The sequence below is a fragment of the Bdellovibrionales bacterium genome (assembly GCA_016714165.1).
GTDB lineage: Bacteria > Bdellovibrionota > Bdellovibrionia > Bdellovibrionales > UBA1609 > JADJVA01.
The window spans coordinates 346030-461372 of the sequence record JADJNU010000002.1; the positions used below are offsets into that span (position 1 = coordinate 346030).

General features: G+C 45.9%; 112 protein-coding genes, 3 tRNA genes and 3 pseudogenes (2 of these 118 only partly in view). 48 read left to right on the forward strand and 70 right to left on the reverse strand.

All coding sequences use genetic code 11. From position 1 onward, the window contains the following. The 15 genes and pseudogenes from pflA to IPJ71_12925 form a co-directional block, all read right to left on the reverse strand. Positions 1-520 carry the 5' portion of a pyruvate formate lyase-activating protein gene (gene pflA / locus IPJ71_12855; protein ID MBK7844560.1) on the reverse strand. Its footprint begins 218 nt before the window's first position, so only the first 520 of its 738 coding nucleotides appear in the window; it begins with the start codon at positions 518-520; its stop codon lies beyond the left edge, outside the window. Further along, a pseudogene (pflB, locus tag IPJ71_12860) lies at positions 520-2759 on the reverse strand (formate C-acetyltransferase). Before pflB ends, pflA begins: the two are co-directional and overlap by 1 nt. Positions 2760-2827: 68 nt before the next feature. Continuing rightward, a complete protein-coding gene (gene hypE / locus IPJ71_12865; protein MBK7844561.1) occupies positions 2828-3859 on the reverse strand; it encodes a hydrogenase expression/formation protein HypE in 1032 nt (343 codons plus the stop codon). 12 nt (positions 3860-3871) lie between these two features. Then, positions 3872-4987 (reverse strand): hydrogenase formation protein HypD, encoded by a 1116-nt coding sequence (gene hypD, locus IPJ71_12870; GenBank protein MBK7844562.1) that lies wholly within the window; start codon positions 4985-4987, stop codon positions 3872-3874. 2 nt (positions 4988-4989) lie between these two features. Then, the gene (locus IPJ71_12875) at positions 4990-5244 is read right to left on the reverse strand and encodes a HypC/HybG/HupF family hydrogenase formation chaperone (protein ID MBK7844563.1); all 255 of its coding nucleotides are present in this window, start codon (positions 5242-5244) and stop codon (positions 4990-4992) included. Further along, positions 5193-7538: a carbamoyltransferase HypF gene (gene hypF / locus IPJ71_12880; protein MBK7844564.1), complete on the reverse strand. Its 2346-nt coding sequence runs from the start codon at positions 7536-7538 to the stop codon at positions 5193-5195. Before hypF ends, IPJ71_12875 begins: the two co-directional genes overlap by 52 nt. Before the next feature lie 13 nt (positions 7539-7551). Beyond that, positions 7552-7818, reverse strand: coding sequence for a hydrogenase maturation nickel metallochaperone HypA (locus IPJ71_12885; GenBank protein MBK7844565.1), 267 nt, complete (start codon positions 7816-7818; stop codon positions 7552-7554). A 24-nt stretch (positions 7819-7842) separates the two neighbouring features. Continuing rightward, a complete protein-coding gene (locus tag IPJ71_12890) occupies positions 7843-8298 on the reverse strand; it encodes a hydrogenase maturation protease (protein MBK7844566.1) in 456 nt (151 codons plus the stop codon). Continuing rightward, positions 8285-9643, reverse strand: coding sequence for a Ni/Fe hydrogenase subunit alpha (locus IPJ71_12895; protein ID MBK7844567.1), 1359 nt, complete (start codon positions 9641-9643; stop codon positions 8285-8287). The genes IPJ71_12890 and IPJ71_12895 overlap by 14 nt, the downstream gene beginning before the upstream one ends. Next, positions 9640-10524, reverse strand: a complete 885-nt coding sequence (locus IPJ71_12900; GenBank protein ID MBK7844568.1) for an oxidoreductase — start codon at positions 10522-10524, stop codon at positions 9640-9642. Before IPJ71_12900 ends, IPJ71_12895 begins: the two co-directional genes overlap by 4 nt. A 3-nt stretch (positions 10525-10527) precedes the next feature. Beyond that, positions 10528-11358 carry an FAD/NAD(P)-binding protein gene (locus IPJ71_12905; GenBank protein MBK7844569.1) on the reverse strand — a complete coding sequence of 277 codons (831 nt, stop codon included), beginning with the start codon at positions 11356-11358 and terminating at the stop codon, positions 10528-10530. Next, a complete protein-coding gene (locus IPJ71_12910) occupies positions 11355-11819 on the reverse strand; it encodes a cyclic nucleotide-binding domain-containing protein (GenBank protein ID MBK7844570.1) in 465 nt (154 codons plus the stop codon). The genes IPJ71_12905 and IPJ71_12910 overlap by 4 nt, the downstream gene beginning before the upstream one ends. Beyond that, positions 11791-12915 (reverse strand): 4Fe-4S dicluster domain-containing protein, encoded by a 1125-nt coding sequence (locus tag IPJ71_12915; GenBank protein ID MBK7844571.1) that lies wholly within the window; start codon positions 12913-12915, stop codon positions 11791-11793. Before IPJ71_12915 ends, IPJ71_12910 begins: the two co-directional genes overlap by 29 nt. A 35-nt stretch (positions 12916-12950) precedes the next feature. Continuing rightward, complete coding sequence (locus IPJ71_12920; GenBank protein MBK7844572.1) at positions 12951-14255, reverse strand: acetyl-CoA hydrolase/transferase family protein; 1305 nt, start codon at positions 14253-14255, stop codon at positions 12951-12953. Between the two features lie 88 nt (positions 14256-14343). Further along, positions 14344-14718, reverse strand: a complete 375-nt coding sequence (locus tag IPJ71_12925; GenBank protein MBK7844573.1) for a MarR family transcriptional regulator — start codon at positions 14716-14718, stop codon at positions 14344-14346. Positions 14719-14869: 151 nt separating this feature from the next. On the opposite strand from IPJ71_12925, the gene IPJ71_12930 reads away from it, so the two are divergent. From IPJ71_12930 to IPJ71_12985, 12 genes are all read left to right on the forward strand, one after another. Then, positions 14870-15523: an NAD(P)-binding domain-containing protein gene (locus IPJ71_12930; protein MBK7844574.1), complete on the forward strand. Its 654-nt coding sequence runs from the start codon at positions 14870-14872 to the stop codon at positions 15521-15523. Positions 15524-15760: 237 nt separating this feature from the next. Further along, positions 15761-16984 carry a cation:proton antiporter gene (locus IPJ71_12935; protein MBK7844575.1) on the forward strand — a complete coding sequence of 408 codons (1224 nt, stop codon included), beginning with the start codon at positions 15761-15763 and terminating at the stop codon, positions 16982-16984. A gap of 291 nt (positions 16985-17275) precedes the next feature. Beyond that, entirely contained in the window at positions 17276-17845 is a 570-nt protein-coding gene (locus IPJ71_12940) for a hypothetical protein (GenBank protein MBK7844576.1), read from the forward strand. Beyond that, positions 17842-19125, forward strand: a complete 1284-nt coding sequence (locus tag IPJ71_12945; GenBank protein ID MBK7844577.1) for a hypothetical protein — start codon at positions 17842-17844, stop codon at positions 19123-19125. Before IPJ71_12940 ends, IPJ71_12945 begins: the two co-directional genes overlap by 4 nt. After that, complete coding sequence (locus tag IPJ71_12950; protein ID MBK7844578.1) at positions 19122-20177, forward strand: hypothetical protein; 1056 nt, start codon at positions 19122-19124, stop codon at positions 20175-20177. The genes IPJ71_12945 and IPJ71_12950 overlap by 4 nt, the downstream gene beginning before the upstream one ends. Position 20178: 1 nt before the next feature. Further along, on the forward strand, positions 20179-21519 hold the full coding sequence (locus IPJ71_12955) for a hypothetical protein (GenBank protein MBK7844579.1): 1341 nt from the start codon (positions 20179-20181) through the stop codon (positions 21517-21519). Positions 21520-21576: 57 nt separating this feature from the next. Next, positions 21577-22290 (forward strand): ABC transporter ATP-binding protein, encoded by a 714-nt coding sequence (locus tag IPJ71_12960; protein ID MBK7844580.1) that lies wholly within the window; start codon positions 21577-21579, stop codon positions 22288-22290. A gap of 62 nt (positions 22291-22352) precedes the next feature. Next, a complete protein-coding gene (locus IPJ71_12965) occupies positions 22353-23651 on the forward strand; it encodes an ABC transporter permease (protein ID MBK7844581.1) in 1299 nt (432 codons plus the stop codon). Between the two features lie 24 nt (positions 23652-23675). Continuing rightward, on the forward strand, positions 23676-24206 hold the full coding sequence (locus tag IPJ71_12970) for an outer membrane lipoprotein-sorting protein (protein ID MBK7844582.1): 531 nt from the start codon (positions 23676-23678) through the stop codon (positions 24204-24206). A gap of 18 nt (positions 24207-24224) precedes the next feature. Beyond that, on the forward strand, positions 24225-24452 hold the full coding sequence (locus IPJ71_12975) for a hypothetical protein (protein MBK7844583.1): 228 nt from the start codon (positions 24225-24227) through the stop codon (positions 24450-24452). Positions 24453-24457: 5 nt separating this feature from the next. Further along, positions 24458-25780 (forward strand): FtsX-like permease family protein, encoded by a 1323-nt coding sequence (locus IPJ71_12980; GenBank protein MBK7844584.1) that lies wholly within the window; start codon positions 24458-24460, stop codon positions 25778-25780. 176 nt (positions 25781-25956) lie between these two features. After that, positions 25957-26340, forward strand: coding sequence for a hypothetical protein (locus IPJ71_12985; protein MBK7844585.1), 384 nt, complete (start codon positions 25957-25959; stop codon positions 26338-26340). Positions 26341-26488: 148 nt separating this feature from the next. On the opposite strand, the gene ppc is transcribed toward IPJ71_12985, so the two are convergent. Together ppc and IPJ71_12995 are read right to left on the reverse strand one after the other, a co-directional pair. After that, on the reverse strand, positions 26489-29134 hold the full coding sequence (gene ppc, locus IPJ71_12990) for a phosphoenolpyruvate carboxylase (GenBank protein MBK7844586.1): 2646 nt from the start codon (positions 29132-29134) through the stop codon (positions 26489-26491). Further along, positions 29127-29714 carry a DNA-3-methyladenine glycosylase I gene (locus tag IPJ71_12995; GenBank protein MBK7844587.1) on the reverse strand — a complete coding sequence of 196 codons (588 nt, stop codon included), beginning with the start codon at positions 29712-29714 and terminating at the stop codon, positions 29127-29129. Before IPJ71_12995 ends, ppc begins: the two co-directional genes overlap by 8 nt. 202 nt (positions 29715-29916) lie before the next feature. On the opposite strand from IPJ71_12995, the gene IPJ71_13000 reads away from it, so the two are divergent. Then, positions 29917-29993 (forward strand) — tRNA-Arg (locus IPJ71_13000). 204 nt (positions 29994-30197) lie between these two features. After that, positions 30198-30701 (forward strand): hypothetical protein, encoded by a 504-nt coding sequence (locus IPJ71_13005; protein ID MBK7844588.1) that lies wholly within the window; start codon positions 30198-30200, stop codon positions 30699-30701. Between the two features lie 83 nt (positions 30702-30784). On the opposite strand, the gene IPJ71_13010 is transcribed toward IPJ71_13005, so the two are convergent. Beyond that, positions 30785-31558, reverse strand: coding sequence for a hypothetical protein (locus tag IPJ71_13010; GenBank protein MBK7844589.1), 774 nt, complete (start codon positions 31556-31558; stop codon positions 30785-30787). 248 nt (positions 31559-31806) lie between these two features. Beyond that, a complete protein-coding gene (locus tag IPJ71_13015; protein MBK7844590.1) occupies positions 31807-33210 on the reverse strand; it encodes a type IV pilus twitching motility protein PilT in 1404 nt (467 codons plus the stop codon). A gap of 268 nt (positions 33211-33478) precedes the next feature. Between IPJ71_13015 and IPJ71_13020 the strand changes: the two genes are divergently transcribed. Beyond that, a complete protein-coding gene (locus IPJ71_13020; protein ID MBK7844591.1) occupies positions 33479-34102 on the forward strand; it encodes a PilZ domain-containing protein in 624 nt (207 codons plus the stop codon). A 44-nt stretch (positions 34103-34146) separates the two neighbouring features. Here the strand turns inward: IPJ71_13020 and IPJ71_13025 are convergent, their stop codons facing one another. Next, on the reverse strand, positions 34147-34830 hold the full coding sequence (locus IPJ71_13025) for a leucyl/phenylalanyl-tRNA--protein transferase (GenBank protein MBK7844592.1): 684 nt from the start codon (positions 34828-34830) through the stop codon (positions 34147-34149). Next, on the reverse strand, positions 34815-36269 hold the full coding sequence (locus IPJ71_13030) for an ATP-dependent DNA helicase RecQ (protein ID MBK7844593.1): 1455 nt from the start codon (positions 36267-36269) through the stop codon (positions 34815-34817). The genes IPJ71_13025 and IPJ71_13030 overlap by 16 nt, the downstream gene beginning before the upstream one ends. A 393-nt stretch (positions 36270-36662) precedes the next feature. On the opposite strand from IPJ71_13030, the gene IPJ71_13035 reads away from it, so the two are divergent. The 7 genes from IPJ71_13035 (at position 36663) to IPJ71_13065 (ending at position 43010) form a co-directional block, all read left to right on the forward strand. Beyond that, positions 36663-38768 (forward strand): elongation factor G, encoded by a 2106-nt coding sequence (locus IPJ71_13035; protein ID MBK7844594.1) that lies wholly within the window; start codon positions 36663-36665, stop codon positions 38766-38768. Positions 38769-38810: 42 nt separating this feature from the next. Beyond that, positions 38811-39377 (forward strand): dCTP deaminase, encoded by a 567-nt coding sequence (gene dcd, locus IPJ71_13040; GenBank protein MBK7844595.1) that lies wholly within the window; start codon positions 38811-38813, stop codon positions 39375-39377. Between the two features lie 228 nt (positions 39378-39605). After that, positions 39606-40649: an HlyC/CorC family transporter gene (locus IPJ71_13045; protein ID MBK7844596.1), complete on the forward strand. Its 1044-nt coding sequence runs from the start codon at positions 39606-39608 to the stop codon at positions 40647-40649. Beyond that, positions 40634-40969, forward strand: a complete 336-nt coding sequence (locus IPJ71_13050; GenBank protein ID MBK7844597.1) for a divalent-cation tolerance protein CutA — start codon at positions 40634-40636, stop codon at positions 40967-40969. The genes IPJ71_13045 and IPJ71_13050 overlap by 16 nt, the downstream gene beginning before the upstream one ends. Before the next feature lie 71 nt (positions 40970-41040). Next, positions 41041-41577, forward strand: coding sequence for an orotate phosphoribosyltransferase (gene pyrE, locus IPJ71_13055; protein MBK7844598.1), 537 nt, complete (start codon positions 41041-41043; stop codon positions 41575-41577). 64 nt (positions 41578-41641) lie between these two features. Then, positions 41642-41718 (forward strand) — tRNA-Arg (locus tag IPJ71_13060). A 539-nt stretch (positions 41719-42257) separates the two neighbouring features. Beyond that, positions 42258-43010, forward strand: a complete 753-nt coding sequence (locus IPJ71_13065; GenBank protein MBK7844599.1) for a hypothetical protein — start codon at positions 42258-42260, stop codon at positions 43008-43010. A gap of 787 nt (positions 43011-43797) precedes the next feature. On the opposite strand, the gene IPJ71_13070 is transcribed toward IPJ71_13065, so the two are convergent. Further along, a complete protein-coding gene (locus IPJ71_13070; protein ID MBK7844600.1) occupies positions 43798-44832 on the reverse strand; it encodes an IS110 family transposase in 1035 nt (344 codons plus the stop codon). Positions 44833-45131: 299 nt separating this feature from the next. Between IPJ71_13070 and IPJ71_13075 the strand changes: the two genes are divergently transcribed. Next, a complete protein-coding gene (locus IPJ71_13075) occupies positions 45132-45506 on the forward strand; it encodes a hypothetical protein (protein MBK7844601.1) in 375 nt (124 codons plus the stop codon). 531 nt (positions 45507-46037) lie between these two features. On the opposite strand, the gene IPJ71_13080 is transcribed toward IPJ71_13075, so the two are convergent. Continuing rightward, positions 46038-47162, reverse strand: coding sequence for a hypothetical protein (locus IPJ71_13080; protein MBK7844602.1), 1125 nt, complete (start codon positions 47160-47162; stop codon positions 46038-46040). A 485-nt stretch (positions 47163-47647) separates the two neighbouring features. Between IPJ71_13080 and IPJ71_13085 the strand changes: the two genes are divergently transcribed. Next, the gene (locus IPJ71_13085) at positions 47648-48895 is read left to right on the forward strand and encodes a hypothetical protein (GenBank protein ID MBK7844603.1); all 1248 of its coding nucleotides are present in this window, start codon (positions 47648-47650) and stop codon (positions 48893-48895) included. Between the two features lie 105 nt (positions 48896-49000). Here the strand turns inward: IPJ71_13085 and IPJ71_13090 are convergent, their stop codons facing one another. The 7 genes and pseudogenes from IPJ71_13090 to topA all read right to left on the reverse strand — a co-directional run bounded on the left by IPJ71_13090 (position 49001) and on the right by topA (position 60945). Next, on the reverse strand, positions 49001-49804 hold the full coding sequence (locus tag IPJ71_13090; GenBank protein ID MBK7844604.1) for a hypothetical protein: 804 nt from the start codon (positions 49802-49804) through the stop codon (positions 49001-49003). Positions 49805-50148: 344 nt separating this feature from the next. Then, a complete protein-coding gene (locus tag IPJ71_13095) occupies positions 50149-52299 on the reverse strand; it encodes a S9 family peptidase (GenBank protein MBK7844605.1) in 2151 nt (716 codons plus the stop codon). A gap of 93 nt (positions 52300-52392) precedes the next feature. Next, the gene (locus IPJ71_13100; GenBank protein MBK7844606.1) at positions 52393-53220 is read right to left on the reverse strand and encodes a class I SAM-dependent methyltransferase; all 828 of its coding nucleotides are present in this window, start codon (positions 53218-53220) and stop codon (positions 52393-52395) included. An 85-nt stretch (positions 53221-53305) separates the two neighbouring features. Continuing rightward, positions 53306-54361, reverse strand: a complete 1056-nt coding sequence (locus IPJ71_13105; protein MBK7844607.1) for an alpha-ketoacid dehydrogenase subunit beta — start codon at positions 54359-54361, stop codon at positions 53306-53308. Continuing rightward, positions 54361-55450, reverse strand: a pseudogene (locus IPJ71_13110) (thiamine pyrophosphate-dependent dehydrogenase E1 component subunit alpha). Before IPJ71_13110 ends, IPJ71_13105 begins: the two are co-directional and overlap by 1 nt. 142 nt (positions 55451-55592) lie before the next feature. After that, complete coding sequence (locus IPJ71_13115; protein ID MBK7844608.1) at positions 55593-57863, reverse strand: carboxy terminal-processing peptidase; 2271 nt, start codon at positions 57861-57863, stop codon at positions 55593-55595. Positions 57864-58170: 307 nt separating this feature from the next. Continuing rightward, a complete protein-coding gene (gene topA, locus IPJ71_13120; GenBank protein MBK7844609.1) occupies positions 58171-60945 on the reverse strand; it encodes a type I DNA topoisomerase in 2775 nt (924 codons plus the stop codon). 229 nt (positions 60946-61174) lie between these two features. On the opposite strand from topA, the gene IPJ71_13125 reads away from it, so the two are divergent. Next, entirely contained in the window at positions 61175-61966 is a 792-nt protein-coding gene (locus IPJ71_13125) for an HAD-IIB family hydrolase (GenBank protein MBK7844610.1), read from the forward strand. Positions 61967-62032: 66 nt separating this feature from the next. On the opposite strand, the pseudogene IPJ71_13130 reads toward IPJ71_13125, so the two are convergent. The 3 genes and pseudogenes from IPJ71_13130 to IPJ71_13140 all read right to left on the reverse strand — a co-directional run bounded on the left by IPJ71_13130 (position 62033) and on the right by IPJ71_13140 (position 65600). Then, positions 62033-64512 (reverse strand): annotated as a pseudogene (locus IPJ71_13130) (RNA-binding transcriptional accessory protein). 94 nt (positions 64513-64606) lie between these two features. Further along, on the reverse strand, positions 64607-64825 hold the full coding sequence (gene infA / locus IPJ71_13135) for a translation initiation factor IF-1 (GenBank protein ID MBK7844611.1): 219 nt from the start codon (positions 64823-64825) through the stop codon (positions 64607-64609). A gap of 121 nt (positions 64826-64946) precedes the next feature. Next, a complete protein-coding gene (locus IPJ71_13140) occupies positions 64947-65600 on the reverse strand; it encodes a hypothetical protein (GenBank protein MBK7844612.1) in 654 nt (217 codons plus the stop codon). A 206-nt stretch (positions 65601-65806) separates the two neighbouring features. On the opposite strand from IPJ71_13140, the gene lpxD reads away from it, so the two are divergent. From lpxD to IPJ71_13155, 3 genes are all read left to right on the forward strand, one after another. After that, positions 65807-66847 carry a UDP-3-O-(3-hydroxymyristoyl)glucosamine N-acyltransferase gene (gene lpxD, locus IPJ71_13145; protein ID MBK7844613.1) on the forward strand — a complete coding sequence of 347 codons (1041 nt, stop codon included), beginning with the start codon at positions 65807-65809 and terminating at the stop codon, positions 66845-66847. Positions 66848-66868: 21 nt separating this feature from the next. Beyond that, entirely contained in the window at positions 66869-68491 is a 1623-nt protein-coding gene (gene metG, locus IPJ71_13150) for a methionine--tRNA ligase (protein MBK7844614.1), read from the forward strand. A gap of 115 nt (positions 68492-68606) precedes the next feature. Beyond that, the gene (locus IPJ71_13155) at positions 68607-68969 is read left to right on the forward strand and encodes a hypothetical protein (protein MBK7844615.1); all 363 of its coding nucleotides are present in this window, start codon (positions 68607-68609) and stop codon (positions 68967-68969) included. Between the two features lie 31 nt (positions 68970-69000). On the opposite strand, the gene IPJ71_13160 is transcribed toward IPJ71_13155, so the two are convergent. The 7 genes from IPJ71_13160 to rpmB form a co-directional block, all read right to left on the reverse strand. Continuing rightward, positions 69001-70131, reverse strand: coding sequence for an RNA methyltransferase (locus tag IPJ71_13160; protein ID MBK7844616.1), 1131 nt, complete (start codon positions 70129-70131; stop codon positions 69001-69003). Between the two features lie 72 nt (positions 70132-70203). Then, positions 70204-70548 carry a hypothetical protein gene (locus IPJ71_13165; protein ID MBK7844617.1) on the reverse strand — a complete coding sequence of 115 codons (345 nt, stop codon included), beginning with the start codon at positions 70546-70548 and terminating at the stop codon, positions 70204-70206. Between the two features lie 116 nt (positions 70549-70664). Continuing rightward, the gene (locus tag IPJ71_13170) at positions 70665-71249 is read right to left on the reverse strand and encodes a hypothetical protein (GenBank protein ID MBK7844618.1); all 585 of its coding nucleotides are present in this window, start codon (positions 71247-71249) and stop codon (positions 70665-70667) included. A gap of 135 nt (positions 71250-71384) precedes the next feature. Further along, entirely contained in the window at positions 71385-72212 is an 828-nt protein-coding gene (locus IPJ71_13175) for a carbon-nitrogen hydrolase family protein (GenBank protein MBK7844619.1), read from the reverse strand. Between the two features lie 4 nt (positions 72213-72216). After that, complete coding sequence (locus IPJ71_13180; protein MBK7844620.1) at positions 72217-72597, reverse strand: hypothetical protein; 381 nt, start codon at positions 72595-72597, stop codon at positions 72217-72219. 144 nt (positions 72598-72741) lie between these two features. After that, a complete protein-coding gene (locus IPJ71_13185; GenBank protein ID MBK7844621.1) occupies positions 72742-72999 on the reverse strand; it encodes a KOW motif-containing protein in 258 nt (85 codons plus the stop codon). Further along, positions 72996-73301 (reverse strand): 50S ribosomal protein L28, encoded by a 306-nt coding sequence (gene rpmB, locus IPJ71_13190; GenBank protein ID MBK7844622.1) that lies wholly within the window; start codon positions 73299-73301, stop codon positions 72996-72998. Before rpmB ends, IPJ71_13185 begins: the two co-directional genes overlap by 4 nt. 145 nt (positions 73302-73446) lie before the next feature. On the opposite strand from rpmB, the gene rpsR reads away from it, so the two are divergent. Continuing rightward, positions 73447-73719, forward strand: coding sequence for a 30S ribosomal protein S18 (rpsR, locus tag IPJ71_13195; GenBank protein MBK7844623.1), 273 nt, complete (start codon positions 73447-73449; stop codon positions 73717-73719). Positions 73720-73767: 48 nt separating this feature from the next. Here the strand turns inward: rpsR and IPJ71_13200 are convergent, their stop codons facing one another. The 4 genes from IPJ71_13200 to IPJ71_13215 all read right to left on the reverse strand — a co-directional run bounded on the left by IPJ71_13200 (position 73768) and on the right by IPJ71_13215 (position 76965). Further along, complete coding sequence (locus IPJ71_13200; protein MBK7844624.1) at positions 73768-74376, reverse strand: hypothetical protein; 609 nt, start codon at positions 74374-74376, stop codon at positions 73768-73770. A 10-nt stretch (positions 74377-74386) separates the two neighbouring features. Next, entirely contained in the window at positions 74387-74938 is a 552-nt protein-coding gene (locus tag IPJ71_13205) for a hypothetical protein (GenBank protein ID MBK7844625.1), read from the reverse strand. A gap of 318 nt (positions 74939-75256) precedes the next feature. Further along, on the reverse strand, positions 75257-76642 hold the full coding sequence (locus tag IPJ71_13210) for an alginate export family protein (protein ID MBK7844626.1): 1386 nt from the start codon (positions 76640-76642) through the stop codon (positions 75257-75259). Between the two features lie 131 nt (positions 76643-76773). Continuing rightward, a complete protein-coding gene (locus tag IPJ71_13215) occupies positions 76774-76965 on the reverse strand; it encodes a hypothetical protein (GenBank protein MBK7844627.1) in 192 nt (63 codons plus the stop codon). Positions 76966-77061: 96 nt separating this feature from the next. Between IPJ71_13215 and IPJ71_13220 the strand changes: the two genes are divergently transcribed. Next, a tRNA-Pro gene (locus IPJ71_13220) sits at positions 77062-77138 on the forward strand. A 42-nt stretch (positions 77139-77180) separates the two neighbouring features. Here the strand turns inward: IPJ71_13220 and nirD are convergent. Next, positions 77181-77543, reverse strand: coding sequence for a nitrite reductase small subunit NirD (gene nirD / locus IPJ71_13225; GenBank protein ID MBK7844628.1), 363 nt, complete (start codon positions 77541-77543; stop codon positions 77181-77183). Further along, positions 77540-80053 (reverse strand): NAD(P)/FAD-dependent oxidoreductase, encoded by a 2514-nt coding sequence (locus IPJ71_13230; protein MBK7844629.1) that lies wholly within the window; start codon positions 80051-80053, stop codon positions 77540-77542. The genes nirD and IPJ71_13230 overlap by 4 nt, the downstream gene beginning before the upstream one ends. 105 nt (positions 80054-80158) lie before the next feature. Between IPJ71_13230 and IPJ71_13235 the strand changes: the two genes are divergently transcribed. After that, positions 80159-81496: an MFS transporter gene (locus IPJ71_13235; protein MBK7844630.1), complete on the forward strand. Its 1338-nt coding sequence runs from the start codon at positions 80159-80161 to the stop codon at positions 81494-81496. Positions 81497-81508: 12 nt separating this feature from the next. Here the strand turns inward: IPJ71_13235 and IPJ71_13240 are convergent, their stop codons facing one another. The 6 genes from IPJ71_13240 to IPJ71_13265 all read right to left on the reverse strand — a co-directional run bounded on the left by IPJ71_13240 (position 81509) and on the right by IPJ71_13265 (position 86820). Then, a complete protein-coding gene (locus IPJ71_13240; GenBank protein MBK7844631.1) occupies positions 81509-82654 on the reverse strand; it encodes a PQQ-dependent sugar dehydrogenase in 1146 nt (381 codons plus the stop codon). A 116-nt stretch (positions 82655-82770) separates the two neighbouring features. Further along, entirely contained in the window at positions 82771-83505 is a 735-nt protein-coding gene (locus tag IPJ71_13245; GenBank protein MBK7844632.1) for an ATP-binding cassette domain-containing protein, read from the reverse strand. After that, positions 83478-84296 carry an ABC transporter permease subunit gene (locus IPJ71_13250; GenBank protein ID MBK7844633.1) on the reverse strand — a complete coding sequence of 273 codons (819 nt, stop codon included), beginning with the start codon at positions 84294-84296 and terminating at the stop codon, positions 83478-83480. Before IPJ71_13250 ends, IPJ71_13245 begins: the two co-directional genes overlap by 28 nt. Then, the gene (locus tag IPJ71_13255) at positions 84293-85132 is read right to left on the reverse strand and encodes an ABC transporter permease subunit (protein ID MBK7844634.1); all 840 of its coding nucleotides are present in this window, start codon (positions 85130-85132) and stop codon (positions 84293-84295) included. Before IPJ71_13255 ends, IPJ71_13250 begins: the two co-directional genes overlap by 4 nt. Next, on the reverse strand, positions 85104-85904 hold the full coding sequence (locus tag IPJ71_13260; protein MBK7844635.1) for a phosphate ABC transporter substrate-binding protein: 801 nt from the start codon (positions 85902-85904) through the stop codon (positions 85104-85106). Before IPJ71_13260 ends, IPJ71_13255 begins: the two co-directional genes overlap by 29 nt. A gap of 4 nt (positions 85905-85908) precedes the next feature. Further along, positions 85909-86820: a sulfurtransferase gene (locus IPJ71_13265; GenBank protein MBK7844636.1), complete on the reverse strand. Its 912-nt coding sequence runs from the start codon at positions 86818-86820 to the stop codon at positions 85909-85911. A gap of 381 nt (positions 86821-87201) precedes the next feature. On the opposite strand from IPJ71_13265, the gene IPJ71_13270 reads away from it, so the two are divergent. Then, a complete protein-coding gene (locus tag IPJ71_13270) occupies positions 87202-87366 on the forward strand; it encodes a DDE-type integrase/transposase/recombinase (protein MBK7844637.1) in 165 nt (54 codons plus the stop codon). Continuing rightward, on the forward strand, positions 87363-87539 hold the full coding sequence (locus IPJ71_13275; GenBank protein ID MBK7844638.1) for a DDE-type integrase/transposase/recombinase: 177 nt from the start codon (positions 87363-87365) through the stop codon (positions 87537-87539). Before IPJ71_13270 ends, IPJ71_13275 begins: the two co-directional genes overlap by 4 nt. Before the next feature lie 18 nt (positions 87540-87557). On the opposite strand, the gene IPJ71_13280 is transcribed toward IPJ71_13275, so the two are convergent. The 4 genes from IPJ71_13280 to IPJ71_13295 are packed head-to-tail and all read right to left on the reverse strand — an operon-like array spanning position 87558 to position 89918. Then, positions 87558-88106, reverse strand: coding sequence for a hypothetical protein (locus IPJ71_13280; GenBank protein ID MBK7844639.1), 549 nt, complete (start codon positions 88104-88106; stop codon positions 87558-87560). Continuing rightward, entirely contained in the window at positions 88028-88735 is a 708-nt protein-coding gene (locus tag IPJ71_13285; GenBank protein MBK7844640.1) for a hypothetical protein, read from the reverse strand. The genes IPJ71_13280 and IPJ71_13285 overlap by 79 nt, the downstream gene beginning before the upstream one ends. Further along, positions 88708-89547, reverse strand: coding sequence for a hypothetical protein (locus IPJ71_13290; protein ID MBK7844641.1), 840 nt, complete (start codon positions 89545-89547; stop codon positions 88708-88710). Before IPJ71_13290 ends, IPJ71_13285 begins: the two co-directional genes overlap by 28 nt. After that, entirely contained in the window at positions 89544-89918 is a 375-nt protein-coding gene (locus tag IPJ71_13295; GenBank protein MBK7844642.1) for a hypothetical protein, read from the reverse strand. Before IPJ71_13295 ends, IPJ71_13290 begins: the two co-directional genes overlap by 4 nt. Positions 89919-89969: 51 nt before the next feature. Here IPJ71_13295 and IPJ71_13300 point away from each other — a divergent pair, with 51 nt between their 5' ends. The 3 genes from IPJ71_13300 to IPJ71_13310 all read left to right on the forward strand — a co-directional run bounded on the left by IPJ71_13300 (position 89970) and on the right by IPJ71_13310 (position 92577). After that, positions 89970-90191, forward strand: a complete 222-nt coding sequence (locus IPJ71_13300) for an IS3 family transposase (GenBank protein ID MBK7844643.1) — start codon at positions 89970-89972, stop codon at positions 90189-90191. 570 nt (positions 90192-90761) lie between these two features. Further along, positions 90762-91868, forward strand: coding sequence for a hypothetical protein (locus IPJ71_13305; GenBank protein ID MBK7844644.1), 1107 nt, complete (start codon positions 90762-90764; stop codon positions 91866-91868). Positions 91869-92277: 409 nt separating this feature from the next. Beyond that, positions 92278-92577, forward strand: a complete 300-nt coding sequence (locus IPJ71_13310; protein ID MBK7844645.1) for a winged helix-turn-helix transcriptional regulator — start codon at positions 92278-92280, stop codon at positions 92575-92577. Between the two features lie 30 nt (positions 92578-92607). Here IPJ71_13310 and IPJ71_13315 read toward each other — a convergent pair whose 3' ends face one another. From IPJ71_13315 to IPJ71_13330, 4 genes are all read right to left on the reverse strand, one after another. After that, positions 92608-93078, reverse strand: a complete 471-nt coding sequence (locus IPJ71_13315; GenBank protein ID MBK7844646.1) for a hypothetical protein — start codon at positions 93076-93078, stop codon at positions 92608-92610. Positions 93079-93140: 62 nt separating this feature from the next. After that, positions 93141-93716, reverse strand: coding sequence for a hypothetical protein (locus tag IPJ71_13320; GenBank protein MBK7844647.1), 576 nt, complete (start codon positions 93714-93716; stop codon positions 93141-93143). 26 nt (positions 93717-93742) lie between these two features. After that, the gene (locus IPJ71_13325) at positions 93743-94270 is read right to left on the reverse strand and encodes a response regulator (GenBank protein ID MBK7844648.1); all 528 of its coding nucleotides are present in this window, start codon (positions 94268-94270) and stop codon (positions 93743-93745) included. Then, entirely contained in the window at positions 94243-95580 is a 1338-nt protein-coding gene (locus IPJ71_13330) for a HAMP domain-containing histidine kinase (protein ID MBK7844649.1), read from the reverse strand. The genes IPJ71_13325 and IPJ71_13330 overlap by 28 nt, the downstream gene beginning before the upstream one ends. A gap of 452 nt (positions 95581-96032) precedes the next feature. On the opposite strand from IPJ71_13330, the gene IPJ71_13335 reads away from it, so the two are divergent. Genes IPJ71_13335 through IPJ71_13345 form a run of 3 tightly spaced genes read left to right on the forward strand, consistent with a single transcriptional unit; the run spans position 96033 to position 97759 of the window. Continuing rightward, the gene (locus IPJ71_13335; protein MBK7844650.1) at positions 96033-96434 is read left to right on the forward strand and encodes a redoxin domain-containing protein; all 402 of its coding nucleotides are present in this window, start codon (positions 96033-96035) and stop codon (positions 96432-96434) included. After that, entirely contained in the window at positions 96424-96891 is a 468-nt protein-coding gene (locus tag IPJ71_13340; GenBank protein ID MBK7844651.1) for a FixH family protein, read from the forward strand. Before IPJ71_13335 ends, IPJ71_13340 begins: the two co-directional genes overlap by 11 nt. Next, positions 96863-97759, forward strand: a complete 897-nt coding sequence (locus IPJ71_13345) for a hypothetical protein (protein MBK7844652.1) — start codon at positions 96863-96865, stop codon at positions 97757-97759. Before IPJ71_13340 ends, IPJ71_13345 begins: the two co-directional genes overlap by 29 nt. Before the next feature lie 59 nt (positions 97760-97818). Here the strand turns inward: IPJ71_13345 and IPJ71_13350 are convergent, their stop codons facing one another. The 3 genes from IPJ71_13350 to IPJ71_13360 all read right to left on the reverse strand — a co-directional run bounded on the left by IPJ71_13350 (position 97819) and on the right by IPJ71_13360 (position 100315). Then, positions 97819-98790, reverse strand: coding sequence for a TerC family protein (locus IPJ71_13350; GenBank protein MBK7844653.1), 972 nt, complete (start codon positions 98788-98790; stop codon positions 97819-97821). Between the two features lie 14 nt (positions 98791-98804). After that, entirely contained in the window at positions 98805-99335 is a 531-nt protein-coding gene (locus IPJ71_13355) for a TIGR00645 family protein (GenBank protein MBK7844654.1), read from the reverse strand. Between the two features lie 92 nt (positions 99336-99427). Further along, the gene (locus tag IPJ71_13360) at positions 99428-100315 is read right to left on the reverse strand and encodes a LysR family transcriptional regulator (protein MBK7844655.1); all 888 of its coding nucleotides are present in this window, start codon (positions 100313-100315) and stop codon (positions 99428-99430) included. A gap of 158 nt (positions 100316-100473) precedes the next feature. On the opposite strand from IPJ71_13360, the gene htpX reads away from it, so the two are divergent. The 7 genes from htpX (at position 100474) to IPJ71_13395 (ending at position 106893) form a co-directional block, all read left to right on the forward strand. After that, positions 100474-101382, forward strand: a complete 909-nt coding sequence (gene htpX / locus IPJ71_13365; GenBank protein MBK7844656.1) for a protease HtpX — start codon at positions 100474-100476, stop codon at positions 101380-101382. A gap of 76 nt (positions 101383-101458) precedes the next feature. Further along, entirely contained in the window at positions 101459-101728 is a 270-nt protein-coding gene (locus IPJ71_13370; protein MBK7844657.1) for a zf-TFIIB domain-containing protein, read from the forward strand. A 54-nt stretch (positions 101729-101782) separates the two neighbouring features. Next, positions 101783-102397: a carbonic anhydrase gene (locus IPJ71_13375; protein ID MBK7844658.1), complete on the forward strand. Its 615-nt coding sequence runs from the start codon at positions 101783-101785 to the stop codon at positions 102395-102397. Between the two features lie 57 nt (positions 102398-102454). Further along, positions 102455-104203, forward strand: coding sequence for a PAS domain S-box protein (locus IPJ71_13380; GenBank protein MBK7844659.1), 1749 nt, complete (start codon positions 102455-102457; stop codon positions 104201-104203). 177 nt (positions 104204-104380) lie between these two features. Further along, positions 104381-105403 (forward strand): ABC transporter substrate-binding protein, encoded by a 1023-nt coding sequence (locus IPJ71_13385; GenBank protein MBK7844660.1) that lies wholly within the window; start codon positions 104381-104383, stop codon positions 105401-105403. Beyond that, positions 105390-106169 (forward strand): ATP-binding cassette domain-containing protein, encoded by a 780-nt coding sequence (locus tag IPJ71_13390; protein MBK7844661.1) that lies wholly within the window; start codon positions 105390-105392, stop codon positions 106167-106169. The genes IPJ71_13385 and IPJ71_13390 overlap by 14 nt, the downstream gene beginning before the upstream one ends. A 10-nt stretch (positions 106170-106179) precedes the next feature. Beyond that, complete coding sequence (locus tag IPJ71_13395; GenBank protein ID MBK7844662.1) at positions 106180-106893, forward strand: ABC transporter permease subunit; 714 nt, start codon at positions 106180-106182, stop codon at positions 106891-106893. A 238-nt stretch (positions 106894-107131) separates the two neighbouring features. Here IPJ71_13395 and IPJ71_13400 read toward each other — a convergent pair whose 3' ends face one another. Then, the gene (locus tag IPJ71_13400) at positions 107132-108079 is read right to left on the reverse strand and encodes a serine hydrolase (protein MBK7844663.1); all 948 of its coding nucleotides are present in this window, start codon (positions 108077-108079) and stop codon (positions 107132-107134) included. Between the two features lie 111 nt (positions 108080-108190). On the opposite strand from IPJ71_13400, the gene IPJ71_13405 reads away from it, so the two are divergent. Then, complete coding sequence (locus IPJ71_13405) at positions 108191-109225, forward strand: hypothetical protein (protein ID MBK7844664.1); 1035 nt, start codon at positions 108191-108193, stop codon at positions 109223-109225. A gap of 2 nt (positions 109226-109227) precedes the next feature. Here the strand turns inward: IPJ71_13405 and IPJ71_13410 are convergent, their stop codons facing one another. Genes IPJ71_13410 through IPJ71_13435 form a run of 6 tightly spaced genes read right to left on the reverse strand, consistent with a single transcriptional unit; the run spans position 109228 to position 115117 of the window. After that, positions 109228-110583: an MBOAT family protein gene (locus IPJ71_13410; GenBank protein ID MBK7844665.1), complete on the reverse strand. Its 1356-nt coding sequence runs from the start codon at positions 110581-110583 to the stop codon at positions 109228-109230. Beyond that, positions 110580-111764 (reverse strand): alanine racemase, encoded by a 1185-nt coding sequence (locus IPJ71_13415; GenBank protein ID MBK7844666.1) that lies wholly within the window; start codon positions 111762-111764, stop codon positions 110580-110582. Before IPJ71_13415 ends, IPJ71_13410 begins: the two co-directional genes overlap by 4 nt. After that, a complete protein-coding gene (locus IPJ71_13420; protein MBK7844667.1) occupies positions 111757-113190 on the reverse strand; it encodes an AMP-binding protein in 1434 nt (477 codons plus the stop codon). The genes IPJ71_13415 and IPJ71_13420 overlap by 8 nt, the downstream gene beginning before the upstream one ends. Before the next feature lie 11 nt (positions 113191-113201). After that, the gene (locus IPJ71_13425) at positions 113202-113471 is read right to left on the reverse strand and encodes an acyl carrier protein (GenBank protein ID MBK7844668.1); all 270 of its coding nucleotides are present in this window, start codon (positions 113469-113471) and stop codon (positions 113202-113204) included. A 37-nt stretch (positions 113472-113508) separates the two neighbouring features. Next, positions 113509-113763: an acyl carrier protein gene (locus IPJ71_13430; protein MBK7844669.1), complete on the reverse strand. Its 255-nt coding sequence runs from the start codon at positions 113761-113763 to the stop codon at positions 113509-113511. Then, positions 113738-115117 (reverse strand): acyl--CoA ligase, encoded by a 1380-nt coding sequence (locus tag IPJ71_13435; protein ID MBK7844670.1) that lies wholly within the window; start codon positions 115115-115117, stop codon positions 113738-113740. Before IPJ71_13435 ends, IPJ71_13430 begins: the two co-directional genes overlap by 26 nt. A 63-nt stretch (positions 115118-115180) precedes the next feature. Here IPJ71_13435 and IPJ71_13440 point away from each other — a divergent pair, with 63 nt between their 5' ends. Then, positions 115181-115343, forward strand: partial view of an MBOAT family protein gene (locus tag IPJ71_13440; GenBank protein ID MBK7844671.1) — the beginning only. It continues 1295 nt past the right edge of the window; 163 of the gene's 1458 nt are visible here — the first part of the coding sequence; it begins with the start codon at positions 115181-115183; its stop codon lies off the right edge, out of view.

Genomic DNA, 115343 nt, shown 5'->3' on the forward strand with positions numbered 1-115343 from the left:
ATCCAGGAACAAGAACAAAGCGCACCCAGGTTTTTTTTCCGATTTCTTCCAAGTATTCAAGCATATTCAATGTTGGCCCCAATTTAACTCCCGTCACTTTTCTGTACGTCTTGGGGTCAAAAGCCTTGATGTCGAGAAGAACCAAGTCCACAGAATCGACAGCCCATGATTGTTTCGAATCTCTCTGAAAATTGAATCCTGATGTATCGAGAGCCGTGTGAATATTGGCATCGCGACAAGCCTCCGCAAGATCTCCTATGAAGTCAGGTTGGAGAAGCGGCTCTCCTCCCGTAAATGTAACTCCGCCTCCAGACTTTTCAAAATAAGTTCGGTACCGCCAAATCTCACGAAAGAGCTCCTCTGCCGTCACCTCACGCCCCTCATGTGGATGACGGGTATCGGGATTGTGACAATACAGGCAACGAAGCGAACAACCTTGCATAAAAACAAGATAACGAACCCCAGGACCATCCACGGTACCGCAAGTTTCAACTGAGTGAATGCGTCCCTTCACGGACATCAGGTGCCTAATTTCTCGTGAAAAGTGCGACGCACAACTTCTTCCTGCTGTTCACGTGTCAGTTTGATAAAATTGACGGCATAACCCGACACACGAATTGTGAGTTGCGGAAACTCCTCGGGATGATCCATCGCCTTTAAAAGAGTATCGCGATCAAGCACATTCACATTAATGTGATGGCCCCCATCATGAAAATAGGCTGTCAACAATCCGATCAAATTTGTAACTTGATCCTTCTCCGTTGATCCCAAAGCCTTCGGGATAATTGAGAAAGTGTTGGAAATGCCATCCCTGGCGTAGCGATAAGGAATCTTTGCTACCGATTCCATTGCCGCCACTGCACCGTGGGTCTCGCGGCCATGCATAGGATTTGCTCCAGGAGCAAAGGCCTCGCCAATTCTTCTCCCATCAGGAGTAGTGCCCGTCTTTTTTCCGTAGACAACATTTGAAGTGATCGTCAGAACCGATAGGGTGGGAATTGCTTCCCGATAGGTCTTTTGTTTTCGCAGTTTATTCATGAATCGCTTCACAATATCGACTGCGATCAAATCGACACGATCATCATTGTTACCATACTGAGGGTAGTTTTCGGTGCTCCGAATAAAATCTACAGCAAGTCCACGCTCGTCCCTCACAACCCTGACTTCTGAATAACGGATAGCAGATAAAGAATCCGCAACAACTGACAATCCAGCCATGCCAGTCGCAAGAAACCGCTCCACATGAGTATCGTGCAAAGACATTTCAATTTTTTCATAGCAGTATTTGTCATGCATATAGTGAATCACGTTCAAGGTATTGACATAAAGGTGAGCCAACCACTCTAACATCAAATCAAATTTATGAAGGACGTCTTCATACTGAAGAACATCACCCATCACTGGAGCCAGTTCTGGCCCTACCTGCTGACCGCTGATCTCGTCTCGACCACCGTTAATGGCATAGAGCAAGCATTTTGCAAGATTGGCGCGAGCACCAAAAAACTGCATTTGCTTGCCTATTTTAGCCGCAGAAACACAGCACGCAATTGCATAATCATCACCAAATGTATGTCGCATCAGATCATCATTTTCGTACTGTATCGAGCTCTTATCGATCGAAACTTTTGCACAATACTGTTTAAAAGGCTCGGGCAAGCGTTCCGCCCACAATACAGTGAGATTTGGCTCTGGCGCTGGACCTAGATTGTATAAGGTATGCAAAAATCTAAAGCTCGTTCGAGTCACCAAAGACCGTCCGTCTTCGCTCATACCTCCAATAGATTCGGTGACCCAGGTTGGGTCACCTGAAAAGAGTTGATCATATTCGGGAGTCCGAGAAAATCGAACCATCCTCAATTTCATCACAAACTGATCCACCAACTCCTGGGCCTGAGTTTCGGTCAATTCTCCAGCTCTCAAATCCCTTTCTATATATATATCAAGAAACGTGGAGACTCTTCCCAATGACATGGCGGCCCCATTCTGCTCTTTCACAGCAGAGAGATAGGCGAAATAGGTCCATTGAATCGCTTCTTTGGCCGTGTTGGCTGGCCGACCAATATCAAAACCATAACTGGCAGCCATCACTTTTACGGACTGAAGAGCCTTAATTTGCTCAAAAAGTTCCTCTCGCTGACGAAGACTCTCAGACTCAAGATCAATCTCTTCGCAATCTTTGAGATCACTTTTTTTCTTTTCAATTAAACGATCAATTCCATAAAGAGCCACTCTTCTATAGTCGCCAATAATTCGCCCTCTACCGTAGGCATCTGGAAGACCCGTGATGATTCCTGATTTTCTCGCGGCCATCATCTCTGGCGTGTAGGCCGCAAAAACTCCGTCATTGTGAGTTTTTCGATGTTTCTGAAAAAAATCAATAAGGCTTGGGCTCATCTTATAACCGTAAGACTCCAAAGCATCCGCCGCCATCCGTACTCCACCGTAGGCAACGAGCGCCCTCTTCAGTGGTCTATCTGTTTGAAGGCCAACTATTTTTTCTAAATTCTTATCAATATATCCAGGCCCATGAGAGGTAATTGAAGAAACAACTTCGGTGTCGGCATCAAGGATTCCCTTTTTCTTTCCTCTTTCATGAGATCAAGCACTCGAACCCATAGCTCGGAGGTTTCCTTGGTTGGACCAACAAGGAAGCTCGCATCACCTTCATAGGCTTGATAATTTTTCTGGATAAAATCGCGCACGTTTATCTCGGTATTCCAACGCCCTGATTCCCACCGACCCGCAACATTGTATTTCATTCTTCCCCCCGGATTGGAACAAGGCTACTACATGGCGATCCGAAACTAAAGACTCTTAAAGAAAATTTTCAACAAATTCTTGGAAGCTGTTCTCCACTCTGCTTTTCAAGAGAATAAGTTGTTCCAAATTCTGTTTCGAGGAGCAAACGCCCAACAGAGCCTTCCCCAACAGTTCCAATAGCAGAGGCAGAGGGATCGAATTCCTTTAAGATCTTAAGACATCCCGCCACAGCTGAACTGGGAACGATCGCCACCATGGCTCCTTCGTTGGCGCAAAACAAGGGATCAAGACCCAGCATTTCACAGGCACCAGAAACTGAACTATCAACGGTTATCATTTTTTCCTGTATTTTCATCTCAAGAACTCGCGTTTGCGCAAGCTCAATCAGGGCCGTGGCCAAGCCGCCTCGAGTTAAATCCCGCATGACGTGAACTTCTACATTTGACCTCAAGAGTTCCTCCACTCGCGGCCAAAGATGAGAACAATCAGATTGGATCGATGATTCAAATCCGAGATTTGCTCGATCTGCCATAATAGAAATTCCGTGCCGGCCAATGGGCCCACTGAGAACAATCACATCTCCAGCTAAAATATTTTTCGGAACAAAAGCCTTTTTTGAAGGAGGTATCCCTATGCCGCTGACATTGATATAAATGCCATCTCCCTTGCCCCGCTCAACAACCTTCGTATCGCCAGCAACAATCTTGACTCCGATTTCCCGAGCGGCCTGAGCCATCGACTCAACAATTCGAACAAAATCTTTGATCGCCAGGCCCTCTTCCAAGATAAAACCGACGGACAACCATCGCGGCTCTGCTCCTCCCATGGCCAAATCATTACAAGTTCCCGTGACAGCCAACTTTCCGATGTCTCCACCTCGAAAAAAAATTGGATTCACAACAAAGGAATCCGTCGCAAAACACAGATTGGAACGATCCAAAGACAAATTGGCACAATCAGTTGCATCGTTTAAACAGTCCGAATCAAAGGCTGGTTTAAAAATATCGTCAATCAGCTGCTGAGTGAGGCGCCCACCTCCCCCATGTGCCAAGGTGATCGTAGGATATCTTTCAAATGGAAATCGACAGATCCAATCCAAATTAAACTCCCCTTATTTTTCCGTTATCTTGCCTTCGAACCGGCGATATTTCCAATAAGCAGCACAGGCCCCCTCATTTGAAACCATCGTCGCGCCCAAGGGGTTGTCGGGATGACAAACCTTATCAAATGCCTCACAATCGTGAGGTTTCCTAATTCCTTGCAAGATCAATCCACTGATGCAGTTTATGGGAGACGCCGATAACTCCCTCCCAGCTAGTTCGTCTTCAAATCGAATTTCGGCATCAAAATTACGATAGGCTTCGTTCAACTTCAATCCGCTCGCCTCAATCGCACCAAGACCGCGCCATTCCTTTTTTGTAATCACGAACACTTCCTTCAAGATATCCTGAGCCACAGGATTTCCATCTGCCGATACAGCGCGAGTGTATTGATTTTCCACTTCGAAGCGACCCTGTTCAAGCTGACGAACAACAAGAAAAATTCCCTCTAAAAGATCAATCGGCTCAAAGCCCGTGATCACGATCGGAATCCTGTACTTTGCAGAAATTGGAGCGTACTCATTGTAACCCATCACCGCGCACACGTGACCGGCCGCAAGAAATCCCTGGACTCGATTTTCAGCCGATGACAGAATGCTTTCCATGGCTGGCGGAACCAAAACGTGAGACACAAGTACCGAGAAGTTCGGTATTCCTTTTTTACGAGCCATGTAAATAGCCATTGCATTTGCTGGCGCGGTCGTTTCAAATCCAATTGCAAAAAAAACAACTTCCCTACCAGGATTCTTTTCGGCTAACTGAAGAGCATCCATAGGAGAGTAGACAATCCTCACATCCGCACCCTGGGCCTTGGCTGAAAATAAATCCTGGCGACTACCCGGAACCCTTAACATATCTCCAAAAGTACAAAATATAAGATCCGGAATCTTGGCCAGCGCGATGGCACAATCGATTTTCTCAATCGGCGTGACACAGACAGGACAACCTGGTCCGTGTACCAATTCGATTCTATCTGGCAACATTTGGTCTATGCCGTAGCGAATGATGCTGTGAGTTTGCCCGCCACATATTTCCATCAGGACCCAAGGGCGAGTGCAAAGTCTCCGAATTGAATCAGCAATTTTTGCAGCCCGAACTGGATCCCGGTATTCGGCCATAAATTTCACAGTTAGTCTCCTAGCTCACCCAGCGTCTGATAAATCAGATCGGCTTCGTCCTTCTTTAGGCGGGTGATGGCAAAACCCACATGGACCAGGACGTAATCCCCCACAACAGCCTCCGGCACGTAGGTTAAATTCACTTCCTTCATGATCCCACCAAACCTCACAAATCCCCCGCGCAGAATGAGATCTGCCCGATCCGGCAAGTGAATCACTTCGGTTGTTGAAATTTTCTCAATGCGACCAGGTACTCCGAGACACATACAATCTGTCCTACCGCAATTCCACCATCATTGGAAGGAATCTCTTTATTCCAAAAAACTTCAATTTTATGTTCACGCAAAGCTCTCACTACAATTTCAAGAAGGAGTGCGTTTTGAAAAACTCCCCCACTCAGTATGACAGGTTTGTTTTTACACAATTCCAAGTTCTTCTGTATGATCTCAATCAAGAGAGCAGCCAGTAGCTGATGAAAACAAAACGCAAGAGCCGCCCTCTCCTTCGTTGCGCAAGCCTCACTGCAACTGGCTGCAAAGAGACTTCGAATGTAGGCTCTCCAATCCCACCTGAGCACACCGTCAGGTCCTGACTCGAAAAGAATCAATTTCGATTTCGATTTCGATTGAACAGCGAAGCCGCAGTTACCCTTGCCCGTCTCACCCGACATCTCAGCCATGCTCTCCAGCTCAATGGCTGCCTGCCCCTCATAGCTTGAAAAATGTCGTACCTCCAATAGGGATGAAACTCCATCGAAAAAACGGCCGAGGCTGGATGACTTGACCGATAATGACCGCAATGATTCCATTTGATCAACTGAAAACTGGCATCGAAGATTTTTCCACCAAGAGCTTGAAACGATTTGGTCCAAAGGAATATTAGCCTCTCGAAGAAGACTGAATGCCACACGCCAGGGCTCACGCGAAGCTCGGTCGCCACCCAGCAACGGGAAAGTCCGGAAGCTAGCAAGCCTCTTCAATTCATCTTGGGAAAATAAAATAACCTCCGAGCCCCAGCTAGAACCATCTACACCATACCCCGTCCCATCCCATGCCACACCTATCACTGGCTCTAAATTGAATTTCTTCTCTGCCAAAACACCGGCAATATGAGCACAGTGATGCTGCACAGGAATATACTCCTCACCGAGGACTTCGCTTGCCATGATGCTACTGCGATAGTCAGGATGAAGATCGAAAATAACCAGGGGACTTTCTACTGAATACTCCTTCAGCCAGTCTGATCTGAGCTTGCGATGACGATCGTCCACCTCAGCCGAGCCCAACTGTCCAAGATAGGGGCTCAAGACGATACCCCGACCCGTCCCGAGTGCAATTGAATTTTTCAGATCCGCACCAAGAGCGACGAGGGGTTTAGACTGAATCCTCTTCACCGAAACTCTAAGAGGATATCCCCTCCCACGGCGAAGACAGCAAATCTCACCCATCACAACTTGAACCACGGAATCATCGGCAGCATGGGCAATTTCCAAATTATGATCCAAAAATAAATCTGCAATGTCCCTGAGCTCAGAAAGAGCCTGCTCCAATCGAAAACAAATTGGCGCACTTCCGCGGTTTCCGCTCGTGGCGACCAGGGGGCCGCCAAACATTTTTATTAATTCAATATAGTAGGCAGAAGACGAAAGCATGATTCCGACCCGATGAAGACCCGGTGCCACCGCATCCGCCAACAGTGCTGTTGGCGATTTCCTTCTTAATAAGACGATCGGAGCCACAGGACTCTCCAATGCTCTGATCTCCACCTCCCCAACAAGAGCGATAGACCGGGCCTGAGAAATATCCTGAACCATCACTGCAAAGGGCTTCGCTGGCCGCCTCTTTCTTCTTCTCAACTCCTCTATACTTTCGATGCGGCTGGCATCACACATCAAGTGAAATCCCGAGATCCCCTTTACCGCAATAATTTTTCCTGATTTGAGCGCAGCACAGGCGAGAATCAGGGCCTCCTTCTCGCTGGCCAAAGACTCTCCGCCCGGGGTTTTCAAAGTCAGAGCTGGGCCACATTGAGGGCAGGATATCCCCTGAACATGAAAACGGCGATTTTCAGGATCCCCGTACTCATCCTGACATCTAGAGCAAATCGGAAATGACCTCCAAGAAGTCAAAGCCCTATCATAGGGCATTCCAAAAGAGAGGCTCTGCCGAGGGCCACACTCGGCACATGAAATAAAAGAAAAGCCGAACCTTCGATCCTTTGGGTCCTGATATTCCTTTTTACATTCACTGCAAATGGCTCTGTCGGGGCTAAGGACTGAAGATTTTGGATTAAAAACTTGGCTTTTATCAATTGAGAAATTGAATTCACGAACCACCGGAGGCAAGTATTGTTTTTCAACCACCTCTCCTGTTTCTCCAATGAGCTGCACAAATTTCTCGAGATCCTCCGCGCTTTGCGACTGCGCCTCAATAAGGACGGCATCCGACTCGTTGAGAACTCTTCCTGTAATTCCAAGGGCCTTCGCCATTCTTAGAATTTTTGGTCGAATTCCCATTCCCTGAACAAGACCAGTGATTCGAAATTCAATTCGAATAGACACGTTGATTGATCCTTTAGTCTCCAGCGACTTGAACTGACATCAAAACAGCATCCTGAGCTCTCGGATCATGAATATCAGAAGAGACTTCAAAGCTAACCTGGGCCTTCTCAGCAAGACTTCCCTTTGCATCCTCCGCAAAATGCTCAAGGAAATGCTCTGGAGTTAAATGTGATAGCGCACCAATCCACACCGAAATACTCACGACAGCTTTCGCCTTCTCACATTCTGCTATTCTATTCACTTCACGAACAAGATCTTTCATCATGGCAACTTCATGCATTCTTCTAACCTCCTTACTTACTTCTCAGATTTCGGCAAACTCCTTGCGAATGTAAGCGATAATTTCTGGAATCATTGAGCGCATTCCAGGGCTTAGCTCTTCGCCCATTTGAAAATTCACCCCTTTTACTCCAATAACAATCAATTCATCAGGTATTTTGTCCAAAGCTCGAGAGAGTTCAATGGCCTGACCTACTCCGAGCACATGAGAAGAGGTACCTGACAGACTGGCTGGAAGTGACTCTTCCTTTGCATCCCATTTTTTTATCGGAACCAAATCCTCGGTTTCCATCGCATCAAGTACAATAACCTTTCTATATGAGCCGAAGACGTCCAGCAGATCTGTGATGTCGCCACTGCTCTTAATGACAGAGAAAAGTGTTTCTCCTTCGCTGACAAACTGATCAGCCACGATCCAACCAAAAGCATCGTCTCCCCGATTGGGATTAGCCAAACAGATAAGGGCCTTATGAGTTAACATCTTCGCGCTCAATTTTCAAAAAATGAGTGGCACAGGAAATACAGGGATCATAATTTCGAACTGTCTGCTCACAACGATGCCGAAGTTCGCTTTCCGGTGACGAAAAATATTTTCGAACGACCTCAAAAAGATCGGATTCGATCGTCTTTTGATTCTGCGAAGTCGGCGGTATGATTTTCGCCTCCTTGATTTTTCCGTCACAGCCAATTTCGTAACGATGATAAAGAATGCCCCGAGGAGCCTCAGTACAACCATGGCCAATCCCTTCTTTTACCTCATAGTTGACAAAGGCCGGGCCCTTAGCCACGTAGCCTTCGATAATCCTAAGACTTTCCTCACAAGCGAACAAAATTTCCAACGAACGAACAATAATGCTCTTGAAAGGATTTCGACAATCTTTGACTTTAAAATTAATTTCCCGGGCGCACTCTCTCACCCTCTCCGGCAGTCTGCCCTCATTGTGAAAATATCTGGCAAGTGGACCAACAAGGTATTCACCCCTCTCCTTTAGAACCGAATGTAAGGCATTAGATCGCGCGACATGGAGCTCCTGAAAATGGTCTAAATACGATGGCACTTCAATATCCAATCCCCGGTTGGAAATGATTCGACCTCTGTTAATGGGGTATTCCTCTGAGTGAAAGAGTGAGACAAATTCGTAGTCCCTCTCAAAATCAGGGAATTCCAGCTTGGATACAAACCGAACTGTTTCCTCAGCGATGTCTCTTGCTTGCTTCAATGGATCCAGCATTTTTCGCAATTGGGAAGGGTCGGGAAGCTTATAGAACCCACCCACTTTCACATTGATGGGGTGAATCTCACGACCACCGACCAATTTCATGAGATCATTCCCAATTTTCTTAAGTTGCAACCCCTGAGAAACCACCTTTGGATATTTCTTTGCCATTTTTATAGCATCTTCAAAACCGAGAAAATCAGGAGCATGAAGCATATAGACATGCAAAGTGTGACTCTCAATCCACTCCCCACAAAAAATCAAACGACGTAACTCACTGATTTCTTTCGTCAGCTCAATGCCCAATGCAGATTCCATCGCCTGAACAGCGCTCATTTGATAGGCAATCGGACAAATTCCACATATGCGGGACGTGATGTCGCAGGCCTCCGTCAAATCACGTCCTCGTAACAAAGCTTCAAAATACCTCGGGGGTTCAAAAATTTTAAACTGAACCTCCTCAATTTCCTGCCCCTTTGTACGAACATAAAGAGATCCCTCGCCCTCCACCCGAGCCAAGTAGTCAACTTTGATTGTTCTTGTTTTAAGACCAGCTTGGGCACCTGGCCTAATTCCCGCCTTAATTTTAATTTCAGAATCGGAGCTCATGTGTCTTTCCTATTTGGTTCTGGGCTAGGCAATGATTGAGACTCACCCAATGCATCAACTTTCTGCGCATCCTTTTGAAACAGTTCCGAAGCTTCGTGAAAAATTTTATTGCCAGTATAATAGGTTTGCAGAGATCTGTTCACGAAATCTGGAGACGCCTTTGTCATCGCGACCATCCAATCCCCCAGAGCGCGAGGATTGGGACTGTCTTGAGGCCCGTAGCAGCCATAACAACCTCGGTTATATCGTGGGCATATTGATCCGCAACCCGCATGAGTGATAGGTCCCAGGCATGGCGTCCCATGAGCCACCATAACACAGACGTTGCCATCTAATTTGCAATCGATGCACTCACTGTAGGAGCTAATATTTGGCTTGCGCCCGTGCAAAAATGCCGAAATCACCTCTAAAAGTTGAGTTTTATTGATTGGACAGCCCTGGAGCTCAAAATCAACCTTGACGTGGTTTGAGATCGGAGTCGAAGTCGCTAGAGCCTCGATATAATCTGGTCGAGCATAGACATATTTTCTATAGTCCTCCTCACGAGCATAATTGCGCAGGGCCTGCACCCCACCGGAAGTCGCACAGGCCCCGATCGTCACCAAATGGCGCGATTGATTCCGAACATCTTTGATTCGGTCGGCATCGTGAGAGGTCGTAATTGAACCCTCAACCAAGGAAAGATCATAAGGACCAGGGAGAACGTGACGACTCGCTTCTGCAAAATTAGCTATCTCAATTATCTCAGCAATTCCAAGTAACTCATCCTCACAATCAAGCAAACTCAATTGACAGCCATCACAGGACGCAAATTTCCAAACGGCCAACTTAGGTTTGATTTTAGCTCTCTTATTCCCGGCCTTACTTGATTTCTTTCTCATGAATCAAAATTCTCTTCTCAGAAAAGTGGAACTCAATCTATCAAATGAAAAAACAGGACCGTCTTTGCAGATAAACTCTCCACCGTATTGACAATGACCACAAAAGCCCACCGCACATTGCATATTGCGCTCCATGGAAACGTAGATGTCTTTTTCTACTACACCCCTTCCCAGTAGGGGATCCGCTATAAAACGCATCATGATCTCAGGGCCGCAAACCATCACAAGACTTTTTCCAGGGTCCAAATCCAAATTCGGAATCAATTTTGTTACGGCCCCGACGTGACCCTTCCAAGTCGGTCCAGCCGCGTCGACAGCTACGCTCAATTCAACTCCGAGTTTTCGCCATTTACTGAATTCCTTTTTGAAAACTAAGTCTTTAGGGGACCTCGCTCCGTAGAGAACACTCAAGCGACCATATTTACTCTTGTTCGCCAGGTAGGCATAAATCACGGGACGCAAGGGAGCCAGGCCGATTCCACCTGCGACCAAAATTATATCCTTCCCTTGTGCCTTGTCCAGAGGCCAGGGCACTCCAAATGGCCCCCTGATTCCAATTTGGCTCCTCTCTGTCAACATTTTCATTCTTCTCGTCACGGTACCTACCGCCCGAATGGTATGAACATAGCAATCAGCCTTGGCGGAGTTTCCACTGATAGAAATAGCAACTTCTCCCACTCCAAACTGGTAAAGCATGTTAAACTGGCCCGGCGAAAACTCCATGCTTTGCTGGGAACCTTCGGGAACCAACTCGATCGTGAACACGTCACTTGTCTCCTGAGTGTACTTAACAACGCGATAGGGAACCGGAAGGAGAGGATTTTCTGACTTCAATGTCCACCCTTTCCATAAATGTCAATGAGTTGCAACCGAGTTGCGCTCAACCGACCCGCAATAACCAAAGCAATTTTCTTCATCAAAAGGTAGCCAAGTTCAGGATTATTTTCTGCCTTTTTTCGCAAGCAACCGCCGTCAAATTCAATCAAATGCGCTTGCTCCAAGACTCTCACGTCAAATTTCCACTTAAAAGGCTCCACCAGCCACGACCACCCAATAAGCTCACCAGATCCGAGTGTTTCAACCAAGAGAACTCCATGCCCCTGCATATGTGTTTCTATAGCCACTCGTCCCTTTCTAAGAACATAAAAAGCCTCAGCGGCATCGCCCTCCTGAGCAAGGTACTGACCAGACTTAACGACTCGATTTTTCCCACATCCACCAATGAGGTTTAAATATTCCTGAGGGAAATGACTAAAGAACACACAGTCATTCAGTAGTTCCGAAATTTTTTTCATGATCAAACGCCCTTATCTCTTCTGTTAAATCTATACCCACCGGGCACCAACTAATGCACCGGCCACATCCGACACATCCAGACTTTCCGTATTGATCAAACCAACTTGAGACTTTGTGGGTCAACCATTGGCGATATCGAGATTTGCCGCTCTGCCTAACACTGCCGCCATGAATATAGCTGTGATCGAGAGTAAAACAAGAGTCCCATTTTCTCCACCTTTCGGCGTGGTCACCTTTTAAATCGGTCGTATCTTCGACTCTTGAACAAAAACAAGTCGGACAAACCAAAGTGCAGTTCGCACAGTTGAGACATTTCTTAGATATCTCTTCCCAGCGACCACTATGAAATGATCTGTCTAACAACTTTTTATCCTCGATTGGTTTCATCGATCTCATCTGCGCGTCGGCCACCATGGCAATCTGCTGATTTGAAATGAGTGAATCTTCGACGGATGTCGGATACAGACATTTCATGCGACGGAGTTCTCCCATCAACTTCTCCCCTTCGGGAGACCCAGACTTCAGCAAAAATCGATGATGATCGACTTCAGGAACTTCAACCAACAAGAGATCAAAACCCTCAGAGACGCCTGGTCCGGTGTTCATGGATGCACAAAAACACGTCGGTGCGACAGACATACACTGAACCGCAATCAATATCGTCGCTGCCCGTCTTTCTTGATATGGCCTATCAACGACTGGTCCCTCCAAAAAAATCTGATCTTGGATTCGAATAGCGGCAAGCTCACAGGCCCTCACCCCTAAAAATGCTCGACGTGGACAGGCTATCTTTTCAGGTATAAAGCAGAGGTTCCCATCTTTGTTCTTATTCGATTTCCAAAGGCGTTCTTTCGGAACAAACAAGAATTTCTTCCAACTGTCTGGACCAACAGTGAACCCAAAGTAGGCCCCATCGTCCCGCTGAGCAAGCCGATAAAAACCCCTTTCTTGTTTTTCCGTGTAGCCTCGAGGTAAATCTTCCGCCTTTTGTAGAACATCATAGACAATCGCCTGATCCCTCACCTGGGGGCCTACCACCTCAAATCCAGAATCTTGAAGTAACTGAATCAGCGTGGCTATTCCGCCCACACCCATTTGTTCTTCGAATTGAGGCAAGTTCAATTGAGTCTTCATGTTTTTGTCTTAAGACCCTGACAGAAATTCCACCAATTTTTATGAAGAGTTTCTCGATCATCGGGATGAGAAATTTCAATCAAAGCTTTTGCTCGTTCTGAAAGCGTCTTTCCGTAGAGATCCACCCTGCCATATTCCGTAACAATGAAATGAACCAAGGCCCTTGGAGTCACAACACCGGCCCCAACATTGAGATTCGCCACGATCCGAGGAGCCCCATTCTTCGCTCGACTGGTCAGAGCAATAATCGGCTTCCCCCCTTCAGAGAGAGAAGCTCCCAAAATAAAATCCAGTTGACCTCCCGATCCAGAAATGATCCGACTTCCAACTGAATCGGCGCAGACCTGTCCCGTCAAATCGACTTCGACAGCGGAGTTAATTGCGACGACTTTTGGATTGCGAGCAATATTGATTGGATTATTGATATAACCGACATCCAACTGAACCGTCGCCTGATTGTCGTGAACAAAGCGATAAAGCTCTCGCGACCCCATTAAAAAAGAGGAGACGGTCTTTCCCTTGTGCAACTTTTTTCGACTGTTATCTACCACTCCAGCTTGGATCAGCTTCAAAGCCCCGTCTGACCACATTTCGGTATGAATCCCAAGATATCTTCGATTGGAAAGCTGACCCAATACGGCGTCAGGTATCGCCCCAATACCCATTTGCAGAGTTGAGCCATCCTCCACTAAATCCGCCACGTAATTTCCAATCTGTTGCTCGACAGGCGTTGGCAAGATCGGCGCTTCTTCAGGCAATTCATCATCAACCTGAACGGCATAATCGATTTTGCTCACATGAAGAAATCCATCCCCATGCGTTCGAGGCATGTGAGGATTAATCTGAGCGATCACAATTTTGGCTTGCTCTAGAGCAGCTGGAATAATATCGACACTCGTACCCAGAGAGCAATCGCCGTGCTGGTCTGGTGGAGAAACGTGAATAAAGACCACATCAATCTCCACTCTTCTTGACCGTATCAGCTGCGGAATTTCTGATAGCGAACAAGGAAGATAATCAACCTGAGGAGGGCAGAATCGACTGCGCAGGTTAGCTCCCATAAAAAAAGATGAAACCTTGAAACTATCTCTGTACTTTTTATCTGCATAGGGGGACGTCCCGCTTGTATGGAGATGAAAAATCTCGACATTTCTCAGACGGTCGGCTTGCTCCACCATCGCCTCTATCAGGCGTTGAGGAGTTGCTGCAGCCCCTTGAATCAGAACTCGATCTCCAGATCGAACTGCCTGCACTGCTTCCTGGGCGCTCACCCAGTTCACTTTCGAGATCTGAAGGTTCATGCCGCTCACTCCTTCTGATATCAATTCGTTATGACCGACATTTATATCTCATAATCGGTCACGACTCCAGCAGAGCTAGACTCTTCCCTCATGAATTCTTGTGAATCAGCCGATTTAGCGCTTCAGCATTGTTTTCACCCAACACCTTGCAATATTGTTGGTAAAGATTTTTCCAACACTGATTGATTTTTGGTAAGAATTCCAATCCCTTCACCTGCAGGCAGACGACGACTTGACGTCCCGTCTTCTTGCGTCTGAGATATCTCTTTTCCTCCAGCTGCCCTAAGAGGCGCGTAAGAGTTGAACGATCCAAATCCATCAGCTTCGCCAATACCGAAGATGGAGCCGCATGCCCCTCGGATTTTCCCAAAGCCATGAGGAGAAAGGCCTGACTGGGCGACATTTCTAAATCTTTAAAGGCCTCAAAGGCCAAACGATCGATCCTACGATAAAATCGACTCATCGCAAAATAAAGACAGCCCCGAAAGCACTCGTCTAATTTTGATACTTTTGAAAAGGTCCTTGCGATTTTTTTATCATTGCATATACAATTGTATATACAATCATAAAAAAGTCAATAGGACTTTAACAACACTTCTTTAAGGAGCTTCTCTATGGGAAATTTAAAAGTAGCCGTCCTCGGATCTGGAACAGTGGGGGAAATCCTCGCCAATGGCTTCCTGAAATACGGATATGAAGTGATGCGTGGTAGTCGCAACCCCTCGAAATTGAGTGATTGGAAATCAAAGAATTCAAAGAATGCAAAGGTTGGAACTTTTGAAGAGTCTGCCTTATTTGGAGATATCCTTGTTTTAGCAGTAAAAGGTACCGCTGCTGAGCAAGCGATCAAAAGTCTTTCTCCTTCTTCAATCAAAGGCAAAACAATCATTGACGTCACAAATCCAATTGCGGACGTTCCGCCTACCAATGGCGTGCTCAACTTCTTTACCGCTGCCAATAGCTCTCTCATGGAGATACTTCAAAAGGCAGCCCCCCAGGCCAATTTCGTAAAGGCCTTTTCCTGTGTCGGAGGGCCTTTCATGGTGGACCCTTCTTTTCCCGATGGAAAGCCCACCATGTTTATTTGCGGGTCCAACAGTGAGGCCAAAGGCAGAGTTCGAGAAATTCTCACGCAATTTGGCTGGGAAACCGAAGATATGGGTGGCGCTGAGGCCGCGCGCGCGATCGAACCTCTTTGTATTCTTTGGTGTATCCCGGGCTTGTTAAATAACAAGTGGGGACATGCCTTTAAACTTCTGAAAACATGAGTTCTAGTGAGTTTCCAATAACATCAGCAGAAGGAGGGAGACTCCCTCTGCTGAGAGTTCCTCCTATTTAACTGCTTTAGTCAGAGCATTTAATACCTGTGTCCCATCGCAGCTATCAATAAATATTCAGAAGGACCCACAAAGCCGGATGACTCCCTCCTTGTTTTCGGGCATTGTACCCACGGTCTACTTGAATTTTTGAATGGGTTTGGTTCTCATAGAAATGGGACTTATCTTATGCCATTATTGACCACTTTGCTGATCCTTATCATCGTCGCCAGGCTTTTTGGCCAAATCTTTCAGCGATATCAACAACCTTCAATTGTGGGCGAGATGCTGGCTGGCGTTCTGCTTGGCCCCAGCCTTCTGAATCTCATTCATGCAAATGCGGCTCTTGCGGGTATCTCAGAGCTTGCCGTGTTTCTCGTCGTCCTTTCTGCTGGATTGGAAATGAATTTTAAGGATATTGTCAGCGCCCTCACGAGCAAAGGAATCGTGATCGCCATTCTTGGGTTTATTATTCCTCTAACTGCGGGTATGCTTGTTGGCATCGCCTTTCAGCTGACCATTATGAAAACTATTTTTTTGGGGCTATGTATTTCTATCACCGCCCTACCTGTGGCCATCAGAATACTTCAAAATTTTGGCATTCTCGATTCTGATATCGCTCGATACTCCATAGCGACAGCGATATTTAATGACGTGGCTGCTCTTCTGGCTCTGGGCGTGATTCTCAACCTGCCCTCTCAGGGCTCTATGATGGCTGTGGGAATCTCAATTTTTATTATCGGAAGCAAACTCATTTTCCTTGCCGCCTGCATTTTGGGATTCAATTGGTTTATTGAACAATTAGTTGACCGCGGAATCCATATTCACAAGGTTCCAGAGAAAATCGTCGAGATTCTAGGAAATGAAGCTCTTTTTGGAATTGTTGTGCTTTTTGCCCTGGTTTTTGGTTCTCTGAGCGAAATTTTGGGTTTTCATTTTGTCATTGGCGCCTTTTTCGGAGCGCTTTTGATTGATAAGAAGTTCTTTCTTGTATCTCGATATCATGAACTCGAAAGGACCCTTGGATCAATCACAGGTGGATTCCTGGCTCCCGTTTTCTTTGCTTATTTGGGTCTAGAATTCAATGTGAGGGCTATGGATTCGGCTTTATTCGTCGTCGTCGTTTTGATTGTGTCAGTCGTATCAAAGATATTTTCTGGCTGGTTGGGAGGCAAGCTTCTCTCCCTCCCTCAGGCAGATTGTCTTGGCATAGGCGTTATTCTAAATGGACGAGGAGTCATGGAATTGGTCGTCGCCGGAATAGCCTACCAGCGGGGCCTCATTGAGCAGGGGTTGTTTTCTACCTTGGTTCTGATGGGTGTTTTTACTACCATTATCACCCCGCTCATGTTTAGAAAATGGGTATCCCCCTTGCTCCCCAGACGCCTCTACTCAAACAAACCGTCTGTTTAAGACCTTTTTCGATACAGCTAAACCCTATTATCAGTATCCAAGCTACGAAACTTCGACTCAATTCGTAGACGCAACAGGGCTATTCATGATTGTCTTAGAGCTGGACTTAATCTTTCTGAAACGCTTTGGCATACTAATCTCAACTCCAAGGACGTCGCGGCTTTTAAGGCTCCGACAGGGGGTTGACTGATCGTTTTTCTGACTTTTCCAAACTTTGAGAGGAAACACCATGGCCGGTTTCTCCATTCAAGTCCCTCTTCCACGACCGCTCAAATCCGAATCTGAAGTGAATTGTTTCTCATCATCCTGTCACAAATGGATGGGGGTGGCTTTCCAGCGCCCTATCTCGCCCAAAATAGAGTCATCGGATTTTTTTCAAAAACCCAAGAATTGGTTGGCGGCTTCGCCTTGATCACTCAGCCTCCCTATCGAGTGATTTCAAGTCTCCCAGATGAGGCACTCGCAAAAATTTCACATCTTAAATACGAGCACGATTCCCTTTTTGAAATCACTGGATTGTGGCTCGACCCCGGTTACAAAAGTCGCCTGACCAATTTTCTCTTCTACTTAACGATTTACAAAGAAATTAGATTTTTACGAAGACCATACTTTATTTATGCCTATTCCTCCTCGAAGCCAAAATTGGGGGAAATCTATTCCATTGCCCGGCCGGTCACAATATACCAGGGCCCCACTCGCCTTCTACCGGGAATGGCCAAGCCGGATGATGAAATCATCCAGATTGGATCCGTCGATGCACTCAATAAGGCCTGGAGATCAAATCCAGGCTTCTTACTTAATCGCTTGCGTCGCCCTCGTTCCTCCAGTTTTTTCCAAAAACCAATGGATATAGAATTATGACAGAACCTAAACTGACAGATTCAGACTTGTCTTCGAGCTCGAAAAATCAATTTGCTGCGGAGGCAACCGGCCTGCGTGCTGACTCAGCTCTCACCGAAAGCGTTGTTGAAAAGATTTTTAAAGACCGCTCGCACTGCCGCCTAGCCGACATACAAGACGAGCCAGAATTGCTGCGGTTTATGAATATGCAACCAATGCAAACCAAGAACTGGTCTCTTAGTTTTCAACGCGGGAAAGACTACTTCTCCTTTTACCGATTGAGCGGAGGATCATTTTTCCCATTTGTGATGACCAACTCCCAAGGATCCATATGCGGATCATCTGGGCTGATAAGAACCTCGACAGCTGTCAGGGGGAAACCAAGCCTATTGGGATACTTGTGCGATCTGCGCGTGGACCCCCGAGCGCCTGCAAAGCGAAAATCTGACTGGCGATCTATCTATCTTGATCTCATCACTCAGCTTCGCACAACTCAAAATCCAAATGAAAGGTGCGACTATTTTGTAACTTCTGTTTTCGATACGAATCATCGGGCGCTTCAAGTATTGACCAAAAAGTTACCAGGCATTCAATATCTTCCGCTGCAGAAATACAATGCACGAAGCCTACTTTTTCATCCCTGGCCTGGATTCTACAATCGACTGGACCACCACCTACTTACAAAAATCAATCAAAAAATTGATCGGGCCTATCTCGAGGACTGGCAAAAAATGAATGCTGGATCTTTAGGACTCCCTTATCTACCTGATCAAAAGGCCATTGATAAATATTTGGGACATCTCGACAATCACTGGCGCCCCCTCAATCCCTTCCCCACAATTGAGGTGACGGATAAAGTCGGGAACAAGCTTGGCGCCTGCTGGCCATGGCTCGGATCAAGCGTGCGCGCTCCAGTCGTGCAAGGACTCTCACCATTCCTCTCCAGGATGGGCGGATTGCTTCCGCGATTTGGTCGTGCACCAGTCGTCAATGGACAACCAATGTCTCAAATCTACCTGACTCATCTGATGATTCATCCACACCTCCCCAAAGAACAAAAGCACAAGGTGCTTCGAAAACTCGTCCTTGAAACCTACAAACTGGCAGCCAAAGAAAAAGTACACTTGATCACTTGGATCGAAGGGAGATGGCCTGCTGCACCTCATGTCAGACTTCCAGATGGTCTCATTTTTGATCTACCTGCGACCATGTATCAGGTCATCCCCAGCTCTTCGCCTCCGGATTCTCGTCTCTTGTTACCAAAACACACTCCTCTGTATCTCGAAGGAGCGTCATTATGAAAGAATACCTGGGGCAAAGCTGTCCAGAATCACCCATCTTATCTCAAAATTCTGCACCCACAGATTGGTGCGGAAAGTGGTTTGAGGTTGCAAAAAAGCGTGGCGAAAATCATGTTGTCAGCTTTGGACGTGGCATCCCGGATCTCGACCACAATGGGCTTGTGCTTAAAAAGGAATTTTATAACTTTTCACATACCGAAATGGATGGCATCTCGGCAATGAATGTGATTTTAAAAAATCTCGGACAACGCTCAAAGTCCTTTCCGGAAATAAAAAACAAAAAAGCTCCCTCCAGATTAGAAAATATCCACGCTCTTCGAAAGGCCTTAAAAAAGCAATCAGGAGCAAATGCTAACTGGATACCTCCAAACCAACCAATTGGAAATCCTCATGAAACGGCCGTGCTTGGATTCTCCGTCGATGAAACCTCTCGCATTCTTAAGGCCCTCGCCTCAAGAAAAACTAATTTGGATGGTTCTTTATTGAGTTTGCTGGACACTCAAACAAGAGAGCTTTTAAAAAACCCTAGCCAAACTGCAAAGTGGCTATTTCCCATCAATATGCGAGGGGCTTCAATGGCAGCGGACACGATCTGTAACCAGGTTAGCTTTATCACGCTACTAAGTCACCCCCCTTGGTCTTCGCACCAAATCCAAAACCAAATTAAACAGGCCCTGCAAAATTCAGAGCACTGGGCCAACTGGAGTGTCTGTTCGATGGGCAAATATCTGGGTGAGGCTGGCATGAGCTACCTTTCAAAGCGAAGCTCCAAACGAAATTTTTGGATGGGAACATTTTCTAATCTTGGCAGCTGGCAGACAGACGCCTTTTACAAGGAATGGGATTCACGTGAAGTTTGGTTCACCTCTCCTCCCGGATCCTCCAACTATCCAATAGGATTTGTCCATTGTGTTTTTAACGGAAAACTGAGTTTAAGCCTTAAGGTTCACCCATTTACTGGGCGCGACGTATTCTGGGCAAACAATACTCTAGAAGTCATTCGTGAGAAATTGCTTGGCTTCTCAAAAACTGAAGTTTCAATTGAGCCTTAATGTGGATTCGCAAAAACAGAAAGACCGCAGCCCTACCTCTCGTGCACTCCCTCTCATGTTCATGCTCGTCTGCAGTTGCCTGATTTCACCCCCCTGGCAATCTGCACTTGCAGCGGCGGGTTGGGACGATCTACAGATCTCCACCAAATGGTTTTCGACTCTTACCGAATCAAATATTTCCTACGAAGATCTGAATCGGGGCAATTCATTCAAGATTCCATCTCAAATACTTGAATCTCAACTCCGTGAGGACGTTCGCGCTTATTATTTAAATTTTGTGGTTATTCTGCGGCCCACTTTGTCACTTTCTCGAAAGAGCCAAGCTGAGGGCCCAGATCTAACCACGAAAGCAAACAGCACCACCCTAATGAGATGGAATGAAGCTTTCGTGCAGTGGAATCTTTCGGACTCATTTTTCACCGTTTATGGCATTCAAAATTTTCAGTGGGGACCAGCTGAGTCTTTTAATCCAAGCAATGGAATTTTTCGTGAAACGGCTCAGCAGAGGACTTTAACCCACCAATCAAGAGGAAAGCATCTCCTCCGTTTCAATTACTCCTGGACTCCTCAAATTAATACGATATTTTTAGCAGAACTCTCTGACAACAGCGGAGACGCTCCTTTTCTGACTGACGTAGAATTTCGCCATAAGATGCTTCAAAAAACTGAACTCAATTGGAATTCTGGGTCCGACTATGTCGGAATCGTCGTTGGAGGCGAAGACTCCTTGTCTCCCTATTTTGGAGAATACTTTAATTTGTCAATATCTGACGGGCTTAGCCTTTACGGTGATGGCAAACATCAGAGGGGAAGTGAAAGCTGGTATCCAACAGAAGATGCAAACACCTCATTGGTCAGCCTGGAGCAGACTCATCATGGATCTCACGAGTTGCTTTCATCTGGCGTTCTCGGGCTACGTTACGCTTTTGAGAATGGCTCTGATTTGCGCTACGAGATGATCACCTACTCCCCTGGATATAACGAACAAGATCATTTGATCTTTCTCCGAGGACTGCTAGCTTCCTCTGGTAGCCAAATGCAAAGGACCTCGACTTGGATTCATCGTGTCGATGGACTGGGTATGGAATTTCCTGGCCAAAAATTCTCCTATCTATCGTTGAGAGCTCCCGATTTTTTCGGAGTTTCAAACTGGAATTTAATGGCAAGAGCGATAAGATCACACACAGATCTGAGCTATCAGTACTACCTCAGCACAGACTGGACTATGGGACCTGCCGGCACCTGGACTCTGGCTGGGCTATTTTCACCGAGTGCACAAAATAAAGAATTGGGCTCACCTGCTCACACTACTATATATTTTGGCTATGAGCATGTATGGTAGTAACACTGTCCGCGGTGAACACCGCAAAGCCATGAAAACTGAGGCGAGAAAATGATCATGCAAACTGACCCGAAAGCCACACTCAAGGTACCTGAAAAATTCATTGTGACTGTTCGAAATCTCAAAAAATCATATCTCTTAGGAGAAACTAGAGTTCACGCCCTGAACGGTGTAAATTTGCATCTCAGTGCCGGAGCATTTACGGCCCTTATCGGCGCTTCAGGCTCAGGTAAAAGTACTCTTTTGAATATGATTGGCTGTATAGATGACCCTAGCGAGGGGACCGTCCTTATTGATGACATTAATGTACAAAATCTGAATGATACCGAAAAAAGTCGCTTAAGAAATCAAAAAATTGGATTTATATTTCAATCGTTCAATCTTATTCCAGTACTTAATGTTTCCGAAAATGTTGAACTTCCTCTTTTGATCCAACCTCATCTCACTCGAAAGGACCGGGAATATCGAGTTCATCAGGCCATCTCGGACGTTGGCCTAAAGGATTTTGTGCTCCACCGTCCAGACCAACTTTCTGGGGGACAAAGGCAAAGAGTGGCAATCGCTCGTGCTTTAGTTACTCAGCCACGCCTGGTCTTAGCTGATGAGCCCACTGCCAACCTGGATTCCCAAACCTCCCATAAAATCATCGATCTTATGCTTGAACTCAACAGAAAGCACAATGTTACTTTTTTGTTTTCAACTCATGATGAAAAGCTCATGAAGCGAGTGTCCCATATTTTACATATTCAGGACGGTTTAATGACCTTATGATCAAATTCTGGAAACTCGCCTTTTATAACCTCAGGAGAAATCGCCGACGCAATCTGGCTACTATGACTTCCATTTCTTTTGGCCTTATCGGCCTCATGATGTTCGGCGGATACGTCAATCGGACCGACAACTTTTTGCGTGTTTACACTATTTTTGCTCTTAACACCGGTCACGTTGCCATTTATGCTAGAGATGGGCTTGAAAAGTTTCGCTACAAACCTCAAAATTATAGTTTTGACCTCGTCTCTCAAGCTAAGATCGACGCTATACTAAATGGACACAAAGAGAAAATAGACTCTTATTCCAAAATTCTATCGGGCACTGGCCTGGTGGGAAATGGTTGCCAAAGTTTTCCCTTCTACGTATCGTCCATAGAGCCCGCAATTGACCTCAAATTGCGAGCTCATGAGCAAATGCTGAAATGGGCTCCAGAATTAACGAAATTCATTAAAGGACGCGCCCTCGGCGAATACAAGGAGGAGACTTCTCCTTTGTCTATTAGCAAGGGACTTGCCCGACTTTTACACAAACCACTGGTTTTTGATGAGGTTCGCATCGGAGAGAATCAGATAAGAGCTATTGATTGCTCAAGCCCAGAGGCCAAACAACTTATTGAATCGGATTCGAATATTCAGCTTCTGACTGGAACTTGGCAGGGAACGACCTCTGCCTTAGACGGCGAAATTGTATCTCAATTTTCGACAGGATTTTCAGAAACAGATCAGGGGGCCTTAATAGCCCCCCTCAAATACCTCCAGAATCTCTTCGATACGGAACGCATTGGTCACTACTCTGTTTGGCTTCGCAGTCCGAATGAAATTGATTCTGTCATGGCAAGCCTCAAGTCTGAATTCGTAGAAAATGACATATTGGCAGATACCTATCCTTGGTATCACGAAGACCTCAGTCCAACTTACAATGGGGCCATCAGATTTCTCCGAGTCATGATTGCCTTTATTGGAATCGTATTGTCTGCTATTATCACTTTGTCCATTTTGAATTCCTGCACCATGACCGTTACCGAGCGCTCGGCCGAAATCGGAATGATGAGAGCCCTCGGATTTACTCGAAATCGAATTCGCCTTGTTTTTGTTCAAGAGGCCGGACTGGTTGGAGGTCTTGGACTTTTTGGTGGGCTTCTGCTGGGAAGCCTAATTATCGCGTTCATAAACGCGCAAAGGATTCCATTTACGCCCCCTGGAGCTTCCCATGAAATTCCGATGCTTCTCCTTCCTCATTTTGGTTTTACTGTAATTACCTGTGGATTTATTCTTTTTTTAAACTTACTCACGACATGGTTTGTTGTTGGGCAAATTAGTCAAAAGAATATCTCTCATCTGATTATGGGAAATCATGGTTAAGTCATTTTTACTTTTGGAGATTCTATGCGGACAACACAAAGACAACCTCTGTATCTCAGAATCGCATGTGCGTGCACCCTCTTCGCAATATTCCCAATATTCGCTCAGGGCGAGAGCAAATATTCTGCAGAATCTCTATTAAAGGAGTCAGATCGAGCGCGTGGAGCCGCTGATCAAACCGAGGGAATAACATGGAAAGCCCACATCCATACAGAGGACAATGGAAATACTTCTAATATCGACTATCTCATCAAAGTTCGTGGAGACAATGCTATGGCTGAGGCATTGTCGCCTCCACGAAATAAAGGACAGATAACCCTCTTCAATAATCGTAGCGTTTGGTTTTATAAACCGGGTTTAAAAAAACCCGTTTCGGTATCACCACGCCAAAAGTTGTCTGGCCAAGCGGCCAACGGTGACATTGCCTCCACAAATTACGCCCGCGATTATACAGGAAATATTGTGGGAGAAGAAAATCTCGATGGAGTTCAGACTTACAAATTAGAACTGAAAGCCAAGGTAAAGGATGTCACTTATGATCAAATCCTCTACTAGATTTCAAAGGAAAAGCGTTTGGCAATCAAAGCTGAGTTCTTAACAGTGAATGGGACTCCCTTTAAGCGCGCTACCTTCCAATATGAAAACCGTCTTTCGCTGGGTGGAGCATCCTTCCCATTTGTTAGCAAGATGAGCATTGTCGACGTGAATAATGAAAAAAACCTGACGACCCTTTCATATCAGGAACCTAAAGAGGAAAAGCACTCAGTAAATATCTTCAATATTAATAATATCATTAGGTGATGAGAATGAAATGGCCCCAAACTCTTCTCTTAGCATGGAGAAACGTAATTCGACACTGGAGACACTCACTCTCAACCCTCATTGCGATTGCAGGCGGTTTTACTGCGATTTGCCTTTTTGATGGCTTCATGGAGGGAATCAAACAGCAGAGTTTGGAGTCATTTTCAGTTCGATTTATGATGGGCGATATCATTATAGAAAGGCCCGAAACCCAATTTCATCTCACCGACGGCGATTTTTCGTATACCTTGAGCAAAGAAGAGCAGGCCTTTCTCGAAGAATTTTTCCAGCAGGATCCCGATTTTTTAATGCGCTCGCGATTTCTCGGCGTCCTCGGAATGGCCGACAATGGATCAACTCATGCAATTTTTTACGGAAGCGGATATGATTTAGTTGACGGGACAAAAATGCGGGGGCCCATTTGGGATTGGAATACTCTGGCTGGAAAGCCATTGCACCTGTCCAATCCATTCTCTGCCTTGCTCGGGAAGGGACTTGGAAAGCGCCTGGACTGCGAAATGGAAAACCCCGAACCAGATCCACATCCAAATGGGGGGTATGCCCACGAAGACAGACCCTTTCACTGTCACTCAAATAGACTCCAAATTTCGGCCACGACTGAGTCAGGGCAGATCAATGCCTTCGATGTTGAAGTGGCCGGAATTATTGACGTGTCTATTCGCGAGTTAGATTCCAAATACATTAGTTTCTCTCTCGAAACTGCTCAACGACTACTCAACACTGATCGCATCTTACGAACGACCGTAAAACTGAAGGACCCCTCCAGGGTTGGAGCTTTTACTTCACGCTTACGGGAGAATGCTCGGGAAAGAGGATTTAATTTTGATATAATACCCGTGATGGAACATCAGGTGTCAAAAATTACGCGCGACGGCCTCAGGCTCATTTCCTTATTTCGAGGGCTTTTTATGACGATTGTCATTCTGATTAGTATTCTGTCTATTGCTAACACAATGATGAAGGCAGTGACCGAGCGAACCAGAGAAATCGGCACCTTGCGAAGTCTCGGTCTGCTTCCAAACGAAATCCGTAGAATCTTTGCTTGCGAAGGCACATTGATCGCAATCAACTCGAGTCTCCTGGGCTTGGTGTCTACCCTTATTATTTCGACCTTGATCAATGCCAGTCGACTCAGCTACTCCGCTGGCGTGTTGGCAACTCCCTTGCCATTGCGTGTATTTTGGGTACCAGAATCTTGGGGGAGCATCTCCATCTTGCTCATGGGTCTCGCCTTTGTCACAGCTTGGGTGGCCTCAAAAAAGGCAACTTCCAGGATTATTGCCGATAATCTCCGTCATGTGACCTAGAAAAATTCAGTGACAACCACCCCAAATGGCCTACTTACAGGCCTTTTGCAAATCTTGCCCATTTTTTATGGTGCTTTTATCATTGTGATCTCATCTCCGCTCTGCTAGTGTCCCGGATCCAGAGAATGCTAAAGAGGAAATCAAAATTCAATTAGTCACAGTCTACAGGAGGATCTATGCTTCGTCTTATTGTTTTAGCCACAACTTCATTGTTGTCGATCGCCCCACTCGCACAGGCATCTTTTGGCCGAGCACCAACCAAAACTGGAGATTATTGTCTGGACCAGGGCTTTGAAGTTCTAAGAAAAAGATTTGGATCGGATCACGACGTTGCATTCAAGTACACAGTTGGAGGGAGCCCAAGAGTTTCTAATGCCCTTCAATATGCATATACTATTAACGATCTCTGTTCTGGAAATTTTTATCTTACCACTGGTGCTGGAGTTGACGTTCAAAACTGCACAAATGTTCACTATGGACGAGTTCCTCAAAAATTCGTTGGCATTGAAGCTGACGGCCAATGCAAAGAAATTTTGCCAAACTCTGAAGTTGTTGAATAAGATCAACAGTGACAATTTGGTGACATATATTCATCTATAAGTCGAAGTGTGGCACGGAAAAACTGATGATCTCAGGGGTTTGTGCCATACTGGTGACCTGACTATGCCCTAATGAATTCGAACAATAATTAAATATCATTTCTGCCTTTTAACCAGTGTTTCTCATTCCAGCAGAAATACCACTGATAGTCAGAGCGAGAATTCTTTGCGCCCAGGTGTCCTCAGGATTTTCGCGATATATTTTTAGGAAGTGGCACTGCAGAATATTTAAAACATCTACGTAAGGGGTCCTTACGCTGATAGATCTTCGCAAAACGGGATTGTCTTCCAAAAGGCCCTTGTGACCAGTAATTTGAGCCAAGGTCGAAATAGACAGTCGATAGGCTTCAATTATCTCAAGAGTTAGATCTTGATTCTTCTGACTCACGAGAGTGTCAGAATAGCGTTTAAAGACAGTAATATCAACTTTGGCTAAAACCATTTCAAACAAATCCATCGTTGCCCTGAAAAACGGCCATTCTTTGTACATTAGCCTGAGTTGACGAAGCTCACCTCTTGCTATCGAAGCACCTAACGCATCCCCAAGTCCAAACCAGGAAGGCAATAGTCCGCGATTCTGAGTCCAGGAATAAATCCAGGGAATAGCCCTTAACGACTCAAGGCTAACATCGGCCTTTCTCCGATCTGGACGGCTCCCAATTTTATAGAGTGCTAATTCCCGAATCGGAGTGACCTCCGAAAAATAGGAAACAAACCGTTCATTATCATAAATGAAACTCCTAAAGGAGCGACTTGAGTCTTCAGCAAGTCGATCCATGATTGAATACCAGATCTTTTTTTCCTTGGGAGGCCTGGACACGGCAGCTTCAAGAACTCCGGACACATAAAGATCCAGCGTACGCTCGGCAATTCCTGGAAGTCCAAATTTTGCGTGAACCGTTTCTCCTTGTTCTGTTACCCGCAAGCGTTCATTTCCACTTCCCCGTGGAAGCGCCAACAGAGCCAAGTGAATAGGGCCACCACCTCGACCAATGCTACCGCCTCGCCCATGAAAGAACTCAAAACGGACCCTCTTCTGGTGAGCCAATTCTTCTAACTCTGTCTGAATTTGATGAAGAAGCCAAGCCGAAGCCAAACGCCCAGATCGCTTCGCTGAATCCGAATAGCCAAGCATTACCATTTGGCAATTGCCCACATGTTTCCGATAGAAAGAAAGATCGAGAAGCGATTCTAAGATTCTCCGACCATTTTTTAGGGCCTCGGGAGTTTCAAATAGAGGTACTACTGGAAAAGACCTCTTCAGCTTTGCCATTTTTAGCAAGACAAAAACTTCCAGTAAATCAGAAGGCTCTTCGGTCATTGAAATCACATAAGATCGGAAGCAGTCGTCAGGAAAATCATTGATGAGACCACAAGTGTCCATTACTTCTCGTCCCAATGCCGACCACTCCGGAGGTCTCTCAATTATTTTCTCTTCATTCAAAATATCCAGGAGGACTTTTTGCCTTTCTTGCTCATTCAAATCGCAATAATTCCTTTTAAAAAGATTGAAAACCAGTTCCGCAATCACCTCTTCATGCACATCAGAGGATTGACGTATATCCAAACTCAAAAGGGCCACTCCAAATATCTCTAAGCGGCGAATCAGATCAAGGGTCCTTCCCTGCGCCAGATCATTCGCTCCAATAAAAACTAGACTTCGGTACACGACTTTCAAAGGCTCAATTATTTCGCTCTTTCCTATTAAATTACCTTGCGAACCTTCCAGGCTATTCAAATTTTCCTGAGCCACTTGTTTTGATTTTTCGATATCATGACTGAGTTTATCAAGGAGGATCCTATAGGGTTCAGCAGGTTCTCCACCCCCAACTAAATTTAATAGTTCAGCAGAGGCACTTTTAAAAGACATCTCCTTGAGAAGCCATTCAACTTCGCTCAAAATCAATTGATAGCCAACAGACATTCCCTTGTAAAGTACCTGTCTTGTTACTTGAGCCGTCACATAGGGATTGCCATCTCGATCACCCCCAACCCAAGAAGAAAAGCGTATTGGCGTGGCATTTAAACTGATTTCTTCTTTCAAGTATCTCAGGGCCGAGTCATTCAATCGCCGATAAAAACGAGGAACCGCATCCCAAAGCACTTCTTCGACAATGGAAAATCCACTGAGGGACTCCGCAAAAGGAGTGGGTCCGGCTTTCTGAACAATTTCCGTCAAACACAGGGCACGAATATTCCTGTCTATGGATTTCTTGGCCTGTTCTTTCTCCCATCTGGTCGCATCTCTCCGGTCCAGAATTGCCAAATTCTGTGTCACGTGCTTATAACGGCGAATGGCAGACTGGCGCATCGATTCGGTCGGATGAGACGTCAGGACGAGATCTACCTCCATTTGATTTAATTTCTCGACAACTTGAGAAATCAAATTTGGTTTCAAGTTCTTTAAAAAAGCCTCCACACTGCCCTTTTGCGGAACTCTGGAATGTGTCTCATAATAGAGACGACGCCGAGTTCTATGGTGCTGTTCCGCCGCATTTGCGAGGCGAAGGAACTCTGTAAAAGACCTCGCAATATTGAAAGACTTTTCAGATCCTGACAACCTGAGAAATTTTTCGATATTTCCGAGTGATTTACGACTTCCTCGTCTCAAATCCTTTGCCCAACGGCGAACAACTTCGACATCTTGGAGGAATTGTGGAGAATAAGTTTCGGCCAATACCTTGCCCAATCGAGAGCCCAAATCTTTAATATTAGATCTCAGGGCCTGTGCGCTATAGGTTCCTGATCTAGCCACCTTCTGCTACTTCCTTGCCAGCCTTCAGTTCCTTGTATCTAAAACAGCTTGTCAAATGATCGTTAACCATTCCAACCGCCTGCATGTGCGCATAAAGAATGGTTGAACCGACAAACTTAAAACCTCGCTTCTTGAGGTCTTTGCTCCAGAGATCAGATATTTCAGTTTTGGCAGGAAGATCCCCCAAATTTCTTCGGCGATTATGAATGGGCTTTCCTTTAACAAAAGTCCATTGATAACTCGAGAACGAACCAAATTCCCTTTGAACGTCTAAAAAACATTGAGCGTTTGTTATGGCAGATGCGATCTTCAATCTATTTCTAACTATCTCTGCATTCTTGAGAAGCTTCTGAACCTCTCTTGTTCGGTACCTAGCCACAACTTCAGGATCAAAATCCGCAAAGGCCCTTCTATATCCCTCACGCTTACGCAAGATGGTCAACCAGGATAAGCCCGCCTGTGCCCCTTCCAAAATCAAAAACTCAAATAGTTTTCTATCATCATAAACAGGAACTCCCCACTCGATATCGTGATATTTGACGTAGAGAGGATCCTGGCCACACCACCCACAGCGTTTCATCAAATCATTCCTTTCAAACAGGTCGCCACTGTAGATGGAATATGTCCAAATACCGATGAAATCCCGTCTCTGCGAACTCTGCAAATCCGGTTAGCGATATGTTTATAAACCATATGTCGTAAAATATGGTCAATACAGGATTCTGATATTTCTCTTGTCAGATGAACCAGATTTGGCTAGGTTTTCGATCTTCCTGCTTCCTGCGCCCGTAGCTCAGTTGGATAGAGCGTTAGCCTCCGAAGCTAAAGGTCAGAGATTCGAGTTCTCTCGGGCGCGCCATCTCCCTCCGCCTCGCCAAACAAAAGGGGAGAATGGGGGTTTCTAGTGCTTAACTCTTGGATAATGTTAAACAGTTAGACAAGATTTTTTTCTAACTACCTGAAACTACATCTTTGAAGTTCGGTTCGAAGTTTGCTTATCAGATTAGTAACACATCCTGTTTAATCATCTTACGAAAATTTATAATTACTTAGGACGAGTCGAATGCCTCACTTATGCCAATGGATGGGAACAGTTGCAATTGTGATTGCTTTGAATCAGCATCGGTTCGCCTTAGCGGAGAATAATCCCGTGGTAGAGGTCCCTTCTTCTCGAAGCTCAGATATAGCCGCCCAGTCGGGTGATCTGGAGAAGGAGGACGGAGAAACCCTCCTGCTGGAACTCGCAGAAACAGAAAACCTGGAAAGAGAACTCAAAGATAGTGTAGCTGAAGAAACGATTAAAAAGGTCATAGACAGAAACCCTGCGTGGTTTAGCCTTCCCCCAGCAAATAGCGAAAACGCCGGCCGAAGCCGCCATCAGGATGGTGACGTCGATGAAGAATTAAACGCGTTTTACAGAGGTCGAGAACTACTTGCGACTCCTGTACCCAAACTGTCGACCGAAGAACTGGGTGGCAAATCTTCGCCAAGCCTGCCAGGCTCATCTCAAATGACCCAAGATAAAACGACTAAAAGTCGTAAATTTATTACGATTACCTTCAAGTAACGGTATTAGTATTGGTATTGGTATTGGTATTGGTAATAGTATTGGTAATAGCAATAAATCTAGGCGCTCAAAGTCAAACAAGCTCAGGAGCGCTGAGCTCCTGTCCTTCTTTGTATCTCGCGCATTTCATCATCAAGAAAATATGCAGCGTTCTCTCCGAACTTGCGAACACGTTCGATAACCACCCGAGCCTGATCGTATCTTCCATTTGCCATAAGCATATTCACATACGCTCTGGTCACCTTAATCTGAATGACTCCCGGCTTTGATTCAAGAATATGATCAAAATATGTGACTGCCATTTCAACTTTACTTGTTAAGGCCAAGACTTTGGCATACTCGAATAGAATCTCGCTCTCTCTTCCTCCAGACTTTACGTAATCGGCGAACGTCAAAGCCGCGTCACTCCACCTTCCTAACTTGGATTGAACGATTGCCAAGGCCGATGTGTATTTAATCTCCTTTGAGTTATGGAGATGCAACTTTGACAGCGTCGTTGCAACGCAATTCAATTCAGCTCGCCTTTCACAAATCTCTGCTTTTCGCTCCAGATCTGCAATCTGTGCTGTGCCCGCTAGCTCTTTTCCCTTTAAAAAGGCTATTTCAACTGCGTACGAATCCCATTGTATGACATGGATCACTCCCAAAACCAACAACACAGCTGCAGCGACAAGTCCAGTGGCCGTTCTCGAATCACGCTGAGATTCTGCGTGGGCTGACCTTAAAGAACTTGTCCAACCACACTCACAAACCGCCATTTGCAAAAAGATCCGATCCCTCGTGATTGTTCTTCCACAAATTGGACAGCTGAGCTGTTTTAAGTTCGACTGGTGATTCTTATTTGTGCCACGATCCATTGTACAATTCCCTTCAATATGTTTCAAATTGAGACAGGTTGGATCTCATCATATATCCATGCTATGAGAACATACCGCAAGATTTATGCCCACCAAACTCGGGACCATCCCTCCAAGTTCGCTGAAAACTGTTAAGTGTATGGCAACGTTCAGAATCTTAACACTTTCTGGAGCAAAGTAGTAACAGGAGCAAAGTAGTTACCCGTGTCCGCCTTAAGGCCCTTTTCTCCTCAGACACGACTGAAGCATCATTCCTCTCCGGGCACGCGCGCTTTTCGAAACCCTTCTCCCTCTTCTATAACTTCGCTATTGTCCGCAAAGGGATCCTGTCGCTGAGAAACAGGCAAAGGCTTTTGTGGCGAGCTCTGCTGTGGCAAAGTCGCCGGTGGTGCTGTCTTTTGTGGTGCTGTCTTTTGTGGTACTGTCCTTTGTAGTGCTGACTTTTGTGGTACTGCCTTTTCACCTTGGGGTTCAGTTTGGCCGCGCATTTTATCTTTCAGCAATCGTTCCTTCACATCGATGACAAAATCTTTAATGCCTTCGTCCACTTCAACTTGGGCCACCATGGCGCCATCGATAGCTTGGCGATCGTTTACAATTTCGTAGGCGTCAGAAGCGCGAATGTCTCCTCTTTCCACAGCTTTTGCGATTTCAACGTCCATGATTTGCATGCCGTCCTTTTTTCCAACGAGCATTGAATTTTCGATTTGAAATGTTTTTCCCTCACGAATGAGATTGGCAACAGCCTCATTATTAACCAAGATGTCCTGAAAACACTTAAGTTTTGTTTTATCAAAATTCAGAACAAGTTTCTGAGAGACCACCAACCGCAAAGTTTCTGCGAGAACGGTGCGAATCTCCGTCTGTTCACCTACTGCAAAACTATTGATAATTCGATCAATCGTCTTTGCTGCAGAGTTGGTATGAAGTGTTGACAAGACCAGGTGCCCGGTCTCGGCCGCATGTATTGCTGCCATCATCGTTTCCTGATCACGCATCTCTCCAACAAGTATGACATCGGGGTCCTCCCGCATTGCAGCCCTAAGAGCTGTTCCAAAAGCAACAAAATCGTGTCCCAATGCCCTTTGATTAACCAAACACTTTTTGCTCTCGTGGATATATTCAATAGGATCCTCAATCGTTACAATATGGCCCTTCTGGTGTTCGTTTATGTAATCAATCATTGCCGCTAAAGTCGTTGACTTCCCAGACCCGGTCGGTCCAGTGAGCAGAATCAATCCATTGTAATAGGAACATGCCTTTTTCAATACTTGAGGCATTCGCAGTTCATCCAGAGTTGGAGGCTTTAAGGGCAACAATCTTAAAACAAAGGCCATTCCGTGACGCTGATGAAAGAGGTGGGCACGAAAGACTCCAATTCCGGGAGACTGAAACGAAAAATCGACGTTCTTTTTTTGCTCGAATTCTATCCGCTGGCGTTCATTGAGAATTGGATAAACTAAATTCTTAACCTCTTCGGGCTTGAAGGGAGGAATATCGATCTTCTCCATCTGGCCTCGAACCCGAATCATAGGTGGATTATTTGCGGAGACGTGAAGATCAGAACCTCCATTGCGCATTAAGCACTTGAGAAGACTAAGAAAAAGTCTTCCTGCTCGGGGAGAGGTATTCTGGTTGATTGAGGATTCCATCCAAGTGTATTTCGGACTATTGACTTAACTTATCGAGAGAGTTGAAAAAATCTGGCCTTATATTTGAGTGAGGGTTCAATAACATTTGGGTCAGGCCAACTGTCGCTTATTTTTTTCAAGCTGTTCTCAATTTGAGATCGTCCCAATTTAGGATTCTCGCTGTAGAAAATCTGGGATTCTTCCTGACTGAGATTGGGCAGTTTGAAAATATCACCTAAAATTAGCAGCTTCCCCCAATTTTCTGTCGAAATATGCCGATAATACTGCGATGAGCAATGGACTGAGAAATTTTATTCCAAGGGCCCCAAGATATGTGCTACGCCCCAGCGACGAGCGCTTTCTGCGATTTGCGCATCATGATGATCGGAGTAATTCCTACGCAACCAGATTTTTAAATCTTTCTGAAACTGGCCTCGCCTTTGTGATCGATCGCGATACGGCACCACAAATCGGTGATATTATCAAAATTGAGTTCCCCGTTCCAGGTGATGGACAAGTCGCTTGGTTTGCTCGCGTCATTCGAATTGAAGAATATGTCGCCGAAAAAAGTTGGCATCGACGTCTCGACCAGAGTCTAGATGACTACGTTGTTGTTGGGGTCAGATTTCACGATCTCCCCATGGGGCATCAAAATGCAATTCGCGCCGGACTCAACCATAAATTCAATGCAATACTAAGGGAACGTTACCGAGAAAATTTCTATCAATTTAGCAGCTTTTTGGCCGCTCACTTCTGGAAGAGCGTGATCTACCTGGCCCTGGCTATCACAACTTTTCTCATTCTCTATTTTTTCTCGCTTCCCAGCGCAAATTATGATCAAGATCATGGAGCTCCCTGGGGGCAGCGCTTTCCCTCTCTCAATTTTTTTTCTGAGAAGAAAGGGAATGATTAACTCGTTCCCTGTCAATTCCGCTGTCAAGAATCAAGGGGACCTCATCACTTGAACTGATGTTTTGCCGCAAGTTTTGCTTCGGCTACCCAGCCCAGATAAGTTCCGCGGTCGATCGAACGAGCGCCTAAAACTTTCATATGAGGAGTGACAGTTTGAATATCCATCCAATGCATACCTTGCGCTTTTAGACTCTCAATAAGACCTAATAAACAGATTTTTGATGCGTTGTCCTGAGTGTGAAACATGCTTTCTGCACTGAATACACCACCAACGCAGACCCCATATAACCCACCAATCAGGCTCCCTTGATCCCAACATTCAATGCTGTGAGCGAACCCCATCTTGTGAAATTTCAAGTAAGCATCTACCATCTGAGGGACAATCCAGGTTCCCACCTGGCCGGGCCGGTAGGTATCGGCACAAGATTCTATGACTCGTAAAAAATCTTGATTTACCGTCACCTTCCAAGAACATCGTCGCAGATGTTTGGCCAGCGACCTTGGTATATGCAATTCATCGAAAACCAAAATTCCACGCTGAGGTGGACAAAACCAAAGAATCGGGTCGCTCTCTGAGTGCGGCCAGGGAAAAATGCCGAAACTGTAGGCCTCAAAGAGAAGTTCAGGAGTCACCTCATTGGTCACGGCCACGACTCCCTCGGCCAGGGCGTGACGGGGATCCAAAAAAAATTCCCGACGTTCTTTATAGAGGTTCAATGCTTTAGGCAATTGTCACACCTGCCACAGGACGATACCCCCTTCAATCCAAAATGCCGGTAAATGATTGCTAGCCTGCATTGGTCGCTTTGACTAAATTGGACCATCGACAGCAAAGCTTTTTGCAAAGATCGCAACCGCTTTTCGTGGAGCGCCATATCCATGAGCTCATCAGGCGGGTCCCCATGAATTTGGTAGGTTCTCAGATCACGGTTTTCCCACTCCAGCACACCCCACCTTTCAAGTAAATTCAGAGTCGTTTCAACTCGAAAATCTCGACTGTTATAAAAGTTCATTTGTTGCCGAAGATAATCCGCTCCCTCTGCCACGACCTCGTTTCGCCTTATTGACAAAAGGTTCAAAACGCTCCGAATGAATCCGGGATCCGGAGTTGTCCATTTGATAAAGTCAGATTGAATACTCACATCATCTTGGTCAAACAAAAGGTGCGCCCACGACGGCTGACCATCTCGGCCCGCGCGCCCGATTTCCTGATAATAAGACTCCAAAGAGCCCGGAAGTTCGCCGTGAATGATAAGCCGAATATTAGCCTTGTCCACCCCTAACCCAAAAGCTGGGGTCGCCAACATCAAGCCATCTTCAGAACGGAGAAACATATCCTGATTTCTGCGTCTCACATCATCAGGCAACTGGCCGTGATAACGAAAGAGAGAAAATCCCATTCGCCGCAGCTCCTGGCTCACTTTTTCGAGCGTAGAAACCAAAGAGAAGTAAACGACCCCTGGACCTCGTATTTGGTGCCTGAGCCCCACAATATTTCTTATCTTCTCATCAAGGCCAACAACCCCTTGCACGCTGATCTGAAGATTGTCCCTTTCAATACCTGAGATAAACTCAACGGCGTCTTCCCCGAGTCGAAGTTCACGACGGATATCATGGCGAATTTCGGGTGTTGCCGTTGCAGTCAACGCCACCGTTGGAGGAGCTCCCAACTCCATTCTGATATCGCCCAGCCGCGAATAATCTGGACGAAAATCGCTTCCCCACTGAGAAATACAATGGGCCTCATCCACAACCAATAGCGATATCCTGTTTTTTTCCAATGCTTGGCGAAACTCGAGTTTTCGAAAACGCTCAGGAGTTACGTAAAGGATCTTAAAACTGCATTGAGCCAATTGATTGTAGGCTCGTTCTCTCTCCAATTTACCGAGCGAAGAATTTATGTAGCCGGCCGCAATTCCGCGCCTCTTCAACGCATCAACCTGATCTTTCATGAGAGCAATGAGAGGAGAAAAAACAAGGGTCAGGCCCGGAAGAATCTGACTTGGAAGCTGATAGCAAAGCGATTTTCCGGCCCCTGTCGACATGACAACCAGAGCGGACCCGCCGGCAGCCAAACATTCCACCACTTCGGCCTGACCCGGCCGAAATTCAGAGTGTCCAAAAAGACGTCTCAGAACGTCAACGTGCGATTCAAGCTTCCTGGTCATGAAGTCTCTTTCCTCAACTGAAAAAAATAAAAAACAAATATTCGTTAATAATATCAAATATTTCCATCAAATCAGTTTCCGCAATTAAAATAGCATGCGAACGTCCAACTCGGGTCCATCTTTGAGATGATGTTCCTTCTGCACATAATACGGCATTTTATCATCTCTTTTTGCTCTTTGGTAAACTTCATGCTAACTATCTGCCCCGCTGGATTTTCTAATTAGCTGATCGAATTTATTGACTAATTGACTTTCCGCGATATTGGCAAAACTTTCGATCAATTGAAAGGCGGCAGATGGATTCCCCCTCCATTTTGGCTGGGTGTTTTTCTTCCGCTGATTTTTCTCATCTCTAACTCACAAGATGAGGATGTAAAAGAGAGGTTAGGTTTCATGTCTAAATGGGATATTAATAAGGTTCGAAATATCGGGATTTCCGCCCACATTGATTCGGGCAAGACAACCCTAACAGAGCGAATACTCTTTTATACTGGACGGATACATGCAATTCATGACGTTCGCGGAAAAGATGGGGTTGGCGCAAAAATGGATTCCATGGAACTTGAAAGAGAACGTGGAATTACGATCCAGTCGGCGGCCACCAATGTTCACTGGAAAGATATCGAGATCAATATCATCGACACCCCCGGCCACGTGGATTTCACGATTGAAGTGGAGCGGGCCCTTAGAGTGCTGGATGGAGCGGTGTTGGTTCTCTGTGGAGTTGCGGGTGTTCAATCTCAATCGCTGACTGTTGATCGTCAAATGCGTCGCTACAATGTTCCACGCGTGGCCTTTATCAACAAACTTGATCGCGCCGGAGCTAATCCCTATCGTGTCACGGAGATGCTACGCGATAAATTGCGCCATAACGCCGTTATGATGCAAATTCCAATTGGCGCCGAAGACAAGTTTGAAGGAATAATCGACTTGGTCACGATGAAGGCCTATTACTTTCACGGCGAAAACGGCGAAAATATCGAGGAAAAGGATATTCCCGCAGATTACCTTGATCGAGCCAAACAATTTCGTAAGGAATTGATTGGAAAAGCAGCTGATTTTGATGATGTCGTGGGAGAGAAGTACTTGATGGAAGAGGAGCCCACAAACGATGAAATCAAGGCCGCCATCAGGAAAGGCTGCCTGAGTCTCGAGTTGACCCCAGTTTTTATTGGATCCGCCTACAAAAATAAAGGTGTTCAGAAACTGCTGGATGGAGTCAGTGAGTACCTTCCTAATCCATCAGAGGTTATCAATAAGGGTCTTGATCAGGCCAATAACGAGGCAGAGGTCATTCTGTCGTCGACAGGAGATAAACCCCTCGTCGCTCTTGCCTTTAAACTTGAAGACGGACGATTTGGTCAGTTGACCTATATGAGGCTCTATCAAGGAACAATGAAAAGAGGGGACTTTATTACCAATATGGCTAACGGTAAGAAAGTCAAAATCCCGCGCCTTGTGCGGATGCATTCAGATGAAATGCAAGAAATCGAAGATGCTTCTGCGGGAGATATCGTGGCGCTGTTTGGTGTTGACTGCTCTTCGGGAGATACCTTCACTGATGGAACTGTTGAGATCACCATGACGTCAATGTTTGTTCCAGATGCCGTGATTTCTCTGGCAATTTCTCCGAAAGACAAAACTGCGGCAGCAAACTTTTCCAAAGCTCTCAGTAAGTTCCGCAAGGAAGATCCAACCTTCCGCGTTCACCGTGACGAAGAATCCAACGAAACGATCATCAGCGGAATGGGAGAACTCCATCTTGATGTTTACATTGAGAGGATGAAAAGAGAGTTCAAAGTTGAAACGATTGCGGGAGCTCCTCAGGTGGCCTATCGCGAAACAATTGGGGTAGAGGCAAGTTATGATTATACCCATAAAAAGCAAACTGGAGGCTCTGGTCAGTTTGCGAAGGTCATCGGGAAAATGCGTCCCATCCCTCCCGAAAACGGCATCAATTACAAATTCAACTGCAACGTTGTGGGCGGTCGCATTCCCAAAGAATTTATTCCAGCCGTAGACAAAGGTTTTCAGGAAGCCGTCAAGAAGGGAACGCTCATTGGCTTCCCCATCGTCAATATCGAATTGGACTTGGATGATGGAGCCTACCATGACGTCGATTCAAGCGAAATGGCCTTCCGGATTTGCGCCATTCAGGCCTTTCGTCAGGGGTATGAGAGGGCCAATCCAACTGCCCTTGAGCCCTTGATGAAACTCGAAGTTTCTGCGCCAGAAGAATTTCAAGGCAGCGTGATGGGCCAGGTGAATCAACGAAGGGGAATGATCGGCGGGACACGCACCGAAGAGGGGTTTGTTACCGTTGAAGCAGAAGTTCCCCTTTCAGAGATGTTTGGCTATTCGACTGACTTGCGTTCGGCGACCCAAGGCAAAGGAGAATTTACGATGGAGTTCTCGCGATATGCCGCAGTCCCCCGAAGTATTCAGGAAGAGCTCGTAAAGAAATATCATGAGAGATTGGCAGCTGAAGCAAAGAAATAAAAAGAAAAAAGTGACAGCACTGAAACTCTTAAAGAGGGAACTGTGATCCTCAGCGATAAAACAATCAGTGAGATGGTGAGCCGCGGAGACTTGGGCATTGAGCCTTTGACGAGCCAATCGATTCAACCTGCATCTGTTGACTGCCGCCTCGGCAGTCATTTCTTGATGCTGGAAGATCGAGACATGTCTCTTCTTGAGCTCAATTCTGAAATCAAATATCGAGAATTCGATGGCAAATCGATCATTATGCCCCCTCAGTCCTTTTTGCTCGCGACCACCATGGAATACATTCGATTGCCTAACGACCTCACAGCTTTTGTCGAGGGACGCAGCTCCATTGGGAGAATGGGACTCTTCATTCAAAATGCGGGATGGGTAGATCCTGGTTTTGAAGGTCAAATTACTCTTGAGCTTTTTAATGCCAACTCACTTCCCATTCGTCTGGAAGCTGGGCGAAGGATTTGCCAACTGGTTTTTTGCAAGATGGATCAAATGGCCTTAAACCCTTATCGCGGCAAATACCAAGGCCAAATGTTTACCACAGGTAGCCGCGTCTTCCTTGATTCCGAGGTGAGCGAGAGCCGGAGCCAGATTCCAGTCTCATCTTAACTCTTGAGCATAATCTAAATAAGCTATTTGTATTATATAGTTACAGACAATCCTGGATCTGCTCATTCAGTTTGTTGTGCTTTGCTGCGGAATCTGGCAAGATCCTAGAACTGCGGTCAGAACGGCGCTATTGCTCAGCAAAGGACAATGTTTTCTCTCAATGGATAAGGATCAATCTGAGAAAATTCTCGCTCAAATAATTTTTGGAACCTCTGAGGTCCAAGAAGGATGAGCTTGTTAGCCATTTATGTATTTCTCTCCGCATCAATTTCATTTGCCTGTTCTCTTATGGAATCAGTAATCCTGTCGGTGTCTCCTGCTTATATGATGATTGGGGCAAAGAAGGGGCGTCGCAGCGCCCAAATTCTTCAGGAGCTAAAGTCTCAAATCGACCGACCCTTAGCGGCTATTCTCACTGCCAATACCGTTGCGAACACTGTTGGTGCCGCCGCAGTGGGGGCCGAGATCCAAAGTCTTTATGGCAATGAGTTTGTCGCTCTCGGCTCAGGAATCATGACTTTTGTGATTCTTGTCTTTGCCGAGATCATCCCAAAGACCATAGGCACTCTGTACTGGAAAACCCTTGCGCCCATCTGTAGTTATTCGATTCGATCCCTGATCGTGGTCACCTATCCTTTTGTGCTCTTGTCTGAAAACCTTCGGGGACTGCTCGGGAGAAGGCCTGCCCACCGGATGACCCGAGAAGAAATGATCATGACTGCAGAGATGGGAGCCAATGAAGGAACCTTGCATCCCAAAGAAAGCCACGTGATTCGCAATCTTCTTATGCTCGATAAGGTAAAGGTTTCGGACATCATGACCCCTCGCTCTGTTATTTTCGCATTTGAGGAGGGAAAGACTGTGGGAGAGGTTATGTTGGAGCACCTCCCTCTGCGGTTTTCCCGAATTCCGATTTACAATGAGAATCTGGATAACGTCATTGGAATGATTCATCGGTATAAGCTCATGGAGGCAGCTTCACACGACCATGACAGCATTCCTATTGAAAAACTCATGAGTCCCATCCATACAATTCCAGAGGGAGTCTCGGTTGCGGCTGCTCTTGACCAATTTATCAAGCGCCGTGAGCACATCTTTCTGGTTGTCGACGATTACGGAACAACAAGTGGCCTGGTCAGCCTTGAGGATGCAGTTGAGACCCTTCTTGGAGTTGAGATCGTCGATGAGTTGGATTCTGTTACCGACATGAGACAATATGCCAGGGAACTTTGGCGTGACCGTAAGCAACAGAAGGCATGGCCGCTGAAATGAGCCAGACCGGATTGATCTTTGTCTATATCACCACTCCAAATGAACAGATCGCCTTGGAAATTGCAAAAGCAGCTATCAATAAAAAGCTAGGCGCCTGCGCCAATATTCTTCCGCAGATGAAATCCGTTTATGAATGGCAGGGGAACTTGTGCGAAGAATCTGAAACTCTGTTGATCATTAAAACGAGGGCTTCACAATATCGGGAGCTTGAAGAGAAGCTTTTAAAGCTGCATCCTCATGAATGTCCCTGCATTGTTGCGCTCCCCATACAGGATGGGCACTCCAAATTCCTATCCTGGATTGAAAAACAGACTTCCTAAACCAACCCCATTGCTGATAATCAGACACTCACTCACTTCTCATTCATTCTCAAGGAGGTCTCATGACTCAAATGCCCAAAGCGGAACTTGCCGCCGAAATTTACAGAGTAGCTTATCTCACTGGTCACTTTAAATTGCGATCTGGACAATTTTCAAAAGAATATTTTGATAAGTATCGCTTTGAATCTCAACCGCGCCTTCTCAAAGCAATTGCCAGCCACCTTGTCCCCATGATCCCACCAGAGACCGAAGTGCTGGCCGGTTTAGAGATGGGTGGTATTCCTATTGCCACAGCCCTTTCCCTCGAAACGGGCTTGCCCATCGTTTTCGTCCGAAAGGAAGCCAAAGATTATGGAACCTGCCTCTTTGCCGAAGGCTCCGAGATCAAAGACAAACAGGTTTGTGTCGTTGAAGACGTTGTCACAACGGGTGGACAGATCGTTCTCTCAACCAGGGATTTGCGAGGTTCTGGAGCAATTATTCACCATGTTATCTGTGTCATTCACCGTGGAACAGGCCTACAGCCAGAGTCTCTCACTGAATCAGGGCTCAGCCTCTCTGCGCTCTTTACGATGGGCGAACTCAAGAATTCCGTAAATATTACTTAATCCCTCTTCAAATTCTTGGCACTTGAAGCTATTGAAGCTATAACCAAGAGGATTTTTAATCCACGCACCCTTAGCTCAATTGGATAGAGTATGTGACTTCGGATCACAGGGTTCCAGGTTCGAGTCCTGGAGGGTGCGCCATTGTGACTGAGATGACACATACATCTTGCAGAGAACATCAAGATCGAACCAAGGAGAGCCAAAGGCTCGACGGTTCGATTCTTGTACCATAAAATTTCCCAAATAGATCTAGGAGTGAGAGTTTGATGAGAACCAGAGTGGCTTGCCACTTGGACGGTACGGTGGGGATGTCAATGCCCCGAAAGGACCCAACTCCACCGGGTAAAGCTTACCAAAGGCCCTTTGGGAGCCGAAATCCAACTATGCCAGGACCTAATATATAGGGGCGACAGACCTCCATTAAACTAGGGGGCCTCAGTACCAGTCCGTTCAGCAAGGCTCAGGAGTGGCCCCATTAAGATTATATGAAGGCTGACGCGAAGAGGGCACAGGGTTTGGGTTTTGAAACTCTTGGCCAAGCCTAATGTCGGGTGAAGGAATTCAGCATTTTTACCGAAGACTATTTTGCCATGTAAAAGCAAACGTATTTTTAAAAGCACAGATCAAACAAGTCGCATCGCCTCAGTTTGAATGCAGTTCTAAAAGTGGAAGGTGGAAACATGAAATTACCTATAAATTTAACCTCGATATTCATACCACTGCTTTTTTCCCATCAAAGTTTTGCAGACAGCTTGACAACGAAAAACCTTTTAGGTGATTTGGAAGATCTCAACAAATGCGAACGAAATGTCCCAAGTGAACGCTCTTGCACTGAAGATCTTTCCTATGTCTTGCGCAACTGCCAATTCGATGAAGAAACTAAGAGAATTTGTACAAATAGGGAATCCGAAATTCAGAGGTATCTCAATCTTGCTGACAAATTTCAAAGGGATGCCTTCGGAGCTGAAATAGATTTGAGAGATGATTTACCACTCAGATTTGCTAGTATTGAGAGTCTTAAGAAAGATCTTAAAGCTGTTGAAGGCTCTTATTCAACGGAGGGCGTTTTGCGCAAAATGGAAGAGCTCAAATCTGAACAATGTCAGGAATTGGAATCAAGTATTACTATCTGTAAAAATCCAAATAAATACACTACCATAAAGGAGTCGACTGACATTTCATCTACAGAAGATCCAAAGATCCTTTTGAAAAAAGTGGAAAATAAGAAAGACCTTGAATACGCTGAATACACCAGAAATGGACCCAAAATGCTGAAGATTTACCTGGCCGACCCCTCTATGAAGGATGACCAACAGTCTAAAAAAATTGAAGTCGCCTGCAAGCTTATAAATAAAATTAACGATACGAGCTGTAAGGAAAAAAGCAACCAATTGTCTACAAATGCTCCTGAAAAAACTGATGGAACCAAATAAATCTAATTCCATCAGTTTTTAGTTTTCTGCCGTGATTTATATATATCTGCAGATGACCTCATAAGGTTTGGAACAAATACTGATATACAATCTTTTCGAACAATTGTGCATGAAGGCTTTCATTTCATTGGACAGGATGGCTGGTACTTTAGCGCAGCCATTCAGCGTGGAACGTCCTATCCTATTGCCAGTTCCCCGCGTCTCTATCGTAGAATGATGTTCAACCGCTAAAAGGAATATTTTCTGTATCGCGGAAAACCTACTACAAGCTTGGCCAAGGCAGCTTATTGGAATACCAAATGGAAGACTGAATTTCCTGACGAATTTCGCAACTCGATGGACCGAACTGAAAGCACCGCTACATACGTTGAATATATCTCCTCCGCTGTTGGTGAGGGAGGTTGTCAGATTTCAGAATCGGATATATATTCTTCCATGGCTAACAGACTGAATACTGATATGGGTTCCCCAGTTTCAGGTAGAAGCTTTGGACTCGACTCGGAAGCATATGACATTGGGACCATAGCTGGATTCATACTGCGTTTGCCCTCTAAGCCGATGGGATAAAAAAGACGGACTAATCCATTTGCGGCGTAAGCCGCATTTCGGAGTTCAAGATGTGCAATCCGGTCAGTTCAGCGATATCCCTGTAATGTCCACGTTGACCTTTCTGACTGAAGTGACGAGTTGATGGTTGTGATGTTGCACATCCACACCAAGGTTCTTGAGTTGTTTGAAGAGAAGCTTGATCTTGTGTTCCTTGGGATCGCCCCGCATGTAGCCGAGCCTAGTGAGAACTTCCACTTGTTGTACTTGGCCCGGTAAAAGGAACCACGGTTGAGTTTGGCTCCGTGAGCAGCCTGGATAAGCAGCTTTCTAAAATGCGGCGAGCCGTCTCGACATTTTGATCTTTTTTTTTACCGGCAGACTCATTGTTGCCGGCGGCAACGCCGGCCCAAGCCGCGAACTTCCTTTCATCTGCGAAGTTGGATACGTCGTTGGTTGCCTCGGCAATAATACCCACCGCTAGTGTCATATCTATGCCGGGGATCTTTCGTAGTTCCTCGATAAGGTTTGCGTAGGGCGTGACGTCCACTGCGAGCTGCCGATCTACTTCTAAAACTCTGCTGTTGAGATCATCATATTGTTGCATCAACTCTTTGATCAGAAAAATGTGATGGCTTGTAAAGCAGTTTGTCAGGGACTTCTTGATTTCTCCTTTCCGCTTGATGTTGGTGGTCACTGAAGCCGCCAAGACGTCCGCCCGGGTCGTGCCCTCGGCTAGGAGTCTGAGCACCTTCACACCTGCCACACCAAAAACGTTAGAGACCACTGAGCCCAACTTAATGTTTCCATCCTCAAGGATTTTTTGAACTCTGTTTTTGACGCGCGTAATGTCGTCAGTCAGGTTCGTGCGATGGCGGCTCAAGAGTCTGAGTTGCTGAAACTTATCCTCCGGTATAAAGGACGCTCGGATTAGCCCGAACCGGTGCAACTGCGCAATCCAGTGGGAGTCGTTCATGTCAGTCTTTCTTCCCGGCACATTCCTCATCGAGCGGGCGTTGCCAACCGTACATTTTATCCCCATCTTGGACCACACGTTGTAAACGGGCTTCCAAAAAATCCCGGTGCTCTCCATGGCGACCTCAAGAACTTCGCACTCTTTGAGAATAACGGCCATTGCCATTAAATCCTCAGTGAACGTGCCGCATTCAAACTGCTCCACCACAGGCTCTTTGTCCGCGTCACCCTTTAAAATGGTGATTGCGAGAATCTGTTTGTGGACGTCGACTCCGGCTACATTGGTTCTGATCGCATGCATGGGTTGCTCCCCCGTTAGGTTAAAACCCCGGGAAGACATGAGAAGGGCTGCACATCTACAAAATTTGCTCTACGAGGGATCTCTAAAAACCCCTCATACAAATGGTCCTTTGAGCGCCCAACCAGCCACGTTTATGATCGACCTATTTAAATCAGGATGTCGGACGAGAAGAGATAAGCCAGACGAACTTCGGCCTTTTTAGTCTTCCTAGGATCGACGCCTGAATACACTGACTTGGTTAATTTTGTTAGCTTAGGTTGCAGAGGGTCCGCGCGGCGCAGCCGAGCGGGTAGACGTTTATGAAAAATCTTTTGCTTCTGGGATTTTTATTTTTATCGCAGGTAGCTTTCGGGGAAGTACGGAATGAGGTCGTTATTTCATCGCAACCTGAAATTCGTAAGTTTCTTTCAAATCCCCATAGTTATATTTATGATTTAGCTGCCACTCCGTATTTAGAAAGAAGCTCGTCGGCTTCCGACATCATGAAAGAGCGCCTAAAAGACTATTTGACTGGCAGTTATCATTTATCTCGCGTCAATACTGGTTCCTCTGTGAGAAAACTCAAAGTAAATCTCTCGGACTTTAACAAAAAGGACAGCGATGACCGGATTTTGTGCATTTTGAATACACGAACGATGGTTCTTCGGAGCAATACTATCACTATAAATATGTGACCTTCTCTGGTGGGTCGGTGTTTCTCCCTAACCTTATTAAAAATGAACCGGCTAATATTAAAGACTTAGAGGCGTGCAAGGCTTACCATACAGGTCATCCTCTTGCCTGCCGATAAGGTTTAATATAATAATATTAAACGGCGCATCCAAGGAGGGCGGTTCGAAAGTCCTCCAAGTGTGGGTGCGCCAATTTCCCAAATCGCTGTTTTGACTCGATGGCCCCTGAAAGACCTTGAAAAATATCAATCCGAACGTCTGCGATTTTAATTCGGACCAATGGTTTTTTACTGCAAGGCAAGTGGTATGAATCGAAATATAGCCGTATTGGTCTTGTCTGTTTTTGTCGCTGGATCGAGCGCCGAGGGAATCGCGCAGCCTGTTGATTTTCAAAGTATCGGCGCCGAGTTGACTCCCACTATGTTGAAATGCCCGGAGCGCATTTGGCCGAATTATAATTGGTGGGCAATCAATGTTTCGAAACTCCTCAAGCTGGGTGGGCGGTTCTCCCAAGCTTATCTCCAGAGAACGCGCCTAGTAGACGTAACTCATGGCCACGCGAGACATGATGTTGCCGGCATTCAATGTTCCGGCGGTTGTAGTGAAGCTCCCATCGAGATAAAAACCATTGAGCAACACTGACATACCGCCCGCAACCGTTGCGGAATCCGCAATCGAGTTGGAGGTGGACGGAGTTCCCGTCGTCTTATTCGTTTGATCGTTGAGAAGCACCCCCTGCTTGATCGAACCGCGCAGCGACAGCCATCTCTTCACTTGGCCTTCAACTCCAAAACCAGCCAACAGTTGAGTCGTTTCAAGCTCATGGCTCACCGAGGCTCCTTGTTCCAAGGATTCACGCTCCAGTTGTGCAAACCAGATCAAGAACGCATGACGGCTGCTCAATTCCTCCGTATGTCCAGCGCCCACGGTTAACTCAAATGCATTGAGATCCTGACTCGTACCACCAACGACTTCATACTCAGAATCCTTTTTGTGGATTTGCCCCCAGATACGATATTTGTCGAGATTATAGATGGCACCCACCTTCAATCCCAACTTGCCTTTGTATCCATCGTTATCAACCGCCGCACCCTCTGCTTCGTCAACCAAAGCCAGATGACTATAAAACTCCCACTCCTCACCCACAAGAACACCCGCACGGAATCCAACAAAGGTCTCTGATCTTTCGACACCGGCGACAGTGGTTTCATCTTTGTTATTTGAGAGAGTCGCTCCAAGGCCCCAACGATTGGCCGACCCCGAGCCCATTCCCCAGGTAAAATCAAGAGTGTTATCTGGCATCAGGAATGTTCCTGATGCAGAAGTACCAGCTAAATTTCGAAAGGAAATGGATTCATTATCCTCGTTACCGAGATAGATTGTGTACGGAAAAGAACCCTCATTTTCAAACCATCCGCCTTCTGCTTTCGGTGCAGCGACAGTATCGGTTTTACTGGCTCCGCCATCATCACCCCACTCGAGATTGATCCGTCGATCGATCTTATGAATATATGCGGGATTCAAAAAGATATTGCGTTCGTCTTTGACAAAGAACGAACCCATCGAATCTTGGTTCAAAGCTTCGAGACGTGACTTGGTTGCAAAGGCCGGTGGTCCCCCGATGACTGCCGCGACCAATAAGAAACTGAGTTCCCACATGATTTCGTCCCCCCGAAAACACTAAATTAAAATAATGAACAGGAGGATAAAATACTCCGGAGCGAAAGAGCAATCCAAAAAAGCCTGACGTAAAAATGAATTGGCTTGTCACCCTAACTGAAATTTTAAATGTGTGATTGAGACGCTAGATGTGATGTGTGTTGATTGGTTTGAGTTATGATCCCTTATCTGGGATGAGAGATACCCCTATGATTACAAGCTGAGGACTTACGCGGCTAAATCCGAGGCTATGACGCCAGGCTTCACTTTTCAGCTGTCTGCAACTCTCTAAAATTTCTATCTAGGCAAAGAGTCAATTTACATGGTTCAAAGAATAGGGAGGACATTAAGCGGTTTTCAGCCGGCTAAGTGTTGTGCACAATTCTTGCTTTGGGATTTCCCTTTAATCCAATCTTCTCACTCCATCTAGGACGATCAAGTACAAGAGATATCGGAATGGGACTCAAAGCATGAAGGAAACACATATGAAAAACTGGTTAGTCATCATTTTAGGATTGATTGCAACCTCATCGGCGATAGCAAATCCGATCGATTATTCAAGTATATTTTTCACTCAATTTAAAGATTCAGCACCTAAGAAGCAAGTGGCTCCACCTGACGATCACGTTGATTTGAACGAAAATTACTTAAATCGGGACTATTTTGCGTCTGGCGACTTGGTGTGGACCCAACCACTTCAGTATCTATTAAATCACATTCAAGCGTCGGTCGCACTTCCTCAGACCCTCTTGCGCACTTTCATCTCAGTAGCGGAGAAATCACTCAAGCCTAAGAAAGACAATTATCCGATATCACCAGATCGTTACCCCGAAAATTCCATAGCGCGACTGTTTATTCAAGAGAGCATCTCTGCAGCTTTCTACCACCTTAAGGGAAATTACCAATTGCCCTACCAGATGGGTTTGCTTCTTTCCGATGGCTCTGAGAGTTTATCCGCAGAGGCTTTGAGAGAAGTCCAGAGGGATTCAACGACCAAACGCGGAACAGTTCAGATTCTATTTGGAGATGTCGGAGCTAGTGGGGTGAGTAGTCTCGTGACTGAATACGCCAAAGCGAGTGGGCGTCAACTTGAGCATATTCATGCGGGATGGCATTTTGTTGATATCAGAGCGTTAGCGGCAGAAATTCAGGGACATGTTCGTCAGGGAAATGCTCCTATTCTTTATTTTGACCAACTGAACAGATATCCTGATGAAATTCTTGAAGCGGTGGCAGCCTTGACCGAAAATCGAGCTCTCATTGGAAATGCCAGCTTGATCGTCTCCTTCAAGCCAGATGCCTTCGGTGGTACAAACAGAAATCTATTAAATAGAATAGTTTCTAGCTCAGAAGCTCTTCACACAGTAGGTCATCCAAGATCTTGGCATTATTATGCAGATTTCATTCGAATCAATCTGCCAGCCGTCTTAAATCTGATTGCTAGAAAAAATCAGCACAATAAAAATCTTATCCTTATGAACGAGGAATCGACCATAACTCAACTCGCAAATGCCTCATGGAACATCCAAGAGGATACGGGACGTTCGCTTTTTAGAGAACTGGATATGATTCTCCGTAACCCTGATATAGACTATTCTGATGCAATTTTTGATGGTTTAGGTTTATGTGGGAATTTTTTGAGATCGAGATCCAGATCGAGTTCCCGAATTGGTTTTTATGAAGCGGTAACGCGATACCAAAGTGCGGTTCGAGAATCACTGGGAACAGAATAGATTATTTGAAAAAAAGCTGAGATTAGATCTGGTAGAAGTGCCTTTTACTGCATGACAGGACTTGTAGTTACAAAACCATACGGAAACGAGTCATAAATTCTCCTGCTATCGAGTAGCGTCTGAGGTCTTTGCATATTCGGTCTTGGCCGTCGCACTTGGAAATCCTTCTGGACCAGAACGAAAACGTCCAGCCCAATCCTGTTGAAACTCTGAAGGAATGATTACGCATTCTGAGGGAAATTGTTCGGGGTAAAACCTAAAGCTATGATTAGAGCCATAAATGAGAATCACATCTCTTTGCGCTGCGTTTTGTGAAAAGTAATTCTGAACTTGCGTGAGCGCGGCTTTTTCCCTCGCGCCATAAACCAGTGATCCTATTTTTGGCGGATAAGAGTCGGTGCTAGAATCATGTGTCCTTAACCAACGCTTGATCGGATCATTGATTTCATCTGAGGCTTCTCGGTTTTCATATACTCGGTGAAGAACGCTCGCTCTTCCTCGTATTAACTGAACGAATTCGCCACCATTATCCACCAATTTTTGCTTCTGAATATCGGTCAAAGCATCAGGGCTTTCTGGCAAACCTCTGGGGAAAATTCGGTTGTAGTAGCTTTTCAGTCCTGCTCGCACATCCGCAGGGAGCATATCCAACGATACGTCTTTGTCTTTCACCTGCTCACTAAAAACTGGAACTTGGGGGAATCTTCCGATATATGAAGCGACTTTTAGTTGAGACTCGACGATTTTATTTTTTTGAGAATCAGACATTTTCACACCGGCGAACTCGGGGGGGGGATGGCTCTGGGGTAAAAAAATAATTCGATGTTTACACTCATCCGCATTGGCTGCCGTTAGAGCAAATGAAGTGAGCACATAAAAAAATGAAATCAGATTAATCCCAAATGCCATATCCTCTCCAATCCTTACGCAGGGGATATTTCAATAGTGAGACCACCTCCTTATTGAAAATTTGAGATTTGAGGCATCAAAACTGGGTAGCAGGCCCTAAATTGTGACCTTTCCGTCAAGTGAATGGGCAGTGTTTCATATTGAAACATCACTCGGAATTCCCTTTATCTCCCTGGAATTCTTCAAAGATCTCATTGTTCGCTGTCTGTCGCTCACTCTTTTTATATTTTAAGTACCCATTGGGCTTCAGGCAATTCGCTGAGATCAATAGAGAAAGGCATCATTGTGCCGATGTCATTTCATTGGTCCTTAAGCGAGCAGAGGCAGAAATACCAAGACTCGCTCTACCTCAACCTGTTCCACAAGTAAGTGTACTCCAGGGCCATCACATGGGCTGTCTCTTCCAGGTTTGCCCGGCCCGCATGCCCTCCGTTGATGTTCTCATAATAAAAGACAGGGTGTCCCTGCTCCAACATGCGGGCTGCCATTTTACGTGCATGTCCGGGATGAACTCGATCATCCTTTGTTGACGTTGTAAATAGCGCCTGAGGATATTGAGTTTTGGGATTGAGGTTGTGGTAGGGAGAATACTTCAACAGATAAGCACATTGCTTGGGATCATCTGGATCGCCGTATTCGGCCATCCAGCTAGCTCCTGCAAGTAGTTTCGAGTACTTCACCATATCAAGCAAAGGAACCTGAGCAAGCGCTGCCCTATAGAGTTCTGGTCTTTGCACCATCGTGGCTCCGACCAATAGTCCACCATTACTTCCACCTTCAATTCCCAATTTCTCAGGTGAAGTGATTTTGCGATCAATCAGGTCCCGCGACACGGCGATAAAATCGTCAAAAGCGACCTGACGATTCTCCCTCAGAGCGGCCTGATGCCACTCGGGCCCAAACTCGCCTCCTCCCCTAATATTGGCAATAACATAGACTCCTCCACGCTCTAGCCATATCTTTCCTATCGACGCCGAATAATAAGGCGCCAGTGAAGTCTCAAAGCCGCCGTATCCATATTGAATTGTCGGATGTGAACCATCAAAGGCCATGTCTTTTGGTTTCAAAACAAAGTAAGGAATTTCAGTTCTATCTGAACTCCGAGCAAAATATTGAACCACCTCATACTTGCTGGCATCAAATCGATCGGGAGCTTTTTTAATCAACTCGAGCTTAAAACTGTCATCTTCGTCTTTGACCAAATATTGGCTCGTCGGAGTTAAGTGATCAGTGTAGGTCATCGTTGAGATATCAGCAGGCTCCTCATCGCTCTTAAGATCAAATGAAATGATTCCCGTACTCGGAAAGGGCAGCACGCGAGACTCCCATTTACCCTCCTGATCCAGCTTGATATCGAGAATCTTTCCTCTGATATTATCAAGAACATTCACGAAAACTCGATTTTTTCGAACCTGAACGTCTTCTATAGACTGCCGAGGACCCGCCGTAAAGACTGTCTCTGCACCTTCAAGGCTCGTGGCTTCTAAATTAAAACGAACAATCGAATTGACTGGAATGGTTCGTTTTTCCAGAATCAATTTTTCTTTCAAGAGGATAAAAATATAATTTTCCTTAATCCCAAGAAAACTAGAAGTTAAGGGCTTTGGAATTTGCCGAAGAGATCCATCTCCCCCTTGAATAAACAATTCCGTCTTATAGAAATCAGTGATCCGATGAAACAGCACATGCTCTCTATTTCCATCCCGAATCAAAGAGGAATCGGCCTGGATATCTGATTCCTTTACCTCAAATTTGATCACGGCCTGATCAAGAGATTGGCCACGATGCCAAAGCCTAACCGTTCGAGGATATCCAGACTTGGTGAGTGAGTCCTTTCCAAATTCGCCCGCAATAAGAACCGTATTTTCATCCAGTCCCACCAAAGAAGATTTTGCTTCAGGTACAAAAAATCCATCCGCAACAAACTGCCGCGACTCAAGGTCGAACTCTCGAACGACGGAGGCATCCTTCCCTCCGCGCGAAAGAGTGATCAGTAATCTTTGAGAATTCTTGGTTAGTCGTTCGTATCCCTTGTAGACCCAGTTTTCTCCCTCCGCCTGTGACAATTTATCTAGATCCAGAATAACATCCCAGCTAGGGCTTTCCTTCTTATATTCTTCCAGGCTTGTTCGACGAATCACGCCATGCTTGTGCGCTTCGTCCTGCCAAAAATTCCAGAAATATCCTTTGTGAAAGGAGGAAAATGGCACCCGATCCGAGGCAAACAAAATACCTCTCATGTCCGCCAAAATTGAGCGATACGCAGGATCTGCTTCTAAAACATCGGTCGTCTTTTGATTTTGCCCACGAACCCAAGCCATCGATCCTTCGCCCTCTATGTCCTCAAGACCATAAAATGGATCAGGAGGAACCTGAGTGGCTGCTGCTGAGAAGGGGAGCATAGTTACAATTCCAAAAATCAAACCAACATCAAATAGCTCTCTGGAAATCGATAAAATAAAGACTTCTATTTTCGTTAGAAGAAAATGAACCACGAGCCCCCCCGTTATTACCAGATTTTCTTTTACTGCTTGGTTGGAATTCGAAGTACCACGAGTCCCAAACCTATGCAATGCCCGACGGGCTTTTTACTTTTCGCCTACAATATAGGCAACCCATGCGTCGCAATTCTCGTTGGTGACCTCAGCCCTCGTGAAATCACCATTCCCGTCACCGCTTTTGGTCGTTCCTTCCCAATAGACATGTGTTTTGCGAAATCCAACTTCTTCCATAATGTCTCTCAACTCAGGGATAGACCACATTCTCCAATCGTAAGAAAACACATTTTTTCGTTTTTTCCCTTCACCCTTGATCTTGAAATGAATGTGAAAAATGGCATGATGAGTGATAGCATCGAAACTCTCTTGATCCCAAAAATAAGAAAACCCCTTGTGCACCACCTGCTCTACGTTGGGTTCCTGACAGGCCGGCCCACCAAAACAATCGACTATGAAAAGTCCTCCCTCGTTCAGACAAGAAAGCGCATTAGAAAAATACTCCCTCATAGAAGAGCGAGTCTTAAAAATAAAATAGGAGAAATTCATGGCCACTATGATGTCGGCCTTGGCAAGTTTTTTTGATAATACATTCTCGTTGTAGATCTGTACGTTTCTCTGTTGTGCAGGCTTGAGTCTTGCCAAATGGTGAGTCTTTCCATAGTTGGTAGGCTCCTGATCCAAATCAATTCCAACTCCAAGATGAGAAGGATGGAGTTTCACCCATTCACATAAGATAGAGAAAGTTCCACAGAAATCTTCCCGGAGAACGATCGGTTTTTTTCCTTTTAACTCTTTATAAACGTCTCGCAAAAATAAAACATCGGTGTCGGGAGATTGAACTGATTTGAGATAATAGGCATATTTATCAAAATTATCGGATTTACCAGATTTAATCGCACCTTTTCCATTTTTACTCATTCACCACGACCCAAAATTTTAAGGTTATTGTCACAAGAAGAGGACTCTCTTCAATAAAAAAATCTCAATTTTTTAAGTTTGATATTCAAGGAGCTTCCTCAAGAAGCTCAAGAACAGCTTGTTTGATATCGCTCACCTGTGGCACTGTCGCCTCCTCCAAATTTGGATGCAACCCAATACCAGGAAGATTCTTTGCTGCCAATACCCGAGGAGCAGCCAAGAGCTCATAAAAAAGCTCCCTCGTCATTCGACAGGCTAGGTGTTCTCCAAAATTTGTCACCTCGGTGTCCTCGTTGACAAACAAAACACGGCCCGAACGCCTCACCGACTCTCGTATTGTCTCCCAATCGTAGGGAACAAGACTTCGCAGATCAATCACTTCAATATTGATTCCATCCCCCTTGAGTTCATCGGCAACCTGATTGCACATGAGGAGGTTTCTTCCATACGTAATAACCGAAAGGGCCCGACCATGGCGAGTGATCTTTGCCTTTCCAATTGGCACCGCGTACTCAACCAATTCTGGCCATTGAGGTCGCCATTGACTACGATCTCCAACGGGAGCATCAATCATTTTCTTCAATTGCTTTTCATCCTCGGGCTCACCGGGAAGCAACTCCTCCCCTCTGACACGCATGAGAGCTTTTGGCTTTAAAAATAACACGGGATTGGGGTCCTGAACGGCCGAGATCATCAAGCCATAGGCGTCCAATGGTGTGCTCGGAAAAACCACTTTCCATCCAGGAAGACGAGTGGCCCAAGCATCAAAACTGTGGCTATGGTAAATCGATCCTCGAATACCCGCTCCGACCGGGGTCATCACGACGATCGGAAGATGATAGGCCCCGTTTGAAACCCAATGGGTATTGCCCGCAATCTTTAACAAATCAATTGTGTTAAAGATGTAATCACCGAACTGAATTTCAGCAACGCATCGATCTCCAGCTAAACCGAGGCCTATTGCCATTCCAATAATGCCTCTCTCGTCCAGGGGCGAATTCCAAGAAGTCTCCAAACCTTGAGTTGCCGTAAAAACACCGCCCAGAGGGGGGCCAACGTCCTGGCCAAACACATCTTTCAGATCTAAGTTCGTTTCACAGTAATGCAAAGCCATGCGGATCGCCTGTGCCATATTCGCCATCAGAATTTTCTCCAGTCCGCGTTTTCATTTTCGAAATACACGTGCTCCCAAATACTCTCTCTCGATGGAGGAGCTTCGAGGCGCACCAATTTCCTGTGCTTCTTTGGCTTCTGCTTCATATTCCTTCCAAAGAGACTGAGCCTGTCGATCTGTTAAAATTCCTGCTCGCTTCAATTTCTCTTCGAAAATTTCTATGCAATCTTCCTCCTGTCGCCGAGTAGCTCCATCAGCAGAGGAGTGACCATAAAGACGCGAAACCTTGGCCTCAAGTAGGACAGGCCTTCTCTTAAGCCGGATATAATCAAGGGATTCGCGTAGCTTTATATAGGACTCGATGGGATCGTTTCCATTGATCACCAGGGTTTTCATGTTAAAGGCCTTGCCACGATCAGCGACATGATTTTCGCCATGTTGCCCTTCGAAAGCTGTTGAAATTCCCCAACGATTATTTTGAACCGTGATAAGCATTGGCAATTCAGAGCCCTTTCGCGAAGCCCAGACCAAACAACTCGCGAAATCACCTTCGGCGGTACCAGCATCTCCCCCCGTAACGATGGTGACGCCTTGACCACCGAAGCGTCGTTGGGACCACGCTGTCCCCAACGCAATGGGGTACTGAACCTCTATTGGCGAAGACACCGGAGTGACATTCATTTCTGGAAAACAATAATGGTTAGCAAAATTTCTTCCGCCTGTGCAAGGATCAGTGGACTTGTTCATGATCAATCTGATGGAATCGATCATAGGCATCCCCATCGCAACCAAAGTTGGTGAGCACCGATAATGGAGATGCAAGAAATCGTAGGCAGGACCCTTGCCCTTGTGAATCAAAAGCCCAAGCGGAACACCAAAGGCTTCCTCTCCTGGTCCGCCAATCCAAAAATAGGCATCTCCCGCCTTATATATCTTGATAAGACGATCCTCCAGAACTCGCGACTTCACCATCAAACGATGGATATTCAATAATAGATCCTTGGGCAAATCCAATTTTGAATTTCCCCTCGACTTTTTTGCTCCACCTTCAGGTACGGAAGTCTTCTTTTTCTTCACCTTTACCTTTACCTTTGCCTTTGCCTTTGAAGAGGCCATCTTGGGGCCTTGAAAGCTCTTCTTTTTTTCCTTGCCGCGTGCTGTTTGCACACTTGACATGACTACCTCTAAATATTTTCGTGGGACACGATCTATGTCCCACAGAGTTACCGATCCTATTCTTTCTTGTCAAAACCAATAGTCAGTTTGTTTTATCTTCTATTTTTGAGTTTCCAGGTTTGGCGCCTATTGTGACCGTAGGACTTGAATTGTATTCTGCTAACAGATCAGCAGCAATATCTACGGCTTCTTGAACATCAGGACGCTTAAGATACTTCTCCTTGCGCTGCTCTCTCGTCAAATTGGTATCCTCATCGTCAATTCCAGAAGAATCCGGATCCACAGCTTCTCCAGACGCAAGAGCAGGGATAGATTTCTCTGAAGAGTTGGGAGCTGAATTCGCTGGCTGACCCTTTTTGTCTCCGGCCACCTTGCCTGAATTATCAGACTTATCCGTTTTACTGCCCTTTCCGGACTTGTCTAACTTTCCGGGACCCTCGCCCTTTTTTGCCTGAGTCTTGAGTTTATACTGCTCGGCCACATCAATAATGTGTCCGCGCTTCTTCGCCTTAGCAATCTCTGTCTCGAGTTTCTTAAATTCCTCGCTCGACTTTATTCTCAAAGCCGACTTCCTTCGCAAAACCCCCATCAACTCAGGACTGACGGGTTTCCACGCTCCCTCCCCTTCAGCAACATAGGCTTTGCGCGAGAGAAACGGAGCAACTTGTTTTGGAGGCAAAGAATAGTCAAGATTCTTCTCTCCAATTTCATCTGTTGAGTAAGCACTCGGCATCACAACATCCGAATCCACTCCAACATGCTGAGTTGATTTGCCACCAGCAGTGAAGAACATACCCACCGTGGTTTTCATTGCTCCAAGCCCCTGAGGCAGTTTTTCAACTGACTGCACAGTGCCCTTTCCAAAAGTGTGGTCACCACCAACAATGACGGCTCTCTTGTAGTCTTTCAAAGCTCCAGATACAATTTCTGAAGCGCTTGCTGAAACCCGGCTAATCAATACGACCAGAGGTCCTGCCCAATCCACATCCGGATCCCTATCGGGAAGAACGAGTGGTTCCTGACTTTCGAGGTCTCGACTCGATTGCTTGACGACATTTCCAACTCTGAAGAAAAGACCGGCGATTCGTACGGCATCATCAAGCGAACCTCCACCATTGCCACTGAGATCCAGAACCATTGCATCGGCCTTTTTCTCACGAGCTTCTGCAAGGAGTTTTTTCATATCGTCAGCCGCCGAGCGTCCCTTTTTTCGGCTATCCGAATAAAACGAGGGAAGAGTTAACAGGGCAATTTTCTTCTTGTTCCCATTGAGCTCACGATCAAAATAAGAAATCTGCGCGGCTTCGTCTTCCAGCTTGATCTTGTCTCGAGAAAGAACGACTTGAAAGCGTTTGCTGCCATCAGCCTCTTTGCGAAGAATTGTGAGCTTAACCTTGGTGCCCTTCTTTCCTCGTATCAAACGCACAACATCTCTTAAATCCATTTCAATGACGTTTTGAGCTTCGCCCTCTTCGCCCTGGGTCACCTCAATAATCTTATCCTTGGGTTTGAGCTTTCCTGATTCGTAAGCGGCTCCTCCTGCAATGAGCTGCTCAATGACAGTAAAACCATCCTGAGAACTTAAAGTCGCACCTATCCCCTCCAACGACAAAGCCATCTGAATCTCAAAATCTTCGAGAGCATCCTTCGAAAGATATGAGGTGTGTGGGTCCAAGGCCCTCGCAAAGGAATCAAGATAATTAGACCAAACCTCTCGTTCCGGTGTTTCTTCAATTCGATGCAAAACTCTCTCGTAGTTTCTTATCACCCGTTGCTTGGACTCATCCAGAGACATATCTGAGGCCATATAGCTAGCCACTTGGTACTGAAGATAGTTTTCATGAAATGCATTTAATTCTGCCAAATTTTTTGGACGCTTGCGTTTCTCTGGGTCTAAAACAAACTTTATATTAGGGTTAAACTTAAACTTAGGACCCAGAGCCTTTTTAACGAAGGCCACTCTCTCTGCCATCCTTTTAACAAAAAGCGCATTTATTTTGGTGATGGCCGAACAATCGTTGACTCGCAATTTCTCAAATAAATGAAAGGTGAGATTGTTGACGTCAGCCTCATCTTTTTCAAAGAGGTACATTTTACTTCCATCGAGGCGCTTAATAAATTGATCCGTCGTTCGCCTTTCAAGATTTGGAGCACGAATGCTCGTAAAATTTATATGACGACTAAGGTAACGCTGCTGAATCTCATACAAGTGCTCACACCTTAACTCCAAAACCTGAGGGCTCATCAGCTGCGCCTGCACCAAGCGTGAACTGCTCGCAGTCGCACAGACGATGAACAAAACGGCCCAGACAGATCTCAAAAATTGGCCTGACCTCTGTATCTTCTGATTCATAGAATTCCTCGTTTGATAAATTGAATATCTCTTATCACTTCATCGGCAACAAGAACGCTAATCTATCGTATCATTTGTCCTTTATCAGCTACCTCGACAATTGACCAGATGATATCTTCTGAGCGCCCGCCATCTCACGATCGTTTGGGAATCGTTTGCTCAATTAGCCTGTCCTCCGGGGCAGAAAACAGAAGCAGCGCGACAATTATTATGCGGCGAGATAAGAATGGAGCCAAGATGGCAGATCACGTCGCATCATGTTGTCAATGTGGGCTTCGCATTGCATCACGTTACCGTTCCATTCAAATCAATCTCTTCGATCCACCTTCTCAGTGGATGCCCGGCGCACATAACTCTTTTTTGCGGGCACCGAAGGAATCTTTTCGCTCTCAAGCTCCTTGATTTTTGATCTTGATTTTGGCTTTGCTTTTGGTTTTGGTTTTGGTTTTGGCCTGCTCTCAGATTTTGCCACTGTGGCGACGCTTTTCCCTCTCGTTTTCTCGGCCTTTTTTACCGCCTTTTTATCTCCACCAAGTTTTTGGTTGATCAATCCCAAAGCCATTTCCAAAGTGAGTGATTCAGGGTTCATCTTCTCAATCAGCGAGGCATTTATTTTGCCACACTTCACATAGGGCCCATACTTGCCCGCAAACAAGTTAATCTCCTCTCCTGTCTCAGGGTGTTTCCCTAACTCCTTCAAAGGCTGCGCTTTGCCTCGAAGCTTTTTTTCCTGCGCAAGAAGCTCAAGCGCAAAGCCCAAGTCCACTTGAAAAAAATCCTGCGTTTTTGGCACAGACCGAAAATCTCCATCGTGCACAATGTACGGACCAAATCGTCCAAGCCCCTTTTTGATTTCCTTTTTTGTCTCTGGATGAAGCCCAAGTACCTTCGGCAATTCTAGCAATTGAAGAGCCTGATCAAGAGTCACTTTTTCGGGTGGAAGAGTGACAGGCAAAGCCATTCGCTTTGGTTTCTCATTCTCTCCCTGACTGTCACCCAGCTGCACATAGGGTCCGTATCGACCCGACAACACATAAACAGATTTTCCCGTCACAGGATCCTGTCCTAAGGCATCCGCCCTATTTATTTTTTGGTCGATCAGTTTGTTGGCAATTTCAGAAGTGATGTCTCCTGGAAATTGATTATCGGGCAAGGAAGCGCAAACTTCCTCTCCCGTTTTTGGCTCCACTCGACAAACATAGGCCCCGTAGCGCCCAATTCTGAAACTCAACTTTTCAAGGCCCTCTAAAACAATCGCACGCGAATCATCAGTTATCGATTTTTCCCTTTGGGCGACTTGGTTTCTAAGGCCACGATCTCCAAAGTAGACGCTCTTCAAATATTTTCTATGATCCAAGTCCCCTTGAGCCACTTCATCCAAGGATTTTTCCATCTCAGACGTGAAACTCACATCGACGTAGTCTGGAAGATGGTTGCTCAAAAGCTTTGATACCACTAGCGCGGTAAAAGTTGGAACGAGGGCATTGCTCACTTTCTTGACGTAACCCCGATCCTGAATCGTCCCGATGATGGCCGCATAAGTTGAGGGGCGCCCGATGCCTTCTTTTTCCATGGTTTGGACCAAAGTTGCCTCCGTGTATCTTGCGGGAGGTTTTGTCTCATGTTCGGTCGATTTTAAATCACGGCCGAGAATCGTTTCTCCCACTTTCAGGGGAGGTAAGCGCATTTCTCTATTGTCCAATGCAGCTTCAGGATCATCGCTCCCTTCGACATAGGCCTTTAGATATCCAGGAAATTCAATCGTCATACCTGAAGCCGAAAATACCGCATCTTCTACCGCGAATTTAACGCTCACTTGTTTCTGACGGGCATTGACCATTTGGCTGGCCACCGTCCGTTTCCAAATAAGATCATAGAGTTTAAACTGAGACCCGTCGAGTTCTGCATCCTCTGGTTTGATAAACTGGGTCCCGGCCGGACGAATAGCTTCATGGGCCTCTTGAGCTCCCTTCGCCTTTTTTCCTGAATAGTCACGTGGCGTATCGGGAAGATAGTCCTTTCCATACAAATCAAGGATACAGCTCCGTGCTGCCTCAATCGCCTGCTGAGAGAGGTTGGTAGAATCTGTACGCATGTAAGTGATAAAGCCTTTTTCGTAAAGCTTCTGAGCGAACTCCATGGTTTCGCGTGAACTGTATCCCAACTTGCGATTCGCTTCCTGCTGAAGGGTTGAAGTGATAAAAGGCGGATATGGTTTGCGCGAAACGGGTTTTTCTTCAACCTCTGAGACCTTAAACGGCTTTCCTTTGAGGTCATTCACTAGCTTGTCAGCAGCTGTTCGATCAAGGGCGACCACCGAAGAAGCTCTTTCAATTGAAAGCTTTCCAGTCCGACTGTCAAAATCCTTTCCAACAGCTATCTTTTTATCTCCCAGGCCAACCAAACGAGTCTCAAACTCAATTTTATCCTTTTCGCACTTCGATGATATTCCCCAATATTGAGATTTCACAAAGCGAATCCGCTGGTGTTCTCGTTCCGCAATCAGCCTCACGGCCACTGATTGAACTCTTCCAGCAGAAAGGCCATAGGCGACCTTCTTCCAGAGCAAAGGAGAAATGGTGTAACCCACCAAACGATCCAAAATACGACGTGCTTCCTGGGCTCTCACCAAATTATCGTCGATATCACGAAAACTACTCAGGGCCTTTTCGATGGCACCTTTTGTGATTTCATGAAAGACCATGCGTTTTATTGGAACGCGAGGTTTCAATACCTCAACCAAGTGCCAACTGATGCTCTCTCCCTCCCGGTCTTCGTCCGTTGCAAGAATGAGTTCGTCAGCATCCTTTAATCTGTCTTTTAATTCTTTGACAATCTTCAGCTTTGTTTTCGGAATGCAGTAAACAGGTTCAAAACCTTCGTCCACATTCACCCCAAGGCTGGCCCATTGCTCCTTTTTTACCTTTTCAGGAATATCCTTTGCGGATTGGGGCAAATCTCTGACATGTCCCATACAGGACTCGACCACAAATCCCTTTCCTAAAAATTTCCTAATCGTTCGCGCCTTTGTGGGCGACTCAACGATGACCAACTTGATCCCGGTATCAGGTGATTTTGCCATGAGTATTGTTATCTCCGATTTGACCAGAACCCCTTGCCGCACAAACTCTCAAGATATCTATATATAAACAATACAGACACGACGGATAACCAAGATCGGCGCAGGGCTCCTTATATTCTTTGATCTCTGGCAATAAGATAGGAGATGTCGCGAAATAGATTCAAGTCCTTATTGAGAAAAGGTAATATATCCTTTCATGACTCAGCGCAAACTCGACCTTGGAGCAGCCATGAAAAGCCTCGGCCACCTGGTGAACCACAAAATAAGGGTTCTATTTTCTGACATCGACGACACAATTACCACAAACGGGAAGTTAAGACCTGAAGCTTACAAAGCGATTTGGGATTTGCATGATCATGGCATCTTTGTCGTACCAGTCACGGGAAGGCCAGCGGGTTGGTGCGAAATGATTGCCCGATTCTGGCCCGTAGCTGGTGTCATCGGCGAAAACGGAGGCTTTTACTTTCGGTACTCGGCTGAAACTAAGAAAATGAAACGCTTCTTTTGCCTCGACGCAAAAACAAGGTCTGCTCATCAAAAGACGCTCGAAATAATAAGGGACGAGATTCTCAGGGAAGTTCCAGAGTCCGCCGTGGCCTCCGATCAATTTTCTCGTATCTGTGATCTTGCCATCGATTTTTGTGAGGATATCCCTCCCCTCAGCAATCAGGCCATCAAAAAAATCGTCTCGATTTTCGAGAAACATGGTGCGATAGCCAAAGTGAGTTCAATTCATGTCAATGGGTGGTTCGGAGATTACGATAAACTTTCCACTTGTCGAGAGTTCTGCCGCAATGAATTCGGTTGGAATTTGTCCGACCGCCTTAACGAAACAGCTTTTGTCGGTGACTCTCCCAATGATGAGCCCATGTTTTCATTTTTTAAGCATTCATTTGCCGTGGCAAATATCCGTAATTTTTTAAATGATCTTAAATATCTGCCCCACTATGTCACGACTGCAGAAGGCGGGGAAGGCTTTGCCGAGCTTGCAAACAGGCTGATTGCGACCAAACAAAGCTAACCAAATCCAAATCCAAACCCAAAACCAAATAAATCAAACACCACGAGAGCAACAAACGAAAGTGCCTTACCTCTCTCGTTTTGTGTTTCCTAATTGCAATGCAGCGAATGGATTATTAAACGGCTTTGCCGCAGGATGGCGCCCCTGTTGTTCACGATTGCGTTGCCTGTTATCGCCACCCTTGTGAGGAGCAGGCTTCTGTTGGCCACCAGCAGCTTTCGATCTGTCTCTGTCTCTGTTGTTGTTACTGTTATTGCTATTGTTATTGTTATTTTTATTATGACTGCCACGAGTGGCCGAAGCTCCAGCGGATCTACCTTCCTTCGAACGATCTGAACGGCGAGTCTCGGTTGGACGGGGCTCGGGTCTTCGCTCCGGCCTGTCTTCCAGCAACATCGTGAGAGAAATTTGATTTTTATCCTTGTCAACGCCCAAGACCTTTACTGTGACCTGATCTCCTGGCGCAACCACCTTTCGCGGATCGTCAACAAAACTATGTGCCAACTGAGATATGTGCACCAAACCATCCTGATGCACTCCAATGTCCACAAATGCTCCAAAGTTAGTGACATTCGTGACGATACCAGGGCACACCATGCCATCCTTCAAATCAGATACCTCATGAATATCCTCTCTGAATTGAAATATCTTAAAAATATCCCGAGGGTCCCGCCCCGGCTTTTTAAGTTCTTGAGTAATATCATCAAAAGTAAATTCACCGATCAACTGCGCCCACTTTGGCTTCAGTTTTTCTAAGTTCGCAGCACTCTCGCCTGCCAGCTGACGCGGCGTAAGACCCAATTCATGGGCCATGTCCCGAACTGCTTGATACCTTTCGGGATGGATCCCTGTTTCGTCTAAGAACGACTTGCCCCCACGAATCCTCAAGAACCCGGCTGCTTGTTCAAAGCCCTTTGTGGAAAATTTAGTCACATTCAAAAGATCTTGGCGATCTTGAAAAAGGCCATTTTTTTTCCGGTGTTCAACAATATTTTTGGCAAGGGCAGGACCGATGCCCGATACGTACTGAAGTAAGGACTCGGAGGCCGTATTCAGGTCAATTCCGACCTGATTCACGCAGCTTTCAACAACGTCATGCAAAGATTTCTTCAGTTGCACTTGACCCACATCATGCTGGTACTGACCGACTCCGATGCTCTTGGGATCAATCTTTACAAGTTCCGCCAGAGGATCTTGCAGCCTTCGTGCAATTGAAATCGCTCCACGAACTGTGATATCCAATTCAGGAAATTCTTCGCGTGCCACATCAGAAGCTGAATACACGCTGGCACCAGATTCGTTCACCATGATGACCGGTACGTCCGAACCAAGATCCTTCAATACCTTTCGAATAAACGACTCGGCTTCTCGCCCACCCGTTCCATTTCCAACTGCTATGGCTTCAATTTTGACCTGTTTAATCACTTCTCCAAAAAGCTTTTTCGCCGTTTCCTCAGCCCCATCTCCATGAACCTGAAGCACCGTTGATGACATATAAGAACCTGATTTATCCAGAAAGACCAGTTTACATCCAGTTCGAATACCTGGATCCACCCCGAGAACGACCCGGGCACCGTAGGGCTCGACATCAAGACCTTACGAAGATTTTCTGCAAAAACAAGAATTGCATCCGAATCCGCCTTCTCTTTGAGTAGCCGATGAACCTCATTTACGATTGATGGAATCACATGAACTTGCAAAGCAACTTTCGCCGCTTCCATCAAAAAAGCCTCAGCAACATGAGCCTTCGAAGAACATGAAGCCCTCTCGAAATAGGATAACATCTTCGGCTCGTCGGCCTCGATGGAAACCTTGAGCTCTTCTTCCTGCCAGCCACGCCGAATCGCCAAATAGCGGTGGGAAGCCTTCGCCTGCTGAAGATTCTTTACTGACTCCTTAAAATCGGCATACATGTCAAATTTGGAGTGCGGTTTAAACTTCGTTGATTTTACGGAGGTAACAACGCCATGGGTCATAAACTCAGCACGGACTAACTCTCGAAGTTCAGTGCTGTTGTTCAGGCGCTCGACAACAATATGCTGGGCTCCCCTCAATACTTCATCGTAAGTGGCGTAACCGGCCATGGGATTAATGAATTCTTTGGCCTTTACTTCGAGTGCTACGTTGCCCGCACTCTCACCGTGCCCAACGGCCCACAGCCAATCTGCCAGAGGCTCCAATCCCGCCTCACGAGCCAGAGTTGCCTTGGTTTTCTTTTTTCTTTTATAAGGTCGGTAAAGTTCCTCGATGTCTCCCAAATCCCAAGAGTTTTCTATTCTCTCTTTCAGTGCCTGTGTCAGATTTCCTTGTTTCTCTATCTCAGATAGGACGAAACTTTTTCGTTTTACCACCTCAGTCCAGGTCGCAAATGAATCCAAAATGCCCCGTATTTCCACCTCGTCAAGGTTTCCGGTCTTTTCTTTGCGGTACCGAGCCATGAAAGGAACGGTAGCCCCCTCGGCACTCAATTCAAGAACGGCCTGAATGGACCTCTCACCGATTTTAGGAAACGATTTATGAAAATAAACTTTGTAGCTCTGATCCAAAAGAACAGCCATAATTCACTCAATTATTATAGTTATTATTTGATAAGGACTATGAACAAAAAGATGAACTCCATCAGCAATCATAATCGCAACATCACTTATGACGGTACATGATCAGTCCGTGAGAAGGATCGTAGGGAGATACTCCAACGGTCACTTTATCTCCAACGACGACCCGAATATTAAAGCGTCGCATCTTTCCACAGAGTTTCGCCGAAATCTGAACATCGTTCTCTAACTTAACTTTGTAGATACCGCCGGCTGCAGCATCCACAATTTGTCCTTCCAATTGCGCCAAGTCATCTTTTGCCATGCAGGTACTTTTATCCTTATCTAAATCTAAAAATTCAAAAACCTCTAAAACCGATTTTAAATAACAATGAAACCGAACTGATTAAATCCAACTTAACGCAGGACAGGAAAGAGCGCCGAACTTATCGGTAATTAGAAATCAAATACCGAACTCCATCCTTAAACAAAACCTCAAGACGATCATTTTTATTCGCCAAAATATATCCCCACCCCAAAACCTTGTGGTGGATGGCCGTCTTCGCCTCGTAGGTCCCGCGCATGCTATAGGGTGCTGACTCGATATCTTTTGCCTTACGGTTCAAAGATGTCCACTTCTGTGCTAGCCGACCCAACTTCTCCGAAGCTTGCGACTTGGACCGCCCTGTCTTTACTGCCACATCGACTTCAGCGTTTACTTGTGTTTCAACCTCAAGGCAAGGATCATTCGCAGCGAGATCCGTTACTTTTTCTCCAGATCGATTGCGATTCACAGTCTCCTTGCCCCGTCCCCTCTTAACCCTAGCCTGGGATTTGCCTAAAACCGCTGCCTTGGAGCTTCGCTCGGACACTGGCTCTGCTTTTCTTGGCTTCTCTTTTTTAGTGATACCGATTTTCGCCGCCTGTTTTGCGCTTGGATGTGGGGACTTCCCGTCTCGAAGAGCCTTCGCCAACGACTTCTTGGCTTTTTCTAATGGCTTAGCCGCAGCTGAAAGCTTTGACTTGACCTGCCCACTTGGCTCGCTCGATTTCTTTTTAAAAGTCTCTTTGCTCTTCGACATCTTCTCTTTTGACGGCATCGTTAATCTTTCCGGTAGCTGTCACCTCATACCGCAATTTCAATTAAATGGGTAGATTCAAAGACGGTAAAAATAGAACTCCCAGAATCCCTTCGCAAATTAATGCTTTGTTTCACCGATTGTGACTGACCTGAGCTTACTGTTAGAATAGCCATTTTTTCAAAGACCTTATGAGGTTTTGTTTGGGAATAATACTTGGCGACATAGTGAAAAGGTTTTCAGATCTCCTCGAACTTCGCCGAGGATCGCCTAAAACCGAATTGACCCGAATCACCGATCCTGGTTCAGGAGAGACGGGCTCAATCGCCTTTGCATCAGCCCCCGAACATTTTAAAAAGCTGCGAGCCGGAAATCCTTCCACAGTGGTCATCCCAAAATCAGCAGAGCTTCAGATGAACGATATTCCTGAAGGAACTTCGGTCGTTCTGAGCCAAAATGTGAAACTTGCGATGGCCCTCGTCGCCAAAGAATTTTTTCCCCATCCGATGGCGAAACAGGCCTACGGAGACGAAGGGGTGCACCCCAGTGCCGTGGTCGATCCAACGGCCCGGATCGGCCATCGAGTTAGGATTGGCCCCCACTCCGTCGTCGGCCGAAATGTCATTATTGGCGACGACGTATTTATTGGTCCTCATACAGTGGTCGAAGCCGGCTCAATCCTCGGTTCGGGAACTTATCTCCATGCTCAGGTTTATATTGCCTACGAGACCCACATTGGCCGTTACTGCGAAGTTCTCCCTCAATCGAGTCTTGGCTCGGAGGGTTTTGGTTACGCGACCGACGCTAACGGACAACATCACCGAATCACACATTACGGGCGTCTTATCTTGGAAGATTTCGTTCACGTAGGTTCTTGTGTCTGCATTGACCGGGGGACTTTCAAAGACTCCGTGATAGGGTCAGGAACAAAAATTGATAATCTCTGCCATCTCGGACATAACATCACGACAGGAAAAAACTGTTTTATCACCGCTGGATTTATCTCGGCTGGATCAGCGACCTTGGGCAATAACAATTTTATGGGAGGGCGAACCTCGGTCGCCGGACACATCGTCATCTGCGACAATGTTCAAGCCGCAGGGGTGTCAGCCATTCACAAAGATGTCCTTAAACCCGGAGCCTACGGAGGATATCCCTTTATTGCGCTCAAGGATTTCTTAAAAGTACAGGCCTCCCTGGTTCATTTGCCTCGGATGCGCCGCAATCTTTCTCGAATAATGAATAAGCTGGGCCTGACAGACGAGTAAGACTAAGGAATACTAGGGAAAATGGAAGTCATCGAAATACACTCAGATGACAGACCCGCGATTCAGAGAGACTCAAGAAAGGTTCATTCCATGAAGCGATTCTACATCACGACTCCGCTCTACTATGTTAATGACCGTCCCCATATAGGAACGGCCTACACCACTGTTATCGCCGATGTTTTGAATCGCTATCACCAGCTGTTCGGCGAGGAAACTTTTTTTCTCACTGGAACAGACGAGCACGGTCAAAAGTGCCAACAAGCCGCCGAAAAGAGAAATTTAACTCCGCAGGCCCATTGTGACGACATGGTTGAGAACTTTAAAGCGGCCTGGCACAGCCTGAATATAAAATACGACGTATTTTTCCGAACCACCGACGACTATCACAAATTAGCCGTCCAAAAAATTCTGGGAGAACTTCACGGGCGAGGTGATATCTACGAGGCCACTTACGAGGGCTGGTACTGTGTCAGCGAAGAAATCTTTTACACCGAAAAAGAAGTCGTTGATGGGAAAAGTCCAACAGGTAAGGATGTTCAGCGAATTTCTGAAAAGAATTATTTTTTCAAAATGTCCAAGTACCAAGACGCTCTCATCGACCACATTCAGGATTATCCCGAATTCATTCAACCGGAAAGTCGCAGAAACGAAGTCCTCGGTTTTTTGAAAAAGCCTCTCGGTGATTTATGTATCAGTCGTCCAAAGAGTCGCTTGAGCTGGGGAATTGAAATCCCTTTCGATCACAACTACGTCACCTATGTGTGGTTTGATGCATTGCTTAATTACGCGACGGGCGTGGGTCTGCGGCAGGAGGGAAAAGAGCCTCAATTCGAAAAATGGTGGATAGAGGCGAAGCCAATCCATATTCTCGGAAAAGACATTATCACCACTCACGCCGTCTACTGGACCACCATGCTTCTTGCCATTGGCCTCCCCCTTCCCTCAACAATTTTTGCTCATGGGTGGATTCTCAACAAGGACAACGCTAAGATGAGCAAATCCTCAGGGGAAGTCATTGATCCCTTGAGTATGAAAGACCTGGTTGGAGTGGACGCCTTCAGGTATTTTCTTGTTCGTGACATCCATTTTGGCAATGATGCTCCCTTTTCTCAAAGCCTGCTGATCAATCGGGTCAATACCGATCTTGCCAATAATCTTGGAAACCTTCTCAGTCGCACTGCCAATCTGATTGCCAAGTTTTTTGACGGAAAGGCTCCTCAGTCTTCAGGTCAGGACGAGAAATCTCAAAATGTCAGGGCGATTGCGTTGGCAACAGCGGGGGAAGTTCGCCGTGACATCGAAAGGCTAGCACCCAGCTATGCCCTTGAACACATCGTCAAACTTCTCAATGAAGCCAACCGGCATCTGGAAGAGACGGCTCCATGGAAGCTTGCCAAAGAGAACCTGGAAGCTGCGGGCCAATCTCTTTATACGGCCCTTGAGTGTTTGAGAATTTCGGCCATTCTGCTGCATCCGGTCATGCCTTCGAAAATGGAAGACTTGCTGGATCGACTCGGAAAAGCCAAAAATGATTTTTCTCTGGCGTCCAAGTGGGGAATCATCCCAAAAGGGGCCCCTATTTTGAAGGGCGATCCTCTGTTTCCTCGATTGGATAACCTGGATAATATTGGCTTGGAATCATAGATTTGAACCCTTAGAAACTGCTGGCCAAGAAGTCATCTTTAATTCATAACCTGGAACAATTGCTGGAATCACCAAAAGAAACTGGTCAACCCAAGTCACTCCCAAGGAGGCGCTCGTGAGTTATACCTTTTATATTTGTCTGCATCTCATTGGTCTTATTTCTCTGTTTTATGCGCTTGGAGGCGTTGCCCTCCACCTCAAAAATGGGGGAACAAGAGATTTTAAGCACCGCCGCTTTATCATGATCACACACGGGGTCTCTTTGGTTGTGGTTTTCATTTCTGCCTTCGGCTTGCTCGCCCGAATTGATATCACCTGGCCATGGCCTCTCTGGGTATGGGGGAAAATAGCCTTATGGCTTTCTTTTGGCGGAGTCGTTCGACTTTTTTTCAAAAAGCCTCAGCTTGCCGGAATTTTATACTTTGTCGTCTTGGCATTGGGAGCTTTGGCCGTGCTCTTGGTTGAATTAAAGCCCTGAACCACAAGGCACTGTATCCCTTTTGGAGAACTCAACGAATGTTGTATTCTAAAAAGCGACAGTCGAGATTTCCATTGTAGACTTTTATTTTTCGCTCGGCCTTCAACCTCATTGCTCCCGTTAACTCTTCATTGCCTGAAAGCAAAAATAGTTTCCAGCCCTTGAAGTTTTGTTTGAGAGAGAAGGCCAAATCCCTGTAGACGTCTTTCAAATCCTCGCTGACCCCCATGCGTTCTCCGTACGGGGGATTGACAATGATAATTCCCGGAGACGCGCCGGGAATCGCTTGAAGGGTCGTCACATTGCCTTTTTCAAAGATAATGGACTCTCTGACTCCTGCAGCCTCCGCATTTTTTTTAGCTGATATCAGAGCCTTATTATCACGATCATAACCATAAAGCTTAGCGGGAATCGTGTCGAATTCGCCTTCGACGACCTCATCTAGGACCTGTGACCAAACTTCTGGCTGAAAAGTCAAATGACCTTGAAAGGCAAAGTGCTTCCGAAATGTACCAGGCGCGACATTGAGAGCTTTGAGAGCCGCCTCGGTCAGAAAAGTTCCGGATCCACACATGGGATCGAGCAAGGGCACTCTTCCGTCCCATCCCGTCATCGCGAGGAGCCCCGCTGCCAAGTGCTCACGAATCGGAGCCTCCACGGCATGTTTTCTGTAACCACGAATTGAAAGACTATCTCCAGAAGTGTTAATGGCAACTGACACCGTATTTTTTAACACGCGAACCACAATTTCTAGGTCCGGATTGTCCCTTTCAACATCTGGACGAATCTCAAATTTCTCCCGAAATTGGTCCACAATTGCGTCTTTGGTCTTCATGGCCACAAGACGCTGATCCTGCAGCGCACTCTCTCGAGTGTGGGCATCGACAGAAATAGTTTGATCAGGCCTAATATATTTCGTGAAATCATGTTTACGCAGATTATGATAGAGATCCTCTGGCTTATAAGCCGGAAAGTCGAGAACCGGCAACAAGATCTTAGTTGCCGTTCGCAAACAGAGGTTGGCTCGATAGCAGCCGGCCCAATTGGACTCAAAGCTTAAGCCTGTTAAGTCCTTCTCAATAACCTTAAACCCTAAATCATTCAGTTCTTCTTCAAGAACGTCACGAAGCCCTATCGATGTGAGCGCTAAAAACTTTGCCATAGCATCCCCTATCCCTTTTCATATTGAATTGCAAAGATTTGGGACCTTTGGGGAAGGATTACAAGAGACTAGTTACTCATCAGCTTGAGGTTCCTCGTCATCTTGAATCTTGATTTTTAGGACCTCAGATTGAATAGCTTTGACGTTTATTTTTCTCTCGGGAACAAGAAGAGTGGCCTGAACTTGGAGATTCTCCTCGTCTGCGCCACCTGGATAGGTTCGATTTTTCGCCCTTTCTCTCATTGCCTCCGCATCGATCTTGGTTTGAGCTGTCGCAGATCCAAAAGAGGTAAGCCGGAAATTCTTCGAGGCCAGAAAATGAGAACGCAGAAGCAGAGAACTGAAGCTCGTATCCTCCGCCAAACCACAGACTAATACGATAACAAAAAGCAATGCGTACTTCAAAGGACCATTCATTTGGGACCCTCCCTCATTTGCTGGCTCAGACTCAGGCATGGGCTCAGACTCAACAAGTGATTCTATCACTGACTCCGCCAGGCGAAAATCAGAATTGCGTGTAAATAAGGAAATGGCTATTTCTTTTTAGAAGAAGGTTTGCGAGGGTTCGCCTTGGCTGTCTGCGCAGCTTTGATCTTCTTTTTTGGCGACTTTGTCGACGAAAGAAGCGTCTTTTTGCCGCCTTTTTCTGAAGAGGCAGATTTTACTCCAGGTTTTTTTAACTTGTTGTCTGGCAAATTCACAGCGGGGTTTTGAGAAGGTTTTGCGGACTCTGCCGCTTGTGCCCGAGCGACGCTTTCTTCATTTTTTCGCTTTTTTTCCATTTCCATTTCATATCGAAGGCGCAGTTTTTGGTTTTCCTGCGCCATTTTGACTTTCTCGCGATCATCTGGAGTGAAGGGTCTCTGCACCTGCCCCTGAAATCCATCAAACGCCTGGGGAGCCAAGGGGGAAGGCGGTTCGGCCCCTTCCTTCAAACTCATATTTGCCTCCGGCTGCACTTGCTTGGCTTTCTCGATTCGCTGTTTCACGGCTTCAGTGATCGGATTGACGGCTTCAGTCGCAGTTACTTTTTCCTCGGCAAAACTCAGGAACGGGGGCGCCAGGAGGACCAAAAAGCTACCTAAAAATGAGATAGAAAAAGAAGTCCAAAATTTCATTGCTCTCTCTTCGGATTTTCAAATGCAGAACTGATTGGACCTTTGGTCCTGATGTCCTGCCTAATCTGTTAAACCTCATTGGGGATCAAAGGCGACGGTGATTCTTCATCGGAATTTGATTGCGCACAGAGCTAATTAGCAAGGGATCAAGAGTGCTCTCAATGATCTGAGGGGACTCATCTCCTTCATTTTTGCCTGAGATAAGACGACTCCCCAAGGATCTACGATCATCGTGTGCCCCCAGGTCTTTCTGAGATCACCCCGACTGTTCTGGTGGCTTCCTCCCTGGGCCGGAGCTAAAACGTAGGCCTGACTTTCGATGGCCCTTGCTCGCAGCAAGACCTCCCAATGAGCTCGTCCTGTCGGAACCAAAAAAGCTGAGGGGACCATCAATACATCAACTTGACTCCTCGCATAATTCAAGAACAGTTCAGAAAAACGCAAATCATAACATATTGATAGGCCTATTTTCCAACCATCTATGTCGATGACTTTCGGCTCGGTTCCAGCCGTCAATTCATCCGATTCACGCGTCTGCTGAACTCCCAAGACATTCACATCAAAGAGGTGGATCTTTCGATAGACGACCTCGGGGCTCTGATCAGCTCTGAATCGAACCGTTGCGTTTACGGTCCGACCGTCCTCCTCTAAAAGTGCCGTGGTGAGGAAAATGTCGCAAGCATGAATTCGACAGAACTCCGTTAGTCGTAAAAACACAGGATCTTGAAGTCTTGGAGCCTGTAATTTGGCTTTTCGATCCAAGCGCATAAAGAGAGAATTCTCTGGAAATGCGATCAGTCGAGCCCCCCCTCGTTCAACTAAGCTCTTCAATCCAGAAAAAATTCTCTCTTCGTTGAGTGCCATGTCATCGACTGAGGTGAGCTGAAAAAGACAGACTCTGAGTGGCTTAAGCCCATCCCCAAGAACAGTGCCTTTTGAGTCGTTCTCTGTCTTGTTGTGCATGGAGTTACTCAGTCTTGACAGCCGATGGCTCCGGCGTAGGGGAAATAGAAGACTTCGCTGTAATATCCTGACACTTCCAGTCCGCTACCTCCAAATTGCGACGAATATTTTCAGCAAACCGGAGACAACTGGACACGTTAATTCCAGAGCCCACGCTGCGGTCTACCCCCGATTTGGTGTAAACCGTCTCGCATGTCCCCTTGTCTGTGGATGCGCGTCCAACTCGAATAGTACGAATCATTTTTTTGTTGCGACAGAGAAAATAGGTCGACGTCTCCTCCGCAAAAGCAGAATTCGAAGCCACCCACAGAGAGGCAGAAAACAAAAAGAAAAACAAAAATATAATGGAAAACACCCAAACGCGGGGATTTTTCGTCCAAGCCATAGGCGTCAGAGTAACAAAGTGCGACTTGAAGCTCAAAACAATTATGAGCACAAAGCCACAAAGCCACAAAGCCAATAAAAAGGCCAACCTTAACGATTAGCCTAAATAAAAGCCAGATGACTTTATTTTCGAGGTGACCACCCTTTACTTACGAGCGGAAACCTTCTTTTTTGCTGTTTTCTTTGCGGCTGCAACCTGTTCAACCAATTTGACGTTCGAGTAGTTCAAATAGCCTTCCAAGGTCTTAAGTCCGTCCTTCTTATCAAAGTGAGTCTGCATCCTCACGCCCTGAACGCGGACAAGCAGCTTACCAGGATTAATTTCCAAAACAGAACCGCGTTTGCCTTTGTCTGCTCCGGCTATCACTTCAACGGTTGCACCCTTTTTTATTTTCAATTTCATTTCTGGTCCCCTTTAGCGGGTCGATTGAGTTTCTTCATGATCCGACCCTTAATTTCCAATGCTCGCTTAGAGAGCACCTTGTCAGGCTGATTCAAAATAAAAGTATCAAACCCACCCACATGTTCTAGAGATCTGATCGTTCTGACTGCCATCTTGAGACTCACCAAGGAATTCAATGATCGGCTAAATACGCGTTTTTGCTGAACATTAGGGAGCGCTCGAGATTTAGTTTTGATATTTGAATGGCTCACCAAATTTTTAACAATGGGGCCTTTTCCGGTCAATTCACAGCGAGACATTATAAACTCCTCATCAGCTGGGCCTTCGCAATTTTCAAGAAGGACAATCTATATTTAAAAAGGCCCTTGTTGGCAACCGATTTCTATCGTATAGAAACCCCATACTCTGAGTGCAGAGCAATTATCATAAAGTTATAGGTGAAACGTAATGGTTAAAAGAAATATGAGGACGAAGTTTCGTCCCGAATTCCCTGGTGATTTTAACTTTGACTATAAAGATCCAGTCACACTTGGTCGATTTTTGATGGAAGGTGGCAAAATCATCCCTTCTCGCATCAGTAAACTGAGCTTTAGCCAACAAAAGGCTGCCGCTGCTGCCGTTAAAAGGGCACGTAACCTGGCTCTATTGCCCCAGGGAACAATCGCCTATGACGCAAACTATCGCGCCGAAGCCATCTCTCCAAGACCTTTTGAAATTTAGAAGTAACATTTAGACTGAAACAGGGAATCGGTTTTTTTGAACCTTTCCCTATCGATAGGCCTCGCAGTTAGTGGAGAGTAGCATCATCTCCCAGCCTGTGGCTCGATCAAGCTTATCTATACCGGGCAGGTTCTTGAACATCTTCTCCCGAAACTGCTCCCAGTTTGAATTTCCATATAAACGTTCTGCGGCCCTTTTCAGCCGGCAATACAGCAAGACATCGGGCGGCTCCAACCAGTTCAGCTTGTTGTGATAGACCTCGGGCGGTTTTTGACCCCAGGCCAACCGGGTCAGTAGGTCCAATGAATCCCAGAGGGTCTGCCGGATCTTTGTGTCTCCTCCAGCTTGCCCAGAACATTCAGGCGGAACTGAATCCAAATCTTTTAGAAGAGTCTTAAGTCGAAAAAAGAGCTCATAACAGCCGCCAGGGCTATTGCTGGTTTTACATCGATACATATCCAGCTCAAAATTTGTGGTTTTCTTTATTTTGTCCTTCGGGTCTAAATAGATAAAGTTCATTTGTGCGTTCTTAAAGGAGTCCAGCTGAGAATCGCAGAGAGTGTGAGGAGGATTCATCGTGACGATGACGAAGATTCCCCCAATAATGGCCGCTGCCGCGAGAATGTTCTTGGGAAGGTTGGAAATAAAACGATCCAAGTCATCCTCGCTATTTTACAAGTTTACCGCAAGATCCATACTTCTCGGGGTGTATGGGGTTACCCGGCTTGTAGCTCTTTTGCATCCAAACAGATTTATCTGAGGGGCAAAAAAAGATACGGTATTCCTCAAGCTTATAAACCTTAGCTATTTGAACCAAGTGATTGAAGGCTTCTTTAAGACTATCCCTTCTTTTCTCTCCCGACCTGTTGAGCGTCATCATTAGGTGGCTAGATGCAGCATCTAACATCCTGTCAAGGTGAGGTTTTTGATCCCTGGCCAATTTGGATTTCTGCCCGGCTTTTTTTAGGTTTTCAAGGAGTGCCCGAATCGAGCGATCAACCTGTTTGCTGTTTTTTGAAAGACAAGATTTATGCAAGTTGTCTGTGGCTTTCAGCACGCCATTGAGTTCCCTCTCGAGAGATCCTTTGACATCAATCTTCCCGTATTTTCCCTTCGCGGCGCTCGATGATTGAGAACCCACCAAAATTACAAGTATCAGACCAGAGGTCCAACTCAAGCAAGGCAGAAGCTGAAGCCATATTCCTTTCAAGCATTCCATGATCTGCGCTTGATTCTCCTTCTGATCTCGACCCAAAGGCCGACCACACATCCATGTAAATCTGTGTACATCTATATAATCTCCATAGCCTGCTACCCTACAATCGGCTTCCTGGGAACAATTCTATCCATATTAAGATCAGATTTTTTAACAGATGGCCAAAAGACCAGATGAACTGCGTTATTCTATCGCCTTCAGTCTGCCGTGAGAACGAGGCAAAGAGGGCAAGGCCCCTCCCAAAATAAGAGAGCCAGACCTTAAGTCCGGCTCTCTATCGACTTCTCTTCATTTCTCAACTTATCGCCAAAAAAGCGATTCTTAGAAAGCCATTTTGCCTTCAAGAAAGAATTGGGTGTAGGCGTCGCTTGTTGTGCTCGCATACTCGGCACCTGGGCTGAACATTCCCGCACGAGCTGTGATAGTGAGTCCGCCTTCATATTTTTTTGCTACGGCAAGATCTAACTCGGTGCCGAGGGCATTTTCGGTGGCGGCAGTTGCGGCAGCAGTCCCTGAAAAGGCATTGGTTCCAGGAGTTGTCGATCCCGTTTTCTCAGTTTGGCTAAATATCAAATATTGGGCTGCAAAGCTAAGGTCATCCATGATGTCCATGGTGTATCGCAATTGCATATAGGTCAGGTTGCCCCAAAGGTAAATATCCATCCATCCTGCGTTGTCGTGTTTGTCATAAAAGTAAGGGTCATAAGTAGTTAACTTATTATCAGTAACGCCATCCTTGTCTCCCGTGTCTGTGTGGTAGAGAAAAGAAATCCGGCTATTCATCCAATCAGGTAAACGATACCCAAGCTCAGCGTCAATCATACTACCTTCGCGGTCAGTTGTTGTCCCGGCAGCTGTCAGATCGCTAAACTTTCCTGTGTGAGCCGCATAAGTCAGTCGGTAATCCACGTTCATGGCGTCACCCGAAACGACGAGCCCGTACCTCATTCGGCTTTCTTTGGGAATGGATGCAGCAGATATAGCTGGAGTGGTGGCAGTAGCTGGAGCAGCCGGGATCAAGGTCCCTGAATTGTCTGCATCTACATTCACTTGGATCACATGAAGATTGACCATTTTCAAAAATTCAGGAAGCGTCTTCCAGTCCACATTCAATCCATAGGAATTGATCTCTGGGTCGGAAACGCTGGGGCCGGAAACGCTGCTGCCTAAGAGCTGTGCAAATTTCACCCCGTAAGCGTTGAATCGTGCAAACTCCTTATCCCAAGTAAACAACACACCCTCAAAAGCGTTGGGAGTTGGTCCCCAGTCATTGACTCCGATCACTCGGCCATCGGCCATCGCCAAGGCACCTCGACCAAAGCGAATCAATAACTCATTGGAAGCCATCCACGACCCATAGGCTTCATTCACAAGCACAAGATTTTCGCCATTGTCTGTTCCGTCCATTTTTCCCAAACCAGAGTCTCCCGTCTCTGCAGAGGCTGGTGCCTGATAAAGACCTGAATGTCCCCAAGTGGAGTTGTGAAGCAATGTCAGTTGCCCTGTTAATTTCTCACCCGAGCGAAACGTCGAACCTAACTTAAATCTCTGCATCCAATCGTTTGTGCTTCCTTGGCCACCTGATACACCATCTTTGTCCTGATCCACCTGGTAGCGAAGTCGATATTCAGCACTGTGTGCCAGTTCACCTGCTTGGGCGCTTGGCAATAGCGCAAGCGCAGCGAGCAATCCTACTAATTTCTTCATGTGTTTCTCCTTGTTGTAATCTTGCTGTTGCCTAGTTCATCTATGCCCCAGCTTAATGCTTCAGTATCTCCAAATGGAATTCTCCGGACCCCTTCTCTAGCCAATCCTCAAACTCCATTCCAAACCCGATTTCAAACCGAGGCCTCACCCACATGCCCAGCAGTTATGCCGCTTGGCCTAGCCTCTTTATCCTTAAGTCCAAGCTTGTCTGAGATTAATCCATCGACCGTTCTGGACTGCAACGATTTTGTTTGAGATGCCCATCCTCCATTGAGGCGCAATGCATAAAGCCATTCGTTTGAAATTCGATCACTTAAATGCACTTCATTTTCAAAGATTTAACTGCTAGCGTCGCTTTGGAGTAATTGACAACAAATGTTAATTCGCCTATTGATCCTCAAAAGAAAATAGCCAGTCGTCGGGGAGTAGCGCAGTCTGGTAGCGCATCTGGTTTGGGACCAGAGGGTCGCAGGTTCGAATCCTGTCTCCCCGACCAATTTCTCTACAAAGGGAAGTTGATAAGGTTCTACGGTTCTACTCACTTGAATCGGTTAGGTCCGAGAGCGACAAAAATGAAATCTCCATCAATGCGAACCTCATAAGACTTCACGCAAGCTTTGTCCGGAAATGCCGCCTCACCGGTGCGCAGGTCGAAACGCCACCCGTGCAAGGGACAGGTCACCGAGTATTCATGAACAAGTCCCTCCGAGAGTGGGCCCTGGCGGTGTGGACACTCATCCTCAATGGCAAATATCTCGCCAGACTGAGTTCGAAAAATTGCCACTCGGCCTTGCGGCAAAAGCGCCACCCTAGCTCCTTGCACGCTGATGTCTGACAAACGCCCAACGCGAAACCAATCCTGAGAACCGTGAGCTGGCTCAGTGCTTACCTCAAAATTCATGCTTCAGCCTCCAACATATTAAACGTCACAAATTCTTTTAGATCCGCGCGCGAAGCAGAAAGAGCGGCCCAGGGATCAACCTGAGAGCTTTCCTGTGACTCTAGAAATTCCCGATAGAGACACTTGCGACCCTCAGGATCCTGAATCAGCTTTTCCTTTACGAAGGCGATGCCTACCCGCTCGATCCAATGGGCTGTTCGCTCCAAATAGTGGGCCTCTTTGCGGTAAAGTTGGAGAAAAGCGCCCGTGTATTCCAGCACCTCCTCTTGCGTTTTCACCTTGCAGAGCAGATCGGCCACACGCACTTTCATGCCCCCGTTCCCGCCCACATGGATTTCCCAACCAGAATCCACGGCCACAACTCCTAAGTCCTTGATGGTTGCCTCTGCGCAGTTACGTGGGCAACCCGATGCCGCCAGCTTCACCTTGTGTGGAGTCCATGTGCCCCAGGTCATTTTTTCCAAGCGCACGCCCATGGTCGTTGAATCCTGCACGCCAAAGCGACACCACTCGGAGCCAACACAAGTTTTTACCGTACGCAGTGCCTTACCGTAGGCATGGCCCGACACCATGCCGGCGGCGTTCAAATCACGCCACACTCCAGGCAGATCCTCTTTTTTCACTCCGAGCAGATCAATCCTCTGACCGCCAGTGACTTTAACGGTAGGAATCCCGTATTTGTCGGCCACGTCCGCAATCGCTCGCAGTTCGCTCGGACTGGTTAGCCCACCCCACATGCGCGGCACAACCGAGTAGGTTCCATCTTTTTGGATATTGGCATGCAAACGCTCGTTAACGAAGCGCGAACGAAAATGGTCACGATACTCTCCGGAAAACTCGGATAACAAATAATAATTCAATGCTGGACGACATGTGGAACAACCTTCAGGGCTCTTCCAAGACAAAGCCGTCATCACGGCCTCAATAGTCAACAAATGCTGAGCTCGGATGGCCTCGCGAATATCTTCAGCCGAAGCTTGGGTGCAAGCGCAAATTCCCTCCCGAGTCGGAGAGATTTCACTACCAGGTCCCAGTGTACTAAGAAGTATATCTTTAACGAGAGGCGTGCAACTTCCGCAAGATGCCGATGCTTTTGTGTGCGCGCGAACTTCTTCCAGAGACGTCAAGCGCAACGACTGAATCGCCTGCACGATGGCGCCCTTGCACACACCGTTGCAGCCACAGACCTCCATCTCATTCGTCAAGGCGGCGCTCAGACCTGGCGTTTGGTCCGATTTCGAATTTACAATCGCGCGACCAAAGATTACGCGATCGCGAATATCAGAGATGTCACGGCTTTCCTTGAGCATCTGAAAATACCAGGTCGCATCCTCGGTATCGCCATAGAGGACGATTCCCACGATCCGATTTTCCCGCACGACTAATTTCTTGTAAATGCCCAAGAAATGATCCTGAATAATAATATCTTCCGTCCACGGATCACCTGTGTGCTTGCCGGCAGAAAACATATCAACACCCACAACCTTGAGTTTGGCGGAGGTCGTCGACCCTTTATAGGGCGTCACTTTATATGGCTGTAGCGCGTGTGATTGCTGCAACCTACGCGAGTCCGTGACGTCTTTGCCTGGCACCTCCGTCAGAACTTCAGCACATGTCCTCGCCATTTCGTAAAGCGGAGCCACCAGACCATAAGTGGCCCCGCGATGCTCGACACATTCTCCGACGGCCAAAATCGCCGGGTCCGAGGTTCCCATATAATCATCCACGACAATGCCTCGCTGACAATTCAAACCAGACCGCAAGGCAAGATCGATGCGCGGAAGAATTCCGACTGTCACAACCATCAGTTCCGCTTCGATTTCTGTTCCATCCTGAAAACGTACCGCTCGCACCCAACCCGTCTCATCGCTGACCAGCGACTTGGTCGTTTTTGGCATCAGAAATTTTATTCCACGATCTTCAAGCGCTTGTTTTAGCATTTTTCCTGAAACAAAATCGAGTTGACGGTCCATCAGTGTGTCGAAAATGTGAACCACGGTAACGTCCATTCCCTGCTTGACCAATCCGTGAGCTGCCTCGAGACCCAGCAAACCACCGCCAATAACCACCGCACGTTTTTTCTGGCGAGATATCGCGATCATCTCTTGGACGTCCAGATGACTTCGGTAGACGAGAACTCCGTGCAGATTTTTTCCCGGAACATTTAAAAAAACAGCATTTGCCCCGGTCGCCAAAATGAGTTTGTCATAGGGAATTCTTCCTCCGTCGTCAGTGTGAACGATTTTCGACTTTCGTTCGAGACTGACAGCCTCCCGGCCAGTGACAAGACGAATTCCATTTTGCTCGTACCAGTCGAGAGAATGAATGATAATTTCGTCCATTCTCTTTTCACCGCTGAGCACGGATGAAAGCATGATTCGGTCATAGGCCGGTTCCTGTTCGGAACCGAAAATCAAAATTTCATAGCGGTGCGAATCCCTCTTCAGTATTTCCTCCACCACCCGAATTCCCGCCATGCCGTTGCCAATAACTACCAGCCGTTCGCGCATCAATTTCTCCCAATTGTGTCATTCACTTTTTTCCGTGACAGTGCCATATACTTGAAGCAAGGTCATGCGATTCGCAATGAAATTATTTTGAAGGAGAATTCAGCAATGATCAGACAAGGTCGTGCCAGCGTAATTTCGCTTTTGGATTTTAAATCAATTCCCATGCGAACATTTCACATGACCTGGCTGTCGTTTTTTGTTTGTTTCATTGCTTGGTTTGCTGTTGCCCCCTTGATGCCGATCATCCGCGAAGAGCTTCATCTAACCAAACAACAAATTGGCGACATTATGATCGCCTCGATGGCGATCACTGTACTCGCACGCCTTGTATTGGGCTTCGTGTGCGATCACTATGGCCCACGACGAACTTACACGGTTCTTTTGGTAATTGGCTCACTACCGGTCATGGGGATCGGTCTGGCAAATTCTCCCGAAAGCTTCCTCGTATATAGGGTTTTGATCGGAGTGGTGGGAGCTAGTTTTGTTTTGACCCAGTTTCACACCAGCATGATGTTCGCTCCCAACGTGGTCGGCGCTGCGAACGCGACAACTGCAGGATGGGGAAATCTCGGCGGCGGAATTGCACAAATTCTCATGCCCTTTATTTTCGCTCTCTTTCTCGGACTCGGTTTCAGTTCAGCCGTTGGCTGGCGGCTATCGATGATAATTCCTGGTTTCTTGATGCTGGTGTGCGCCTACTTCTATTGGAAATTTACGCGAGACACACCCCTCGGTGATTTCGTCGACTTGAAAGCAGATCGTCGGCTGAAGGGGTCTGTTGGATTCAAGGGCTTCCTTTCGGTGCTAACTGATGCACGCGTGTGGGCCCTGTTTGTGATCTACGGCGCATGTTTTGGAATAGAGCTTACCGTCTATAATTCGGCCTCACTTTATTTCACAGACAAGTTTCATTTGAGCCTCACAGCGGCCGGAATTGTGGCGGGCTTACACGGCGTACAGAATATCTTCGGTCGCACGCTTGGGGGCGTAATGGGAGATCGAGTGGGAATCCGTTACGGACTGCGCGGTCGAGCAATGCTGCTCATGGGACTGGTCGCGCTCGAAGGGGCCGGCCTTTATCTTTTTTCCTTAATGAACAATCTGATTTCTGCTGTGATCGTCATGCTGATATTCAGCCTCTTTGTGCAGATGGCCTGCGGAGCGACCTATTCCATTGTGCCTTTTATCAATCGTAAGAAGCTCGGCGTTGTCTCTGGCATCATCGGAGCTGGAGGCAACTTGGGAGCGGTGTTCGCAGGCTTTCTTTTCCGGTCGGAGAGTCTGTCCACCCAGACTATTTATGGTTACATAGGAATTGCTGTGGTTTTCGCCTCGAGCCTGGCACTTCTAGTCCGTTTCTCACCCTATGTGGAAGCCAAGGAACAGCTCTCGATCAGAAAGGCGCTTGAACAACGACAGCCAGTGCCTGCATTGGGTTCTTAAAAGGGCATCGATTCACAATGACGCTGGAATAAGGCGAGCAATTTTTCCATCGTCTGTCGATAAATAGAGAAATCCATCAGGACCTGTTCGCAGGTTTCTTATTCGCATGAATTGATCTTTTAGGAGCTCCTCTTGCTCGAGAACTTTTGAACCATCCAATTTCAATCGACGAAGGTGCATACCACTGAGGCTTGCAATAAAAATTTGACCTCTCCATTTGGAAAAGATTTTGCCCGTATAGAAAGTCAAAGCAGAGGGGGATATGGACGGCACCCAGTAAGCGATTGGCTGCTCCATCCCTTCCTTCCTAGATCCCTCACCAATTTTAAACCCAGAATACTCTCGTCCATAAGTAATGATCGGCCAACCATAATTTGCTCCGGCACGAATGAGATTCAGCTCATCTCCCCCTTTCGGCCCCAGCTCTGTCGACCACAGCTCATTGGAATCGAAGTTTCGAACCAAACCCTGAGGGTTTCTGTGACCAAAACTCCAGATCTCGGGCCTCGCATCTTTGTTTCTTACAAACGGATTATCTTCAGGAATGCTCCCATCTTCTTTCAGTCGGATAATTTTTCCGTTGTGGTACTTCAGACTCTGTGCCCGAAAGCGTTCATTTCTTTCTCCAACTGAAATCCACAGATGACCTTTGCCATCAAATTCGATTCTGGAGCCGTAATGGACTTTTTCCTGACTTGGTTCATACGCCGAAAATATCTTTTTGAAATTATGTAGACTGTTCTCCTCGACATTCCCCACACCCAAAGCCGTCGTCGTACCTTTTTCTGATGTTTCTGAATAGGTCAGAAAAATTTTTGACTTTTGTGAGGGATGAACTCGTATGTCCAACAATCCACCTTGTCCTGATGCGCTGACTTGAGGAGCTCCTCTCATATCCGTAATAAGCTTTGATTTTAGGTTGAGCACTCGCAAAGCTCCCCCACGCTCAGTAAAGATGATTCGGTCACTGTCTAGAAAGTCAAAGCCCCACACGACATCTTTTTGCTGAGTGAGAAGTTCCAATTGAAATTTCTCCCCCGCAGATTCGTAAACTTTTCTTGCAGCCCCTTGACTCGAAACTGAGACTATTACCATCACTGTTACTGTTACTGTTACTGTTACTATTAATGTGAGAAGACTAGCTACTTGTCGTGACATTCAATCTCCCTACCAAAACCAGAACGATACATGGAACCAGAATTGGTAGCAAAGAGAAATCTGAATTGAGGTCATGCTGATCAAATCATTTAGAAACCAATGGATGAGGAAAATATCTAGCCGAGAAAGCCGTTTAAATACTGGCGAACAATTTCAATTTTGGGATTTATGAAAATATCTTGAGCGCCACCTTTCTCGACAATGGTACCGCCGAAACCCGTGTCCCAGAGGACCATTACGTTTTGCGAGAGGCGCCGCGCTTGACTCAGATTATGCGTGACAATCAGAACTGTTGTTTTCGATGATAGTCTCAATAATGTCTGCTCTATGCCTTGGGTTGAAATGGGGTCAAGACTCGAGCAAGGTTCATCCAGCAAAAGGACGGATGGCCTTAGCGCCAGGGTACGTGCTAAGCACAAGCGTTGCTGCTGCCCCCCTGAAAGCTTCAGTGCAGATTCATTGAGGCGATCTCGAACTTCAGGCCATAGGCCAGCATCGGTGAGAGCTTCTTCGACTCGAAGGCGAATGTCCATTTCAGATGTTGTTATTTCACGCAATGCGAGTGCGACATTTTCATAAATTGACAGGCGAAAAGGCAGAGGTTTTTGAAATACAATTCCGAGATGTTCGCGCTCAAACCCTTCAATGGCTCCTCGGACATGTACCGAAGGAGTATCTTCAAGTAGGCCTGCTAAGACCAAGAGCAGAGTGCTTTTGCCGCATCCGGAAGGGCCAACAACCGAGGTGATTGCGTTGAGACACAATGAAAACGAAACCTCCGACAGCACTGCTTTGCTGCCGTAACTGACAGATAACTGTTTAACTAGGTACTTTGATATCGAAGCTGCCAAGCTATTAAACCTTTCACAAAAAGACGACAGATCAAAATGAATGCAACCGTAATTAAGATCAATACAAAGGCACCTTGATGTGCCATTTGATCAGCTCCCGTGATATTCAGACTCAAATCGAAAATGTGAACAGACAAAGTTCGCCCGGAGTCAAACACCGATTGTGGCCATCTCATGGAGTAACCGGAAGTAAAAAGTAAAGCTGCTGTTTCACCCAGAGCTCTGGTCCAAGACAAGATAATTGCAGCGGTGATCGCCGGCCAAACTGATGGGATGAGAATTTTAAATGCGAGTGTTGTTGGGCTTAGTCGGAGCGATTTCGCAATAAGCCGATAATTATTTGGTAATTCTCGAAGCGAATCCTCAACGAGACGAATGAACAGCGGCAGAGTCATAAAAGTGAGGGTGAGCGAGCCAGCAAGAATCGAGTATCCCATACCTAATGCCCGACAGAAAAATGCGTGTCCAAAAAGTCCAAAGACAATTGAAGGTGTACTTGCGAGAAGATCAAGTGAGACTGCCATCATTTTTTGAAACCTAGATGCGGAGAGCTCAGCCAGTCGAAGCGAAACTGGCAAACCTAATGACAAAGTCAATAGCAACGCAAGGCCATTCATCCAAACTGTCGTGACAATAAGAGGAGCTACGCCACCTTCTCGCCCCATCACCAGAGGGTCACTCGTTAAATAATTCCATTTGACGGCTGGCCACCCGTGCAGCGCAATCGGACCCAAGACTATTGCCACAAAAATGCAAAAAGCCAACATGGCAAAAATTGAGAGCCATTTCATGAGGCGTATTCCTCCCTTGCGAGCAAACAAAGAGCAAGTGCAAGAACAAAGGCTAAAAGGCCTAAAAAGAAAAGCGATGATCGATGCAAGCCGAGCGCGTAGGGAATCTCGAGGGCAATTGTTGCATTCACAGTGCGAAAGGATTCAAAGGCATTGCCCGGAACTTGAATCACGTTGCCGGCGACCATAAGTATGGCCAAAGTCTCCCCAACAGCCCGACCTGTTGCAAGTGCAACGGACTTCAAGAGCGGAACTCTCTTGGTCGGCCAGATCAACCGGGTGATAATATGATGAAGGGGAATTCGTAAACTCGCTCCGACATCCAAAGTTTCCTTGAGATCAACACTCAATATTTCGGCCGTGTTGATCATTAGGGACGGGATCAATAAAAAGCTCAATACGATGCTGGCGCACAGGAGACCGTAGCCTGGCGGAAAACGAAGGGCCACCCACGGGACCAAAATCGTGAGCCCAAATAACCCCACGATAACGGATGGTGTTCCCGAAGCTACCTCGACAATAAACCGAAGCACTTTTGCAGATCTGGCAGAAGTGTAAAAGACTAACGCGATAGCACCCAACCAAGCCAAAGGAACAGCAATGACAATGCCTCCAAAAACAACAGCGAGAGTTCCAACCGCAAGGCCCAAGGCTCCGAATTGACCTTCGCTTGGATACCACTTTGTCGAAGTAAAAATCTGAGGGAAGGCCTCGTTTTGAATAAAAGGGAGCGCTTCTCGCGCCACAAATAGAAAGACGACAAGAACGACAAGCCCAACGGTGAGTGTCGTGCCTCTTAGCCAGAAATTAAAGAGGAATGTACTTAAGCTTCTCAATGACAGTCTGGCCTTCAGACGAGATCACATAGTCAATAAACTTCTGAGTCGAAGCCTTTGCTTTCCCACAGACAACAAGATTCAGATAGCGCGAAAGCTTATATTCCCCATTTTGTACTGCAGCCATTGTTGGTTTTTGGCCATCCAGAGCTAAGGCAAGAATTCGACTTTTACCATTAACGGCATTTTCAGCGGTGCTCACTGAGAGATATCCGATGGCATTTGGGTTATTCGCAACTGTTTTAATTCCTTGTTCTTCGTCTCCAATGATGACAGACGCTTTGATCTGAGATGACTTCAAGTCAAAATAGTGCATGAAAAGTTCAAGTGCAGCTCGCCCCTCTGCTTTACTCATGACGAAAATTTTTGCATCCTTTCCACCAAGTTCCTTCCAGTTGGTGATCTGGCCAGAGTAAATTTTAACAACTTGCTCGCGAGAGAGTTCTCGAACGGGATTTGATTCATGAACGATAAAAGCAAGTCCATCGCGTGCGATTGGAATTGCCGTGACATCAGTTTCGTCATCTTTCAAACTCCGAGAAATCATCCCAATGTCGTTGAGGTGGTCGCGGCAGTCCGTAATTCCGCGGGCAGAACCACCCGTCTGAACCTCAAGTAAGATATTTGGCGTTTTTTTTTCAAATTGCTTGGCGAGTTCGGCCACCAACGGAGCGACAGTACTTGAGCCTGTCGCAAGCAGTTTCTCATTCGCAAGCGCAAAAGTCGAAAAGACGGCTACCAAAGAAATAGCGATATTTGGCATTATTGGCATTATTCTAACTTCTTGTATTGATTGGTGATGCCTCAGTTGAAGCTGGAAGTTCTTTCAAGGCAGCATATTCCTTCCAAGACCCTTCGTACAATTTCACGTTTGGAAACTGTGCCAAATGACTCAAATAAAAGCGTAAAAGACTGCCCTCTCGGGAGGTTCCACAGTAAATAATCACCTCTTTATCGGGAGTCACACCAAGGCTTGAAAATAAAGGCCTAACCTCCGCAATATCTCGAAATTTGTGCGTATTCTTCTCATCCATTACTTTTCGCCAAGGCAAACTAATCGCACCTGGGATATGCCCTTTGCGCGGCCAAACTGTATCATTTCCCAAGTATTCATTTTCAGGTCGTGCGTCTAACAAGACAACCTTGGGCTGGTCTTTCTTCTTCAGGACCGTCTTAACGTCGACTCCAATTTGGGTGTTCATTTTGGTCGGAAGTTGGCCTCGTTTGGTTTTTGGATATTCTTGCGATAAAGGAAACTTGGCTTTGTAATCAGGTAAGCCGCCGTCCACAATCTTAATATCTTTAACGCCGTACTTTTCGAGCACATATGCCACCATTGTAGTACTCAGAATTTCATCGCCAGTGCCGCCTTCAGCGTATAATATGTGAGTTCGTTCGCGATCGACTCCAGCCATTGTCAAAAGTTCTTTGGTCAACTTGACCGGCAAATACTGCACGGGCACACCCTTATCGTCAGTCGCACGAAGTGTGTCGAAATTGATGTGGCGTGCATTGGGCAGATGCCCACTAATATAGTCTTTGTACCCACCTCGCGTATCAAGAATGAGAGCCTTTGAACCGGCCTCTTGGGCAATTTGTGCCGCTTGCTCTGGCGAAATAAGACCAATCGAAGCATTGGCTTGGTGAAAAAACCAAATACTTAGCGCGAACAAAACAAATCGACTCATAGTACGTGCCTCCATATTGAATTTATCCGAATAAGGATCTCAGTGCATTTTTGAAAAATCAATACAATAGTTGAACGTAAATTCATGTATTATCGCGTTATTACTGGAAACCTGCTGCTATTCAGATGTCCTTTAGAGGGTCAGAATATGCGAGGTTCTACACTCGGCTCTATGCTTCCAAAAGGAGGAATGGGTGGTTACGAGAAGGCGCATGACATTTCAAGTACCCTTTGAGCTTGAGGCAAGTGGCCGAGATGATGAGGGAAAGGGGCGTTACTCTCTCTCTCTCATATGTCCGTATTCAGGTGGGTCATCAAATTTGGTCCAGAACTCGAGGCCAAATTCAGAAAGCACAAACAACCCGTAATTTCCTTTTAGAGAATAGATGAGACCTATATTCGCACTAAAGCCAAAGATCGATATCTCTACAGAGCCGTCGATAAATTTGGGAGCACAATTGATTTTCCATTGACTACTAAAAGAGATCTAAAGGCCGCGAAGAGGTTCTTGAAAAAGTCCATCACAGATCACGGGGTTTGCCTATGAAGGCAGATATAGATAAGTCTGGTGCCAATATCGCGGCCATGAAAGAAGTTAACTGGGAAAATAGAGGCAGAATCGAGGTTCGAAAGTCAAAATTCCTCAACAACACGATCGAGCAAGATCACAGATTTATCAAAAAGGGGATTCGAACCATGCAAAGGTTTGATCGGGCTTAGGTTACAGATCCGTATTCCTTAAGGTGCCCTCACCCGTTCCATCAAGGCGCGGATAACCATTTCAAGAGGAGTCATACCCCGCCAAATAGGGATTTCGAAAGGACGCCTAAATTGATCGTGGGCAAAAATTGTGTTCAATTGATCAGAATCAATCTTGGATAGATCTTGAGCGAATAATGCGGCACCAGTAAGTTCCGCCAATTCACGCAAACGCTCGTAGCCCTGGCGATGAAATCGCCTCAGTGAGAATTCATCATTGACAACAAGAACTGGCGTTCCCACCTGCAATGGGGCCAAAAAATCAATGGGGCCATGAACAACCGACAAGTCTGCGATCCTATTGATATGTGGAAGCCAACCCCGTGTATCATTGAGAATGATTGATTTTGTCGAAATCTCACCAACCTTAATCCCGCTCAGCCTCGCACAGTTGAAATTTAATAGCAGATTTCCGGTGCAGCTTAAAAATTCCTGATCGCGAGCGTCACTTAGAATGGCAATGTCAAACGGATAGATTCTATGTAATTTCTCAATGAGAGAGGCAAACCCAGGACTATTGATGTCCATTCGAAAAACATATAGGCTAACGATCTTAAGATTTTCGGAGATCTTAAGCCTTCGACGGAGTTCATCTCTTGGGGCAAATTTGAATACGACGCATTAGCAGCCTTAAGCAAAGGCATCGCAAGGGAGTGATATCCAATAAGCTCCCCCCATTCCCCACGAGGAAAACCTGAACCTCGAGGCTCGGAGCCTCCCGTTCCCTGCCATGGATCGTGAATCATGATGAAATCTGTTTTGGAGTCGACGTCGTCATATCCCCTGAATTCGACGTTTGGTTCTATTGCCCTTATCAATTTGGCAATAAAGTGAGCTTGCAATCCCTCTCCCATGGCGGCCGGGTGAAGTTTCATGGTAGGGGAATATCCCGTCAAAGAAAACTGGCGACCCCTGAGATGCGGACCCATGGGGGCCCCAATTTGGCGGACGGCCTTCCGAAGCCTGGGCGGCAATTCAAGTGACTCGATTCGTGGCAAAGCCTCAACAACAAATGACGAAGAGTTTCGGTATCCGCCCAAGAGTTGACGACAATAGTCCTTCCAAGAACTGCCCTTGGCAGGCTCCCCAATTATCAACACAAGGGAAAAGAGGAGGGGATTGCATTTCATCATCGATCCATCAGATAAGCTTCGCAAGTCTCACGAGCCTTCTTAATCCCGTATGCGACTCCAGCGATGGGAGCTGCAACCGATCCTCCCAGCCATTCAGCCATGACCAAATATTGAAGGGTCACTGGCCAGTGTGAAATGTTTAAGGAATCTGTGATTGTAAGTCCCCACAATTGCAACACAAACCAGCCACCACCTATGGAAAGACCATAACCTGCACCGTAGTAGAAGATCAATGCCAAATGGATACCAACGATTTCTGACATTTTGAGGGACCTCTGCGAGTTTTCGTATTTCCACCGAAAAGAATCGAAGGTTTCTCTATCAAAGCGACCAACACGTTTGACATGTCTGTCATAGGCGGCCTGAACTCTCGCCTTCTTCTTCGAGCGAAGTCGCTCCTCCTTTATTGCTTGTCGCGCCTGAAATTCTTTGCTGGATTTGTCCCATCGGCTTCGGCGAAAATGATTCCACTTTGTCGCTGTGGTCTCTATGCTTGACCTCATTATTCGCAGAAAACCTGCGCGAATCTTGCCAACTGAATGGTCGGGCTGTTTGTTCTCTTGATCTGAAATCTGACGTATGACCGACGCAAAGGATTCGCCCACGCCTGGCTGACCCAACAAAATATCGATGGGCAACTGATCTTGTTGTAAGCGAGGTGAAATTTGCTCATTAAGGTATTTCGTCATATCATCGATTATTTGATCCAGTTGCGGATCGCTCTCTGCGCGGTCAACTTTATCGACTATTGTATCGACAATTTCTGACCATTCATCCGCCTGATCTTTCTTGCTGATGGCCACTAAACTCTCAACGAGTTGTTTGAGACGATTCACTTGCTCGGGAGACAGGTCTTCCAACCTTGAGGGAACCGATTTAGGGTTTCAAGAGGCTCAGGCAATGCCGAGGGGTTGGGAACGAGGAGAAAACTTGGAGGCAAACGATCAGCGGCCTCGCGTGATTGAGCTAACGCCACCAAATAATTAAGTATATCCAAATAGTGTTTGACCACGAATATTTTTTCTTCGACCGAGTTTGTGGATTTGTAGAGTCGCTCATATGTTGAAGCGATCTCCAAAAAAATTGCAGGCGGCGGTCCTGATGTCCCGGGGACGGTCGCATTGTCAGAGGCTCTCGATTCTAGAGAAATGGCAAGATGAAAAATTAAGAATATCCGAAAAACCCAGATTGGCGATATAGAAACCATGTTCTGTCTCCTGGCAAACTCAATAAGGTGCTAGAAAGGCTAGCAATCATCATGCCATGTAGGTATCTCATTTATATGCCCATTATTTTTATCGCTCCCATGTCTTTGCCATTTCTTGCCAAAATAAGTAGGCAAATTGTCTTTAAAACAGAGGCGGAGTTGAGAGCCTTAGTTTTTGAGTATATTGAAACCTGGTACAATAAAAAAAGATTGGATTCATCAATCGGCTATCAGAGTCCTACGGAGTATGAATCAACACTAAACGCCGCCTGAGAAATTATCGAGTTTTTCTGGGAATTCCAGAGTCCATTTTCGCCCAAGTAGATCAATGATCTGCCATATAGAATTCAAAAAAACTCTGTTTTTATAATCTTTGGCAGCCCTGTTCTAGCAAAATGTCCGTTATTCTGATATCCAGTTCCGGGCAAAGGTGACAGTGAAAAACAACAACGCGAGGACGGTTCATCGATTCCAAAGGAGGCACCTAGAGAGGGGGTCTTTATCTCAGGCGCTAGAATCGGCAAGGTTCGGGGGAATCGATTAAATTCAAGGATACGAGACCTATAACAACGAGCACTCCAGTTTAAACAAAAATCCCAGAAGTCTGTAGCGGAACGCACTTTATTTTTTCCTTCTCGTTGCTTGCGCAAGTAGACGTGCCATTTATCGTATATTAAATTGTCGTATTAGAAATGCGGATACTGGTAGAGCTTACATATTGGTCGATTAGGCCGATATCGCTTGACTCACCAGCCCCTTTTCAGGCTTTGCTGAGTGTTTAACTTAGTAAACTAAGAATCTTTGAGATCTGAAGTGGGAATATTGGCGCTTTTTCTACAAATCATGTTTCTCCTTTATTCTTCAGTGAGGTTATTGAGTGCGACCGAGATGGATAAATGTCGGAACCTCATTCAAATTAAGAAAGAAAAAGCGACCAGTGTTCTTTCTGGATTTTCAGGACACTCTTCATATTTGTTGACCATTCGTCAATCGAAAGCGAATGAATCGATTCCCTTTGAAGTTATTGGGCATCTTGGTGGGTACGCCGAAATGTACCTTGTTGAGGGATCCAGCTCGCAATCTCTTCTGTTTAGCTTAAAACCTAGGGGAGTAAAGGATCGAGGAAACTTGGTCAGGAATGTTCTGAGCAAAGCCGTCGAGCGGTTAGCTCAGACAGAGACAAAATTTCAGAACCTACTCAAAGTTCGGGATCTATCGAGTACAGATATCGGACTGAGCGGAATTTTTAATCTTACGGAAGGCGAATTCATTTCATTTTTCAATGTGCTGATAGAAGAATTACAAAGAATTTTTCCAATTCTCGAAGTGGAGTTCATGGAGAGCGAAGACTCAATTATTTCGAAAAGGATTCAGTCAGTGCAAGCTGCCGTGGATCACAATTATCAGGCTCTGCATCCCCGGAATGCAAGTGTTGAGATCCCTGCCTATAAAGCTATATACAGCGAGAAGTATCGTCGGATGTGGGACGATGGGACCACTGAGCGTGTTTCTGAAGTGATGACTCTCAATGGTCATCAAATTTATGTTTTACGAGTCAGCCGCTGGCCCGGTGAAAACCGTGCTTATGCTGAGACCATTGCTTTTGTTGATGCTCATGAGGACAGTTATTGGAACTCAGGAAGCAAGATGTGGATCAATCAGTCTGGACAGCCTCAGCCCGAAATCTGGAAAGTTCCTTCCAAGGGAGGAAACCGGTTCGAAATATTTGAGAATCCGCTGGATGGAGAAACATTAAAAATCTCATGGATAAAAATCGACTTTAAGTGGGAGCAACTGATTTTTAGAGACGTATGGAGACTTTCTGTCGTAAAAGCTGACGGATCCTCGGTGCACCAGTATTTTGCCCCTGCAATTGGTCTGATTCGTGAAGAACAGTATTCTTCAAAGGGCAAACTTGTTCGTCAAAAGCAGCTGATTGGGACAGAATAGTTATTTGCACGCCCATGCAAACCGGCTGTCTCCTTGGTAGTTCTTATAAAAATAAATATATCTAAAAGAATTGGCAATCTTCACGTCTCAAATTGGAATTGTTAAAAAGGGCGGTTGGCCCAAGATTCTGTGAGTCAAGAATCCAGTGTCCGGTGAAATACCGAATTTGGTCGCTTGGTCGCCACAATTTACAATTCTCATTTATGCGCTCACTCCCCTCTCCATCTATCCGTGGGGTATGGTTTCATGCCAACATGGATTTGGGGATTTCCCACGATTAAGGATCGCAGTGCACTTTTGAAAATCCAATATAATAGTTGAATGTAAACTCATGTAATATCGCGTTATGACTGGATTGCTGCTGCTAATCAGATATCCTTTACAGGGTCAAATACGCGAGGGTCTACAATTGAAAACTATGATTGGTAATCCTTCCTATCTATTCTCCGTTATTGGAGAGCAAAGTCGCCTCCAGGTACTCGCCATATTGCTCCTTAAACCCAGCTTCGTTGAAGACATTCGTAAAAAACTTAGAATAGAGGAGACCCTTCTTTCAAAACACCTCAAAGCTCTTCGGGATTCTGGACTCGTGCGCGTGACGAGACACGGGCGAAAAATCCTTTATGAAATCAACCCTTTAGTTCGAAAGGGCAATTCTAAAGACTCCCTCTGTTTGGATTGCTGCGATATTAAGCTGAAGAATATTTAAGCGATCACTATTACTTGGGTTGACGGCTGATCAGTGACGGTGTCCACCGTGATCATCGCCTGCCACCAAGATCGCCCATGCCTGGGTCTCTTCGCGATCGTCACGGTAATTCACGGTGACTCGGACTTCCCATTCGCCAGCCATGAGAAAGAACATACTGGTAACAAGGTATGTCCCGGTGACCACTTCCCCTTTTGCATTGAGAACAGGCTGGATCTGAGTGGGAGCGGATCCGTGACCCTTCGAAGGCATCCCACCCATCGAAGGCATCCAAAGGGAGACCGAGAACGAGAGTCCGGGTTCAATCAACGCATGAGTCACGCCATCATGCCACTCCAACCTCATTTTTGATTCGCCACCGCTGCTGTCAGGGCCGTGTTCCCAAGAGAGATGAGCATGGATCTCGCCTTCAGAGAAGACGAGATGGCCATCATGCCCAGGGTGGGCGAACGCACTCATCGAAAAAAATATTGAGCACAGAGAAAAAAGAGCTGCCTTCATTGATCACTCCTATTGATGACTCCTTAAGTTTACCTATATCACTAACTTCCACATCGATCGTTTCACATTTTTTCCAGTCGAACGCAATCATAGTTTCTTTCGGTCAAGATCTTCAGAACATGAATGCGAGCCCGCACAAGATCCTTGGTCTTAGGAGAAACTGTCAAAAAATAGTCATATTGGGTGCCATCCTGCTTCTTCCAACCGCCGAAACTCTGGTTATAAAGACTCTCGGTGTCCTCTCCATAGATTTCATCACCTGAGGTAGAACCATCCACATTCATCGCACAGGTACGCAATCCCGGGTACTCAGAACGATGTAGGTTTGTGACCCGCGACTCGACGCGAAGAGTCTCCTTGGGGACATCCGTCCTCTCCGAGGCAAAAAGAAAATCAATGGAATGGCAATGCAGGCCTTTCTCGGGAGCGGAGTCCACTCTGTGGATGGTGATAAAGCAGGAATTTCCGGTCAAGCGCTCATTCAGAGATTCCATGCCCATGTAAACAGTTCCAGGCCTGAGATTCAGAATCGAGGCGTCCGCCTCAGAACAAATGACACTAACACCGAGACCGAGGCCGAGACTAAGACTGAGACTGAGACTGAGACCGATGCTCACTTTTAAAATCATTGTTTTCATTTTATTCCCCCTAGTTCCTTTCATTATTAAGTGTACTTTTTGAGTTTTCTCTGAAGGCTTTGACGGTGAAGTCCCAAAGCTCTAGCTGTTTTTGAAATGTTCCCCTCGTTTTTGGTAAGAATGAAATCAATGTACTCGTGCTCGACCTGAGAAAGCGATGGAGCCTTGAACTCAGGATCATGAAGTATTCGTTTGCCTAAAAGCGCAGCCTCAATGAGAGCGTAGCTAGCCGGCTTAGTGATATAGTCCACAGCCCCTCGTTTTAGCGCCTCGACCGCAGTTGCAATGCTGCCATATCCAGAGAGAACCACAATTCGACTCTCAGGAGAGAACCGCTTTATCTTGTCAATAGCTTCAAGTCCAAACTCTCCACCAAGTCTGAGATCAACGATAGCAAACGAAACCGGACGTTCGGAAATCTCTCGAATAGACTCTGCGATCGACACCTCATACCCGTGGTCCTCAAATTCTCTCGCCAAAGAATGGGCTAATCGAAGGTCGTCTTCGAGAATGAGAAGAGTCTTTTTCATGCCCGTTCCTTTTGCCTTGGCCACTCAAGGCGCACCTCCGCACCACCGAATTCTTCAGATTGCCTAATGGTGAGTGATCCACCCAAAGACTGGCAAAAAAGATGCGACACATAGAGGCCGAGGCCCGTTCCCGTAGCTTTGGTCGTGACAAATGGCTCTCCAAACCGAGCGAGAACAGAAGCAGTGAAGCCTGGCCCTTGATCCGACACGCGCAGATAAAAACCTTCGTTTGAGCATCGCAAAGTAACGTCGATTTCTTTTGCTGGTGCAGCTTCTGCGGCATTGTCGAGAAGATTCAAAACGGCTTGGGCGAAGTTGATGGGAGGAATCAAACCCAATGAACGGTCCTCAAACCTAAATCGGACTGAGGTTTCTGGATGTTCTTCCCTCCAAGATTCTACGACATCTTTCAATAAATCAGCGATTATGACCTCCTTGAACGCGAAATCACGACTGTCCATCTGAGAGGAATTCATCTGGTGAACAACGGTTTCACACTCCTTCACCGCTTCGAGAGCCTCAGTGATGTCCTCCGTGGGACTCTCTTGAAACGCACGCTCTAGACGAATCTTTGCGGAATTCAAAGGACTTGCAAATTCATGGGAAAAACCTGCGGCGAGAGCGCCAATGGCACGAAGCCGATCCTGTTTTTCGATGATCGTCTGCGCCTGAGCTTCGCGCTTGGCCTGACGCTCCAGGTGCACTCCGAGCGAGCGCATCACGAGCCAAAACGATAAGACGAGAAAGTGACAAACGACAAATGTCTCCAACAGACCTGAATTGATTTCAACAATATCTTTTATCGCAAACTGAAACTGGAGTAAGGCCAGAAAGGTGTGGGCCAGAAAAAGAAACGGCCAGCTCAAGCGTCCTGGAATGAGCAGCCCACCGATTGCTACATTAAGGAGGAACAGAACGACGAACGGATTCGCGAATCCACCCGTGATCACAAGAAGAGTCGTTAAGACGCAAAGGTCGAACGCCATCTGAAAGCAAATCCAGAATGGACCGACCCAACGCCCTTGCTCTGCAACGACCAACTGGGTCAATAGGTTAACCACGAGCAAAACGCCCAACATTGTTAGGTAAACAAAAACATTTTCTCGAGTCAGAAAACCCATCATCAAGGCTGGCCCAGTCAGCACGAAGAACAGGCCCACGGCGAGCCACCGCATACGAATGAGCCATAGCAGCTTGGCCAACTCACCCCCTGCAGGAATGTCGGCGAAGCGAAAGAAGCGGCCGAGCTGTGACGTGATCCAATTGAAAGTGCGAGTCACGGGCTCAAATGGAGATTCGTGCAGCTTAGGAATATCGACCTCGGTGAGTGGCATTGGTCACGCTTTGTAACTGAAATCGAGGGAATTGGAAATACCTGACTTCCTGATGCAACATCATGTTGCGCTGCCATTCCATTAATCTGTTTTTCGTGCTATCTCAGGAAACTCATTGTTCATTCCTCTTGCAATAACTTTAATGGGTTACGATATGATTGACGTCACCAATAAAGTTGGTTCAGAGTTGAAACACAAATTTAAGAGCCTGATGGGTAGAAAGCGCCCGTTCGGATCTCAGAGGAGCTGTGGGCGGAGACGCCTGCTGTTGGTTTAATGAATTCTGTCGCCTTTTTCTCTTCACTTTTCTTAGGGTTTCTTCTTCTTTTGAACGGGCCTGCTGCGGCAGCGCTTCCTCATCAGATTTCGGGCAAATCTGTCGTTGATGAACGACCAATACAGGTGGGAAAATCCGCAAAACGGGGGCTGGTGGTCGTATTTCTTTCAGCCGTTTGTCCTGCTCGAACAGTCATCTCGTCGAACTAAAAAGTCTGAGTAATGACTTCTCAGATTTTGATTTTGTCGGAATTCACTCAAATACAACTGAGAGCAGGGAAGTCACATCCACTTACTTCAAGACGGCAAACCTTCCTTTTCCTGTCCTGCGGGATTCGGAAGCAAAACTCGCTGACGAGTTTAAAGCACTCAAAACACCCCATGCGTTCGTGGTTTTGAACGATGGAACGACAGCCTACCAGGGCGGCGTTTCAAGCAGTCGCCACTTTGATGACAAGACGGATCGAAAGTACCTCAGAGAGGCTTTGAGTGACCTTGCGGCTGGCCACAAGGTCAAAACTCCTGAAGGTCGAACTCTCGGCTGCGTGATCTCCAGAGGTGGCAGTCATGTCTGGTAGAAAAAATCTGACACTGACTTTTTTAGTCCTTGTATTTTTTGGTTGCGCGGAACCCAGATACGAAACTGCACAACCAACTTCTTCAGGAAATACCTCTCAGATTCAGAAAGTGACAGATTGTGGGAGCCGGTTTCAAAGTTCCGGCTATTGTTTGTTGTGGCAATGGGAAAAAATGCCGACATCGACTCAGGTTGGTTCTCTCATTTTTAAGGTTGTCCGTGCCAATGCTCTCGATGACTCTCCAATTCCGGTCGATCTCTCTTCCGTTCCCACATTGGTCTTGTGGATGCCTTCAATGGGCCACGGCTCAAGATCCACTTCCGTTGAGAGGGTTGACGCTGGAAGCTATCGCGCAAGGAATGTTTTCTTTGTTATGCCTGGCGAGTGGGAACTGAAATTTCAAGTCAAAGATGGGAATACGGTTCAAGATGAAACTGTGGTTACTCTTATTTTCTAACTTTGTCTTTGCTCCTTCGCTTTCATGGGCCGCCGCTTGCTGCGGGGGTGGAGTTGCCGCGCCTGCGATCATCGCGGGAGACGATAAAGCTCAACTGACGACCTCGTACTCATTTACAGAAGTCGCGATTGACAATGTCGACTCTCGCGGTATTTGGAGAAAATGGGATGAGCATCAGATGATGCAGACTTTCAGAATAGAGGGAGCCCATCTGATCTCCGATCGTTGGCAGGCTGGATTCGCGCTGCCTCTCGTTCAGCGATCACGCATGAATCAAAATTTCTCAGGACTTGGGGATATCTCCACAACAATCGGCTACGAATATCTTCCAGATTGGGACTATAATCTGATCAGGCCGAAAGGGATTGGCTATATTCAACTGACGCTTCCGACAGGAAAATCTCGCGCTGAATCGGAGGTCGGAGGCTTAGACAGTCGCGGCAATGGATTCTGGGCCCTCGGACTAGGAACTCTCCTCACGAAGGCCATTGGCAAATACGATCTTTTTAGCTCATTGGAAATTCATCACTCGTTTTCAAAGAGTGTTTCTAATTCCCAAATCCAAGGCAGGCTTGTGCCAGGTTTTGGTGGAAATCTTGGATTGGGCGGCGGGTACAATCTTCAATCCATTCGCATCGGTGGATCTCTCACATGGACCTATGAAGATCCCATTGATGTTCGAGGGAATACGTCATCCAGGGGTTTGCCAGAGAGACATACCACAGCACTCATCTCAGCAAACTATCTGGCAAGTGATGAGTGGACCGGGACTTTGAGCTATTCAGACCAGACTCTATTTGGGAGTCCTATCAACACAAGCCTAGGGAAATCCGCTGTTTTGATGATTCAGAGGCGCTGGGGACGGTGATCTCGATGAAAGTCTCTGAATCTAAGCAGAGAGTAGTCCACCCCAATTCGGTTCTGAGATCATAAAAATGGATCCGACTTCTCCATTTGCTTTATCTCTATCCTTGCCACATACCACGAGCTGAGAGCCGCCGTTGTCAGGATGGAAAAAATAACAAGTAAAGAAATCCAGCTGGGAACTTTGAAGAGATCAACCAGAAGCATTTTTGCACCAATAAATCCCAAAATGGCAGCAAGACCCGGCTTCAGATAGCGCATTTTAACAACCCAATCCGCAAGAACAAAGTAAAGAGCCCTAAGACCCAAGATTGCGAGAATGTTAGAGGCAAAGGCAACAAAGGCATCTTGAGTGACGGCAAATACCGCGGGAATTGAATCCACCGCAAAAACGAGATCAGTCGCTTCAATCACAACAAGCGCGAGAAACAGCGGCGTGGCCTTTCGCACGCCATTTTCGGAAACAAAAAAGTGGGTTCCACTTGATTTATCTGTCGTGGGAAGGATTTTTTTCAACAGGCGAATCGACCAATCTTCCTTAACATCAACTCTATCATCGGTTTCACGCAAAAATTTAATTGCTGTGAAAACCAGAATGATTCCAAAAATATAAAGAACCCAATGAAATGAATGGAGCAGATGAGCACCTAAGAGAATAAATACCGCTCGCAGCACGATAGCGCCCAAGACACCATAAAAAAGCACTCGGTGCTGATGAATTTCAGGTATTCGAAAGGAGCTAAAAATAAGCAAAATCACAAAAAGATTATCGACGCTCAGACTCTTTTCCACCAGGTAGCCAGTCAAGAATTCAAGCCCCAGCTCGGTCCCAAATGCCATCGCAAACCAAGTATTGAAACAGATTGCAACTGCTATCCAGATTCCGCTTTCAATCAAGGCCGTCTTGGCCTGAATCTTGTGATTTCCACGTCCAAATAGACTCAAGTCTATCGCCAACAGGACAAGGACCCCAAGAGTAAATGCAGCCCAAAGCCATGACGGTGCAACGGAAACTTCAGAGACGAATCCCTTCATTCTCGACTCCCCAACTAAGAATGCTTTAATTTGTTTGGACTAGACTCACACGAATGGAGTACTTTTTCAGTGTAGGCAAGGGCGAGAGTTGAAAACAGAAAAACGACATGGATCACAATTTGCCATTTTATCTGTTCTGGATCTTTCTTACCAATGTCGACAAATGATTTCAGAAGGTGGATTCCGGAGATACCGACCAAGGCTCCAGCTAATTTCACCTTCAGAGTTCCCGCGTTGATTTTTTCTAGCCAATCTGGACGGTCCTCATGATTTTCCAAGTGGATACGACTGACAAATGTAGCATATCCTCCGATGATGACCATAGTGAGCAGATTCAAAACCATCGCAATATCCACCAGAGTCAAAACTCCGAGCATCAAAACTTCTTCTGTAACTGAATTTACAGTTGCGCAAAGATGCAAAAGCTCGACCAAAAATTTGTAGGTATAAAGAACGGACCCTACAATAAGACCGCCATAAATGGGCGCCTGTATCCATCTGCTGGAAAAAATGATGACTTCGAAAATGTTCTCTAGCTTCTTCAAGGGTGCCCCCCAACTGCAAAAACCTAAATCTAACGAATTTTTTAAATTTTAAAAATTAGATAAATATAATCCGATACTTCGTATTAACCGAATCAATACAAGGTGAAGCTTTTTATGAGCTTTGCAGCAATCGGGTTTTCAAGCTTTCTTTGAGCTGAGACTAGCCACACCTCTTCGTAGACACCCTTTAACTTCCCAATCCGCTGAAGAGCTCCCGCTTGAACTAAATTCTCGGTTGAGACCTCCGAAAGCGGCGCAAGCCCGATCCCTTGTTTTGCGAACAATATTTGTAAGCTCGTGTCCTGAGTCTCCGCGACGGGAAGAATGCAAATATTTTGGAGCCTAAAATAGTGATTGAGATCATGCCTTAGCTTGCTGTGCGGAGTTGGAAGGACAAAAGGCTTTTCGTTGAGAGAATGTGGAAAGGATCTCTTAAGTGTGCCAAAAGATGCTGCGCCGAAAATAGCTACGGGTAACTTGGCCACAGATTTAGAATACACCTGCCTTTGCTCCAAGGCCGGCGGCGGAAAATTCGAGAGGATGAGATCAAGCTTGTGGCTGTAAAGCTCACGAAAAAGCTCATCACCTTTTCCCTCCAAGATCGATACCGTGCACGATGGTGATATTCTATAAGCCTCCTTCACTAAAGAAAGGATGACGCTCTTTGGCACGCTATCAAGCGCGCCAACCTGAAGGTGGATCTGATTGCCAATGCTCCGATCCTTGAGAACCTCAACCATCTCGTCACCCAGCCTGAAAATCTCGTTGGAATAGTCAAGTGCAGCCTTCCCAGCATCAGTGAGGATCATTCTTCGATTGCGACGCTCAAACAGAGGTTTTCCAAGCATTTCTTCGAGCTGCTTAAGTTGGGTACTTAGAGTTGGCTGACCCAAGCGGAGCTTTTCGGCGGCTTTTGCAATTCCGCCCTCCGTTGCAATCGTTCGGAAATAGTAGAGGTGATGATAGTTCAGCCACTGCATCGCGCAAACTCCGATATAAGTCCAAAAAAAATACAATTTTAATTTATTGTTTAATAAATATAATAATTTGTTTAAACAAAACTATATGATCGAATTTATCGTCTTTCCATAAGTTTTAGTCAAGGCTACACTCGCTTTGTACTTGGAGGTGTTCTTTTATGGCTTGGGCAAAAAGAATCGGTTTGTTTATAGCAGTCAACCTGCTCGTGATGGTCACCATTTCTCTCATTCTGAATATGTTGGGGGTTAAACCCTATTTAACCCAATATGGCCTCGACTACCAATCGCTCATGATCTTCTGCCTTGTGTGGGGCATGGGTGGTGCTTTCATTTCATTGGCGCTCTCTCGAATCATGGCTAAGTGGACGATGGGTGTTCAGATTATCGATCTTGATACAAGAGATTTTGAACAACGAGAGCTCCTCCAAATGGTCCACGACCTCGCAAAATCGGCACATTTGCCAGCCATGCCTCAAGTTGGAATCTATGACTCTCCCGAGGTGAACGCATTCGCCACGGGGCCAACCAAATCACGATCCCTTGTTGCCGTGTCCAATGGGCTACTTCAAAGTATGAAGCGAGAGGAGATCAAGGGTGTTTTGGGTCATGAGATCGCCCATATTGCAAATGGCGATATGGTAACCATGACGTTAATCCAGGGCGTGGTGAATGCCTTTGTGATGTTCCTTGCTCGCGCAATCGCTTTTGCTCTTGTCATGGCTGGCAATAAGAGTGAGGACAGGGAGGGCTCTGGCGCCCCGATAGCCTACTATGTGGTTCAGTTTGTTTTAGAGATTGTTTTCATGATTCTTGGATCCATGGTCGTTGCCTGGTTTTCTCGCTATCGGGAGTTTCGGGCAGATAAAGGAGGCGCTCGCTTAGCAGGCCGACAGAATATGATCCAGGCGCTTCAGGGTTTGCAACGGACCTTCGAGGAAGTCGACCCTGCCGCACAACCATCTATTCAGGCGCTTAAGATATCAGGTCGGCCCGTTGGAATTATGCGACTCTTCTCAACCCATCCGCCGCTGGAGGAAAGAATCGAGCGTTTGAGAACAGCCATCTGAACAAAAAAGGCCTTAGGTCGATCAATCAAATGTCATCAATTGAAGTGCAGGTGACTAATAAAATGGAGGAGGGACAATGAACTGCCCAAATTGCAAAGAAGTTAGGCTGATGATGTCAGAGCGACAAGGAATTGAAATTGACTACTGCCCCGAATGTCGTGGCGTATGGCTGGATCGCGGTGAGCTTGACAAACTCATCGAACGGGCCATTCCGGCCAAGTCCGCGTCCATGCGGGACTCGGAAAGAAACAGCTACTACAGGAAGGATGATGACGACGACTTAGAACATAAATATGAGCCCTATCATAAGAAGAAAAAATCCTTCCTTTCTGACATATTTGATTGAACCCTGCTCTTAGTTAGGCTTAGCATTCAATTGATTTTCAAAGGAGAAGCGGCCATCGAAAGCAGACAAGACCAAATCATACGAGAATTGAAAGAAGGAAATATTAGGTTTCTTGAAGGAAGATCACTCCAAACCTCAAAATCTTCGTTAAGAAAACTCAAACAATTTTCACTATCTGGCCAATCGCCAAAAGTGATCGTTTTATGCTGCTCCGACTCTCGAACCCCTGTGGAGATAATTTTCGATCAAGATATCGGAGATTTATTCGTCATCCGTGTGGCCGGTAATATAGTGGCTCCATCCCTCGTCGGAAGTGTGGAATTTGCGGCCAGCACTTTTGGAACAAATCTCGTCCTGGTGATGGGACACACTCAATGCGGAGCGGTCACTGCGACGCTGGACCATATCGAAAACTCTTTGTCCTCTACTTCCGATAACATTCAGGATATTGTCAGTCGCATTCGGCCTCAGATATATCCTATTTCACAAATGTCGGGGATTTCACGTGAAGAAAAGTTGAATCGCGCTATCGAAGCAAATGTGCGAGCTTCTATCAGTCAACTATCGAATTCGAGCCGTCTGATCGAGGAACTTGTTCATAAAAAGCAGCTCAAAATTTTGGGCGCCGTATTGAGCCTGGCTTCGGGCAGGGTGGGCTTTCTGACATGAGCGCGGCACCGACGGCTCTGACTAAAGACTATCGCTCAATTGCCGTCGATACCAGACTTGTTAGATCTCAAACAATCGGTACTCATCCCCGAATCCAAACGGCCCAATTTGAGACTGGACTCAACCGACTACAATTACCATCCGACAAATCAACTGAGCATTTTTGCGAGGAACGAAACAGAAAAAAGTAAGGCCCCTCAGCGAACTTCAGGAGACAATTTGTCATCGTCGGGCGAACCGAAAGATTCTACTTCCTCAACGTCAAGGGCACATTTCGACGCTATCATTTCGTCACTCGTGACAGGATTTGTCCTCCAAGATGACAAGGGCAGTATCATTGACTTCAATCCCGCGGCCCTTGAAATACTCGGCCTTGCCTCGGATCAGCTCCTGGGCAGAACCTCCATGGATCCCAGATGGAAAGCCATTCATCAGGATGGATCCCCATTCCCGGGAAACGAGCACCCTGCAATACTGGCATTAAAAACAGGTTTGAACCAAAAAAATGTCATCATGGGAATAGAACAGCCCAATTCCGCCAGGCGATGGATAAAAATCAACTCCGTTCCGCTTTTCCCTCGAGGACATCTTTCGGGGTGCAGACCAGATCAAGTTATTTCGACATTCGATGACGTGACCGAATTGGTGAACTTGAATCAGGCCCTTTCCAAACTCAAGGAACGCCATGAAGTTGCTGTTCGCTCGGTTACTTTTTGCCTATGGGAATGGAATTTAAAAACTGGAACTATCGTCTGGGATGAGAACATGTACAAACTCATGGAAATCGACCATGACAAGTTTTCTCCAGATTACGACAACTTTTTAAGATCAATTCTCAAGGAGGATTCGGAAAAGCTAAAAAATCTGACGTCACTCGCCTTTTCCAAAAAGGAACCAAATATTCGCTCGGTATTTAGAATTAAAACGAAAGCTGGAACAATCAAGTATATCGAGTTTTACGCAGAGTGCTTTTATGACAATGAAGGGAATATCCTCCGGGTCGTTGGAAGTGATTGGGACGTCAGCAACTCTATCCAGCAAGAGAAAGAAAACGAAATTCAACGCACACGCCTCAGAGAGGCTTCGAAAATGGCCACTTTGGGAGAAATGGCCGGTGGAATCGCCCACGAAATCAACAATCCTCTGACTATTATTCAAAATCTGTCCTCTCGTATTTTGAAAATCCTCCCTCGAAATTCAAATGGACCGATGGAAACCAAAATCCTAGAAGAATCCTTTAAGCATCTTGACACAATCACATCGACTTGTGACAGGATATCTCAAATTATTAGAGGTCTCAGGTCATTCTCGCGAAAGGCGGATGGGGATCCCTTCGCATTGATGCCATTAAAAGATATACTGAACGAGACAATTGAGCTCTGCAGAAAGAGATTTTATCTCTCTGGAATTGATTTTAGAATTGCAACGATTCCGGATCTAACCATAAGTGCACGCTCGTGCCAAATTTCTCAGGTCCTCTTGAACCTACTCAACAACTCATACGACGCAATAAAAGATCAGAAAGAAAAGTGGATCGAATTTGGATTTTTTCAAGTCAATGAGCATCTGATTGAACTCAGTATCACTGACAGCGGTCATGGTATTCCAAAGGAAATTGCTGAAAAAATGATGAATCCATTCTTCACTACCAAGCCAGTCGGAAAAGGTACGGGACTTGGTCTAAGTATTTCAAAAGAGATTATTGAAGCTCACTCAGGAACGATCGTTCTTGATGGTTCGTCACCTCACACAAGATTCGTGATTCGCCTTCCTCTTATTGCCGAATCGCAGAAGAAATCCGCATAATATTGGCCGACTTCAATGGGCCATCTCTTTCGTTCTCATTTCACTCCCCTTTCATTTTCCCTTTCATTTTCCCTTCATTCTCCATTCACTTCGGGCCAAATAAAATAATGCAGTCCTCTCTTGCGTTTTGCTGAATATTCTTTAAATATAGACCCTCCCTTTTCTAGGAGTCTCATTATGAATAAGTTCTTTAGCATTTCCTTATTTTTATTTATTTTTCTACCTTTCCTTTCTTCTGTAGCGGCAGGTAATCGCCCTATCCAAGTTGGATCTTCTCCAGTTGTCAGCAGCGTAGGGATCTATATCGCTTTGGATAAAGGATATTTTCTTGAAGAGGGACTCGATGTAAATGTCACTGACTTTAAAAATTCCGGAGCCCCCATGACTCTTCTGCTCGCCAAGGGGGAGTTAGATGTCGGAGCTGGAAATCTGACCTCTGGCCTCTTTAATGCAATGACAGAGGGACAACAGTTCAAGCTCGTCGCTGATAAAGGTCATTTGGCATTGGACCGCGACTACATAGGCCTCCTCGTCCGTGCAGATCATCTTGCCAGTGGGCGATACAAGAGTTTCGGAGATCTAAAAGGATTCAAGATGGGACTTACTGCTTTGGATGGAGTATCCCAACAGATAATCGCCGAAAGATTTCTTACAAAAGCAGGTCTGGCGGCCAAAGACGTGACCTTTGTTAAGCTTTCATATGCAGAAATGAATGTTGCGCTCAGAACAAAACAGATCGACGCTTGCATTCAATTGGAACCATTTCTGACTCAAGCAGAAAGAGATGGCATTGGAAAAAGGGTGGCTGGAGGGGTCGACGTTCACCCTCGTCAACAAAGTGCAGCTATTTTCTTTTCTCCCAATTTTATTTCTGAACGTCCGAATGATGGAATTAAATTTATGAAGGCATATTTGCGAGGAGTTCGACTTTACAACAAATCAGTTGAAAACAAGTATTTTGATAAAGACCTTCTTGCATCCTTGAAGAAACACATTCCTATCGATCAAGATTCCTTATGGAAGGAAATGCGACCCGTCGGTTTAAATAACAATGGTCTTCTCGACCTAACCTCACTTCAACAGGATTTGGAATGGTATCAAGGAAAAAAATATTTGACTAAACCTATCAAGGTCGAACAAATTGTAGATTTAAAATTTGCAAAACAGGCAACCATGCTTTTAGACAATGCTACCAATTGATTATTCGTCGCCACCCAGAAATGAGTTGATCATATTTAAGGACGTTCACTTTTCCTTCGGAATGCGAGAAGTTTTTAGGGCGCTCGAATTTAAATTAAGGCCTAAGGAAATAGTCGTGCTCATCGGGGGAAGTGGCTCTGGAAAAACGACCTTTCTTCGATTGGCGGCGGGCCTACTTAAACCAAATTTGGGGCAAATTTATCTTTCTTCTCAACTGCAGGGCTGGGGGTACGTTAGTCAAAATTCAGGTCTTGTTCCCTGGCTTAATGTCATGCAAAACCTTCGGGTTTTTCTAAAAGGCGGCAGTGAGACCTTTGAAAAATGTAAAGAATTGCTAAACCGTTTCGGACTCAGTTCTTGCGAGGGTCTTTTACCCCATGATCTCTCCGGGGGAATGAAACAAAAGGTCTCATTGATTCGGGCCTTTGCATCGAATCCTGAGATTGTTCTGATGGATGAGCCTTTTTCCCATCTCGATATGGCATTAAAGAGCGAGCTTTATCTTTTTGCACGCGAACTCTGGCAAACGACGGGCGCTGCCGTGATACTGGTGACCCACGACATAGACGAGGCCCTTCTTTTAGCTCATCGAATTCTTATTTGCTCAGCCAAAGAAAAAAATCTCGCCGCGAGCCCTTCTCCTCCCATTTCAGTTGACACAATTGTTGAGTTGCGTGCCAATCCTTCTTACATAAGCGAGTATTCTGCACTTTTTAAGGTTTTGATTGATGAACATAACAAACAGAATCGGGATAGGACTCATTAGTCTATTCTCGGTGGCATTTATTTGGGAAATCCTTGCACGACAAAATTTTGTCGACTCAGGTATCTTTCCTCCACCCACGAGTATACTCTGGCGTCTTTTTGAACTTCTGTTTCAAGACCCAGATTTTTCGGTTCATCTCATCTCAAGTTCGCGGCGCTTTTTGATTGGTGCACTTCTTGGAGCCACTTCCGCTGTAATTTTAGCCTACCTAGTTAAGTCAAAAAGCTTCTTTCAAAAATTCATTGATCCATGGATAGCCATTCTCTATCCTCTTCCAAAAGTGGCCTTAGTTCCATTCTTTCTTCTCGTTTTTGGCCTGGGAGACCTTTCCAAAGTTGCGATGATTGCCATGGGCGTATTTTTTCTAGTTTACATTAATATTTACGCAGGACTTTTACGACTAAATAAATCGGCCTTGCTCGATTTATTTCACATCTATCGAGTCAGCTCACTGAAGACCCAATATGAATTCTATGGAAAGGGCGTTGTTCCTGATCTACTGATTGGCCTCAAAACAGGCGCAGGATACGGCCTTACTCTCATGGTTGTATCTGAATATACGGGCGGCCAAAATGGAATAGGCTATTTTATTTGGCGATCTTGGGATCTCTTCAAAATATTAGATCTTTACAGCGGAGTTATTTTCATAGGTGTCGCGGGTCTGCTGATCAATTCATTATTTGACTATGCAATCAATAAGATCAGTCGCCAATACGCTCTCTAAACCGTCCTCATGGCGATTTCTCCTTTTATCCGATCAGCTATGCGTGTTGACCGACTAAGCTTGATCGCTCGACTTATTCCTGATCAAATCGACTCTCTGGTTCTCTCTCTATGATTCTCTCAGGTTCCCCAGCCAGATCTTCTTAACAAACCAAGCTGCCTTCTCTAACCAAGATAGTCTCGCCGCCAAAAACCTTTTGCACACCTCAGCCATCTGCTCGTAGGACACTCCTTTTGATTCATCTCCAAACCTTACGTCTGTTAAATGAACAAGGATCAGCTCGCTGGAGGGAAACACAACCAGGTGTTGGCCTCCAAAGCCCCAGCTTGAAAAAAACTGGCTCTTGAAAAAGATTCTGTCCAAAATGTCTGCCTCCTGGAGAAGTCCACCACAATAAGCCAAATCCTCCAAGCTGTCCCAGATCAGAATAGGTATTTGTGCTCAGATGAATCCAATGTTTGCTCAGAAGAAGTTTCCCATTCACTGGGCTCCCGAGCATAACTCGCCCATATTCTGCCAATTCGACCGCCGATGTTCGCAAACCAAAACTTGAGTAGCGATGTCTCCTATCACTCAATATAGAGTGCCGATCCCTTTTGGGAATTCCAAGGGGAAGTAGAAGCCTCTCGTCGATTGCCCCTGCGATCGTCTCTCCCGAGATCCTCTCAAAAATATACCCTAGAACATCAAAACCCCAGTCATTGTAGTGCCACTGTTCGCCCGGGCGGTCACGCCCTCTCGGGGGACGACGGTTGATGTAGTATTGCATTTCTCTGACTGGCTCAATATAGACTCCCGACCGGGATTTTAAAAGATCGAAAATCGTGGCCTGAAGCTCTACTTTTGTCAGTGATGCCTGATCGTCATTGATTCCAAAGTCGGCTATAGATGCATTCAAGTCTACCAGATTATTGTCCCAAAGAGTTCCAAACAGACCATTGAGAAAGGCCTTTTTTATCGAGTGAATATCAAATAATTCGTTCACACGTCCATGAGAAATCAGAATTCGCCCACGAATGTCCATCACCAAAAATGCCGCTGTATTGAGCCCGTCCAATTCCTTTATCAGAATCTCGACTCGGCTTTCAGATAAACCCAAGTCCTCATAAGTCGCCAAATCGGCCCGAGCTAAAATGCCAGTTCCAATTAGAAACAAAAGAAGAAACAGCCTTGCAATAAATTTCAAACAATTCCCCAAAATTTCGTCGCCCCAAAAAGCGGATCGCACTTTACTGAACTGAACCTCACCCATAGAATGCAATTGTAATCAGCTTCCAAACGAGAGTGAAGGAATTTTATGATGAGCCAAATATTTAGCTTCTTTTATTTTTATCGCCGCTTCTTGTGTTTCATCTCTGCGACGTTCCTGATCTATTTTTACTTTTGTTACCTTTTTCGAATCCATTTTCACCACGCATCAACTCACAAACTTATCTACAACCAAAATCAAATCGAAAATCAAGAACTCCCCTTCTACGAAAATCTTATTCTCGGCGACTCAACCGCGACTCTCTCCCTCTTCCCGAAGATCATTCCGGACAGTCTCAATCTCTCCCAATTGGCCGGAGGAACAACAGAGGCCAACATCCTTCTCCGTCGGTATTTGAATCGTCACGTCAAACCAAAAAGGATTCTCATGAGCTTTTCATTTAATGAGGGATTTCGAACCTTGCACTTTTGGACGACATACGTCAGAAGTGGATTCTATTCATTATCCGAGCTCTTTCAGGTTCTAAATGAGTCCAAGAGATTTGATAGCTTTCCTGGAAGCCAAATTTCACCCCTCCTCGCATTTTTCAAATTTCTCCAACATCGCCTTTACCTAGACCAAACCTGGATTAGCAGCATGAGGTCTACTTTCTTCAAAAGAAAAAGACCCTCAGATGAAGATTCTTACGAGATAAATCGCGGCACTGAGAGACTTTTGGAAAACAGTGGAGGTTCTCTCGGCGTTCAATATTTCAATTTACCCGATATGAATGAATATAGCTATTTGCAAGGCGAATTTGCTCCCAGCCAGGACTATCTCCACTCTCTTGAACAAATTTTGGATCTCTGCAAGGAACTGAAGATTGTGGTGCACTTGTCAATGTCCCCCTATTTGGAGACCTTCAATACTCCAACTGGATACCCGTTTTTTAATGGCTTGAAAAGCTACCTGGAATCCATCAAAAATCGATATCCCCAACACATTATCTCAACAGAAATTAAATTTTTTCCCAAATCAAAAATGGCAGGTGGGCACCACACAAACAACGCGGGCGGCACTGAACTTTCACAGGCTATTACAAATGAGATTTACGCGAAGACACCCAAGGAAGGTGCCTTTTAGATCTAAAAGGACAAATAGATGAACTCATATGAATTTGACCGGCCCAAAGAGGCAATGAGGACAATGAGACATGCCAACCGAAGATAATCTAGCAGCGGCCATTCTCTTGCCCTTTCCCAAAAAACTTCAATAAATAAAAGAAAGATCAGGGAAAACAAGCCAATTCCAAATTCGGTGGCCTGTAGCCCCTCCAGCCGCCAAAAGCTGGAAAAAACTTCTGTCTCCCAACGAAATAGTCTCAAGAAGTGAGACCAAAAATTTCCAGGAGAATGGCTCATAAAAAACAGAGTACTAAAGGAAAGGCAGGCCAGCACATAAGCCCGCTTTAGCAAGACAGGTATCTTCTCCTTAAATCTGTGAAACCTACGAGATTCGCTATCTAAAATTGTCAATCCAGTCCAGTAAAACGCCCACACAACATAGCTCCAGCTCAAGCTGTGCCAGATTCCAGTAATTAAAAATGAAATCAGCATGGCTGGATAAATTCGCTTGCCTTTTAGGACCAGAGGATAAAATATGAAATCCTTGATCCATGCGAGCAAGGACATATGCCAACGCCGCCAGGCATCAGGAACTGAGGTCGCCAGATATGGTCGATCAAAATTAGGAGACAACCTAAATCCCAATAATCGAGCTGAGCCCTCGGCAATATTCGTATATCCCGAGAAATCGCAATAGAGTTGAAAGAAAGACAAGAGCAAGTAAAGCATCAGACTCAGTCCAGCCAATTTCTCCTCACCTGGATCTCCAATCCTAATAAAGTCAAGAAACCGATCTGCCACGACAATCTTCTTAAATAGTCCTAGAAAAATCAAAGACAAGCCAACTCGAAAATCCTGAGAGGTCACTTGCACTTCTGCTCGTATTTGATCTGCCATTTCACGGAATCGCTCAATAGGTCCAATCGTGACCTGAGCGAAAAACGAATTAAAAAAGAGGTACTCAGAAAACTTAAATGGCTTTCTGATCAACCCGCGCTGGGTTTCAATCAGGTAGGCCACCATTTGAAATACATAATAGGAAAGACCAACTGGAATGAGATTATCTCGAAGAACATCCACCCCATAAGAGCCGGCGACGGAGTTCATCAAACGCGATTTGTAGAAAATGAGTGCTCCAAAATTTCCAATGATAGCAATAGAAAAAATGAAAGAAGATCGATTTTGGCGATACCGCCAAACCGCCCAAGCGTTCATCAAAAAAAGTGATAAAAATACAACGAGAGTCACACTGCCCCAGGAGCCCAAATAGATAAGGCTAGAAACAGTGATGATTGTCTTTTTATGGCTTGAAAAAATTGAGCTAACCAATATCACGATCGATAAAAACAAAAAGTAATCAAGCGATGCGAAACTCATATCAAAAATTCGCCCGGTTTTTTCCCGCACAAAAAATCAGTGGGACTAAACGATTTGCCATAAGCTCCGCTATGAGACACGCAAATATGATCCCCCACTTCCAAACGTGGCAACAGGATGTCTTCCGCCAAGACATCGGCCGAGTAACAAGAGGGGCCCACCAAAGTCACCAATTCCTCTGGGCGATCCTTGGAATAACCCAGAACACGAAAAACATGTCTCTTCTTTATGATTTGATCAAATCCGACCAAACCCATATTTTGGGAAAATCCCCCATCCAAAATGGCCACACTTCTCTGACCTAATTTTTTCTTTCGCAGCACCCTCGTGAGAAAAATCCCCGCAGGTCCCGAAATGTATCGACCCAACTCAAAGATAAAATTGACCTGTCTAAAATACTCGTTTTTCTTTCTCTGTGAAAGATCCTGCTCAAGAAGTCTACAAAATTCGAACAAGTCAAATTCGGTTTGCCCAGGAAAAACGGGCAATCCAAAACCGCCCCCAAGATTCACCATTTGGGGATAAAATTTAAACCGGACAACGAGCTTTTCGACGAAATCAAGAAAGATCTCCAGATTTGATTTCACTAAACTGTGACTCAAAAAATTTGAACCTGCATGACAATGAAAACCAAGCAAATTAACGAATGGAGCGTCGAAATAGTTCCGAAATTCTCTTTCTACCTCGTCCTCAGCCATTCCGAATTGAGAAAAATGCTCCTTCACCTTTCGACCTGAGGCCAGATACACCATTGACATTTGCAATCGAATCATCACGTTGATCTTTGCATTGAGCGATCTTCCCAAATTCGACACCTCATGAAACTCTTCGGTTGACTCAACCACAACATGGGCGTGTGGAAAATCCCTCAAAACAGTCGCAATGTCCTCCTTCGTCTTTGCTGGCCCAACGTAGCTCAAGTAGTTTGGAGATTTCACAATTTCGAAAATACGAGCTGCCTCTCCGGGTGTGCTGACATCAAAGCCATCAACGAGATTTTTAAGATGACCTAAGACATCGGAGTTAGGGTTGGCCTTCAAAGAGTAAAGAATTTTTGTCTCTGGAGGCAAATTTTCTCTTAATCTGTCAATTTGACCATCGAGTTTGTCTTTCGAATAAATGTAGCATGGCGTGGAGAGGTTTGATAAATTTTCGTTTAAGTAAACTTCAATTTTATCCATTTTTGTCCACCATGGAAATCAACTTTGCCGTATCAATTTTATGAGATCGTGTTTGAGGCCAATCTATAATTTGAATGATTTGATCAGGAATAAAGGGCTTACGAATAATCCTTGAAATACACCCATGCAAATTCTTCACAGAATCAGTGTCCCTCATTTCCACAAAGGCAAGAATCCTCCCCTTCGTTCCCCAGCGATTTTTTCCCTCATCAGTCAGAACAACCACTCTCTCAACGGATTCGATTTTACCAAGATCCCGCTCGATCTGTTCCAGATGAATTCTCTGTACAAATCTTTTGATCATCCTGTCTTTTCGACCGAGATAAAAATATCCATCGATTGAAGTTCCGTGAAAGTAATCTCCCGTTTGATGGCCCCCTTGGAAATTTTCTGCGTCCAAACTTGCTTCCTTGCTCAATCCCTTTCCAAAATGAACCAAATTCCCCTCTTTCACTTTTTCTCCCAACCTTTTCGCTCCGCTTCCTACTTCCTCAATGAGTTGGACCTGCACACCGGGAACGGGAAAGCCTAGGTCATTGGGACATTCAAAATTTGGATTTGGATTGTACAGAGTTCGCCCCGTTTCGGATTTGCCATATGTGCGAATGATCTGCTCTGGGAGAAAATATTCAGAAAGTCTTTTGTGATTGGGTGACGAAAGAAGACCTCCTGAAATCGAGACCCAACGAGGGCCTCCCTCAGACAAACCATTTTCGGGAACAGACTGGAGAATTCTCTCCCAAAAAAATGGAGTCGCCACAATGCCGGCAGGACGGATTTCTTTGATCGCAAGCAATATCTCGCCGCTAAACGCTGCCGGCACAATATGCAAGCTCGCTCCTTGAATAAGAGTTGAAAAAATTTGAGTGAGTCCCAGCTCATGCGCAAATCCCAAGACGTTGAAGTTGACATCTCCCCTCCGAATACCGAATATCTTGGATTCGATCAGCGCACGGTCAAATACAGTATTGAGAGATAAGGTGACCAACTTATAATCTCCCGTACTTCCTGAGGTGAGAACAACGAGAGAGCCCTCTTCCTCTCCTATGGCAGGCCCCTGAAGATTCGTCTTCGATTTGGGCTCAGGAATGACAATTTCATTGGTCTCCTCATCTAGCCGAATAACTCCATGAAACCTGTTCTCTAATTCAGCCACCCCCTTTACAACAAAGGATTGTGGGTCAATGACAAGGATATTTAGACCATAGGTCAGGCCCGCCAAAAGAAAAAGCGGAATGCGTTCATCCGGGTATCCCACTATGATTGCAAAATCCCCCTTCTTCCAATGTCTCTCTCTAAAGAGATTCTGAATTCTTTGAGTGAAAAGAAAGGAATCTCCATAAGTTATTACTTTTCGCTTAAATACCAAAAAGGCAGATTTGGAATTTCCTGCATCACTCAGACAAGAGTTTAACCAACCATTCACTTTAGAAAGCCTCACGTCTCTTGGAGAAATTCTCTCTTTTTTTGAATCCAGTCAGCAATTCGATTGATATTTAGAAAGTTATCCTCAACTAGATCCGCCACTTCAATTGGAACCTGAAATTTCTTTTCAATATAAATAATGAGATTCATAATTCCTAGCGAATCAAGGGCCCCACTGCGAACAAGATTGAATTCGTCAGAGAAATCATTTGGTAAGATGGCCTTGTACATTTCATCACCCAGAAGCTTCTTTCGTATGTCCTCTTTAATATCCAACGTCATCAAACCCTATCCCTCTCATTAAGGTAATTGAACTCTCCTAATTGGATCTATCTTTTTCGATCGCGAAATAAAAGTCACGCAAGCTGGATGAGTTGATAATAAGACCTGACTCAAACTTCAAATCAAATTCCTTTTGTAGCTGAATTGCAAGTTCGATAATCTTGAGTGAATCCCACTGGGGAACTTTGTCTTTAAATACGTCTTCGTCGCTGTCCAAGTATTTTGTGCCCATGACACGGTTAAATACCTCTACTGTTCTCTTCCAACTATCCATGCCCATCAAGCTTTCCATATTCCTGTGTCACTTTCCTTCGATCAATTTTTCCTCGAGCAGTTTTTGCAATACTTTGACAAAAATAATAGGTCTTTGGACACTTCGAAGACTCGATTCGGGAAGATATCCAAGCATGCAGTTCGTTGGAACTGAGATCTGTAGCAATTGCCGCATAGACCTCTTCCCCAACGGCTTCGTTCGGCTTTGAAAAGACACATACATCATTTATTCGAGGATGGGACAAAAGCAACTCCTCAAGACCCTCAATGCTGATCTTCACTCCAGCCCGATTGATAATATTTTTCACACGCCCTCGAACTGTAAGCCCCCCACCGCTATCCAAAACACCTAAGTCTCCCGTATTCAACCATTCTTCCCCATCGTAGAATTTCCAATCTTCACCGATCCTGCACGCGTTCATAATACCTTGAGAGCGAACGATCACTTCCCCCTCTTGACTTATCACTATTTCGCATCCCCATCCAGAACCCACTCCCCCTGTTTTCCCGCATACTCCTTGATCCTCACCACTGACCCAACTCCCCATCTCGGTCAATCCATAGACATTAAAAATTTTGGCATTTTCAAATCGCTGCATAAGCCCATGACTAAGAGAATCAAAAAGAGGTTCAGAAGCGGAATGAACCCTAATGATCGACTTTCCCCAATTCAATCCCTCATTTGAAATGAGAAGAGTTCGCCAAATCGAAGAGGTGCCCGTCGTAAAGCTAATCTGGTATTTTTGAATGATCGTCTTTAAAGCATCAGGTGCCAAAACGTCTCGCAAAGGGTACAAAATGACGTGACAGCCCACAAGCAGTGGCATGAGACAATTTGCGATGAGACCATGACCGAATTGAAGCGGCATAAAACAAAGGGAAACGGCCAAATCAGAAGGAGGAATAAATCGATGAAGAGTCTCAATTCTATGATTTAGACGATCCAGAGAAAAAAAACACGGAACACCCAAGGAATGGGTTCCTGAAGTGAAAAGAATAAGACCTGGCCCCTCAATTTTCTTCAAAGACAGATGAGTTTTTTCAGTGGCCGCCCTCGTGTGCCTCTGGATAGAATTTGGGCCCCAATGAAAATCAATTTCTGCCCTCTTTTGCAGATACTCCCTTTCAAAATCTTTGAGATGGTGGGCGCATGAGACAACAACAGAACCATTTCTCCAAAGAGCAAATACCTTCGCAAGGTTTGCGCATGATCCATCCATTTCAACGGACACTCGATCGTGAGCACGGACCCCCGCTTGCCTGACAAGTTCCAATTCCTGGTCAACAACGGCTCTAAATTCGATTGCTTTCAAATTTTCATTTGAAAAACCGTCAGTCAACTCACCAACCTGATTGAGCCACTTGTTCACCACTTGTATAACTCCCTCCCCTCGTGAATAATTCGATCCTAAGCCTTTTAACTGTGGTGGTAAACTGTGCAGGAGGTCAATTTTTCCATTTTCTCAAATGGATTTCTACTTCTTTTACTGGCATTGGTCGGGCACCTTCTTTTGAAGTGGCTACCTCGAATCACCAAGGAGCCTTTGTTAGTTGGTATCTCTCTCGTTTTTTATTTGTCTCTGTCGGCACAGACAATTT

Coding starts and splice junctions, on each gene's coding strand:
- IPJ71_12875 (MBK7844563.1), bottom strand. CDS start 5,244: ATGTGTCTCGGAGTACCTGGTCGCATTGAGAAAATTTCAACAACCGAA.
- IPJ71_12885 (MBK7844565.1), bottom strand. CDS start 7,818: ATGCATGAAGTTGCCATGATGAAAGATCTTGTTCGTGAAGTGAATAGA.
- IPJ71_12890 (MBK7844566.1), bottom strand. CDS start 8,298: ATGTTAACTCATAAGGCCCTTATCTGTTTGGCTAATCCCAATCGGGGA.
- IPJ71_12895 (MBK7844567.1), bottom strand. CDS start 9,643: ATGAGCTCCGATTCTGAAATTAAAATTAAGGCGGGAATTAGGCCAGGT.
- IPJ71_12900 (MBK7844568.1), bottom strand. CDS start 10,524: ATGAGAAAGAAATCAAGTAAGGCCGGGAATAAGAGAGCTAAAATCAAA.
- IPJ71_12910 (MBK7844570.1), bottom strand. CDS start 11,819: ATGAAAAAAATTTCGGAACTACTGAATGACTGTGTGTTCTTTAGTCAT.
- IPJ71_12915 (MBK7844571.1), bottom strand. CDS start 12,915: ATGGGTGTGGGCGGAATAGCCACGCTGATTCAGTTACTTCAAGATTCT.
- IPJ71_12920 (MBK7844572.1), bottom strand. CDS start 14,255: ATGAACCTTCAGATCTCGAAAGTGAACTGGGTGAGCGCCCAGGAAGCA.
- IPJ71_12925 (MBK7844573.1), bottom strand. CDS start 14,718: ATGAGTCGATTTTATCGTAGGATCGATCGTTTGGCCTTTGAGGCCTTT.
- IPJ71_12930 (MBK7844574.1), top strand. CDS start 14,870: ATGGGAAATTTAAAAGTAGCCGTCCTCGGATCTGGAACAGTGGGGGAA.
- IPJ71_12935 (MBK7844575.1), top strand. CDS start 15,761: ATGCCATTATTGACCACTTTGCTGATCCTTATCATCGTCGCCAGGCTT.
- IPJ71_12945 (MBK7844577.1), top strand. CDS start 17,842: ATGACAGAACCTAAACTGACAGATTCAGACTTGTCTTCGAGCTCGAAA.
- IPJ71_12950 (MBK7844578.1), top strand. CDS start 19,122: ATGAAAGAATACCTGGGGCAAAGCTGTCCAGAATCACCCATCTTATCT.
- IPJ71_12960 (MBK7844580.1), top strand. CDS start 21,577: ATGCAAACTGACCCGAAAGCCACACTCAAGGTACCTGAAAAATTCATT.
- IPJ71_12965 (MBK7844581.1), top strand. CDS start 22,353: ATGACTTCCATTTCTTTTGGCCTTATCGGCCTCATGATGTTCGGCGGA.
- IPJ71_12970 (MBK7844582.1), top strand. CDS start 23,676: ATGCGGACAACACAAAGACAACCTCTGTATCTCAGAATCGCATGTGCG.
- IPJ71_12980 (MBK7844584.1), top strand. CDS start 24,458: ATGAAATGGCCCCAAACTCTTCTCTTAGCATGGAGAAACGTAATTCGA.
- IPJ71_12985 (MBK7844585.1), top strand. CDS start 25,957: ATGCTTCGTCTTATTGTTTTAGCCACAACTTCATTGTTGTCGATCGCC.
- IPJ71_12995 (MBK7844587.1), bottom strand. CDS start 29,714: ATGAAACGCTGTGGGTGGTGTGGCCAGGATCCTCTCTACGTCAAATAT.
- IPJ71_13005 (MBK7844588.1), top strand. CDS start 30,198: ATGCCTCACTTATGCCAATGGATGGGAACAGTTGCAATTGTGATTGCT.
- IPJ71_13010 (MBK7844589.1), bottom strand. CDS start 31,558: ATGGATCGTGGCACAAATAAGAATCACCAGTCGAACTTAAAACAGCTC.
- IPJ71_13015 (MBK7844590.1), bottom strand. CDS start 33,210: ATGGAATCCTCAATCAACCAGAATACCTCTCCCCGAGCAGGAAGACTT.
- IPJ71_13020 (MBK7844591.1), top strand. CDS start 33,479: ATGAGCAATGGACTGAGAAATTTTATTCCAAGGGCCCCAAGATATGTG.
- IPJ71_13030 (MBK7844593.1), bottom strand. CDS start 36,269: ATGACCAGGAAGCTTGAATCGCACGTTGACGTTCTGAGACGTCTTTTT.
- IPJ71_13035 (MBK7844594.1), top strand. CDS start 36,663: ATGTCTAAATGGGATATTAATAAGGTTCGAAATATCGGGATTTCCGCC.
- IPJ71_13045 (MBK7844596.1), top strand. CDS start 39,606: ATGAGCTTGTTAGCCATTTATGTATTTCTCTCCGCATCAATTTCATTT.
- IPJ71_13050 (MBK7844597.1), top strand. CDS start 40,634: ATGGCCGCTGAAATGAGCCAGACCGGATTGATCTTTGTCTATATCACC.
- pyrE (MBK7844598.1), top strand. CDS start 41,041: ATGCCCAAAGCGGAACTTGCCGCCGAAATTTACAGAGTAGCTTATCTC.
- IPJ71_13065 (MBK7844599.1), top strand. CDS start 42,258: ATGAAATTACCTATAAATTTAACCTCGATATTCATACCACTGCTTTTT.
- IPJ71_13070 (MBK7844600.1), bottom strand. CDS start 44,832: ATGCATGCGATCAGAACCAATGTAGCCGGAGTCGACGTCCACAAACAG.
- IPJ71_13075 (MBK7844601.1), top strand. CDS start 45,132: ATGAAAAATCTTTTGCTTCTGGGATTTTTATTTTTATCGCAGGTAGCT.
- IPJ71_13080 (MBK7844602.1), bottom strand. CDS start 47,162: ATGTGGGAACTCAGTTTCTTATTGGTCGCGGCAGTCATCGGGGGACCA.
- IPJ71_13085 (MBK7844603.1), top strand. CDS start 47,648: ATGAAAAACTGGTTAGTCATCATTTTAGGATTGATTGCAACCTCATCG.
- IPJ71_13090 (MBK7844604.1), bottom strand. CDS start 49,804: ATGGCATTTGGGATTAATCTGATTTCATTTTTTTATGTGCTCACTTCA.
- IPJ71_13100 (MBK7844606.1), bottom strand. CDS start 53,220: ATGAGTAAAAATGGAAAAGGTGCGATTAAATCTGGTAAATCCGATAAT.
- IPJ71_13105 (MBK7844607.1), bottom strand. CDS start 54,361: ATGGCGAATATGGCACAGGCGATCCGCATGGCTTTGCATTACTGTGAA.
- IPJ71_13115 (MBK7844608.1), bottom strand. CDS start 57,863: ATGAATCAGAAGATACAGAGGTCAGGCCAATTTTTGAGATCTGTCTGG.
- topA (MBK7844609.1), bottom strand. CDS start 60,945: ATGGCAAAATCACCTGATACCGGGATCAAGTTGGTCATCGTTGAGTCG.
- IPJ71_13125 (MBK7844610.1), top strand. CDS start 61,175: ATGAAAAGCCTCGGCCACCTGGTGAACCACAAAATAAGGGTTCTATTT.
- infA (MBK7844611.1), bottom strand. CDS start 64,825: ATGGCAAAAGATGACTTGGCGCAATTGGAAGGACAAATTGTGGATGCT.
- IPJ71_13140 (MBK7844612.1), bottom strand. CDS start 65,600: ATGCCGTCAAAAGAGAAGATGTCGAAGAGCAAAGAGACTTTTAAAAAG.
- metG (MBK7844614.1), top strand. CDS start 66,869: ATGGAAGTCATCGAAATACACTCAGATGACAGACCCGCGATTCAGAGA.
- IPJ71_13160 (MBK7844616.1), bottom strand. CDS start 70,131: ATGGCAAAGTTTTTAGCGCTCACATCGATAGGGCTTCGTGACGTTCTT.
- IPJ71_13165 (MBK7844617.1), bottom strand. CDS start 70,548: ATGAATGGTCCTTTGAAGTACGCATTGCTTTTTGTTATCGTATTAGTC.
- IPJ71_13170 (MBK7844618.1), bottom strand. CDS start 71,249: ATGAAATTTTGGACTTCTTTTTCTATCTCATTTTTAGGTAGCTTTTTG.
- IPJ71_13175 (MBK7844619.1), bottom strand. CDS start 72,212: ATGCACAACAAGACAGAGAACGACTCAAAAGGCACTGTTCTTGGGGAT.
- IPJ71_13180 (MBK7844620.1), bottom strand. CDS start 72,597: ATGGCTTGGACGAAAAATCCCCGCGTTTGGGTGTTTTCCATTATATTT.
- IPJ71_13185 (MBK7844621.1), bottom strand. CDS start 72,999: ATGAAATTGAAAATAAAAAAGGGTGCAACCGTTGAAGTGATAGCCGGA.
- rpsR (MBK7844623.1), top strand. CDS start 73,447: ATGGTTAAAAGAAATATGAGGACGAAGTTTCGTCCCGAATTCCCTGGT.
- IPJ71_13205 (MBK7844625.1), bottom strand. CDS start 74,938: ATGGAATGCTTGAAAGGAATATGGCTTCAGCTTCTGCCTTGCTTGAGT.
- IPJ71_13210 (MBK7844626.1), bottom strand. CDS start 76,642: ATGAAGAAATTAGTAGGATTGCTCGCTGCGCTTGCGCTATTGCCAAGC.
- nirD (MBK7844628.1), bottom strand. CDS start 77,543: ATGAATTTTGAGGTAAGCACTGAGCCAGCTCACGGTTCTCAGGATTGG.
- IPJ71_13230 (MBK7844629.1), bottom strand. CDS start 80,053: ATGCGCGAACGGCTGGTAGTTATTGGCAACGGCATGGCGGGAATTCGG.
- IPJ71_13235 (MBK7844630.1), top strand. CDS start 80,159: ATGATCAGACAAGGTCGTGCCAGCGTAATTTCGCTTTTGGATTTTAAA.
- IPJ71_13240 (MBK7844631.1), bottom strand. CDS start 82,654: ATGTCACGACAAGTAGCTAGTCTTCTCACATTAATAGTAACAGTAACA.
- IPJ71_13250 (MBK7844633.1), bottom strand. CDS start 84,296: ATGAAATGGCTCTCAATTTTTGCCATGTTGGCTTTTTGCATTTTTGTG.
- IPJ71_13260 (MBK7844635.1), bottom strand. CDS start 85,904: ATGCCAATAATGCCAAATATCGCTATTTCTTTGGTAGCCGTCTTTTCG.
- IPJ71_13265 (MBK7844636.1), bottom strand. CDS start 86,820: ATGAGTCGATTTGTTTTGTTCGCGCTAAGTATTTGGTTTTTTCACCAA.
- IPJ71_13275 (MBK7844638.1), top strand. CDS start 87,363: ATGAAGGCAGATATAGATAAGTCTGGTGCCAATATCGCGGCCATGAAA.
- IPJ71_13280 (MBK7844639.1), bottom strand. CDS start 88,106: ATGGACATCAATAGTCCTGGGTTTGCCTCTCTCATTGAGAAATTACAT.
- IPJ71_13295 (MBK7844642.1), bottom strand. CDS start 89,918: ATGGTTTCTATATCGCCAATCTGGGTTTTTCGGATATTCTTAATTTTT.
- IPJ71_13300 (MBK7844643.1), top strand. CDS start 89,970: ATGCCATGTAGGTATCTCATTTATATGCCCATTATTTTTATCGCTCCC.
- IPJ71_13305 (MBK7844644.1), top strand. CDS start 90,762: ATGTTTCTCCTTTATTCTTCAGTGAGGTTATTGAGTGCGACCGAGATG.
- IPJ71_13315 (MBK7844646.1), bottom strand. CDS start 93,078: ATGAAGGCAGCTCTTTTTTCTCTGTGCTCAATATTTTTTTCGATGAGT.
- IPJ71_13320 (MBK7844647.1), bottom strand. CDS start 93,716: ATGAAAACAATGATTTTAAAAGTGAGCATCGGTCTCAGTCTCAGTCTC.
- IPJ71_13330 (MBK7844649.1), bottom strand. CDS start 95,580: ATGCCACTCACCGAGGTCGATATTCCTAAGCTGCACGAATCTCCATTT.
- IPJ71_13340 (MBK7844651.1), top strand. CDS start 96,424: ATGTCTGGTAGAAAAAATCTGACACTGACTTTTTTAGTCCTTGTATTT.
- IPJ71_13345 (MBK7844652.1), top strand. CDS start 96,863: ATGAAACTGTGGTTACTCTTATTTTCTAACTTTGTCTTTGCTCCTTCG.
- IPJ71_13350 (MBK7844653.1), bottom strand. CDS start 98,790: ATGAAGGGATTCGTCTCTGAAGTTTCCGTTGCACCGTCATGGCTTTGG.
- IPJ71_13360 (MBK7844655.1), bottom strand. CDS start 100,315: ATGCAGTGGCTGAACTATCATCACCTCTACTATTTCCGAACGATTGCA.
- htpX (MBK7844656.1), top strand. CDS start 100,474: ATGGCTTGGGCAAAAAGAATCGGTTTGTTTATAGCAGTCAACCTGCTC.
- IPJ71_13370 (MBK7844657.1), top strand. CDS start 101,459: ATGAACTGCCCAAATTGCAAAGAAGTTAGGCTGATGATGTCAGAGCGA.
- IPJ71_13385 (MBK7844660.1), top strand. CDS start 104,381: ATGAATAAGTTCTTTAGCATTTCCTTATTTTTATTTATTTTTCTACCT.
- IPJ71_13390 (MBK7844661.1), top strand. CDS start 105,390: ATGCTACCAATTGATTATTCGTCGCCACCCAGAAATGAGTTGATCATA.
- IPJ71_13405 (MBK7844664.1), top strand. CDS start 108,191: ATGATGAGCCAAATATTTAGCTTCTTTTATTTTTATCGCCGCTTCTTG.
- IPJ71_13410 (MBK7844665.1), bottom strand. CDS start 110,583: ATGAGTTTCGCATCGCTTGATTACTTTTTGTTTTTATCGATCGTGATA.
- IPJ71_13415 (MBK7844666.1), bottom strand. CDS start 111,764: ATGGATAAAATTGAAGTTTACTTAAACGAAAATTTATCAAACCTCTCC.
- IPJ71_13425 (MBK7844668.1), bottom strand. CDS start 113,471: ATGACGTTGGATATTAAAGAGGACATACGAAAGAAGCTTCTGGGTGAT.
- IPJ71_13430 (MBK7844669.1), bottom strand. CDS start 113,763: ATGGAAAGCTTGATGGGCATGGATAGTTGGAAGAGAACAGTAGAGGTA.